General features: G+C 66.4%; 109 protein-coding genes, 1 pseudogene and 1 riboswitch (2 of these 111 only partly in view). Of the genes and pseudogenes, 66 read left to right on the forward strand and 44 right to left on the reverse strand.

The features are described from left to right. From shn_RS03505 to shn_RS03525, 5 genes are all read right to left on the reverse strand, one after another. A protein-coding gene (locus shn_RS03505) for a glutamate--cysteine ligase (protein ID WP_064329171.1) crosses the window boundary here: on the reverse strand, positions 1–1,014 show its 5' portion. Its footprint begins 360 nt before the window's first position; only the first 1,014 of its 1,374 coding nucleotides appear in the window; the start codon lies at positions 1,012–1,014; its stop codon lies off the left edge, out of view. A gap of 164 nt (positions 1,015–1,178) precedes the next feature. Then, the gene (locus shn_RS03510) at positions 1,179–1,916 is read right to left on the reverse strand and encodes a 16S rRNA (uracil(1498)-N(3))-methyltransferase (protein ID WP_064329172.1); all 738 of its coding nucleotides are present in this window, start codon (positions 1,914–1,916) and stop codon (positions 1,179–1,181) included. A gap of 10 nt (positions 1,917–1,926) precedes the next feature. Further along, entirely contained in the window at positions 1,927–3,429 is a 1,503-nt protein-coding gene (locus shn_RS03515; protein WP_064329173.1) for an inorganic phosphate transporter, read from the reverse strand. 241 nt (positions 3,430–3,670) lie between these two features. Next, positions 3,671–4,174 carry an NUDIX hydrolase gene (locus shn_RS03520; RefSeq protein ID WP_064329174.1) on the reverse strand — a complete coding sequence of 168 codons (504 nt, stop codon included), beginning with the start codon at positions 4,172–4,174 and terminating at the stop codon, positions 3,671–3,673. Positions 4,175–4,255: 81 nt separating this feature from the next. Further along, positions 4,256–5,050: a FadR/GntR family transcriptional regulator gene (locus tag shn_RS03525; RefSeq protein WP_064329175.1), complete on the reverse strand. Its 795-nt coding sequence runs from the start codon at positions 5,048–5,050 to the stop codon at positions 4,256–4,258. A gap of 142 nt (positions 5,051–5,192) precedes the next feature. On the opposite strand from shn_RS03525, the gene shn_RS03530 reads away from it, so the two are divergent. Then, a complete protein-coding gene (locus shn_RS03530) occupies positions 5,193–6,470 on the forward strand; it encodes a DUF3422 family protein (RefSeq protein WP_064329176.1) in 1,278 nt (425 codons plus the stop codon). A 92-nt stretch (positions 6,471–6,562) separates the two neighbouring features. Here shn_RS03530 and shn_RS03535 read toward each other — a convergent pair whose 3' ends face one another. Together shn_RS03535 and shn_RS03540 are read right to left on the reverse strand one after the other, a co-directional pair. Beyond that, positions 6,563–7,075, reverse strand: a complete 513-nt coding sequence (locus tag shn_RS03535) for a hypothetical protein (RefSeq protein ID WP_064329177.1) — start codon at positions 7,073–7,075, stop codon at positions 6,563–6,565. Positions 7,076–7,217: 142 nt separating this feature from the next. Beyond that, positions 7,218–8,114 carry a LysR family transcriptional regulator gene (locus tag shn_RS03540; RefSeq protein WP_064329178.1) on the reverse strand — a complete coding sequence of 299 codons (897 nt, stop codon included), beginning with the start codon at positions 8,112–8,114 and terminating at the stop codon, positions 7,218–7,220. Between the two features lie 104 nt (positions 8,115–8,218). On the opposite strand from shn_RS03540, the gene shn_RS03545 reads away from it, so the two are divergent. The 4 genes from shn_RS03545 to shn_RS03560 all read left to right on the forward strand — a co-directional run bounded on the left by shn_RS03545 (position 8,219) and on the right by shn_RS03560 (position 12,849). Further along, on the forward strand, positions 8,219–9,655 hold the full coding sequence (locus tag shn_RS03545; RefSeq protein WP_064329179.1) for an FAD-linked oxidase C-terminal domain-containing protein: 1,437 nt from the start codon (positions 8,219–8,221) through the stop codon (positions 9,653–9,655). Next, the gene (locus shn_RS03550) at positions 9,652–10,851 is read left to right on the forward strand and encodes an FAD-binding protein (protein WP_064329180.1); all 1,200 of its coding nucleotides are present in this window, start codon (positions 9,652–9,654) and stop codon (positions 10,849–10,851) included. The genes shn_RS03545 and shn_RS03550 overlap by 4 nt, the downstream gene beginning before the upstream one ends. Positions 10,852–11,031: 180 nt before the next feature. Further along, on the forward strand, positions 11,032–12,330 hold the full coding sequence (glcF, locus tag shn_RS03555; RefSeq protein ID WP_064329181.1) for a glycolate oxidase subunit GlcF: 1,299 nt from the start codon (positions 11,032–11,034) through the stop codon (positions 12,328–12,330). 75 nt (positions 12,331–12,405) lie between these two features. Next, on the forward strand, positions 12,406–12,849 hold the full coding sequence (locus shn_RS03560; protein WP_064329182.1) for a hypothetical protein: 444 nt from the start codon (positions 12,406–12,408) through the stop codon (positions 12,847–12,849). A 44-nt stretch (positions 12,850–12,893) separates the two neighbouring features. Here shn_RS03560 and shn_RS03565 read toward each other — a convergent pair whose 3' ends face one another. Then, a complete protein-coding gene (locus tag shn_RS03565; protein WP_064329183.1) occupies positions 12,894–13,601 on the reverse strand; it encodes a L,D-transpeptidase in 708 nt (235 codons plus the stop codon). A gap of 131 nt (positions 13,602–13,732) precedes the next feature. Beyond that, complete coding sequence (locus shn_RS03570) at positions 13,733–14,473, reverse strand: L,D-transpeptidase (RefSeq protein ID WP_064329184.1); 741 nt, start codon at positions 14,471–14,473, stop codon at positions 13,733–13,735. Positions 14,474–14,693: 220 nt separating this feature from the next. On the opposite strand from shn_RS03570, the gene shn_RS03575 reads away from it, so the two are divergent. The 5 genes from shn_RS03575 (at position 14,694) to hisG (ending at position 19,543) form a co-directional block, all read left to right on the forward strand. Continuing rightward, positions 14,694–15,320: a DNA-3-methyladenine glycosylase I gene (locus tag shn_RS03575; RefSeq protein ID WP_064329185.1), complete on the forward strand. Its 627-nt coding sequence runs from the start codon at positions 14,694–14,696 to the stop codon at positions 15,318–15,320. Between the two features lie 179 nt (positions 15,321–15,499). Next, positions 15,500–15,697 (forward strand): hypothetical protein, encoded by a 198-nt coding sequence (locus shn_RS03580; RefSeq protein ID WP_064329186.1) that lies wholly within the window; start codon positions 15,500–15,502, stop codon positions 15,695–15,697. A gap of 318 nt (positions 15,698–16,015) precedes the next feature. Next, positions 16,016–17,539, forward strand: a complete 1,524-nt coding sequence (hisS, locus tag shn_RS03585; protein WP_064329187.1) for a histidine--tRNA ligase — start codon at positions 16,016–16,018, stop codon at positions 17,537–17,539. Positions 17,540–17,717: 178 nt separating this feature from the next. Further along, positions 17,718–18,851, forward strand: a complete 1,134-nt coding sequence (locus shn_RS03590; protein WP_064329188.1) for an ATP phosphoribosyltransferase regulatory subunit — start codon at positions 17,718–17,720, stop codon at positions 18,849–18,851. After that, positions 18,848–19,543: an ATP phosphoribosyltransferase gene (gene hisG, locus shn_RS03595; RefSeq protein ID WP_064329189.1), complete on the forward strand. Its 696-nt coding sequence runs from the start codon at positions 18,848–18,850 to the stop codon at positions 19,541–19,543. Before shn_RS03590 ends, hisG begins: the two co-directional genes overlap by 4 nt. A gap of 3 nt (positions 19,544–19,546) precedes the next feature. Here the strand turns inward: hisG and shn_RS03600 are convergent, their stop codons facing one another. After that, on the reverse strand, positions 19,547–19,969 hold the full coding sequence (locus shn_RS03600) for a VOC family protein (protein ID WP_206362210.1): 423 nt from the start codon (positions 19,967–19,969) through the stop codon (positions 19,547–19,549). Positions 19,970–20,005: 36 nt separating this feature from the next. On the opposite strand from shn_RS03600, the gene shn_RS03605 reads away from it, so the two are divergent. From shn_RS03605 to shn_RS03615, 3 genes are all read left to right on the forward strand, one after another. Further along, positions 20,006–20,713 (forward strand): glutathione S-transferase C-terminal domain-containing protein, encoded by a 708-nt coding sequence (locus tag shn_RS03605; protein WP_064332412.1) that lies wholly within the window; start codon positions 20,006–20,008, stop codon positions 20,711–20,713. Between the two features lie 93 nt (positions 20,714–20,806). Further along, entirely contained in the window at positions 20,807–22,024 is a 1,218-nt protein-coding gene (locus shn_RS03610) for an NAD(P)/FAD-dependent oxidoreductase (protein ID WP_064332413.1), read from the forward strand. 185 nt (positions 22,025–22,209) lie between these two features. Continuing rightward, positions 22,210–25,008 (forward strand): EAL domain-containing protein, encoded by a 2,799-nt coding sequence (locus tag shn_RS03615; RefSeq protein WP_064329191.1) that lies wholly within the window; start codon positions 22,210–22,212, stop codon positions 25,006–25,008. 6 nt (positions 25,009–25,014) lie between these two features. On the opposite strand, the gene shn_RS03620 is transcribed toward shn_RS03615, so the two are convergent. The 3 genes from shn_RS03620 to groES all read right to left on the reverse strand — a co-directional run bounded on the left by shn_RS03620 (position 25,015) and on the right by groES (position 27,944). Beyond that, entirely contained in the window at positions 25,015–25,461 is a 447-nt protein-coding gene (locus tag shn_RS03620) for a hypothetical protein (RefSeq protein WP_064329192.1), read from the reverse strand. Between the two features lie 492 nt (positions 25,462–25,953). After that, complete coding sequence (gene groL / locus shn_RS03625; RefSeq protein ID WP_064329193.1) at positions 25,954–27,594, reverse strand: chaperonin GroEL; 1,641 nt, start codon at positions 27,592–27,594, stop codon at positions 25,954–25,956. Positions 27,595–27,647: 53 nt separating this feature from the next. Continuing rightward, entirely contained in the window at positions 27,648–27,944 is a 297-nt protein-coding gene (gene groES / locus shn_RS03630; protein ID WP_064329194.1) for a co-chaperone GroES, read from the reverse strand. Positions 27,945–28,264: 320 nt separating this feature from the next. Here groES and shn_RS03635 point away from each other — a divergent pair, with 320 nt between their 5' ends. The 5 genes from shn_RS03635 to shn_RS03655 all read left to right on the forward strand — a co-directional run bounded on the left by shn_RS03635 (position 28,265) and on the right by shn_RS03655 (position 34,696). Then, positions 28,265–29,113 carry a TIGR01459 family HAD-type hydrolase gene (locus tag shn_RS03635; RefSeq protein ID WP_064329195.1) on the forward strand — a complete coding sequence of 283 codons (849 nt, stop codon included), beginning with the start codon at positions 28,265–28,267 and terminating at the stop codon, positions 29,111–29,113. A gap of 19 nt (positions 29,114–29,132) precedes the next feature. After that, positions 29,133–30,113 (forward strand): bifunctional riboflavin kinase/FAD synthetase, encoded by a 981-nt coding sequence (locus shn_RS03640; RefSeq protein ID WP_064329196.1) that lies wholly within the window; start codon positions 29,133–29,135, stop codon positions 30,111–30,113. A gap of 418 nt (positions 30,114–30,531) precedes the next feature. Beyond that, on the forward strand, positions 30,532–33,423 hold the full coding sequence (gene ileS, locus shn_RS03645) for an isoleucine--tRNA ligase (protein WP_064329197.1): 2,892 nt from the start codon (positions 30,532–30,534) through the stop codon (positions 33,421–33,423). A 169-nt stretch (positions 33,424–33,592) separates the two neighbouring features. Continuing rightward, entirely contained in the window at positions 33,593–34,207 is a 615-nt protein-coding gene (locus tag shn_RS03650; RefSeq protein WP_064329198.1) for a hypothetical protein, read from the forward strand. A 3-nt stretch (positions 34,208–34,210) separates the two neighbouring features. Further along, positions 34,211–34,696, forward strand: a complete 486-nt coding sequence (locus tag shn_RS03655) for a GNAT family N-acetyltransferase (RefSeq protein WP_064329199.1) — start codon at positions 34,211–34,213, stop codon at positions 34,694–34,696. Here shn_RS03655 and shn_RS03660 read toward each other — a convergent pair whose 3' ends face one another. Further along, the gene (locus shn_RS03660) at positions 34,697–35,140 is read right to left on the reverse strand and encodes a nucleoside deaminase (protein ID WP_064329200.1); all 444 of its coding nucleotides are present in this window, start codon (positions 35,138–35,140) and stop codon (positions 34,697–34,699) included. 70 nt (positions 35,141–35,210) lie between these two features. Between shn_RS03660 and shn_RS03665 the strand changes: the two genes are divergently transcribed. The 3 genes from shn_RS03665 to shn_RS03675 are packed head-to-tail and all read left to right on the forward strand — an operon-like array spanning position 35,211 to position 38,576. Further along, positions 35,211–37,100 carry a pseudouridine synthase gene (locus shn_RS03665; protein WP_064329201.1) on the forward strand — a complete coding sequence of 630 codons (1,890 nt, stop codon included), beginning with the start codon at positions 35,211–35,213 and terminating at the stop codon, positions 37,098–37,100. Between the two features lie 6 nt (positions 37,101–37,106). After that, entirely contained in the window at positions 37,107–37,667 is a 561-nt protein-coding gene (gene rsmD / locus shn_RS03670) for a 16S rRNA (guanine(966)-N(2))-methyltransferase RsmD (protein ID WP_064329202.1), read from the forward strand. Positions 37,668–37,709: 42 nt separating this feature from the next. Then, the gene (locus shn_RS03675) at positions 37,710–38,576 is read left to right on the forward strand and encodes a patatin-like phospholipase family protein (protein ID WP_064329203.1); all 867 of its coding nucleotides are present in this window, start codon (positions 37,710–37,712) and stop codon (positions 38,574–38,576) included. Positions 38,577–38,778: 202 nt separating this feature from the next. On the opposite strand, the gene shn_RS03680 is transcribed toward shn_RS03675, so the two are convergent. After that, entirely contained in the window at positions 38,779–40,563 is a 1,785-nt protein-coding gene (locus shn_RS03680) for a monovalent cation:proton antiporter-2 (CPA2) family protein (RefSeq protein WP_064329204.1), read from the reverse strand. Positions 40,564–40,673: 110 nt separating this feature from the next. Between shn_RS03680 and shn_RS03685 the strand changes: the two genes are divergently transcribed. The 6 genes from shn_RS03685 to lpxK all read left to right on the forward strand — a co-directional run bounded on the left by shn_RS03685 (position 40,674) and on the right by lpxK (position 46,691). Next, positions 40,674–42,020: a TldD/PmbA family protein gene (locus shn_RS03685; protein ID WP_064329205.1), complete on the forward strand. Its 1,347-nt coding sequence runs from the start codon at positions 40,674–40,676 to the stop codon at positions 42,018–42,020. Positions 42,021–42,024: 4 nt separating this feature from the next. Then, positions 42,025–42,831 (forward strand): 3'(2'),5'-bisphosphate nucleotidase CysQ, encoded by an 807-nt coding sequence (locus shn_RS03690; RefSeq protein WP_064329206.1) that lies wholly within the window; start codon positions 42,025–42,027, stop codon positions 42,829–42,831. Between the two features lie 61 nt (positions 42,832–42,892). After that, positions 42,893–43,129, forward strand: coding sequence for a DUF4170 domain-containing protein (locus shn_RS03695; RefSeq protein ID WP_064329207.1), 237 nt, complete (start codon positions 42,893–42,895; stop codon positions 43,127–43,129). A gap of 108 nt (positions 43,130–43,237) precedes the next feature. Then, complete coding sequence (gene waaA, locus shn_RS03700; RefSeq protein WP_064329208.1) at positions 43,238–44,551, forward strand: lipid IV(A) 3-deoxy-D-manno-octulosonic acid transferase; 1,314 nt, start codon at positions 43,238–43,240, stop codon at positions 44,549–44,551. A gap of 13 nt (positions 44,552–44,564) precedes the next feature. Then, a complete protein-coding gene (locus shn_RS03705; protein ID WP_064329209.1) occupies positions 44,565–45,299 on the forward strand; it encodes an HAD family hydrolase in 735 nt (244 codons plus the stop codon). Between the two features lie 330 nt (positions 45,300–45,629). Further along, positions 45,630–46,691, forward strand: a complete 1,062-nt coding sequence (lpxK, locus tag shn_RS03710; protein ID WP_064329210.1) for a tetraacyldisaccharide 4'-kinase — start codon at positions 45,630–45,632, stop codon at positions 46,689–46,691. A gap of 104 nt (positions 46,692–46,795) precedes the next feature. Here lpxK and shn_RS03715 read toward each other — a convergent pair whose 3' ends face one another. After that, positions 46,796–47,029 carry a DUF2093 domain-containing protein gene (locus tag shn_RS03715; protein WP_064329211.1) on the reverse strand — a complete coding sequence of 78 codons (234 nt, stop codon included), beginning with the start codon at positions 47,027–47,029 and terminating at the stop codon, positions 46,796–46,798. 244 nt (positions 47,030–47,273) lie between these two features. Next, positions 47,274–49,082, reverse strand: a complete 1,809-nt coding sequence (mutL, locus tag shn_RS03720) for a DNA mismatch repair endonuclease MutL (RefSeq protein WP_064329212.1) — start codon at positions 49,080–49,082, stop codon at positions 47,274–47,276. Between the two features lie 308 nt (positions 49,083–49,390). Between mutL and shn_RS03725 the strand changes: the two genes are divergently transcribed. The 3 genes from shn_RS03725 (at position 49,391) to shn_RS03735 (ending at position 53,035) form a co-directional block, all read left to right on the forward strand. Then, positions 49,391–51,088: a response regulator gene (locus shn_RS03725; RefSeq protein WP_245337360.1), complete on the forward strand. Its 1,698-nt coding sequence runs from the start codon at positions 49,391–49,393 to the stop codon at positions 51,086–51,088. A gap of 140 nt (positions 51,089–51,228) precedes the next feature. Next, positions 51,229–52,584, forward strand: coding sequence for a bifunctional diguanylate cyclase/phosphodiesterase (locus tag shn_RS03730; protein ID WP_064329214.1), 1,356 nt, complete (start codon positions 51,229–51,231; stop codon positions 52,582–52,584). Positions 52,585–52,699: 115 nt separating this feature from the next. Then, positions 52,700–53,035: a PilZ domain-containing protein gene (locus shn_RS03735; RefSeq protein WP_064329215.1), complete on the forward strand. Its 336-nt coding sequence runs from the start codon at positions 52,700–52,702 to the stop codon at positions 53,033–53,035. Between the two features lie 3 nt (positions 53,036–53,038). On the opposite strand, the gene shn_RS03740 is transcribed toward shn_RS03735, so the two are convergent. Next, complete coding sequence (locus shn_RS03740; RefSeq protein WP_064329216.1) at positions 53,039–53,965, reverse strand: LysR substrate-binding domain-containing protein; 927 nt, start codon at positions 53,963–53,965, stop codon at positions 53,039–53,041. An 88-nt stretch (positions 53,966–54,053) separates the two neighbouring features. Here shn_RS03740 and shn_RS03745 point away from each other — a divergent pair, with 88 nt between their 5' ends. After that, positions 54,054–55,598 carry a trimethylamine methyltransferase family protein gene (locus shn_RS03745; RefSeq protein ID WP_371328585.1) on the forward strand — a complete coding sequence of 515 codons (1,545 nt, stop codon included), beginning with the start codon at positions 54,054–54,056 and terminating at the stop codon, positions 55,596–55,598. Positions 55,599–55,677: 79 nt separating this feature from the next. On the opposite strand, the gene shn_RS03750 is transcribed toward shn_RS03745, so the two are convergent. The 5 genes from shn_RS03750 to shn_RS03770 all read right to left on the reverse strand — a co-directional run bounded on the left by shn_RS03750 (position 55,678) and on the right by shn_RS03770 (position 59,855). Further along, the gene (locus tag shn_RS03750) at positions 55,678–56,391 is read right to left on the reverse strand and encodes a PRC-barrel domain-containing protein (protein WP_064332414.1); all 714 of its coding nucleotides are present in this window, start codon (positions 56,389–56,391) and stop codon (positions 55,678–55,680) included. A 196-nt stretch (positions 56,392–56,587) separates the two neighbouring features. Next, the gene (locus tag shn_RS03755) at positions 56,588–57,472 is read right to left on the reverse strand and encodes an SMP-30/gluconolactonase/LRE family protein (RefSeq protein WP_064329218.1); all 885 of its coding nucleotides are present in this window, start codon (positions 57,470–57,472) and stop codon (positions 56,588–56,590) included. Then, positions 57,469–58,107, reverse strand: a complete 639-nt coding sequence (locus tag shn_RS03760; protein ID WP_064329219.1) for a 2-dehydro-3-deoxy-6-phosphogalactonate aldolase — start codon at positions 58,105–58,107, stop codon at positions 57,469–57,471. The genes shn_RS03755 and shn_RS03760 overlap by 4 nt, the downstream gene beginning before the upstream one ends. A 57-nt stretch (positions 58,108–58,164) precedes the next feature. After that, complete coding sequence (locus shn_RS03765; RefSeq protein ID WP_064329220.1) at positions 58,165–59,088, reverse strand: 2-dehydro-3-deoxygalactonokinase; 924 nt, start codon at positions 59,086–59,088, stop codon at positions 58,165–58,167. Then, a complete protein-coding gene (locus shn_RS03770; protein WP_064329221.1) occupies positions 59,088–59,855 on the reverse strand; it encodes an SDR family NAD(P)-dependent oxidoreductase in 768 nt (255 codons plus the stop codon). Before shn_RS03770 ends, shn_RS03765 begins: the two co-directional genes overlap by 1 nt. 93 nt (positions 59,856–59,948) lie before the next feature. Between shn_RS03770 and shn_RS03775 the strand changes: the two genes are divergently transcribed. From shn_RS03775 to shn_RS03800, 6 genes are all read left to right on the forward strand, one after another. Continuing rightward, the gene (locus shn_RS03775) at positions 59,949–60,740 is read left to right on the forward strand and encodes an IclR family transcriptional regulator (protein WP_064329222.1); all 792 of its coding nucleotides are present in this window, start codon (positions 59,949–59,951) and stop codon (positions 60,738–60,740) included. A 262-nt stretch (positions 60,741–61,002) separates the two neighbouring features. Further along, the gene (locus shn_RS03780; protein WP_064329223.1) at positions 61,003–61,740 is read left to right on the forward strand and encodes a LuxR family transcriptional regulator; all 738 of its coding nucleotides are present in this window, start codon (positions 61,003–61,005) and stop codon (positions 61,738–61,740) included. 84 nt (positions 61,741–61,824) lie between these two features. Continuing rightward, entirely contained in the window at positions 61,825–62,568 is a 744-nt protein-coding gene (locus shn_RS03785) for a LuxR family transcriptional regulator (protein ID WP_064329224.1), read from the forward strand. Positions 62,569–62,683: 115 nt separating this feature from the next. After that, positions 62,684–63,865, forward strand: coding sequence for an Mrp/NBP35 family ATP-binding protein (locus shn_RS03790; RefSeq protein WP_064329225.1), 1,182 nt, complete (start codon positions 62,684–62,686; stop codon positions 63,863–63,865). Between the two features lie 140 nt (positions 63,866–64,005). Next, on the forward strand, positions 64,006–64,989 hold the full coding sequence (locus tag shn_RS03795) for a magnesium transporter CorA family protein (protein ID WP_064329226.1): 984 nt from the start codon (positions 64,006–64,008) through the stop codon (positions 64,987–64,989). Positions 64,990–65,179: 190 nt separating this feature from the next. Beyond that, positions 65,180–65,935 carry a class I SAM-dependent methyltransferase gene (locus tag shn_RS03800; RefSeq protein WP_162853044.1) on the forward strand — a complete coding sequence of 252 codons (756 nt, stop codon included), beginning with the start codon at positions 65,180–65,182 and terminating at the stop codon, positions 65,933–65,935. Between the two features lie 126 nt (positions 65,936–66,061). On the opposite strand, the gene shn_RS03805 is transcribed toward shn_RS03800, so the two are convergent. Both shn_RS03805 and shn_RS03810 read right to left on the reverse strand, forming a co-directional pair. Continuing rightward, complete coding sequence (locus shn_RS03805) at positions 66,062–66,298, reverse strand: hypothetical protein (protein ID WP_064329228.1); 237 nt, start codon at positions 66,296–66,298, stop codon at positions 66,062–66,064. Positions 66,299–66,396: 98 nt separating this feature from the next. After that, the gene (locus shn_RS03810) at positions 66,397–68,154 is read right to left on the reverse strand and encodes a hypothetical protein (protein ID WP_064329229.1); all 1,758 of its coding nucleotides are present in this window, start codon (positions 68,152–68,154) and stop codon (positions 66,397–66,399) included. Positions 68,155–68,592: 438 nt separating this feature from the next. Here shn_RS03810 and shn_RS03815 point away from each other — a divergent pair, with 438 nt between their 5' ends. The 6 genes from shn_RS03815 to shn_RS03840 all read left to right on the forward strand — a co-directional run bounded on the left by shn_RS03815 (position 68,593) and on the right by shn_RS03840 (position 72,770). After that, entirely contained in the window at positions 68,593–69,768 is a 1,176-nt protein-coding gene (locus shn_RS03815) for a cell wall hydrolase (RefSeq protein WP_064332415.1), read from the forward strand. A 261-nt stretch (positions 69,769–70,029) separates the two neighbouring features. Beyond that, positions 70,030–70,425, forward strand: coding sequence for an AtpZ/AtpI family protein (locus shn_RS03820; RefSeq protein WP_064329230.1), 396 nt, complete (start codon positions 70,030–70,032; stop codon positions 70,423–70,425). A gap of 61 nt (positions 70,426–70,486) precedes the next feature. Further along, positions 70,487–71,239, forward strand: a complete 753-nt coding sequence (locus shn_RS03825; protein WP_064329231.1) for a F0F1 ATP synthase subunit A — start codon at positions 70,487–70,489, stop codon at positions 71,237–71,239. Positions 71,240–71,305: 66 nt separating this feature from the next. After that, positions 71,306–71,533 (forward strand): F0F1 ATP synthase subunit C, encoded by a 228-nt coding sequence (locus shn_RS03830; protein ID WP_024270186.1) that lies wholly within the window; start codon positions 71,306–71,308, stop codon positions 71,531–71,533. Between the two features lie 87 nt (positions 71,534–71,620). Beyond that, on the forward strand, positions 71,621–72,274 hold the full coding sequence (locus shn_RS03835; RefSeq protein WP_064329232.1) for a F0F1 ATP synthase subunit B: 654 nt from the start codon (positions 71,621–71,623) through the stop codon (positions 72,272–72,274). 10 nt (positions 72,275–72,284) lie between these two features. Beyond that, positions 72,285–72,770 carry a F0F1 ATP synthase subunit B gene (locus tag shn_RS03840; RefSeq protein WP_064329233.1) on the forward strand — a complete coding sequence of 162 codons (486 nt, stop codon included), beginning with the start codon at positions 72,285–72,287 and terminating at the stop codon, positions 72,768–72,770. A gap of 78 nt (positions 72,771–72,848) precedes the next feature. Here shn_RS03840 and shn_RS03845 read toward each other — a convergent pair whose 3' ends face one another. From shn_RS03845 to shn_RS03865, 5 genes are all read right to left on the reverse strand, one after another. Beyond that, the gene (locus tag shn_RS03845; RefSeq protein WP_064329234.1) at positions 72,849–73,472 is read right to left on the reverse strand and encodes an ATP-dependent Clp protease proteolytic subunit; all 624 of its coding nucleotides are present in this window, start codon (positions 73,470–73,472) and stop codon (positions 72,849–72,851) included. Positions 73,473–73,519: 47 nt separating this feature from the next. Beyond that, positions 73,520–73,867, reverse strand: coding sequence for an SRPBCC domain-containing protein (locus shn_RS03850; RefSeq protein WP_064329235.1), 348 nt, complete (start codon positions 73,865–73,867; stop codon positions 73,520–73,522). Further along, positions 73,864–74,178 (reverse strand): helix-turn-helix transcriptional regulator, encoded by a 315-nt coding sequence (locus tag shn_RS03855; protein ID WP_064332416.1) that lies wholly within the window; start codon positions 74,176–74,178, stop codon positions 73,864–73,866. The genes shn_RS03850 and shn_RS03855 overlap by 4 nt, the downstream gene beginning before the upstream one ends. A gap of 78 nt (positions 74,179–74,256) precedes the next feature. Beyond that, on the reverse strand, positions 74,257–74,925 hold the full coding sequence (locus tag shn_RS03860) for a ribonuclease HII (protein WP_064329236.1): 669 nt from the start codon (positions 74,923–74,925) through the stop codon (positions 74,257–74,259). Positions 74,926–75,173: 248 nt separating this feature from the next. Further along, positions 75,174–76,331 carry a PA0069 family radical SAM protein gene (locus shn_RS03865; RefSeq protein WP_064329237.1) on the reverse strand — a complete coding sequence of 386 codons (1,158 nt, stop codon included), beginning with the start codon at positions 76,329–76,331 and terminating at the stop codon, positions 75,174–75,176. A gap of 171 nt (positions 76,332–76,502) precedes the next feature. On the opposite strand from shn_RS03865, the gene shn_RS03870 reads away from it, so the two are divergent. After that, positions 76,503–77,033 (forward strand): hypothetical protein, encoded by a 531-nt coding sequence (locus shn_RS03870; RefSeq protein WP_064329238.1) that lies wholly within the window; start codon positions 76,503–76,505, stop codon positions 77,031–77,033. Between the two features lie 106 nt (positions 77,034–77,139). Here shn_RS03870 and moaB read toward each other — a convergent pair whose 3' ends face one another. The 4 genes from moaB to shn_RS03890 form a co-directional block, all read right to left on the reverse strand. Beyond that, positions 77,140–77,688 carry a molybdenum cofactor biosynthesis protein B gene (gene moaB / locus shn_RS03875; protein WP_064329239.1) on the reverse strand — a complete coding sequence of 183 codons (549 nt, stop codon included), beginning with the start codon at positions 77,686–77,688 and terminating at the stop codon, positions 77,140–77,142. Next, on the reverse strand, positions 77,675–78,586 hold the full coding sequence (locus tag shn_RS03880; protein ID WP_064329240.1) for a 4-(cytidine 5'-diphospho)-2-C-methyl-D-erythritol kinase: 912 nt from the start codon (positions 78,584–78,586) through the stop codon (positions 77,675–77,677). The genes moaB and shn_RS03880 overlap by 14 nt, the downstream gene beginning before the upstream one ends. A 6-nt stretch (positions 78,587–78,592) precedes the next feature. Beyond that, complete coding sequence (locus shn_RS03885) at positions 78,593–80,431, reverse strand: tetratricopeptide repeat protein (protein WP_064329241.1); 1,839 nt, start codon at positions 80,429–80,431, stop codon at positions 78,593–78,595. Between the two features lie 163 nt (positions 80,432–80,594). Beyond that, positions 80,595–81,611 carry a polyprenyl synthetase family protein gene (locus tag shn_RS03890; RefSeq protein WP_064332417.1) on the reverse strand — a complete coding sequence of 339 codons (1,017 nt, stop codon included), beginning with the start codon at positions 81,609–81,611 and terminating at the stop codon, positions 80,595–80,597. Positions 81,612–81,719: 108 nt separating this feature from the next. On the opposite strand from shn_RS03890, the gene shn_RS03895 reads away from it, so the two are divergent. From shn_RS03895 to shn_RS03935, 9 genes are all read left to right on the forward strand, one after another. Further along, a complete protein-coding gene (locus shn_RS03895; RefSeq protein ID WP_064329242.1) occupies positions 81,720–81,941 on the forward strand; it encodes a DUF2007 domain-containing protein in 222 nt (73 codons plus the stop codon). Continuing rightward, positions 81,938–82,741 (forward strand): tRNA1(Val) (adenine(37)-N6)-methyltransferase, encoded by an 804-nt coding sequence (locus shn_RS03900; protein ID WP_064329243.1) that lies wholly within the window; start codon positions 81,938–81,940, stop codon positions 82,739–82,741. The genes shn_RS03895 and shn_RS03900 overlap by 4 nt, the downstream gene beginning before the upstream one ends. A gap of 49 nt (positions 82,742–82,790) precedes the next feature. Beyond that, complete coding sequence (locus shn_RS03905; protein ID WP_064329244.1) at positions 82,791–83,054, forward strand: CopG family ribbon-helix-helix protein; 264 nt, start codon at positions 82,791–82,793, stop codon at positions 83,052–83,054. A gap of 114 nt (positions 83,055–83,168) precedes the next feature. Continuing rightward, positions 83,169–83,375: a type II toxin-antitoxin system RelE/ParE family toxin gene (locus shn_RS03910; RefSeq protein ID WP_168168888.1), complete on the forward strand. Its 207-nt coding sequence runs from the start codon at positions 83,169–83,171 to the stop codon at positions 83,373–83,375. An 82-nt stretch (positions 83,376–83,457) separates the two neighbouring features. Continuing rightward, entirely contained in the window at positions 83,458–84,333 is an 876-nt protein-coding gene (locus tag shn_RS03915; RefSeq protein WP_064329245.1) for a S49 family peptidase, read from the forward strand. 27 nt (positions 84,334–84,360) lie between these two features. Beyond that, a complete protein-coding gene (locus shn_RS03920) occupies positions 84,361–84,552 on the forward strand; it encodes a hypothetical protein (RefSeq protein WP_064329246.1) in 192 nt (63 codons plus the stop codon). Between the two features lie 266 nt (positions 84,553–84,818). Further along, entirely contained in the window at positions 84,819–85,889 is a 1,071-nt protein-coding gene (locus shn_RS03925; protein ID WP_064329247.1) for a dTDP-glucose 4,6-dehydratase, read from the forward strand. Between the two features lie 91 nt (positions 85,890–85,980). Further along, positions 85,981–86,943 (forward strand): glycine--tRNA ligase subunit alpha, encoded by a 963-nt coding sequence (locus shn_RS03930; protein WP_064329248.1) that lies wholly within the window; start codon positions 85,981–85,983, stop codon positions 86,941–86,943. A 28-nt stretch (positions 86,944–86,971) separates the two neighbouring features. Next, a complete protein-coding gene (locus shn_RS03935; RefSeq protein ID WP_064329249.1) occupies positions 86,972–87,676 on the forward strand; it encodes an SDR family oxidoreductase in 705 nt (234 codons plus the stop codon). Between the two features lie 118 nt (positions 87,677–87,794). On the opposite strand, the gene shn_RS03940 is transcribed toward shn_RS03935, so the two are convergent. After that, complete coding sequence (locus shn_RS03940; RefSeq protein ID WP_064329250.1) at positions 87,795–87,992, reverse strand: hypothetical protein; 198 nt, start codon at positions 87,990–87,992, stop codon at positions 87,795–87,797. A 200-nt stretch (positions 87,993–88,192) separates the two neighbouring features. On the opposite strand from shn_RS03940, the gene shn_RS03945 reads away from it, so the two are divergent. The 4 genes and pseudogenes from shn_RS03945 to shn_RS03960 all read left to right on the forward strand — a co-directional run bounded on the left by shn_RS03945 (position 88,193) and on the right by shn_RS03960 (position 93,489). Then, the gene (locus shn_RS03945; protein ID WP_064329251.1) at positions 88,193–88,741 is read left to right on the forward strand and encodes a LemA family protein; all 549 of its coding nucleotides are present in this window, start codon (positions 88,193–88,195) and stop codon (positions 88,739–88,741) included. Positions 88,742–88,819: 78 nt separating this feature from the next. Continuing rightward, the gene (locus shn_RS03950) at positions 88,820–90,763 is read left to right on the forward strand and encodes a DUF2207 domain-containing protein (RefSeq protein WP_064332418.1); all 1,944 of its coding nucleotides are present in this window, start codon (positions 88,820–88,822) and stop codon (positions 90,761–90,763) included. 104 nt (positions 90,764–90,867) lie between these two features. Then, positions 90,868–92,982 carry a glycine--tRNA ligase subunit beta gene (gene glyS, locus shn_RS03955; protein ID WP_064329252.1) on the forward strand — a complete coding sequence of 705 codons (2,115 nt, stop codon included), beginning with the start codon at positions 90,868–90,870 and terminating at the stop codon, positions 92,980–92,982. 13 nt (positions 92,983–92,995) lie between these two features. Continuing rightward, positions 92,996–93,489, forward strand: a pseudogene (locus tag shn_RS03960) (DUF523 domain-containing protein). 102 nt (positions 93,490–93,591) lie between these two features. Here the strand turns inward: shn_RS03960 and shn_RS03965 are convergent. From shn_RS03965 to shn_RS03975, 3 genes are all read right to left on the reverse strand, one after another. Continuing rightward, on the reverse strand, positions 93,592–94,068 hold the full coding sequence (locus tag shn_RS03965; RefSeq protein ID WP_064329253.1) for a plant virulence effector HPE1-like domain-containing protein: 477 nt from the start codon (positions 94,066–94,068) through the stop codon (positions 93,592–93,594). A gap of 105 nt (positions 94,069–94,173) precedes the next feature. Beyond that, on the reverse strand, positions 94,174–95,445 hold the full coding sequence (gene purD / locus shn_RS03970; protein WP_064332419.1) for a phosphoribosylamine--glycine ligase: 1,272 nt from the start codon (positions 95,443–95,445) through the stop codon (positions 94,174–94,176). A 298-nt stretch (positions 95,446–95,743) separates the two neighbouring features. Next, positions 95,744–95,983 carry a hypothetical protein gene (locus shn_RS03975; RefSeq protein WP_064329254.1) on the reverse strand — a complete coding sequence of 80 codons (240 nt, stop codon included), beginning with the start codon at positions 95,981–95,983 and terminating at the stop codon, positions 95,744–95,746. Positions 95,984–96,150: 167 nt separating this feature from the next. On the opposite strand from shn_RS03975, the gene shn_RS03980 reads away from it, so the two are divergent. After that, positions 96,151–96,960, forward strand: coding sequence for a MipA/OmpV family protein (locus shn_RS03980; RefSeq protein ID WP_371328586.1), 810 nt, complete (start codon positions 96,151–96,153; stop codon positions 96,958–96,960). A gap of 76 nt (positions 96,961–97,036) precedes the next feature. Beyond that, the gene (gene ubiA / locus shn_RS03985) at positions 97,037–97,990 is read left to right on the forward strand and encodes a 4-hydroxybenzoate octaprenyltransferase (protein ID WP_145925863.1); all 954 of its coding nucleotides are present in this window, start codon (positions 97,037–97,039) and stop codon (positions 97,988–97,990) included. On the opposite strand, the gene shn_RS36295 is transcribed toward ubiA, so the two are convergent. Continuing rightward, entirely contained in the window at positions 97,991–98,161 is a 171-nt protein-coding gene (locus tag shn_RS36295) for a hypothetical protein (RefSeq protein ID WP_162853046.1), read from the reverse strand. It abuts the gene before it with no gap. A gap of 164 nt (positions 98,162–98,325) precedes the next feature. Continuing rightward, on the reverse strand, positions 98,326–98,889 hold the full coding sequence (locus tag shn_RS03990; protein ID WP_064329256.1) for a DUF6101 family protein: 564 nt from the start codon (positions 98,887–98,889) through the stop codon (positions 98,326–98,328). A gap of 261 nt (positions 98,890–99,150) precedes the next feature. On the opposite strand from shn_RS03990, the gene shn_RS03995 reads away from it, so the two are divergent. Beyond that, a complete protein-coding gene (locus shn_RS03995; protein WP_064329257.1) occupies positions 99,151–101,472 on the forward strand; it encodes a DUF1217 domain-containing protein in 2,322 nt (773 codons plus the stop codon). A gap of 93 nt (positions 101,473–101,565) precedes the next feature. Here shn_RS03995 and shn_RS04000 read toward each other — a convergent pair whose 3' ends face one another. Both shn_RS04000 and shn_RS04005 read right to left on the reverse strand, forming a co-directional pair. Further along, positions 101,566–102,996: an FAD-binding oxidoreductase gene (locus shn_RS04000; protein WP_064329258.1), complete on the reverse strand. Its 1,431-nt coding sequence runs from the start codon at positions 102,994–102,996 to the stop codon at positions 101,566–101,568. Positions 102,997–103,202: 206 nt separating this feature from the next. After that, the gene (locus shn_RS04005) at positions 103,203–104,177 is read right to left on the reverse strand and encodes an L-threonylcarbamoyladenylate synthase (RefSeq protein ID WP_064329259.1); all 975 of its coding nucleotides are present in this window, start codon (positions 104,175–104,177) and stop codon (positions 103,203–103,205) included. Between the two features lie 148 nt (positions 104,178–104,325). Here shn_RS04005 and shn_RS04010 point away from each other — a divergent pair, with 148 nt between their 5' ends. Continuing rightward, complete coding sequence (locus shn_RS04010; protein WP_084437745.1) at positions 104,326–105,393, forward strand: diguanylate cyclase domain-containing protein; 1,068 nt, start codon at positions 104,326–104,328, stop codon at positions 105,391–105,393. Between the two features lie 16 nt (positions 105,394–105,409). Here shn_RS04010 and shn_RS04015 read toward each other — a convergent pair whose 3' ends face one another. Then, the gene (locus shn_RS04015) at positions 105,410–106,015 is read right to left on the reverse strand and encodes a DUF6656 family protein (protein ID WP_245337361.1); all 606 of its coding nucleotides are present in this window, start codon (positions 106,013–106,015) and stop codon (positions 105,410–105,412) included. A 298-nt stretch (positions 106,016–106,313) separates the two neighbouring features. After that, positions 106,314–106,512: riboswitch (cobalamin riboswitch) on the forward strand. 103 nt (positions 106,513–106,615) lie between these two features. Here shn_RS04015 and shn_RS04020 point away from each other — a divergent pair. Both shn_RS04020 and shn_RS04025 read left to right on the forward strand, forming a co-directional pair. After that, positions 106,616–107,860: an aromatic ring-hydroxylating dioxygenase subunit alpha gene (locus tag shn_RS04020; RefSeq protein WP_064329261.1), complete on the forward strand. Its 1,245-nt coding sequence runs from the start codon at positions 106,616–106,618 to the stop codon at positions 107,858–107,860. A gap of 1 nt (position 107,861) precedes the next feature. Continuing rightward, positions 107,862–108,965, forward strand: a complete 1,104-nt coding sequence (locus tag shn_RS04025) for a hybrid-cluster NAD(P)-dependent oxidoreductase (RefSeq protein ID WP_064329262.1) — start codon at positions 107,862–107,864, stop codon at positions 108,963–108,965. 10 nt (positions 108,966–108,975) lie between these two features. Here shn_RS04025 and shn_RS04030 read toward each other — a convergent pair whose 3' ends face one another. After that, positions 108,976–110,070, reverse strand: coding sequence for a glycoside hydrolase family 25 protein (locus tag shn_RS04030; protein WP_084437747.1), 1,095 nt, complete (start codon positions 110,068–110,070; stop codon positions 108,976–108,978). Positions 110,071–110,273: 203 nt separating this feature from the next. Here shn_RS04030 and shn_RS04035 point away from each other — a divergent pair, with 203 nt between their 5' ends. From shn_RS04035 to shn_RS04045, 3 genes are all read left to right on the forward strand, one after another. Continuing rightward, entirely contained in the window at positions 110,274–110,879 is a 606-nt protein-coding gene (locus shn_RS04035; RefSeq protein ID WP_371328597.1) for a BA14K family protein, read from the forward strand. Between the two features lie 185 nt (positions 110,880–111,064). After that, positions 111,065–112,861: an acyl-CoA dehydrogenase gene (locus shn_RS04040; protein WP_064329264.1), complete on the forward strand. Its 1,797-nt coding sequence runs from the start codon at positions 111,065–111,067 to the stop codon at positions 112,859–112,861. A 245-nt stretch (positions 112,862–113,106) separates the two neighbouring features. After that, positions 113,107–113,198, forward strand: the start of a protein-coding gene (locus shn_RS04045; RefSeq protein WP_064329265.1) for a crotonase/enoyl-CoA hydratase family protein. The gene runs 664 nt beyond the window's last position; the window shows 92 of its 756 coding nt (coding positions 1–92); its start codon is at positions 113,107–113,109; the stop codon falls past the right edge of the window.

The following is a 113,198-nucleotide window of genomic DNA, read 5'->3' on the forward strand; positions in this document are numbered from 1 at the left end:
GGGCAACGCACAGATGCGCCGCCACGGGCCGCCGTCGGCACCACGCATTTCGAGGAAGCGCTTCAGCCGCACGTCGGGGAACAGCGTGGAAAGGTGGTTCGTCCAGTCGCCGAGGTTCGGCTCCCAGTCGGCGATCTCGCCCTTCAGCGCGCCGGCCATGAACTGGCGGAAGGTGATGTGCGTGCAGTCGTGGTACTTGCCGTCGCGCACGACGAAATACATCGGCACGTCGAGCGCCCATTCGACATAGTCGACGAAACCGAAGTCCGGCTTGAAGGCGAAGGGGATGAGGCCGGAGCGGTTGTTGTCCGTGTCACGCCAGATGTCGCCGCGCCAGGAGAGCAGGCCGTTCGGCTTGCCCTCGGTGAAGGGCGAGGAGGCGAAGAGGGCGGTCGCCATCGACTGCAGCTTCAGCGAGACCTGCATCTTGCGGCGCATGTCCGCTTCGGAGGAGAAGTCGAGGTTCACCTGGATCGTGCAGGTGCGGTACATCATGTCGAGACCCTTGGTGCCGACCTTCGGCATGTAGCGGGTCATGATCTCGTAGCGGCTTTTCGGCATGCGCGGGGTTTCGGCGAAGGTCCATTTCGGGCTGCCGCCCATGCCGAGGAAGCGGATGCCGAGCGGCTCGGCGATCTCGCGCAGCGTCGCGAGGTGCTGGTTGGATTCCTTGCAGGTCTGGTGCAGGTTTTCCAGCGGCGCGCCGGAAAGCTCGAACTGGCCGCCGGGCTCCAGCGAGATGGCGCCCATGCCGGAGGGTTCGGCAAGGCCGATGATGTTGCCGGCATCCATGATCGGGTCCCAGCCGGTCTTGGCCTGCATGCCGTTCAGCAGCGCCGATATGCTCGCCTCGCCGAAATAGGGCACGGGGCTGTTGTCGGCCGTAAAGAAGACGAATTTCTCGTGCTCGGTGCCGATACGGAACTTCTCCTTCGGCTTGCTGCCGGCGGCGAGGTAATCCGCCATGTCTGCGACGGTGCGGATCGGCGTCTGGTCGGTGGTGTCACGGGCCATGGGCGTCTTCTTCTGAACGGATGGCGCCCTGCGGAACGCCGGGCCTTGGGAGGGTGCTTGGACCGGAATTAGATGCGGTGCAAGCAAATTCCTTTCAAGGCAGATTCAAAAAAACCCATTCGACATTTTTATCAAAGCGCTTTCTTGCTTTCGCGCAAATCCGCTCAGCGCCAGTCGCCGATCGCCGCCTGGATGACGGCCATCGCCGCCACCGCCGCCGTGTCCGCGCGCAGGATGCGGGGGCCGAGCGGGATCGGCGTCACGAAGTCGAGATTGCGCAGCAGCGCGCGCTCCTCGTCGGAAAAGCCGCCCTCCGGGCCGACGAGCAGGGCGAGCCTGCGCTCCTCGATCGCCTGCAGCGCCGGCAGCGGGTTCTGGCTGCCATGGCCTTCGTCGCAGAAGATGATCCGCCGCTCGCGCGGCCACTCGGCCAGCAGCTCCTCAAGCTTCCTCGGTGCTGTGACCTGCGGGATCGCCAGGATGCCGCATTGCTCCGCCGCCTCGACGGCGTTCGCCTGCAGCCGTTCGAGGCTGGTGATCTTGCCCTGCACATGCTGGGTGAGGACGGGCTGCAGCACGCCGGCGCCCATCTCCACCGCCTTCTGCACGATATAGTCGAGCCGGCCGACCTTCAGCGGCGCGAAGAGATAGTGGAGGTCTGACGGCACCGGCTGCGGCCGGGTCTGCTCGACGGGGGTCAGGACGAGGCGCTTGCGGGTCGGGAAGGAGAGCGTGGCGTGCCACTCGCCGTCGCGGCCGTTGAAGAGCAGAACGGCATCGCCCTCCGCCATGCGCAGCACGTTGGCGAGGTAGTGGAAATGGTCCTTCGACGCCTCGAAGGCCACGCCCGCGGCAAGGGCGTCGCCGACGAAGAGGCGCTGCATCCGGTAATTGGCACGCATGGTCTGTCTCTCAGGTGAAAAGCGCGTTGAGGGCGAGGAAGACGATGGCCGAGAGGATCGCCGAGATGGGCAGCGTCACGATCCAGGCCGAGACGATCGTCATGAAATGGGAGCGCCGCACGAGGTAGCGCCGGCGCGTCTCGTGGAGGTTCACCGGCTCCTCTTCCTCGGGGGCGATGCGGCTGCCGCGGTTGCGGATATAGTCGATGCGGCGCCAGGAATTGCGCGTGTACCACTCGCGGAACAGGCCGACGCCGAAGACGGCGCCGATGGCGATATGCGTCGAGGAGACGGGAATGGCGAAGGCCGAGGCCGTCAGCACCGCGACGGCGGAGGACAGCGCCACGCAGAAGGCGCGCATCGGGTTGAGCTTGGTGATCTCGCTGCCGACGATGCGGATGAGGCGCGGGCCGAAAAGCAGCAGACCGAGCGAGATGCCGAAGGCGCCGATGACCATGACCCAGAGCGGGATACCGGTTCCGCCTTCCGCGCCCGAACGCAGCGCCGAGACGACGCCGTAGAGCGGGCCGACGGCATTCGACACGTCGTTGGCGCCATGGGCGAAGGAGAGCAGCGCCGCCGAACAGATCAGCGGGATGCGGAACAGTGTGCGCAGCGACTGGTTGCGGTTGTCGAGCCCTTCCGCATGGCGCCGGACGATCGGCCGGGTGACGACATAGGTGGCGAGGCCGACGCCAAGGCCGATGAGAAGGGCGGTGCGGAAGGAAAGGTCGACCGTTCCGTTGGTCCCGCCATTGACGATGAAGGCCGCGAAGGCGCCCGCCATGACCGCGACCAGAACCGGCACCCAGGTCCTTGCCGCGCCGATCTTGTCCTCGCGGTAGATGATGAATTCCTTGATGAAGTAGAGGAACAGCGCGGCGATCACGCCGCCGAGGATCGGTGAGACGGTCCAGCTCACGACGATGACGGCGATCGCGTCCCATTGCACGCTGTGGAAGCCGCTTGCCGCCGCCCCCGCGCCGATCACGCCGCCGATGATGGCGTGGGTGGTTGAGATCGGCGCATTGGCGATCGTGGCGATGTTGATCCAGAGCGCGGCGGAGACGAGGGCCGCCATCATCGCCCAGGCATAGGTCTCGGGGGTCGGGAAGATCGACCGGTCGACGATGCCGGAGGCGACCGTCGCCGCCACGCCCTGGCCGGCAAGCAGCGCCCCGGCGATCTCGAAGACCGCGGCGATGACGAGGGCGACGCCGAGGCTCATGGCGCGCGCGCCGACCGCCGCGCCGACATTGTTCGTCACGTCGTTGGCGCCGATGTTCATGGCCATGTAGGCGGCGAGCGCGGCGGTGATGGCGACGACCAGAACGCCCGGCGTGCCGGTGGCAAAGCTGTTGGCGACGGCCATGGCGATCAGGAGGAAGACGAGGGCGATGCCGACGCCCGTCCACGAGCGCAGCACGAAATGCGTCGCCTGTTCGGTGAAGGTGAGTTTTTCCAGGTCCTTGTCCAGCGTCGGCTTGCGTAGCTGAACCTGTGAATTGGCCATTCCTGCTGCTCCGTTTTGGAGCCCTGACGCGACCGCCGGGATCGTCTGCCGGTGCTTTCGCCCTTCTCTTCATCGCCGGTCCGCGCCGATGCCTTGGCATCGGTTGGGCCGGTTCCTCGCGAGCGGACGAAAATCCCGCGGCGGTCCTCCGTCCGGAGGCCGTGTCAGGGGCTCTCAGCCGACAGGCACTATCGCCTCAGCGCATCGGCGGCAATATGACAAGGGTCGATCCGGGGCGTTATCAGGCGTCGGGCATGTCGTTCGCGGCGATTTCGGCGAGCATCTTGCGCTCGAAGGCGAGAATGAGGTCCTTGAGGCCCGGTTCCTGCACGCGGCTGGCGGCTTCCGCGCAGCTCACCCATTCGGCGCGCCGTTCGTCCTTCTCGGGGAAATTCTTGCTGAGGTCGCCGACGGCGAGCGGGAAGACGCGCACCCGGCAATCGACCTTCAGCCCGTGCGGCAGGCCCTTCAGGTAGTTGTAGCTGCCGATCGGCGTATCGTGGATGTCCCCCTTGACGCCTGCCTCTTCCCAGGCCTCGCGCGCCGCCGCAGCCGAGGCGCTCTTGCCGTCCATCGGCCAGCCCTTGGGAATGACCCAGCGACCCGTGTCGCGGCTGGTGATGAGGAGGATTTCGATCGCCGGCTTCTTCTTCCTCACCCGATAGCACAGCGCTCCATATTGTTCCCGGACGGGCCGGCGGAACATGAGATGGACGTCGCTGACGATACGGTTGAGAATGTTCAAAGCCCTTTTCATTCCTCTTGTCGGGATGCGCTGTTCGAGTCGGTTTAGCCTATCTTGCTTGCGCGGGATTTGCGGCGCAAGTCAGGCTTGTGGCGGAAGGCCGCGCTTTTGCATGCGTAACTGCGAAATTCTCTGCCATTCGCCGCTGCGCTCGGCCTCGCGGATGGCGGTGGCGATGTAATCCATGTGCGCCTGGGCGGCCTTTCGCGCCGCCGGCCCGTCACCGGCCATGATCGCCGCATAGATCGCCTCGTGCTGGGCGAGCAGGTGGCCACGCGCCTCCTCGGAGGAGAAAACGAGGTGACGGTGGAAAAAGATCCCCTGGGCGAGCAGCCGGTAGCAGGCGCGCAGCGTGTGCAGCAGCACGATGTTGTGCGCGGCCTCGCCGATCGCGTTGTGCAGCTCCACGTCGGTTTCCAGCTCTGCATCGAAGGAGCCGCCCGCATGGGCCGCGCGCATCGCCTCCATGATGCGCGTCAGCATCTGCCGGTCGTATTCCGTGGCGCGGCGGGCGGCGAGCTCGGCGGTGATGCCCTCCAGCTCGCGGCGGTACTCGACATAGTCCTCCGTCGCGCGCTGGTGGCGGGCGATGAGGTCGACGACGGGGCGGGAGAACACCTGGCCGATGATGTCGGCGACATAGGTGCCGCCGCCGTGCTGGCTGACCAGCAGGCCGCGGGTCTCCAGCTCCTTCAGCGCCTCGCGCAGGATGGGGCGGGAGACGTCGAGACGCCTGGAAAGCTCGCGTTCGCCCGGCAGCCGGTCGCCGTCGCGCAGTACCCCTTCGAGCAGCAGCAGTTCGATCTGCCGCACGACCTCGTCGGCGGTGCGGCTGTGGCTGATGCGGGCGAAAAGGTCGAAGGCGGTGTCGGTCACCGGTGAACACTAGCAATGCGGGCCGAAACTGGTCAACAATCTTGTCCAGTCGGGAGGATCGGGCCTGCGTCAATGCGCCCTATCTCCAGGGGCCTGACATTTGTTAAGACTATGCTGTTGCACATGAGGGGACAGTGCAGACATGGCAAAAGGCAGCTTCGCCTTTCCGCAGGCGACCGCGCGTGCGCAGGCGCTGGGGGAAATTCACGCAAGACCATACGCGCTGGTGCCGTCGCCGCGCGTCATCTTCCAGCTCGCCTTCCTGACCGAAGGCGGCTCGGCGGTCGATCACGCCGTGATGGGGGAACTGTCGCGCTCGCGGGGCATCTCCCCGCCGGCGCGCGATTCCAGTCACCATGCGCTGAGCTGGGGGCAGGGCACTTTGCGCTGGGAGCGGCATACGGAGTTCTCGACCTATTTCTGGGACGCGCCGGCGCCGGAAAAGTTCGGCGGCGAGGTTCCGGTCCATCCGTTCGGCGACAGCTTTTCGCCGCCCGGCACGCTGATCTCGGGCGTGCGGCTGGAAATCCGGCCGGACACGCCGGAAACCCGCGCGGCGGTCTCCACCTTCGACCCGACGAGCCTCTGTTACAGCGAGATCAAGAACGGCCAGGGCGCGATCCTCACCGACTTCCGCCAGAACGGCGACGGGCTGACGCAGATCCTCGTCATCGACCGCGGCATGACCGAGGCCGGGCGCGGCGCGCTCGTCCAGCGCCTGCTGGACATCGAGACCTACCGCACGCTCGCCATGATGGGCCTGCCGCTCGCCCAGTCGCTCTCGCCGGATATCCGCCGCATCGAGGACGGGCTGACCGGCATCACCAATGCCATGAAGCAGCATGCCCGCGAGAAGGCCGATACGCTGCTGACGGAGATCACCCGGCTCGCCGCCGAGCTGGAGGCCAATGCGGCGCTCAGCCTCTATCGCTTCGGCGCCAGCCGCGCCTATTACGGCATCGTGCAGGAGCGCATCCGCACGCTCGCCGAGACGGCGGTGTCCGGCTACGAGACCCTCGGCTTCTTCCTGGAACGGCGCCTGGCGCCCGCCATGCGCACCTGTCAGTCGGTGGAGGAGCGGCAGGCGAACCTGTCGCGGAAGCTCGCCCGCGCCACGGCGCTTTTGAGAAGCTGGATCGACGTGGAGCTGGAGCAGCTCAACACGAGCCTGCTCAACTCCATGGACCGCCGCGCGAAGCTGCAACTGCGCCTGCAGCAGACCGTCGAAGGCCTGTCGGTCGCCGCGATCTCCTATTACGTGGTCGGCCTCTTCGGCTATGTCGCCAAGGCGGCGCACGGGCTCGGCCTGCCGGTCAAGCCGGAAACGCTGACCGGCATCGCCGTGCCCTTCGTCATCGCCGGCATGTGGCTGCTCGTGCGCGCCATCCGCCAGCGCCATGCGGAAGAGGACAAACATTAGAGCAATGCCAGCAAAAGTGTGCAGCGGTTTTGCGTCCGGAATTGCGTAAAAGCAAAGAGACCGGGCCGTAAAGCGCATCGGCCCGCCGCCGCTCAGGTCGACAGGTCGCACTGGTAGCGCGGCACGCCATCGGTGACGGCAAAGCCGGTGTCCCAGCCGAAGCCGGTCTCGTCCTGCTTCGCGAGCTTTTCCTGTGCGGCAAGACCACGCTCCCTGAACGCGGCCTCGGCGGCCTCCAGCGCGTCTGCCGGAAAGATGACGGCGTGGTAGCTGAAGCCGCTGGCAAGCGCCGTGATATAGACCTCGATCTCCTTGACCGGCACGCCGCGCCAGGTGCCGCCCGTCACGGGCAGGACGATGTGCAGGTACTCGTCCTGGGGCCGGACGGAGGGCGGACCGAAGACGGCCTCGTAGCCGGCCGGAATGGCGATCGTGCCTTCCTTGCGGGCGAAGGCGTAGCTCGATTGCAGGAGGCCCGCCAGCGCGTCGCTGTAGTCGCAGGCGTTGTCGAAACCCTGGAGCAGGTCGTCGAGCGGCCTTGCGCCGGCCGCTGCCGGAAGCGCCAGCCCGACCAGTGCCGCCATCATTGCCATCCTGCCGATCATCGCCGTCCTCTCCGCCGTGGGGCCGGCAGCTTAGAGCATCTCCAGCCGAAGCGAAGTCGCTTCGGTGCTGGATAATGCGGTAAAAGCAAGAATCCAGCGCAAGGGTTCGCCCGCGCCAATCGGGCCTGTGCGGCGACGGTGCTCAGCGCTCCCAATAGGGCAGGGGGCCGTAGAGGTCGGCGAGATAGTCGATGAACAGCCGCACCTTGACGGGCAGGAACTGCCGGCTCGGATAGACCGCCGAGAGCACCACGTTGCGCGAGCCCTCGTATTGCGGCAGCACCTGCACGAGCTCGCCGCTCTTCAGCGCCGGCCCGACATCCCAGGTCGAGCGCAGCGCGATGCCCATGCCGGAGAACACCGCCTCGCGCACCACCTCGCTGGAATTGGTGTAGAGCTGTCCCTGCGGGCGATAGGTGACATTGCCCTCCGGCCCTTCCAGCCGCCAGACGTCCTGGGTGTGCGGCGGCAGGCAGGCATGGGCGGGAAGCGCGTCGAGCGAGGCCGGCATGCCGTGGCGGGCGATATAGTCCGGCGAGGCGCACAACACGCGCCGCACCGAGGCGAGCCGCCGGGCGACCAGCGAGGAATCGGAGAGTTCGCCGATGCGGATCGCAAGGTCGAACCCGCCGCCGACGATGTCGGAGAAGTCGTCGGTCAGCATCAGGTTGACGACGAGCTCGGGATAGGCGTCCATGAAGCCCTTGAGATTGGGGGCGATATGCATGCGGCCGAAGGAGGTGGGCGCGGAGATCCGCAGCGTGCCGCGCACGGCGCCGGAGCGGCCCGAGACGAAGGCTTCCGCCTCCTCGATGCCGGCAAGGATGCCGACAATGCGGTCATAGAAGCCCTGGCCGGCCTCGGTCAGCGAGATCTGCCGCGTCGTGCGCTGGAAGAGGCGGGTGCCGAGGCGCTCTTCCAGCCGCTTCACCCGCTTGGAGACGACCGCGGGCGACAGGCCGAGCGCCCGGCCGGCCGCCGACATGCTGCCCATGGCGATGACGCGGGAGAAGATTTCGAGGTCGCCGAGATTTGTCATTCCATCGCGTCCATTCTTGCCGAAACGGACAAAATGCTTAGCATTTGCACCCTGCAATAGGAAGTGGTAAAGAAAACAGACCACTTGATGCGGGAGGCCAAGACATGGATCAGATCGGGTTCCTGGAGCCGCGGCCGGCGGTTCTTTCCCGCCGCCGCGAGATCGTCGCCGATCTCCTCGATCTGCTGCCGGAAGGCTGTCTGGTGCACGAGCCGCGCGAGCTCGTGCCCTTCGAGACGGATGCCTTCGTGTCCTATCGCCGCCTGCCGCTCGCCGTCGCCCTGCCGGAGACGACCGCGCAGGTCGCCGCCGTCTTGAAATACTGCCATCGCTACGGCGTGCCCGTCGTGCCGCGCGGCGCCGGCACCTCGCTTTCGGGCGGCGCGATCCCGCAGGAGGACGCCGTCGTCGTCGGCCTCTCCAAGATGGCGCGCATCCTGGAGGTGGATTTCGCCAACCGCACCGCGACGGTGCAGGCCGGCGTCACCAACCTTGCCATTTCCGATGCCGTCTCGGCCGACGGTTATTTCTACGCGCCTGATCCGAGCTCCCAGCTCGCCTGCACGATCGGCGGCAATATCGGCATGAATTCCGGCGGCGCGCATTGCCTGAAATACGGCGTGACCACGAACAACCTGCTCGGCGTCAAGCTCGTTCTCATCGACGGCACGATCGTCGAGCTCGGCGGCAAGGCGCTCGATACCGGCGGGCTCGATCTCCTCGGCGTCGTCTGCGGCGGCGAGGGACAGCTCGGCATCGTCACCGAGGCGACGGTGCGGCTCATCGCCAGGCCCGAGGGCGCGCGCCCGGTGCTCTTCGGCTTCGATACGTCGGAAGCGGCGGGCGCCTGCGTTGCCGATGTCATCGGATCAGGCATCATCCCCGTCGCCATCGAGTTCATGGACAAGCCGGCGATCGAGATCTGCGAAGCCTTTGCGAAGGCCGGTTATCCGATGGATGTCGAGGCGCTCTTGATCGTCGAGGTCGAGGGGTCCGAGGCCGAGATGGAGGCGATGCTTGCGGGCATCATCGAGATTGCCCGGCGCCACGGCGTCAAGGTCGTCAAGGAAAGCCAGTCGGCGACGGAGGCGGCGCTGATCTGGAAGGGCCGCAAGTCCGCCTTCGGCGCCACCGGCCGCATCGCCGACTATATCTGCATGGACGGCACGGTGCCGCTCGGCCAGTTGCCGCATGTGCTGCGCGGCACGGCGGAGATCGTCGAGAAATACGGCCTGCGCGTCGCCAATGTCTTCCACGCCGGCGACGGCAACATGCATCCGCTGATTCTCTTCAACGCCAACGATCCGGAGGATGCCGCGCGCGCGGAAGCGGCGGGCAACGATATCCTGAGGCTCTGCGTCGATGCCGGCGGCTGCCTCACCGGCGAGCACGGCGTCGGCATCGAGAAGCGCGACCTGATGCGCCACCAATATGCCGATGTCGACCTTGCCCAGCAGATGGCGGTGCGCGCGGCGTTCGATCCGCAATGGCTGCTCAACCCGTCCAAGGTCTTCCCGCTCGAAGGGCGCCCCGCCGCATGACCCCCGTCCACGAACCGCTCTCCGAAGAGGCCGCCGCGCGCCTCGTCCAGGTCGCCGCGCTCTCCCGCACGCCGCTTGCCATTCGCGGCGGCGGCACGCGCAGCCTTGCCGGCGTGCCCGAAGGGGCCGAGACGCTCTCGACGCGCGGCCTTGCCGGCATCGTGGCCTATAACCCCGCCGAGATGACCATGACCGCCCGCGCCGGCACGCCGCTGGAAGTCGTGGAGGCGGCGCTTGCCGAAAAGCGCCAGATGCTCGCCTTCGAGCCCTGCGACCTGCGCGGCGCGCTCGGCTCCTCCGGCATTCCCACCATCGGCGGCGTCTTCGCCGCCAATGCCTCCGGCCCGCGCCGCTTCGTCGCCGGCGCCGCGCGCGACAGCCTGCTGGGCGTGCGCTTCGTCAACGGCAGGGGCGAGGTGGTGAAGGCCGGCGGCCGGGTGATGAAGAACGTCACCGGCCTCGACCTCGCAAAGCTGCTTGCCGGCTCGCACGGCGCGCTGGCACTCATGACGGAGGTCACCTTCCGCCTGCTGCCGGTGCCGGAAACGGCGGCCACCATCGTCGTCTCCGGCCTCAACGACGCGGAGGCCGCCGCTGCCATGGCGACGGCGGTGTCGATGTCCGTCGAAGTCTCCGGTGCCGCTCATCTCCCCGAAAGCGTGCGCGGCCGCTTCGCCGGCGGCGCGCTGCCGGACGGGGCGGCCACCGTGCTGCGTCTCGAAGGCCTCGCCGCCTCCGTTGCCGTGCGCAGCGAGAAGCTGACGGCCGCGATGGCCCGCTTCGGCGCCGTGACGCCCCTCGATGCGGAGACGACGGGGCGCCTCTGGCGCGAGATCCGCGACGTCGCGCCCTATGCCGACGGCACGCCGCGTCCGCTCTGGCGCGTCTCCGTCGCGCCCACTGCCGGCCACCAGCTCGTCGCCGCGCTCCGCCTCGAAACGGGCGTCGATGCCTTCTACGACTGGCAGGGCGGCCGCGTCTGGCTGCGCATGGAGGCCGATCCCGAGGCCGCGCTTTTGCGCCGCTACGTCAAGGCCGTCGGCGGCGGCCATGCGACGCTGCTGCGGGCCCGGCCGGAGGTGCTGGCGGCGACGGATACGTTTGAGCCGCAGCCGGACGCCGTCGCCGCGCTTTCGGCGCGCGTCAAGGCGAGCTTCGATCCGGCGGGCTTGTTCGTGTCGCGGATTGTGGGGTGATCGGGAAATGATCGATTTTGTCGCGGCCCCCTATTCCCCTGCCGGGACCTTCTCCCTGCAAGCGGGGAGAAGGAGGAAAACGGTGAGCCCGTCCTTCCTCGCCCCGTTTACGGGGAGAGGATGCCGGCAGGCAGGTGAGGGGCTGCGCCACACAGGCCGGCATGAGAAGGACGCCCGCTGATGCAGACCAATTTCACCGCCGAGCAACTTGCCGATCCGCATGTCGCGACATCGGAGAAGATTCTCCGCAAATGCGTGCATTGCGGCTTCTGCACCGCCACCTGTCCCACCTATGTGACGCTGGGCAATGAGCTCGACAGCCCGCGTGGCCGCATCTATCTCATCAAGGACATGCTGGAGAACGGCCGGCCGGCGGATGCCGAGGTCGTGACCCATATCGACCGCTGCCTCTCCTGCCTCTCCTGCACGACGACCTGCCCCTCCGGCGTCGACTACATGCATCTCGTCGACCATGCCCGCATGCATATCGAGGCGACCTACCGGCGCCCGTTCTGGAACCGGCTGACGCGCAATATCCTCGCCGCCGTGCTGCCCTATCCGGGTCGCTTCCGCCTGGCGCTGAAGGCGGCCGCGCTCGGCCGGCCCTTTGCCGGTGTCCTCAAGCGCTTCAAGCCGCTCGAACCCTTCGGCGCCATGCTGGACCTTGCGCCCCGCTCCCTGCCGAAGGCCTCGGGCGACGCGGGGCCGGGCACGCATCCGGCCGCCGGTCCGCGCCGCGGGCGTGTCGCGATCCTCTCCGGCTGCGCCCAGCCGGTGCTGAAGCCGGAGATCAACGCGGCGACGATCCGCCTCCTCACCCGCCTCGGCGTCGAGGTCGTGGCGCCGGCGGGCGAAGTCTGCTGCGGCTCGCTCGTCCACCATATGGGCCGCGAAGAGCAGGCGCTGGAGGCGGCACGGCGCAATGTCGACGTCTGGCTCGGCGAGATCGAGAAGGGCGGGCTCGACGCGATCATCATCACCGCCTCGGGCTGCGGCACCACGATCAAGGACTACGGCTTCATGCTGCGCCTCGATCCGGCCTATGCGGACAAGGCCGCGCGCGTCTCGGCGCTCGCGAAGGACATCACGGAATATCTTACGACCCTCGACCTGCCGCAGCAGGAGGCGCGAGGGCTGACGGTCGCCTATCACTCCGCCTGTTCCATGCAGCACGGCCAGAAGATCAGCATGGCGCCGAAGGTGCTGCTGAAGAAGGCGGGCTTTGCGGTGCGCGATCCGGCGGAAGGGCACCTGTGCTGCGGTTCGGCCGGCACCTACAACATCCTCCAGCCGGAGATTTCCGGCAAGCTGAAGGCGCGCAAGGTCAGGAACATCGAGGCCACCAAGCCGGACATCATCGCCACCGGCAATATCGGCTGCATCACCCAGATCGCGACGGGCACGGCCATCCCGATCCTGCACACGGTGGAACTCATCGACTGGGCCTATGGCGGAACGAAGCCGGCCGTGCTTTCCTGAGACTGTCACGCGCGGAACAGCCGCTTCGCTCCCGGATTGCTAGACAGGCGGCATTCCAGCCCATCGGAGATGTCCATGCGCCGCCTCATGCTTTCGCTCGCCGCCCTTGCCGCCCTCTCGACGCCCGCCTTCGCCACCGGCGGGTTCAACTGCGCGGTGAAGGACAGGAACGTCACTTTCGAAGGGGAGGCAGGCTTCAGCTACAGCCTCGGCGGCATCCTGAATTTCCGCGGATCGATCGAGCTGCCGAAGGACCTCGCCCGCAAGGGGCTCGATGGGAAGATAGCGCTCGATCCGTCCTTCCTCACGCATCACTGGCTGCATGACGGCGAACTGCGCCTGCTCGTCCATGCCGAATCCGGCGACAACCAGCCCTTTGCGGCGCTCGATTTCGTCATGATGACGAAGGCCGGCGCGGACGACATCGGTTACGAGGGCACCTATACGCTGAGGATCGAAGGCGCCGACCTTGACGAGCCGATCCGGCGCGAGGGAAAGATCGGCTGCTCCGTCGGCTGAACGGAAGACGCCGGCGCAGGGCCGGCGTCCGGACGATCGGCGGCTCAGCCGCCGAAGCCGAAGAGGTTGCCGAAGAAATCGACGCCGCGATCGTTGTAGCTCACGCTGCCCTGGCGGTTGCCGGGGCCGACGACGATGACCTTGGTGCCGATGTCGGCGCGGGCATAGAGATGCTCCACGTCCTTGTTCATCATGCGGATGCAGCCCGACGACATGTTCTGGCCGATCGTCCAGGGCTGGTTCGTGCCGTGGATGCGGAAGATCGTGTCGCGGCCGCCCTTGTAGAGATAGAGCGCGCGCGCGCCGAGCGGGTTGTCCTCGCCGCCGGCCTGGGTGACGGGCAGGATGCGGCCCTTCTTGGCCTCGCGGCGGCGCATCTCGGCCGGCGGCGTCCAGCTCGGCCATTCGGCCTTGCGGCCGACCTTCACCACGCCCGACCAGCCGAAGCCGTCACGGCCGACGCCGATGCCGTAGCGCGTCGCCTTGTTGTTGCCCTCGACATAGTAGAGATACTTGTTGTTCGTATCGACGATGACGGTGCCGGGTGCCTGGTCGGTGACGAAGCGCACCTTGGTGCGCTTGTACTTCGCCGCGACCTGCTTCTTGCTCGGCTGGGCGACGAGCGTCACGTCGGAGGCCGTCTCGATCCGGTCGCCCGTGCGGGCGGCGGGGAAGGCATTCGCCGACGAGACCGGCATGATCGCCGTGGCCGCGACGGTCGCGGCCAGCAAGATCGATGCGTATTTCCGCATGGTATAGTCCCTCTCAATCCTAGAATTCTGCGAGGCTAACCGACTCTTGACCGATTTCAAGTCGGCTCCCGCGCAGTAAGACGATTGTGAGGGCGGATTTCTTCGGGGCCTTGTGGCCCCGATACCACAAATCAGATCACGATGACCTTCGTGCCCACCTTCACGCGCTCGTAGAGATCGACGACATCCTCGTTGCGCATGCGGATGCAGCCGGAGGAAACCGCATAGCCGATCGTCCAGGGCGCGTTGGTGCCGTGGATGCGGTAGAGCGTCGAGCCGAGATACATGGCGCGCGAGCCGAGCGGGTTCTCCGGCCCGCCTTCCATGAAGGCCGGCAGGTAATGGCCCTTGGCGGCCTCGCGGGCGATCATCTCCTTCGGCGGCGTCCAGCTCGGCCATTCGGCCTTGCGGGTGATCGTGTGGGCGCCTGCCCATTCGAAGCCGGGCTTGCCGACGCCGACGCCGTAGCGCCGCGCCTTGCCGCCCTCCAGCACGAGGTAGAGGAAGCGGTTGTTGGTATCGATGACGATGGTGCCCGGCCTGTGCTCGCTTTCGTAGTCGACGAGCTGCGGCAGGTACATCGGGTCGAACTTCGACTTGACCGGATTGCGCGCCGTGCCGGTCGCCGAGACCTGCTCGACACGGGCCGCGCCCTCGCGGCGCAGGACGCGGCGCTGCTGCACCTTCTGGCGCTGGATGATGCGGCGGGTGTTGACGGCGGGCTGCACGCCCTCGCCGGTGAGCTGCATCAGCCAGGGCGCGGTAAGGTCGGGGCTGACGATGACCGGTGGGCGGCTCATGTAGCGCTCGCTCGCATGCGCTGCGGTGGTCGTGCACAGAAGGGTCGTTGCAAGGAGGATTCGTATCAACATCGGACGTACTCGCTACTGATCGTGCCGGGATGCGCCGCGGGAACGGGAATGCAGCGCCGGTTCGACGGAAATGCTTGCACCCTGCGATGAAGCGAATGGTAAACGGGCGTTCATTCGATATCGACGATGCCGAGAAAGCTTTGAGTAGGGTTATTGCCGGCTTTCCAAATGTGGTTGATGAGTGGTAAAGCGGAACAAAAAGGAAACGGAGGGCGTGGTCATGGCAAAGGGACTTCTGGAAGGCGACGACGGGCGGGTGCGGTGCGCCTGGCACGGCAATCTCGACGACTACCGTCGCTACCACGATGCGGAATGGGGCCAGCCCGTCGTCAGCGACCACCGCCTCTTCGAGAAGATCTGCCTCGAAGGCTTCCAGTCGGGCCTGTCCTGGCTCACCATCCTGCGCAAGCGCGAGGGCTTCCGCGCCGCCTTCGCCGGCTTCGATTTCGACAAGGTCGCCGGCTTCGGCGACGACGACATCGCCCGCTGCCTTGCCGATCCCGGCATCGTGCGCCATCGCGGCAAGATCGTCTCGACGATCAACAATGCCCGCCGGGCGCAGGCGCTGCGCGACGAGTTCGGCACGCTCGCCCGCTACTTCTGGAGCTTCGAGCCGGGCCCGGACGAACGGCCGGCGCGGGTCGACTGGGAGACGATCGCCGCCAACCCGACGACGCCCACTTCCGTCCGGCTGTCGAAGGACCTGAAGAAGCGCGGCTGGACCTTCGTCGGCCCCACCACCGTCTACGCCTTCATGCAGGCCATGGGCCTCGTCAACGACCATGTGGAGGGGTGTTTCTGCCGCGCGGAAGTCGAAGAGAAGAGAAATCGGCTCGAACGGCCATAATTCGCGTATTGCCGACACAAATATATCTTTGATTCTACAACGAATCATGTAGCTTAAGGTTGAGCGGCAAAATCATACATCGCAAGTTCTGGGGTCGGCGTACGCGTGCGTAGTCGTGACGTGCCGCTTTGTGCTGAATGATTTGGCATGGGGGACAAATGGCGGCGAGCACACCTGCAATGGACGATTCCCGACTTGAAGGCTGGGCCTGTGACAAGGCGCAGGAGATCATGCTCCGGGAGGGCTTTCGCCTGATCCGGTCGGCAAGAAGCGGCAGCAACACGGAAATTCGCGAAACGACGCTGCTGATGGCCCGCGCCATCGCGGCCTCGCTGGTCGAGGCGTCGGCGGCGCACCGCAACCCGGCGGCTGAATGACGCGTCATTCCATGGAACCATAGAGAGGCCTGCCGGGGATACCGGCAGGCCTCTGCCGTCTTGCCGGCGCAGCTTCCCGGCGTTCTTCGCCAGCCGGCCGGAAAGAGCGGCCTCCGGACCGGCGAACGGCGTCATCCGCGACGACACCCATTCCATCCTCATCCCGACCGCCGGGGCGCCGATGGCCTGCGCCGTCATCGTGCACGGTTGGGACACGCTGTCGCGCCGGCCGCGATGGAGGGCGCTTCCGCCCTTGCCGCTGCCCGTCCAATCCGCTAGGGAAACCGCAACGGAAATACAGGAATTTCGGGTATCCCGATGAGCGAAAAGCAGAAAAAACCGCAGAAGCTGAAGGCCCGCCTGCCGCGCGGCTTCGTCGATCGCGATGCCGCGGACATCCGCGCCCTCACCGAAATGACCGCGAAGATCCGCGCGGTCTACGAGCACTACGGCTTCGACCCGGTCGAAACCCCGCTTTTCGAGTATACCGACGCGCTCGGCAAGTTCCTGCCGGACAGCGACCGCCCGAACGAGGGCGTCTTCTCGCTGCAGGACGACGACGACCAGTGGATGAGTCTGCGCTATGACCTGACGGCGCCGCTCGCCCGCCATGTCGCGGAGAATTTCAACGAGATCCAGCTTCCCTACCGCACCTACCGCGCCGGCTACGTCTTCCGCAACGAGAAGCCGGGCCCGGGCCGCTTCCGCCAGTTCATGCAGTTCGATGCCGATACGGTGGGCGCGGCTGGCGTTCAGGCGGATGCCGAGATGTGCATGATGTTCGCCGATACGATGGAAGCCCTCGGCATCGCCCGCGGCGACTATGTCATCCGCGTCAACAACCGCAAGGTCCTGGACGGCATGCTGGAGGTCGTCGGCCTTGGCGGCGAGGAGAATGCGGCGCGCCGGCTGAATGCCCTGCGCGCGCTCGACAAGTTCGACAAGTTCGGCATTCCCGGCGTCCGCGAGCTTCTCGGCGCGGGGCGCAAGGACGAAAGCGGCGACTTCACCAAGGGCGTCGGCCTCGACCCCGCCGGCATCGAGCTGCTGGTCGGCGTGCTCGACACCTCGTCCTTCGGCGACAATCTGCAGACCGTCGCTTCGCTCGACAATCGCTTCGGACAGAACGAGCGCGCCCGCGAGGGCGTGGAGGAACTGGAACAGATCGCAAAGCTCGTCGCCAGCGCCGGCTATGAAGCGGATCGCATCAAGGTCGATCCCTCCTGCGTGCGCGGCCTCGAATATTACACCGGCCCGGTCTTCGAGGCCGAGTTGCAGTTCGCCGTCACCAACGAGAAGGGCGAGAAGGTCGTCTTCGGCTCGGTCGGCGGCGGCGGCCGCTACGACGGCCTCGTTTCCCGCTTTATGGGCCAGCCGGTGCCGGCCACCGGCTTTTCCATCGGCGTCTCGCGCCTGATGACGGCGCTGAAGAACCTCGGCAAGCTCGGCCAGGACGATATCGTCGCCCCCGTGCTCGTCACGGTCATGGATGGCGACATCGAGAGCATGGGCCGCTACCAGCGCTTCACACAGGCGCTGCGCGCCGCCGGCATCCGCGCCGAAATGTACCAGGGCAACTGGAAGAAGTTCGGCAACCAGCTCAAATATGCCGACCGCCGCGGCGCCCCCGTCGCGATCATCCAGGGCGGCGATGAGCGCGCCGAAGGCCTCGTGCAGATCAAGGACCTGATCGAGGGCAAGCGCCTTTCCGGCGAGATCGAGGACAACATCGCCTGGCGCGAGGCGCGCGTGGCGCAGGTCTCCGTGCCGGAGGCCGAGCTCGTCGCCAGGGTTCGCGAAATCCTCGACGCGCAGGCCGAAGACCGGGCGCGCCAAGGGTGATGGGCATGCGCGCCGCCCCCCCTCTGTCCTGCCGGACATTTCCCTCTCAAGGGGGAAGACCGGCAAGGCGCTCGAACGTCATTCCATCTGCCTCGCTTCTGATTGGCGAAACGCTGCTCCATCCGATCTTCCCCCTTGAGGGGGAAATGTCCGGCAAGACGGAGGGGGGTGACGTCGGATGCCCCTAGTCAACCTCCCCGCCTTCGCCCCCCAACTCATCGCCGATCTCGAAGGGCTCGGCACGGAGCGTGTCGACACGCCGGTCATCCAGCCGGCCGAACCCTTCCTCGACATGGCGGGCGAGGACCTGCGCCGGCGCATCTTCCTGACGGAGAGCGAGACTGGCAAGAGCCTCTGCCTCCGCCCCGAATTCACCATCCCGGTCTGCCTGCGCCATATCGAGACGGCCACCGGCACGCCGAAGCGCTACGCCTATCTCGGCGAGGTGTTCCGCCAGCGCCGCGAGGGCTCGAACGAGTTCTACCAGGCCGGCATCGAGGATCTCGGCGAGCCCGACGTCGCGAAGGCCGATGCGCGCGCCGTGCATGACGCGCTGACCGTGCTGAAGAACCGCCTGCCGGGCGTGGCCTTTTCCCTGGTGCTCGGCGACCAGGCGGTCTTCGAGGCGGTGGTGGCGGCCTGCGGCCTGCCGGCCGGCTGGCAGAAGCGGCTCGTCCACGCCTTCGGCAACCAGGCGCAGTTGCAGCGGCTGATGGCCGACCTCTCCGATCCCGCGCCGTCCGGCGTCTTCGGCCCGGAGGTCGACCGCCTCGCCATCCTCGGCAAGCTCGACGACGAGGCGACGCTGATCGCCCATATCGACGCGACGATGGAGGCGACCGGCTATTCCACCAATGCCAGCCGCAGCCCGGCCGACATCGCCCGGCGCCTGCGCGAGAAGATGGAACTGGCCAACACGCGGCTCGATGCCCGCACGCTGGCGCTTCTCAGGGAGTTCCTGGCGCTGGAGTTGAGCCTTGCCGAGGCGCCCGGGGCGCTCGCTGCCTTCGCTGAAAAGGCCGGCCTGTCGCTCGGCGCGGCGCTCGTGCGGTTCGAAAGCCGTGTCGCGGCGCTCAGCGCCACCGGCGTCGACCCTGCGACGATCACCTACCGCGCCGCCTTCGGCCGCCCGCTCGATTATTATACCGGCCTCGTCTTCGAGATCGCGCCGGCCGGGGAAGCCCTGGTGCTTGCCGGCGGCGGCCGCTTCGACCGGCTCTTGACCCTGCTGGGCGCGAAGGAACGCATTCCGGCCGTCGGCTTCTCGCTCTGGCTCGACCGGATCGCGGGCGTGAAGGGAGCTGCCGCATGACCGTCACCATCGGCCTTCCCTCCAAGGGGCGCATGAAGGAGGACAGCTCCGCCGTGCTCGCCCGCGCCGGCTTCTCCGTCGTCGCCGTCGGCAACGACCGCTCCTATCGCGGCCGCGTCGAGGGGCGCGACGACATCGAGATCGCCTTCCTCTCGGCCTCCGAGATCTCCCGCGAGATCGCCAACGGCACGGTCGATTTCGGCGTGACCGGCGAGGACCTCGTGCGCGAGGGGCTGGCGGAGGCGGATGCCCGCGTCGAATTCTGCGCCCGCCTCGGCTTCGGCCATGCGGATGTCGTCGTCGCCGTGCCGGAAATCTGGCTCGACGTCGATACGATGGCCGATCTCGGCGACGTCGCCCAGGATTTTCGCGCCCGCCACGGCCGGCGGCTCACCATCGCCACGAAATACTGGCGCCTCACGCAGCAGTTCTTCTCCGGCAACCACGGCATCCAGCTCTACCGCATCGTCGAGAGCCTCGGGGCGACCGAGGGCGCGCCGGCCTCGGGCTCGGCCGACATCATCGTCGACATCACCTCGACCGGCTCGACGCTGACGGCCAACCACCTGAAGATCCTCTCCGATGGCGTGATCCTCAAGTCCGAGGCCTGCCTCGTGCGCGCCCGCAAGCAAGAGCATGAGGGCGACCCCGTCGTCGCCGAGATCATCGCCCGGGTGCGCGGCGCGCTCTGACGGTTACGTCGGCGCCGGGCTGCACATCTGCAGCCGGTTGCCGAACGGGTCGTAGAAGCTCGCAAACGTCACGAATCCCGGAAAGTCCTGGGCGTCGTCGCAGCGCACGCCGCGAGCGCGCAACTGCATGACGGCCATCCTGCAATCGGCAACATTCAGCACGATGGTGGTGCCGAAGCCCGGCCTGGAGCCCGCCTCGACACGCGTCAGGGCGATGTTGCCGGCCTGCGCGCCCGCGGAAAACTCGATCCATCCAGCCTCCGGCAAGTCATGGATCGGCGCGCCCGGCTCCAGAATGTCGCGATAGAAGCCGCGCGCCTCGTCAAGATCCGCAACGCAGATCGAGACGACGTTGATGCCTTGGAAGATCGTCGCGTGCTCCCTTCCGGAATGTTTGACTTCGACCCTGCCAAAGCCCGGTTCAATGTCCTATCTATGAGGTCCCATCGCAAGGAGTCCTCCATGGCAGATCTGTCGTCCTTCCCCGTCACCAAGAAGTGGCCCGCCAAGAACCCCGATATCATCCAGCTCTATTCGCTGCCGACGCCGAACGGCGTGAAGGTGTCGATCGCGCTGGAGGAGCTCGGCCTGCCCTATGAGGCACACCGGATCGAGTTCGGCCCCGAGGGCGTCAAGTCGCCGGACTTCATCTCGCTGAATCCGAACGGCCGCATTCCCGCAATCATCGATCCGGACGGCCCGGACGGCAAGCCGATCGGCCTCTTCGAATCGGGCGCGATCCTCGTCTATCTCGCCGAAAAGACGGGCAAGCTGATTCCGGCCGATGCCGCCGGGCGCTACGAGACGCTTGCCTGGGTCATGTTCCAGATGAGCGGCGTCGGGCCGATGTTCGGCCAGTTCGGCCATTTCTACAAGTTCGCCGCCGACAAGGTCGCCAACAATCCCTATCCCGCCGAGCGTTACCGCGACGAAGCCAGGCGCCTGCTCTCGATCCTCGAAGACCGCCTGAAGGATCGCCGGTGGATCATGGGCGACGAATACACCATCGCCGACATCACGACCTTCCCGTGGATCCGCGGCGCGGATGTCTTCTATGGCGGTCGCGAGGCGCTGGACTATGCCGGCTTCCCGGCCGTGATGGCCTGGCTGGAGCGCTGCCTTGCGCGCCCGGCGGCGCAAAAGGGCCTCGAAATCCCCGCCAAATCCTGACGCAAACGACAAATCCGGCGGCGCGGCGATGAGTTGACGCCGCCGGTTCCGGCGCGCTACCTCTCGGAAAACAAGGACGGGACGGACGACATCGTGACGGGAAGACTGGTTGTTGCGGGCGGCGGTCAGGCCGCCTTTGCCCTGGTTGCCAAATTGCGCGCGTTGAAGGACGAGCGGCCGATCACCATCGTCGCCGGCGAGGCGAGCCACCCTTATCAGCGCCCGCCGCTCTCCAAGAAATACCTGCTCGGCGAGGCCGATCTCGGCCGGCTGATGTTCCGCCCGGAAAGCTGGTATCCGGACAACAATGTCGAGATCCGTCTCTCGACCGAAGTCACCGCCATCGACCGCGCCGCAAGGACGGTGACGCTCAGCGACGGCTCGACGCTGCACTACGGTGTTCTGGCGCTCGCCACCGGCGCGACGCCGCGCCGCCTGCCGGCCGAGATCGGCGGCGACCTCGACGGCGTCTTCACCGTGCGCGACTACCGCGATGCCGATCGCCTCGGCCTCGAAATGCAAGAGGGCCGCCGGGCGCTCGTCGTCGGCGGCGGTTATATCGGCCTTGAAGCGGCGGCCGTGGCGCGGGGCAGGGGGCTGCATGTCACGGTCATCGAGATGGCCGACCGCATCCTCGCCCGTGTCGCTTCGCCCGCGACCGCCACGATCCTCAAGGCGATCCACACGGCGCGCGGCGTCGATGTGCGGGAAAAGACCGGTCTCGTCCGGCTCCTCGGCGAAAACGGCCGCGTCACCGGCGCGGAGCTTTCCGACGGCTTCGTGCTGCCCGTCGACGTGGTGATCGCCGGCATCGGCGTTGCGGCGAACGACAGGCTTGCGCGCGATGCCGGGCTGGAGGTCGCAAACGGCATCGTCGTCGATGCCCATGCCCGCACCTCCGACCCGGCGATCTTCGCCATGGGCGACTGCGCGGTGCTGCCTTTCGAAGGCAACCGCGTGCGGCTCGAATCCGTGCAGAATGCGGTCGACCAGGCCGAGGCCGCCGCCGTGGTCATCGCCGGCGGCGATCTGCCCTACGTGCCGAAGCCCTGGTTCTGGTCCGATCAATATGACGTCAAGCTGCAGATCGCCGGCTTCTGCATGGGGTTCGACGATACCTTCGTTCGTCCCGGCCCGCGCGAGGGCAGCGTTTCCGTCTGGTATTTCCGGGCCGGCAGGCTGATCGCCGTCGACGCGGTCAACGATGCCAAGGCCTATGTGGTCGGCAAGAAGCTGATCGAGATGGGCCGCACACCCGAGCGGGCCGCGCTGGAGGACCCGGCGACGGACCTCAAGGCCCTGACGCTCTGAGCGTGGTGATGCGCAAAGGTTGAACGGAATTTTTGTTGCAGATTGGAACAGTTGTACTGTTTTGATTTTTGTTAAGTATGAACCGACGCAGGATATGGCAGTCCGGTATCGCCATATCTGAATTCACTCATTTTTTAGGGTTGTCCGGCTGAGTGGGGCCATCTCGTTCCCACCGGTGACCTTTCATGCTCCGTATTCTGACCTGCCTGACCGTCGAGCACGACCTCCGTCTCGTCCTGCTCGCAGCCCTCATCTGCTTCCTGTCCTGCTATGTCGCCGTGACGCTGGTGCAGAGGGCGCAGGCTGCCGGCGGCATGGCGCGCGCCCTCTGGCTGGGGGCGGCCGGCGCGTCGAGCGGCTTCGGCATCTGGGCGACGCATTTCATCGCCATACTGGCCTATGATCCCGGCGTCGTCATGGGGTTCGACATGGAGCTGACCCTGGTCTCGCTCGGTGTGGCGATCGTCGTCACGACGATCGGCGTTGCCGTCGCCACCTATCTTGCCGGAAGAAGCGCGGCCATTGCCGGTGGCCTGCTGCTCGGCGCCGGCATCACCTCCATGCACTATATCGGCATGGCGGCACTCGACGTGCCGGGCAGCCTTGATTGGGATCGGGCCTATGTGGTGGCGTCGGTCGTCTGCGCCGGGCTCTTCGGAGCGCTTGCGCTGGTCTTCTGCATGCGCCCGCAGGCGCGGGGCCGCGACCGGGCGCTCGCCACCGTGCTGATGGCGCTCGGCGTCGTCTCGCTGCATTTCACGGCCATGACGGCAGTCACGGTCACGCCCGGCCTGGTGCCGGTGAGCGACGACACGATGCTGTCGACAGGCCTGATGGCGCCGCTGATCGCCGTCGTCGCCTTCTCGCTGCTTTTCACCGGCCTGACGGCCGCCGTCTTCGCCCGGCAGGCCGAGCTTGCCGCCAGCGAGAGCACGCGCCAGTTCGCCATGCTGGTGCAGGGCGTCAAGGACTACGCCATCTACATGCTCGATCCGGACGGCCGCGTCGCCAACTGGAACGAGGGCGCCGAGCGCAACAAGGGCTACAAGGCGCCTGAGATCGTCGGCCAGCATTTCTCGCGCTTCTACAGCGAGGAGGACCGTGCGGCCGGCCTGCCGGAGCGGGCGCTCGCCATCGCGCGGGCAGAGGGCAAATACGAGAACGAGGGCTGGCGCTATCGCAAGGACGGCTCGCGCTTCTGGGCGAACGTGGTGATGGACGCCATCTACGACACAGGCGGCACGCTCGTCGGCTATGCCAAGATCACCAAGGACGTGACGAAGGAAAAAGCCGATGCCGACCGCCTCGCCGAGGTGACGAAGAACCTCGACCTTGCGCTGGAGAACATGTCGCAGGGCCTTTGCCTGTTCGACAAGGACGAGCGCCTGCTGCTCGCCAACAGGCGCTACAGCGAGATCTTCGGCTTCCCGGAAGGCCGTATCCGCCCCGGCATGACGCTGCGCGAGATCGTCGACCAGGGCGTCGCCGACGTCTTCGTCGATCCGGAGGTCTGGAAGCCGCGGGCGCGCGACATGTATGCGCGTCGCCGCGCGGCCATCCTGGCCAATGACGGCGGCGTGATCGTCGAGAAGCTGTCGAACGGTGTTTCCGTGCAGTTGCGCTACCGCACGCTGCCGGATGGCGCCTGGGTCGCCACCTACGAGGACATTTCCGAGCGGCTGCGCTCGGAGGAGCAGATATCCTTCCTCGCCCGCCACGACAGCCTGACGGGCCTGCCGAACCGCGCGTGCTTCAACAACCGTCTCGAAGCCAATCTCGATTCGGCGCGCCGCTCGGGCGGCAAGGTGGCGGCGATCGGCATCGACCTCGACAAGTTCAAGGAAATCAACGACACGCGCGGCCATGCGGCGGGCGACGAGGTTCTGACGACGCTGTCGAAGCGCATGCAGGCCTGCCTTGAGGCGGACGAGACGATCGCCCGTTTCGGCGGCGACGAGTTTGCCGCGGCAAAGCGCTTCGAGGATATCGCCGAGCTCCACGATTTCATCCAGCGGCTGGAGGCCTGCCTGCACGAGGAAATCCGCATCGACGGCTACGACATCAAGCCGGGCGCGAGCCTCGGCGTGGCGATCTATCCGCAGGATGCCGACAATCTCGAAGCCCTCATCAACAATGCCGACCTTGCCATGTACCGCGCCAAGGATGCCTTGACCGAGACGGTCTGCTTCTACGAGGTCTCCATGGACGAGGCCGCCCGCAGCCGCCGCCTCATCGCCAACGATCTCTGGCAGGCGGTCGAGCGCAACGAGCTCCAGCTGCACTATCAGGTGCAGAAGGCGGTCAATTCCGGCGATACGATCGGCTACGAGGTGCTGCTGCGCTGGCACCATCCCGTGCGCGGCACCATTCCGCCCAGCGACTTCATCCCGATCGCGGAAGAATGCGGCGCCATCCTGCCGATCGGCGAATGGGTGCTGCGCGAGGCCTGCCGCGAGGCGGCCACCTGGAACAACGAGCACAAGATCGCCGTCAACCTGTCGCCGGTGCAGCTCGGCAATGCCGACGTCGCCGACCTCGTGCATCGGGTGCTGCTGGACACGGGCCTCAGCCCGCACCGCCTGGAGCTGGAAATCACCGAATCGACCATCATCGGCGACAAGGAGCGCGCGCTCCAGACGCTCCGCCGCATCAAGGCCTTCGGCGTCACCATCGCCATCGACGATTTCGGCACGGGCTATTCCTCGCTGGAAACCCTGCGCGCCTTCCCCTTCGACAAGATCAAGCTCGACCGCAGCTTCATGAGCGAGGTGGAGGCGAGCCCGGAGGCGAAGGCCATCATCCGCGCCATCCTGGCCCTCGGCCAGACGCTGCGCGTGCCGGTCCTGGCGGAGGGCGTGGAGACGCGCAGCCAGCTCGACATCCTGCTCGACGAGGGCTGCGACGAGGCGCAGGGCTACTTCCTCGGCCGCCCGATGCCGGTGGAGCGCATCCGCCCGGGTTCGGAGACGAGCGAGGCGGCGTAAGCCGCCTTACTGCCGCTTGAAGCGGCGGCCGGCGAGATCGATCTGGAAGCGGGGGAAGATGAAGACGCCGATGATGGAGCCGGCATACTTCTCCTCAAGGCCCGTCGATTCCCCGACGCAGAACACCGGCTGGCGCGGCGCGCCGTCGAGATGGATGGTCGTCGAGAAGCAGAAGGACGACGAGGACGCCGCCGCCTGCTCGAAGAGCTCCAGCACGCGCGTGCGGTCGAGCGGCTCGTAGCAGCGGATGAGGTTCAGAAGGCCGCAGGTGCGCTGCGGCAGGCCATGCGCCAGCGCCGCCTTGTCGCCCAGCGCAAAGAGGCCGTTGGAGAGATCGCCGGTCCAGCGCTCCGTCACGCAATATTGCGTGAGCAGTTCGTTGTCCGTCTCGTCGAACTCCATCGAGCCCGGCAGAAAGGGCGACGAGAGATCAGTCTTGATTATCTTGAACACCTACGACCTCAGGCAGTTGCTCGAATTTGGCCGACATGTCCCGCGCCGTGACGGCACAAGACATGCTAAAAAACAGTGCCGGCTGACAACCATCGAAGCCCGCCGAACCACTTTCTCATGGACTGAACTGCATCCGGCTCCGTCTTTTCTATCGGAGCGGATGTACGCGTGAAGACCGCCGCTGGCCTTCATGCAGGCCCCCCGACGGTTTCTTTCCAATGCTTGGAGGCATCCGGCAGCACGACAAATCGACTATAGTCCCGTCGAATTTCAGCGCCTGATCCCCGGTGAATCTTTAAAGTTCACTTGGAGCGTCTTTATAGTTGGTTTTTTGATGCCATCAACGGCTTTTTGATAATTATTGTACAAATGGAAAAATTCTTTTCACGGTAACGATGCAGGTCCGCCGCCGTTTCAAACGCAAAAGGGGCGGCCCGAAGACCGCCCCTTCCGAACTGAACCGGATGGCTCAGATGTGAAGGCTTTCGCCTATCACATCATGTCCATGCCGCCCATGCCGCCCATGCCGCCGGGCATGCCGCCCGGTGCATCCTTCTTCGGCAGCTCGGCGATCATAGCTTCCGTCGTGATCAGCAGCGAGGCAACCGAAGCGGCGTTCTGCAGGGCCGTGCGGACAACCTTGACCGGGTCGACGATGCCGAGCGCGATCAGGTCGCCGTATTCGCCGGTCTGGGCGTTGTAGCCAAAGTTGTCTTCGTTCTTGTCGAGGATCTTGCCGACGACGATGGAGGCTTCGTCACCTGCGTTTTCCGCGATCTGGCGAACCAGCGACTGGAGAGCCTTGCGCACGATGTTGATGCCGGCTTCCTGGTCGTCGTTCTCGCCCTTGACCGAGATCTTCGTGGAGGAACGCAGCAGGGCAACGCCGCCGCCCGGTACGATGCCTTCCTGAACGGCAGCGCGCGTCGCGTTGAGAGCGTCGTCGATGCGGTCCTTCTTTTCCTTCACTTCGACTTCCGTCGAGCCGCCGACGCGGATGACGGCAACGCCGCCGGCGAGCTTGGCAAGACGTTCCTGCAGCTTCTCGCGGTCGTAGTCGGAGGTGGTTTCCTCGATCTGGGCCTTGATCTGCGCGACGCGGCCTTCGATTTCGGCCTTCTGGCCGGCACCGTCGACGATCGTCGTGTTTTCCTTGGAGATCGAGACCTTCTTGGCCTTGCCGAGCATGTCGAGCGTGACGTTCTCGAGCTTGATGCCGAGGTCTTCGGAGATGACCGTGCCGCCCGTCAGGATGGCGATGTCTTCCAGCATGGCCTTGCGGCGGTCGCCGAAGCCCGGAGCCTTGACGGCAGCGATCTTGAGGCCGCCACGCAGCTTGTTGACGACGAGGGTCGCAAGCGCTTCGCCTTCGACGTCTTCAGCGACGATGACCAGCGGCTTGCCCGTCTGGACGACGGCTTCGAGAACCGGGAGCATGGCCTGAAGGTTCGAGAGCTTCTTCTCGTGCAGGAGAATGTAGGCGTCTTCGAGGTCGGCGACCATCTTTTCCGGGTTGGTCACGAAGTAGGGCGACAGGTACCCGCGGTCGAACTGCATGCCTTCGACGACTTCGAGTTCGGTCTCGGCGGTCTTGGCTTCTTCAACCGTGATGACGCCTTCGTTGCCGACCTTCTGCATGGCTTCGGCAATGTCGAGGCCGATCTGGCGCTCGCCGTTGGCCGAGATGGTGCCGACCTGGGCGACTTCTTCCGAGGTGTTGATCTTCTTGGCCTTGGCCTGGAGATCCTTGACGACTTCGGCGACGGCGAGGTCGATGCCGCGCTTCAGGTCCATCGGGTTCATGCCGGCGGCAACGGCCTTGGCGCCTTCGCGAACGATGGCCTGGGCAAGAACGGTTGCGGTCGTGGTGCCGTCGCCGGCGATGTCGTTGGTCTTGGAAGCGACTTCACGGACGAGCTGGGCGCCCATGTTCTCGAACTTGTCTTCCAGTTCGATTTCCTTGGCGACGGAAACGCCGTCCTTGGTGATGCGCGGAGCGCCGAAGGACTTGTCGATGACGACGTTGCGGCCCTTGGGGCCGAGCGTGACCTTCACGGCGTCTGCGAGGACGTCGACGCCACGCAGCATCTTTTCGCGCGCGGTGCGGCCGAATTTGACTTCTTTGGCTGCCATTGTGAGAACTCCTGAAGAGGTGTCAGCGGAATTGGGAAAGGGTTATCGGCAGATCAGCCGATGATGCCCATGATGTCGGCTTCCTTCATGATCAGAAGGTCTTCGCCGTCGAGCTTGACTTCGGTGCCCGACCACTTGCCGAACAGGACGCGGTCGCCGGCCTTGACGTCCAGCGGAACAACCTTGCCGCTTTCATCGCGGGCGCCGGAGCCGACGGCGACGACTTCGCCTTCCTGCGGCTTTTCCTTGGCGGTGTCCGGAATGATGATGCCGCCCTTGGTCTTGGCTTCGGATTCGACGCGACGAACGACGACGCGGTCGTGAAGCGGGCGGAAGGTGGTGCTTGCCATTGTCTTTTCCCTCGATCAAATGACATTGCGGATCGCGAGACGGATCCGATGGATTGATGTTAGCACTCGTCTCCTTTGAGTGCTAGCGATGCCGAGATAGGCGGCGGAGCGCCTGGAGTCAAGAACGACGCCCGCAAAATATTTCGCCCGGAATGGTTACCGCAGCCGCCAGATGGGAGCGCCATCGCACGCCATCAAGTCAGCGCGATGAATTTTCATTCCTTTCCCCGTTGATCGAGCAAAATTGTGTGGAGAGGCTTGTTTTCTTGGCCTCGCTTTGCGATGTCAGCCGGGCTCGACCTCGATACGGGAATCCCCTGATGGCTCAACGCATCCAATCCTTCAGCGACATTGCCGCGCACTATGACGTGGTGCTCTGCGACGTCTGGGGCGTCCTGCACAATGGCGTCGAAGCTTTCTCCTATGCTTCCGAGGCTCTTGCCGCGGCCCGTGCCGCCGGCCTTGCCGTCGTGCTGATCACCAATTCCCCGCGTCCGCATCCCGGCGTGAAGGTGCAGATCCGCGGCCTCGGCGTCACCGACGACGCCTATGACCGGATCGTCACGTCCGGCGACGTCACCCGCGCGCTGATCGCCGAAGGGCCGAAGAAGATCTATTTCATCGGTGCCGAAAAGGACCTGCCGCTGCTTGACGGCCTCGGCGTCGAGCCGGTCGGCCTGGAGGAGGCCGGCATTGTCGTCTGCGCGGGCCTGCGCAGCGACGAGACGGAAACCGTCGAGGATTACCGCGCCGAGCTGACGGCGCTCGCGGCGAGAAAGCTGCCCTTCATCTGCGCCAATCCCGATCTCGTCGTCGAGCGCGGTCACCGGCTCATTCCCTGCGCCGGCGCGATCGCCAAGCTCTATGAGGAACTCGGCTGCACGAGCCAGATCGCCGGCAAGCCGCATCGGCCGATCTATGAGAAATCGATCGCCGAAGCGCGCGAGGTGCACGGCGATTTCGACCTGTCGCGGGTGATCGCCATCGGCGACGGCATGCCGACGGACGTGCGCGGCGCGGAAGCCTTCGGCCTCGACGTGCTCTATATTTCGGGCGGCATCCATGCGCAGCATTATGTCGAGGGCGGCCGTACCGACGAGGCGAAGCTGGAGGCTTTCCTGAAGGCGGAGGGCGCGCACCCGAAATGGTGGATGCCCAGGCTGCAGTGACGGGACGGAGACGGTCGTCATGACGGTATTTCACAGGAACGAAACCAAGGAGCCGCTGCCGGAGCGCCTGCGCGGCGGCGTCGTCGCCATCGGCAATTTCGACGGCGTGCATCGCGGCCACCAGGCCGTGCTGCAACGGGCGCTCGATATCGCCAAAGATCGTGGCATCCCCGCCCTGGTGCTGACCTTCGAGCCGCATCCGCGCACGGTCTTCCGCCCGGAGCGCCCGGTCTTCCGCCTGACGCCGGCGCCGCTGAAGGCCCGCATCCTCGAAGGCATGGGTTTTTCCGCCGTCATCGAATACCCGTTCGACCGCAGTTTTTCCGAAATGTCGGCGCATGATTTCATCCGCGCCGTGCTGATGGACTGGCTGCACGCCTCCGAGGTCGTCACCGGCTTCGATTTCCACTTCGGCAGGGGCAGGGAAGGCGGACCAGCCTTCCTGATGGCCGCCGGCGAGGATAACGGCTTCGGCGTGACGCTGGTCGACGCCTTCCGCGACGAGAACGCCTCGGTCATCTCCTCCAGCTTCATCCGCGCGCTGCTCGGCGAGGGCGCCGTCGCGGAGGCCGCCGGCCAGCTCGGCTATCGCTACACGGTCGAGGCGGAGGTCATCGGCGGCAAGCAGCTCGGCCGCACGCTCGGCTATCCGACCGCCAACATGCAGCTTCCGCCGGAGGTCGAACTGCGCAACGGCATCTACGCCGTGCGTTTCCGCCGCCCCGACGGCAGCCTCCATGACGGCGTCGCCAGCTACGGCCGCCGCCCGACGGTGGACGCCAACGGCGCGCCGCTGCTCGAAACCTTCCTCTTCGATTTCGCCGGCGATCTCTACGGCGAAGTCTGCGCCGTCTCCTTCTTCGGCCACCTGCGCGACGAACTGAAGTTCGACGGCCTCGATGCGCTGGTCGTGCAGATGAAGCGCGACGAGGAGGAGGCACGGGCGCTGCTCTCCGGTGTTTCGTCGCTGGGGCCGATTGACCGACGGCTCTGTTTCTGATCGCAAGCGGCGGCCTTACCGTCGGCAATTTGTTGACGAACCTTGCCCCATTCTCCTTCGTCATCCTCGGGCTTGACCCGAGGATCCATTTTTTCAACGGCTTATGGATCCTCGGGTCAAGCCCGAGGATGACGAAGGAGAGGTTTGGCAGTCTTTGTCAGCGTCCCGCCGCGGCTTTGCCGCTCGTCATGTCTTTTCAAACCGCCCAAAACGCCGTAAGACCGCGCGCATGATGCTCAACCGGCTGACCATCGATCTGCGAATTAGTGGCCCGGCCTTCCGCGCGCTCTGAGCGAGGCCGGAAGGTCCGGGATTTCGGGCGTTTCGAAAACGCCCCCGCCGTCAGTGCCCATTGCATGACCTGACAACCTTCCCCGCATGCGCGAAAGATGCGCGCGACGAGACGATAGCCATACCCATGACCGATACACCCGAAAAAGTCGATTATTCGTCCACCCTCTACCTGCCGCAGACGGATTTCCCCATGCGCGCCGGCCTGCCGCAGAAGGAGCCGGAAACGGTGGCCCGCTGGCAGAAGATGGGTCTCTACAAGAAGCTGCGCGCGTCGGCTGCCGGCCGCGAGAAATTCGTGCTGCACGACGGCCCGCCCTATGCCAACGGCAACATCCATATCGGCCACGCGCTGAACAAGATCCTCAAGGACGTCATCAACCGCTCGTTCCAGATGCGCGGCTATGACGCCAACTACGTGCCCGGCTGGGACTGCCACGGCCTGCCGATCGAATGGAAGATCGAGGAGAAGTACCGCGAGAAGGGCAAGAACAAGGACGAGGTGCCGGTCAACGAATTCCGCAGGGAATGCCGTGACTTCGCCACCGGCTGGATCAAGATCCAGTCGGACGAGTTCAAGCGCCTCGGCATCGAGGGCGACTTCGACAATCCCTACACGACGATGAATTTCCATGCCGAGGCCCGCATCGCCGGCGAACTGCTGAAGATCGCCAGGAGCGGCCAGCTCTACCGCGGCTCCAAGCCCGTCATGTGGTCGGTCGTCGAGCGCACGGCGCTGGCGGAAGCGGAAGTCGAATATGCCGACGTCGAGAGCGACATGATCTGGGTGAAGTTCCCGATCGTGGAAGGCGCCGTCGACCTTCAGGGCAACTACGTCGTCATCTGGACGACCACGCCCTGGACGATCCCCGGCAACCGCGCCATCGCCTTTTCCTCGCGCTATCCCTATGGCCTGTTCGAAGTCGAAAGCGCCCAGAACGATTTCGGCCCGCAGCCCGGCGAGAAGCTGATCTTCGCGACGCGCCTTGCCGATGAGGCCGCCGCGAAGGCGAAGCTCACCTTCAGGTTCGTGCGCGATGTCGAGCCCGCGGAACTCGCTGCGCTCACCTGCGCCCATCCGCTGAAGGATCTCGGCTACACGTTCCCGGTTCCGCTGCTCGACGGCGACCATGTCACCGACGACGCCGGCACCGGCTTCGTGCACACGGCACCCAGCCACGGCCGCGAGGACTTCGACGCCTGGACGGCCAAGGCCCGCGAACTGGAAGCGCGCGGCATCTCCTCGAAGATCCCGTTCCCGGTCGACGACGCCGGCTTCTACACCGCCGACGCTCCCGGCTTCGAGGGCGCGCGCGTCATGGACGACAACGGCAAGAAGGGCGATGCCAACGAGCGCGTCATCAAGGCGCTGATCGCTTCCAACACCCTGTTCGCCCGCGGTCGCCTGAAGCACTCCTACCCGCATTCCTGGCGCTCCAAGAAGCCGGTGATCTTCCGCAACACGCCGCAATGGTTCGTCTACATGGACAAGGAGCTCGGCGACGGCACCACGCTGCGCTCGCGCTCGCTCGCGGCCATCGACGATACCCGCTTCGTGCCCGCCACCGGCCAGAACCGCCTGCGCGCCATGATCGAAAGCCGCCCGGACTGGGTGCTCTCGCGCCAGCGTGCCTGGGGCGTGCCGATCGCCGTCTTCGCCGACGAGAACGGCGAGGTGCTCATCGATGACGCCGTCAACGCCCGCATCCTCGAAGCCTTCGAAAAGGAGGGCGCCGACGCCTGGTTCGCCGAGGGCGCCAAGGAGCGCTTCCTCGGCGGCGACCACGACCCGGCCAAATGGACGCAGGTCATGGACATCCTCGACGTCTGGTTCGATTCGGGCTCGACGCACACCTTCACGCTCGAGGACCGCCCCGACCTGAAATGGCCGGCCGACGTCTATCTCGAAGGCTCCGACCAGCATCGCGGCTGGTTCCATTCCTCGCTGCTCGAAAGCTGCGCGACGCGCGGCCGCGCGCCCTACGACGCCGTCGTCACGCATGGTTTCACCATGGACGAGAAGGGCGAGAAGATGTCGAAGTCCAAGGGCAACGTCGTCTCGCCGCAGGACGTGATGAAGGAATCGGGCGCCGACATCCTGCGCCTCTGGGTCATGACGACGGACTACTGGGAAGACCAGCGCCTCGGCAAGACGATCATCCAGACCAACATCGACGCCTACCGCAAGCTGCGTAACACGGTGCGCTGGATGCTGGGCACGCTGGCGCACGACACGGGCGAGGAGATCGCCCATGCCGACATGCCGGAGCTGGAAAGGCTGATGCTGCACCGGCTGTCGGAACTCGATGCGCTCGTGCGCGAGGGCTATGACGCCTTCGACTTCAAGAAGATCGCCCGCGCTCTGATCGACTTCTCCAATGTCGAGCTCTCGGCCTTCTACTTCGACGTCCGGAAGGACGCGCTCTACTGCGACGCCCCGTCCTCGCTGAAGCGCCGCGCCAGCCTCTGCGTCATCCGCAAGCTGTTCGAATGCCTCGTCACCTGGCTCGCCCCCATGCTGCCCTTCACGATGGAAGAGGCCTGGCTGTCACGCAAGCCCGATGCCGTCTCGGTACACCTCGAACAGTTCCCGGCCGTCCCGGCCGGATGGCGTGACGATGCGCTCGAAGCCAAGTGGGAGAAGATCCGCGCCGTGCGTTCGGTCGTCACCGGCGCGCTGGAGATCGAACGCCGCGAGAAGCGTATCGGCGCTTCGCTGGAGGCCGCCCCGGTGGTCTCGATCGCCGATCCGGAGCTGCTTGCCGCGCTCGAAGGCCAGGATTTCGCGGAAATCTGCATCACATCGGCCATCACCGTGGTCGCCGGCGACGGCCCGGCCGAGGCCTTCCACCTTGCGGACGTCGCCAAGGTCGCCGTCGAGCCGAAGCTTGCGGAAGGTCAGAAATGCGCCCGGTCCTGGCGCATCACGACGGATGTCGGCAGCGACCCGGACTATCCCGATGTCTCGGCCCGTGATGCCGCGGCGCTGCGCGAGATCGGCTTCCGCCGCGCGGCCTGAACGCCGCAGCTCTGTTGGCGGCCGGCGCTTTCCGGCCGTCAATCTTCCCGGGTGAATTGCACTCGCTGCCGTCATCCGGTAATGCTGCCTGAAAATGGTCGGATTTTTCCGCCATGGGACGGCGGCCGTGCCCGGGCCTTGGGGCGCCGGCCCTGCTGGAAGGGTATTCATGGGAATGACGCGAAAAATTCGGGTGCGTACCGGCCTGCTCGGTCTCTTGGGCGCAAGCTTCGTCCTGACCGGCTGCATGGGTCCGACCTACGGCACGGGCAAGACCGCCGGCGAGCAGCTTGTGGAAGACGTCGGCAACGCCGTCATGATTCGCCCCGACAACAAGGAAGCGAAGAACATCCGCTACCAGCCGCGCGGCAGCCTCGTCGTGCCGAAGGACCAGCTCGCGCTGACCACGCCGCAGCAGTCCGTCGCCAGCAAGGACAATCCGGAATGGCTGGAAAGTCCGGAGGATATGCGCGAGCGCCTGCGCGCCGAGGCGGATGAAAACAGCAACAGCACGACCTTCCGCTCGCCGCTCGCCTCGCAGGGCACGACGAACCGCAAGCTTTCCGCGGCTGAGCAGACCGCCGCCTATCGCGATGCACGCCGCCTGCAGATGGGCGCCTATGCCGACAAGCGCCGCTACCTGAGCGATCCGCCGCTGGATTACCGCCGCCTTCCCGAGGAGGCCCAGGCCGATCTCGGCGAGCCGGAAAAGGTCAAGGAGCGCCGCCGCAAGAAGGAAGCGAAGGCGGCCAAGCAGAGCGGTTCTTCCTGGTGGCCGTTCTAAGCCATGACGGCCTATCGCATTCGTCCGGCGTCGATTGACGACGCCGCGACCATCCTGCGTTTCATCCGGGAACTGGCCGATTACGAGAAGGCCCTCGACGCGGTCGAGGCGACGGAGGAGACCATCGCATCCTCGCTGTTCGGCGAGGGGTCCGTCACCCGTGCGGTGATCTGCGAGACGGCAGCGGGCGAGCCGGCCGGCTCCGCCATCTTCTTCAAGACCTATTCCACCTGGCAGGCGAAGAACGGCCTCTATCTCGAGGATCTCTATGTGACGCCCGCCCATCGCGGCGCTGGCGTCGGCAAGATGCTGCTGCGCCATCTCGCCCGCATCGCGGTGGAAGAGGGCTGCGGGCGCTTCGAATGGAGCGTGCTCGACTGGAACACGCCGGCCATCCGCGTCTATGACGCGCTCGGCGCCGAGCCGCAGTCGGAATGGATCCGCTATCGCCTCGACGGCGACAGGCTGAAGACGTTCGCGGCGGGCTGATCAGCGCCGCTCGGCAAAAAACGTCTTCAGGATCTCCGCCGCTTCCAGGTCGCCGATGCCGGAATAGACGTCCGGTGCGTGGTGGCAGGTCGGCTGGGCGAAGAAGCGCACGCCATTGTCCACCGCGCCGCCCTTCGGGTCTTCCGCGCCGTAGTAGAGCCGGCGGATGCGGGCGAAGGAAATGGCGGCGGCGCAGAGCGTGCAGGGCTCCAGCGTCACGTAGAGGTCGGCGCCGGCAAGGCGTTCCTGCCCGAGTTTTGCGGCGGCCGCGCGGATGACGGCGACCTCGGCATGGGCGGTCACATCCTTCTCCGCCCGCGTGCGGTTGCCGGCGCTGGCGATGACCGCGCCGTCCATGACCAGCACCGCCCCGACAGGCACTTCGCCGCGCGCGCCGGCCGTGCGGGCTTCCTCAAGCGCGATCTCCATGAAGCGATTTGTCATTGACGGCACGAATTCCTCTTAACCCCGGACGCCTGACCTGATAGGACACGGCAAAACGCAGGCAACACAAATGACATCCAAAGACAAGCCAAAACGGCCGGGCGCCAAGCCCGCGGGCCGTGATCACAAGCCGCGCGGCGCATCGGCCGCTGCCGGCAAGAAGCCCTTTTCCGCCGGCAAGCCGTCGGGCGCCAAGACGCCGTTCGCGGGCAAGTCCGCCCCGCGCGACGGCAAGCCAGCCCGCGCCGCCAAGCCAGCGCCGGCCGCGCCCGCCGGCGCCGAGCTGGCGCCGGAGCGCATCTCCAAGCTGCTGGCGCGCGCCGGCGTCGCCTCGCGCCGCGATGTCGAGCGCATGATCATGGAGGGCCGGGTCAGCGTGAACGGTAAGGTGCTGGACACGCCCGTGCTCAACGCCACGCTTGCCGACCATATCGAAGTGGACGGCGTGCCGATCCGCGGCATCGAGCGCACGCGCCTCTGGCTCTACCACAAGCCTGCCGGCCTGGTGACGACCAATGCCGACCCCGAGGGCCGCCCGACCGTCTTCGAGAACCTGCCCGAGGACCTGCCGCGCGTCATGTCCGTCGGCCGCCTCGACATCAACACCGAAGGCCTCCTGCTCTTGACCAATGACGGCGGCCTCGCGCGCATGCTGGAGCTGCCGACCACGGGCTGGCTGCGGCGCTACCGCGTGCGCGCCCACGGCAAGATCGAGCAGGCCGACCTGGACAAGCTGAAGGAGGGCATCGCCGTCGACGGCGTGCTCTACGGCGCGATCGATGCGACGCTCGACAAGACGCAGGGCACCAATGTCTGGCTGACGCTGGGGCTTCGCGAAGGCAAGAACCGCGAGGTCAAGAACGTACTCGGCGCGCTCGGCCTCGACGTGAACCGCCTGATCCGCATTTCCTACGGCCCCTTCCAGCTCGGCGAACTGCCGGAGGGCCACGCCCAGGAGATCCGCGGCCGCACGCTGCGCGACCAGCTCGGCCCGCGCCTCATCGAGGAATCCAAGGCGAATTTCGACGCGCCGCTGTTCGACCACGCATCTGCCGATGCCGACGAAAAGCCGGCGCCGAAGAGCCGCAGCGAGGCTCCGGCCCGGGGCGAAAAGCCGGCCGGCCGGCGCGAGAAGCCGGAGGACCGCCGCGAGCAGGCCCGTGCCCGCCTCGACACCCGGCGCGACGACCGCTTCGCCGACAAGCCGCAGGGCGGCGGCCGTGGCCGCGACGAGGACCGTTTCGATGGCAAGCCGAAGCGCGAGCCCGCCGTGCGCGCCCGCAAGTCGAATGTCTGGATGGCGCCCGGCGCGCGCCCCGTTGCCGAGAAGAAGGCGGAGACCGCCGAGGGCGTGAAGCGCGAGTCGCGCGAACGCCCCGAAGGCGCGCCGAAGACCAAGCGCTACGGCCGCACCGCCGAAGGCACGCTGACGCGTTCGGCCAAGAGGTTCGACCCGGACCGCAAGGGTCCGGCCCGCGGCCGTCCCGGCGACGACCGGGCGGAAAAGCCGCGCATCCTGAAGACGCGCGACGCGGACGGCGAATGGATCCGCGCCAGCGAGCCGGAGACGCGGGACCGCGACGACGGCGGCCGCGGCGGTTTCGGCCGCAAGCGCTCCGGCGCGGGCGACGACCGCTCTTCCCGTGATTTCGCCGATCGCTCGCCGCGCGGCGAGCGTCGGCCCCGTGCGGAAGGCGAACGCTCCTTCGGGGATCGTCCGGCCCGCGGCGACCGCAAGCCTCGCGCGGAAGGCGAGCGCTCCTTCGGCGACCGCAAGCCGCGCGCAGAGGGTGAACGGTCCTTCGGGGATCGCCCGCCGCGCCGCGATGGCGGCAAGCCGTTCGGTGGAAAACCCGGCGGCAAGTCCTTCGGCGGCAAGCCGGGCGGGCGTCCCTCCGGCGGCAAGCCCGGTGGTGGTCGCCCGGCAGGCGGCAGCCGCCCGCGCGGCAAGGGGAAGTAAGCGGCCGTGCGCATCGTCGGCGGGGAATTCCGCGGCCGTTCGCTCGCGACGCCGAAGTCGGACGATATCCGCCCGACGACGGACCGCACCCGCGAAAGCCTGTTCAACATCCTCTCGCACGCCTATCCCGAGGCGCTCGACGGCACGCGTGTGCTCGATCTCTTCGCCGGCACCGGCGCCGTCGGCCTGGAGGCGCTGTCGCGTGGCGCGCGCGCGGTGCTCTTCGTCGAGCAGGGCGTCGAGGGCAGGGGACTCTTGCATTCCAACATCGAGGCGCTCGGCGTGATCGGCCGCGCGAAGATCTTCCGGCGCGATGCGACGGCGCTCGGCGGTGTCGGCACGATGGAGCCGTTCCATCTGCTCTTCGCCGACCCGCCCTATGCCAGGGGCCTCGGCGAGCGGGCGCTCGACGCGGCAGCCCGCGGCGGCTGGCTCGTCGAGGGTGCCCTTGCGATCCTCGAGGAGCGCGCCGATATTCAGCCTGCCGCCGTCGATGGCTACGAGCTGCTGGAGGTCCGCACCTTCGGCGACACGCGCATGCATTTCTACCGCTACCGCCCCGGCTGATCCTTTCGCCGGCGCTGCCGAAACGAACCGGAGACCTGAGCCATGACCGACGCCCTCGTTTCCGCAAGCAAGCCGCAGGCCGACGGTCCGACCGTCGCCATCGCGCTTGGCGGCGGCGGGGCACGTGGGCTCGCCCATATCCATGTGATCGAGGTGCTGGACGAACTCGGCATCCGCCCGGTGCTGATCTCCGGCGCCTCGATCGGCGCCGTCATGGGCGCGGCCATGGCGGCCGGCATGACGGGCCGGGAAATCCGCGCGCACACGCTCGCCGCCATCGGCCATCCGGGCCGCATCATGAACCGCCTCTGGAGCCTCCGGCCCACCCGCTTTTCCGAGGTCGTCGCCCGCGGTTTCCGCGTCGGCCAGTTCGACCTGGAACGCATCCTCACGGCTTTCCTGCCGGAAAGGCTGCCGGAGACCTTCGAAGGGCTCTCCATTCCCCTGAAGATCGTCACCGCGGATTACTACGCCCAGTGCGAATGCGTCTGCGACAGCGGCCCGCTCTTGCCGGCGATCGCGGCCTCCGCCGCGCTGCCCGCCGTCTTCCGCCCGGTGGTGATAAACGGCCGGGTGATGATCGACGGCGGCCTGTGGAACCCGGTGCCCTTCGATCATCTCCTCGGCAAGGCGGACATCACCATCGGCGTCGACGTCATCGGCCACCCGCCCGCCGGCACGGCCGGCATGCCCAACAGCATCGACAGCCTCTACGGCGCCACCCAGCTCACCATGCGCTCCATCGTCACGCTGAAGCTGGAAAAGGGTGCGCCGGACATCTTCCTCCGCCCCGATGTCGGCCGCTTCCGCGTGCTCGATTTCGTCAAGGCCGATGAGGTGCTGACGGCCTCCGCTGGCATCCGCGACGAGCTGAAGCGGGCGCTGGATGAGAAGCTGTCGGCGGTTTGAGGCGACGGGCATAGTCCGCATCCGGGATACCCCCTCTGCCCTGCCGGGCATCTCCCCCTCAAGGGGGAGATTGGATGGAGAACCGTCTCGCCCATCTCCAGCGTTGCTGATCGAGCAGGTCTTTTGCGCCTTGCCGATCTCCCCCTTGAGGGGGAGGTGCCCGGCAGGGCAGAGGGGGGACTTTCCAGGTGAGAGGTCCCCCTCAGGCACTCTCCTCCTCGTCCAGCGCCAGCTTCCTCGGCTTGACCAGCGGTTCCGGCTTCACCGGCTTGGTGTGCAGCATGTGCCGGCCGGCGGCAAGGCCCTCGACGGCCTGCAGCTCCAGCCGGGCGAGGTCGCGGCGACGGATGTCGTCGCCGATCGCCTGGGCGTCGTCCGGCTCCACGCCGAGTTCCTCCAGCGTTTCCCGGCCGAAGACGAGGGCGGATTCGAAGGTCTCGCGCACGTCGTGCTGCACGCCCCGTCCGCGCAGCGACAGCGTGTGCACCCGGTCGTAGGAGCGCACGAAGAGCGTGGCATTGGGATATTCCGACTGTACGAGGTCGACGATGCGGTCCGTCGTCGCCTTGCCCTGGGTGCAGACGGCGACGATCTTGGCGCGCTCGATGCCGGCGGCGCGCAGCACGTCCTTGCGCGTGCCGTCGCCGAAATAGATGCGGAAGCCGAAGCTCGCCGCCTGGCGCACGCGGTCGGTCGAATGGTCGATGACGGTGACCTCGCGCCCGCCGGCAAGGAGGATCTGCGCGGCGATCTGGCCGAAGCGCGAGAAGCCGATCATCAGCACGTCCGCGCCCGCGCCCTCGAAATCCTCCTCCATCTCTTCCTCGATGTCCTCGACGATGAGGAAGCGCGAGAGCGCCGCGGCGATCGGCGTCAGCGCCATGGAGATGGTGACGATGGCGATCAGCAGCGAGGCGAGGCCGCCGGAAAAGATGCCGGCGGCCGACGCTGCGGTGAACAGCACGAAGCCGAACTCGCCGCCTTGCGGCAGCACGAGCGCGATGCGCACCGCATCGTTGTGCGGGGACCCGGTGAAGCGGCAGAGGCCGTAGATGACGAGGCTCTTCACCAGCATCACGGCGGGGGTGGCGATGAGGATCGTCAGCCAACGGGAAAAGACGACGTCGAGATGCAGCGACAGGCCGACGGCCATGAAGAACAGGCCGAGCAGGATGCCGCGGAAGGGCTCGACATCCGCCTGCAGTTCATGGCGATAGGAGGAATCGGCCAGCAGCACGCCGGCGAGGAAAGCGCCCATCGCCATGGAGAGCCCGGCCATCTGAAGGAGCATGGCGGCGGCCAGCACGACGAAGAGCGCGGCGGCGATCATCGCCTCGCGCGCGCCGGTGCGGGCGATCACCTGGAACAGCGGGTTGAGCAGGTAGCGGCCGGCGGCAAACAGCGCCGCGATGGCGCCGATGGCGACAAGGAAGTCCTCGAAGGCCGTCGTCGTGTCGTGCGGCGCCTGTTCTGCGAGCAGCGGGATCACCGCCAGCAGCGGCACGATGGCGAGGTCCTGCAGGAGCAGCATGGAAAAGGCCCGCTGGCCGTAGCGCGTGTTGATGTCGCCCCGCTCGTCGAGGATCTGCATGGTGAAGGCGGTGGAAGAGAGCGCGAGGCCGAAGCCGATGATCAGCGCCCCGTCCCACCGTTCGAGGCCGCAGGCGAGGGTCAGGCCGGCGAGCGCAAGCCCGGTGACGACGACCTGCGCCATGCCGAGCCCGAAGATGTCGTGCCGCATCGCCCACAGGCGCGAGGGCTTCAGTTCCAGCCCGATCAGGAAGAGCAGGAAGACGACGCCGAGTTCGGCGACGCCCAGCAGTTCCTCCCCGTCGCGGATCTGGTGCAGGATCGGACCGATCACCACCCCGGCGGCGAGATAGCCGAGAATGGTGCCGAGGCCCAGCCGCTTGAAGATCGGCGCGGCCAGCAGCGCCCCGCCGAGCATCATGAGGACCTCGTTGTACGGGCTGTGGGTATAGGCCATGCGGAGGGCTTTCTTCTGATGGGACGCCGGCAACGCGGCAAAAAAGGAGCGGCCTCCCTTGATGCCCGTGCGCGTGCACAATAAATGGGGCAGCAAAGAAAGGCCAAGTCATGTCAGAGACGATCGATTCCGCAAGCCTTCTCGCGCGTGCCGGTGAACTCATCGACCGCGCCGTACAAGCAGGGGCGGATGCGGCCGATGCCGTCGTCGTCCGGGGGCGCTCCTCCTCCGTCAGCGTGCGGCTCGGCAAGGTCGAGGGCACGGAGGCCTCCGAGAGTGACGACTTCTCGCTGCGCGTCTTCGTCGGCCGGCGCGTCGCCAGCGTCTCGGCCAATCCCGGCTTCGACCTGAAGGTGCTCGCCGAGCGCGCCGTCGCCATGGCCAAGGCCTCGCCGGAAGACCCCTATGCCACGCTCGCCGGTGAGGCGGATCTTGCCAAGGACTGGCCGGACCTCGAACTCTTCGATCCGACCGAGGTCTCCGCCGATCAACTGACCGAGGCGGCGCTTGCCGCGGAGGCCGCCGCGCTCGCCGTCCCCGGCATCACCAATTCCGGCGGCAGCGGGGCCTCGGCCGGCATGGGCGGCCTGGTGCTCGCCACCTCGCACGGCTTTTCCGGCGCCTACAGCGCCAGCCGCTTCGGCCGCTCCGTCAGCGTCATCGCGGGCGAGGGCACGAAGATGGAGCGCGACTACGACTTCGATTCGAGCCTCTATTTCGCCGATCTGCGCGATGCCGAAGAGATCGGCCGAGAGGCGGCCGCCCGCGCCGTGCGCCGGCTCAACCCGCGCCAGGTGCCGACCGCGAAGAACGTCACCGTCGTCTACGATCCGCGCGTGGCGCGCGGCATTGCCGGTCACATCGCGGGCGCGATCAACGGCGCCGCCGTCGCCCGCAAGACGAGCTTCCTGCGCGACCGCATGGGCCAGCAGGTGCTGAAGGCGGGCCTGTCCGTCACCGACGATCCGCTGATCGTGCGCGGCTCGTCCTCGCGTCCCTTCGACGGCGAGGGTGTGCGCGGCCAGCGCCTCACGATGATCGAGGACGGCGTGCTCAAGCACTGGTTCCTCTCCACCTCCACGGCCAACGAGCTCGGCCTGAAAACCAACGGGCGTGGCGTGCGCGGCGGCACGGCGGTCAACCCGGCCTCGACGAACCTTGCGCTGGAACCCGGCGACATTGCGCCGGAGGACCTGATCCGCTCCGTCGGCACCGGCTTCTACGTCACCGAGCTGATCGGCCAGGGCGTCAACATGGTGACGGGCGAATATTCGCGCGGTGCTTCCGGCTACTGGATCGAGAACGGCGAGCTGACCTTCGCGGTCTCGGAGGTGACGATCGCCTCCAATCTCGTCGACATGTTCCTGCGCATCACGCCGGCAAGCGACATCGACCGCTCGTTCGGCACCGCCGCGCCGACGCTCGCCATCGAAGGCATGACGCTTGCCGGGACGTGAGACCATGCCGAGCCCCGCCACCGCCTGGACCGCCGACCTCGATCTTCTCACCGGTGCCGCGCGGCTTGCGGGGGCCCGGGCGCTCGATTTCTTCCGCAAGGGACCGGAGGTCTGGTGGAAGAATGGCGGCCGCTCGCCGGTGAGCGCGGCCGATTTCGCGGCCAACGACATCCTCAAGAAGGAGCTGCTCTCCGCCCGGCCGAACTACGGCTGGCTCTCGGAGGAGACCGACGACGATGCCGGCCGGCTCGACTGCGAGACGGTCTTCGTCATCGACCCGATCGACGGCACGCGCGCCTTCATCGCCGGCAAGGACGTGTGGTGCGTCAGCGCCGCCGTGGTGCACAGAGGCCGCCCGGTCGCCGGCGTCCTCTTCGCCCCGGCGCTCGACGAACTCTTCACCGCGGCGGCCGGCGGCGCGGCGCTGAAGAACGGCCAGCCGATCCGCGCGACCGATCCGGACGCCGCCCGCCCGACGCGCATCGCCGCGCCCGAGGACATGGCGCACGGCATCGACCGGCACATGATCGGCGGCGTGCAGCGCATCTCCCATGTGCCCTCGCTCGCCTACCGCCTCGCCATGGTGGCGGACGGGCGCATCGACGCAACGCTGGTGAAGCGCAACGCCCACGACTGGGATCTGGCGGCCGCCGATCTCATCCTCGCGCAGGCCGGCGGCGCGCTCGTCATGCTCGACGGCGAGGCGCTGTCCTACAACCGGCCGGCCGTCAGCCACGACACGCTGGCGGCGGCCGGACTGTCCCGGCTTTCCGGGCTTGTCGAGGCCTCCCGGCACCTTGCCGGCCATTGACCTTTGATGCGGAATACCGCAAACCCATTGCCGAAATCGGCATCATGAAAAGAGAGAAAACATGACCGAAAGCAAAGAACCGAAACAGCTCCTCCATCTGGTTTTCGGCGGCGAACTGACGACGCTGGCAGACATGCAGTTCCGTGATCTCAACGATCTCGATATCGTCGGAATCTTCCCCGACTATGCCTCCGCGCTCACCGCCTGGAAGTCGAAGGCACAGCAGACCGTGGACAATGCGCATATGCGCTATTTCATCGTGCACATGCACCGGCTTCTGGATCCGCAGCAGAACTGAGGCGCGTTTCCCGACACCGTTCCGCGCGGCTCGACGCCGCGCCGAACCAGAGACCGGACCTTCCATGATCCCGAACAAGACGAAAGCTGCAACCAAGGTCACCTGCGCATGAGCAGGCGCCTCGCCCGTTTCGCGCTTTCGCTTTACCGCTGGGGCGGCGTCGCGCTCTATCCGATCGTCAGCCCCTATCTCACGTTCCGGGCCGCCAAGGGCAAGGAAGACCGTTCCCGCCGCCGCGAGCGCTACGGCTATGCCAGCGTGCCGCGCCCGGCGGGGCCGCTCGTCTGGTTCCATGCGGCCAGCGTCGGCGAGACCAACGCGGTAATCCCGCTCATCAAGGAAGTGCGCCGCCGCGGCATCGCCGTGCTGCTGACGACGGGGACGATCACGTCCGCCAAGGTCGTGCGCGACCGCCTGGGCACGGATGTCATCCACCAGTATGTGCCGCTCGACCTGAAGCCGGCGATCAGCCGGTTCCTGGAATACTGGCATCCCGACCTTGCCATCATGGCGGAATCGGAGATCTGGCCGATGACCATCCTGGAGCTCGGCAAGCGCCATATCCCGCAGGTCCTGGTCAACGGGCGCATCTCGGATCGCTCCTTCCCGCGCTGGAAGCGGCGCCATGCCATCGCCGACGCCATCTTCGAGAATTTCGCCCTCGTCATCGCCCAGTCGGAGCTCGATGCCGACCGGTTCCGCACGCTCGGCGCCCTGCCGGTGCTGGTCTCCGGCAACCTCAAGGTCGACACGGACGCGCCGCCGGCCGATTCCGCCGTACTGCGCAGCTATCTCGACCAGATCCAGGGCCGGCGCACCTGGGCGGCGATCTCCACCTTCGAAGGCGAGGAGGCGGCCGCCGGCGATGTGCACCGGGTGCTGAAGGAACGCACGGGCCTGCTCACCATCATCGTGCCGCGCCATCCCGAGCGCAGCGACGCCATTGCCGACATGCTGGAGGCGCGGGGCCTGAAGGTCGCCCGCCGCACGCGCGGCGACGTTCTGACGCCGCAGACCGACATCTTCCTCGGCGACACGATCGGCGAGATGGGCCTCTACCTCCGCATGACGGAGATCGCCTTCGTCGGCCGCTCGCTGTTCGCCGAAGGCGGGCAGAACCCGCTGGAGCCGGCCATGCTCGGCTGCGCGATCCTGTCCGGCGGCAATGTGCAGAACTTCCGCGAGGCCTACCAGCAGCTCGCCCGCAACGGCAGCGCCAAGATGGTGCGCGACACGGAGATGCTGGCCAAGGGCGTGCACTATCTCCTTGTCAACGACGAGATGCGCAAGCAGATGATCGAGGCCGGGCAGGAGACCGTGCAGGAGATGCGCGGGGCGCTGCGCGCCACCATCAAGGGGCTGGAGCCCTATATCAACCCGCTCACCGTGAAGGCGCGGCTGCATCCGCGCCAGACGTCCTGACGAAAGGCGTGTCATGTCCAAGGCTGAGACCATTTCCGGCATCCTCTTCGACAAGGACGGGACGCTGCTCGACTATGCCAAGAGCTGGGTGCCGGTGAACTACGAGCTTGCGCGCATCGCCGCCGCCGGCGACGAGGCGCTGGCCCGCACGCTGCTTCTGGCCGGCGGCATGGACCCCGACACCGGCTATGTCACGCCCGACAGCCTGCTGGCCGCCGGCAACACGGTGGAGATCGCCGAGGGCATGGTCGCGGCCGGCGCGCCCTTCACGGTGGAGGCGCTGGCGACCCATTTCGACGGGCTCTTCGCCAATTCGGCGCAGCTTGCCGTCGCCGTCACGGACCTTGCGCAGTTCTTCGCCACCATGCATGCCCGCGGCTACTGGCTCGGCGTTGCCTCCAGCGACAACGAGGCCTCGATCCGCGCGACGGCGAAGCGCTTCGGCTTCGAGGGCTACCTGCATTATGTCGCCGGTTACGACAGCGGCTTCGGCACCAAGCCGCAGCCGGGCATGGTGCTCGGCTTCTGCGCCGCGACTGGCCTTGCGCCGCACCAGGTCGCCGTCGTCGGCGACAACAACCACGACATGCATATGGGCCGCAATGCCGGCGCGGGCCTCAACGTCGCGGTGCTGACAGGCACCGGCTCGCGGGAATCGCTTTCGGACGCCTCCGACTATTGCCTTGCCGACATCACCGAACTCGTCCCGCTCCTGCCCGAGGCGGCCATCGCGCGTCCGGTGGCGTGAGCGGGTTGGGCTACCCCCCTCTGGCCTGCCGGCCATCTCCCCCTCAAGGGGGAGATTGGATGGAGCAGCGCTCTGCGCGTCTTTAACGTCGCGAATTGAGCGAGGTTCACGCCGCTTGTCGATCTCCCCCCTTGAGGGGGAGATGCCCGGCAGGGCAGAGGGGGGTATGCGCCCATGTGATGACCTCTCGATCATTCACAGGCGATCGCTCTCCTTTTGCGGCGATAGGCTGCTACTGCGAACCGTACGCCCGCAATTCCCGCGGTTGATTTTCCGCAACTTCTCGCGTTTGCTGCAAGGAGCCGGGTCGGGATGCCCGCGGGGGACGGAATGGTAAGTGAAGCGCCGCCTTTCTGGTGGACGAAGCCTGACTGGCGGGCCTATGCGCTCTGGCCGGTCTCGCGCCTTTACGGCCTGATCGCCGGCCGGCGCATGCGCAAGGGCCGCCGTGCCGAGGTGGCCGTGCCCGTCATCTGCGTCGGCAACTTCACCGTCGGCGGGGCCGGCAAGACGCCGACGGCCATCGCGCTCGCCCGCGCCGCCAAGGCGCGGGGCCTCAAGCCCGGCTTCCTGTCGCGCGGCTATGGCGGCTCGCTCGACGTGACCACCGTCGTCGATCCGCACCATCACCGCGCCCGCGCCGTCGGCGACGAACCGCTGCTGCTCGCCCGCGAGGCGCTGACCGTGATTTCGCGCCGGCGCGTCAAGGGCGCGCGCAGGCTGGTGGAGGAGGGCGCCGACCTCATCATCATGGACGACGGCTTCCAGAGCGCGCAGCTCACCTTCGACTATGCGCTGCTCGTCATCGACAGCCGCCGCGGCATCGGCAACGGCCATCTCGTTCCGGGCGGGCCGGTGCGCGCGCCGCTTGCCGAGCAGATGCGCCAGGCGAACGCGCTTCTGGCGATCGGCAACGGCAATGCCGCCGACGCGCTGATCCGCCAGGCGGCGCGGGCCGGCAAGGCGATCCACTCCGCCACCCTCGTCACCGTCGGCGCGGAAGACCTCGCCGACAAGGTCGTCATGGCCTGGTCGGGCATTGCCGACAACGAGAAGTTCTTCCGCACCGTCACCGAGACGGGCGCGCATCTCTACGTGACGCGCAGCTTCCCCGACCACCATCACCTCTCCGAGGACGAGGTCGCGGAACTCCTCGACCACGCCGAAGGCGTCGGCTACCAGCTCGTCACCACGGCGAAGGACGGCGTTCGCCTTGCCGGCGAGCACGGCCGCGCGCAGGAGCTGAAGGAAAAGAGCCGGGTGATCGAGGTGGAAATCCGCTTCGACGACCCCAAGGGCCCGGACGCGATCATCGATGCGGCGATTGTCAGCGCAAGGCGGCGCAAGCTGCACCGCTTGGCCGCGAAAGAGCGGGAAGGGGGTAGGCATTAGGCAATAGAGCCAATAGGGAATTGACGCTACCGCGTCCCCAGTCAGTCTCTACTGCCTACTGCCTACTGCCTACTGCCTACTGCCTACTGCCTACTGCCTACTGCCTACTGCCTCTTCTGCGTCGGCAGCGCGCCGGCGCGCTTCTCGGCCTCCAGCGAGGCCTCGGCGGTGGCATAGGGCTCCTGCCGCGCGACGCTCCAGTAGCGCAGTTCGTCGACGGGCACCGTCTCGCCGGTCATCGCGCAGATGACGTGGGAGCCAGGCATCAGGATCTGGAAATCGCCGTCGAGATAGCGGATCTTCGCTTCGCGGCTGCCGCGTCCTTCAAAACGGTTCATCATCGATCTCAATATCCGTCTCATTGAGGGGTCACGCGCCGACCGCGCGGTCAATATCGTGCCATATCCCGGCAAGGGTGAAAATTCCAGCCTTTTCGCCGCACACGCGGCCGGCTGCGGGCAAGCAAGGCATGTTCCCGCCTAAAGCGCGTCGCGATCTTCCGATTCGCTCCTGGCGCTTTCGGTCGTTGATTTTTCGCATGTCGTTATCGCCAAACCGCTGCACACCTTTGCGCGACATGCTCTAGCTCCGCCCGAACAGCCGCTCGATGTCGGAAAGCTTGAGCTCGATATAGGTCGGCCGGCCGTGGTTGCACTGGCCGGAGCCGGGCGTCGCCTCCATCTGGCGCAGGAGCGCGTTCATCTCCTCCGGCCGCATGCGCCGGCCCGAGCGCACCGAGCCATGGCAGGCCATGGTCGCCGCCAGATATTCCAGCTTGCTCTTCAGCCCGCTCGCCGTGTCCCATTCGGCAAGCTCGTCGGCAAGCTGGCGCACGAGCCCGGCCGCGTCCATCTCGCCGAGCATGGCCGGCGTCTCGCGGATGGCGACGGCGCCCGGCCCGAAGCGCTCGATGCCGAGGCCGAGGCGGGCGAACTCCTCCGCATGGGAGACCAGCCGGTCGCAATCGTCTTCGGGCAGGTCGACGATCTCGGGGATGAGCAGGGCCTGCGCCGGCACCGGCCGGGCATGGAGGGCGTTGCGCATCGCCTCGAAGACCAGCCGCTCATGCGCCGCATGCTGGTCGACGATGACGAGCCCGTCCTCGGTCTGCGCGACGATGTAGTTCTCGTGCAGCTGCGCGCGTGCCGCGCCGAGCGGGTGGCGCTGCGGCGGCTCCTCGTCCCGCGGCGCGGTGGAGGGAGGGGCGAAGGCCGGTTCGCTGCGCGCCGAGGGCGCGGCGAAATCGGCAAAGCCGGCCTGCCTCTCGCTGAAATGCGGCGCCGCGGCGCCCGCCGTCTCGAAGGGGCGATAGGGCGAGGCTGCCGGGCTCCAGGGCGTCTGCGGGCGCTGCGCCTCCGGCCGGAAGGCACGCATCAGGCCGGCCGCGCCGGTCGTTGCCGCCCGGTCGCCCTCGCGGGCGAGCGCCTCGCGGATCGCGCCGATGATGAGCCCGCGCACCAGGCCCGGATCACGGAAGCGCACGTCGGATTTCGCCGGATGCACGTTGACGTCGACGAGCGCCGGGTCGATCTCGATCGCCAGCACCGCCACGGGATAGCGCCCGTGCGGGATGGTCTCGGCATAGGCGGCGCGTAGCGCCGCCCAGATCAGCTTGTCCTGCACCGGCCGGCCGTTGACGAAGGCGAACTGGTTGAGGCTGTTGCCGCGGTTGAAGGTCGGCACGCCGGCAAAGCCGGTGAGCCGGACGCCCTCGCGCGCCGCATCGATCGCGATGGCATTGTCACGGAAATCGCGGCCGAGCACCTGCGCGATACGGGCGAGCCTGTCGCTGCCCGTCGCGGGAAATTCCAGCGTCGTGCGGTCGGAGCCCGACAGCACGAAGCGCACCTGCGGAAAGGCGATCGCCATGCGCCGCACCACGTCGGAAATGGCGGAGGCCTCGGCCTTCTCGCTCTTCAGGAATTTCAGGCGGGCGGGCGTTGCGAAGAACAGGTCGCGCACCTCGACGACGGTGCCGCGGTTGGCGGCGGCCGGCCGAACCGGCGCCACCTTGCCGCCGGTCACGCTGATCTCCGCACCCTCGCCGGCCTCCGCCGTGCGGCTGAGCAGCGAGAGCTTCGCCACGGACCCGATGGAGGGCAGCGCCTCGCCGCGGAAACCCAGCGTGCGGATGTCGAGCAGATCCTTGTCGAGCTTCGAGGTGCAATGGCGGCGGATCGCCAGTTCCAGGTCGGCGGGCGCCATGCCGCTGCCATTGTCGGTGACGCGCAGCAAGGTCTTGCCACCGCCGGCCGTTGCGATCTCGATGCGCGTCGCGCCCGCGTCCAGCGCGTTCTCGATCAGCTCCTTGGCAGCGCTTGCCGGCCGTTCGATCACCTCGCCTGCGGCAATCTGGTTGATGAGGGTTTCGGAAAGCTGCCTGATCGTCATGCCACCATTTTCGCGGATTCGGCGGGGCCTTGGAAGGGGCAAGTTGGTTTATCCCGCCTTGCGGGCGCAGGGCGGCCGCAAATCGTTTAATCAGGCTTTAATAAAATGCTGCCAACGTGCGCGGAGGTTTGTATGAACACAAGCCGGCCGGTTTCCCGGTGGACAATTTCAGCGTCGCTGGCCGCTGTCATTCCCCTCTGTCCGAAGGTGCAGGACGCACCGATCAGCATGTGTCCGGGAATGCCAGACAGGCGAGGTCTGCCACTATGAATGATGTAGCGTCGCCAGACGCGAACATCCGGCTGGGTATGTTTGAGGCCGCGTGCGATATCCTCGCCGCCGCCGTGATCGTCTACGACAAGAACGATTGCCTCGTCTTTGCAAGCCGCCAGGTCCTGCGCTACTTTCCCATTCCCGCCGATACGCTGAAAGCGGGCACGCGGCTGCGCGACGTGCTCGGCGCCATCTTCGACAGCGGCGTGCGCTACGGCATTCCGGCCGATCAGCGCCACAAGGCCGTCAACCGCGAGGAGTGGATTTCCACCCGCATCTCGGCCCACTGGCGCGAGCAGCACGACGCCGTCGAGCGGCTCGGTCGCGACCGCTGGATCCATTTCCGCAAGCGCCGCCTGCCGAGCGGCTACAATGTCACCACGCTGGTCGACGTCTCCGAGCAGAAGAAGCAGGAAGAGCAGTGGCGCTCGGATCTCGAACGCATCGCGCTGACCGAGGAGATCCTGGAGACCCTACCGTCGCCGGTCGTCATCAAGGACCGCAACTTCACCTATATCGCCGCCAACAGGGCCTTCTGCGCGATCTACAATGCCAATGCAGACGGCATTCTCGGCCGCTCGGTCTGGGACCTCGCGGATGCGGAAAATGCCGAGCGCATCGAGCGGTCCGACCGTACGGTGCTGGAAACGGGCGAGCCCTACAGCGTGCCGGAGCATGTCATCCGCGCCGACGGCTCCGATCTCTACGCCATCACCCGGAAATACCGCATCGGCGCGCCGGGCCACCATGCCATCGTCACGGTCATGGAGGACGTGACCGCGCTCGTCGCCGGCAACAGGGCGATGTCGGATGACGGCGACGTGTTGCTCAGCGTGCCCGGTGGCTTCGTGGAGGCACAGAACTGCTTCGATCCGGTGCGCGACGCGGAGCGCCGGCTGCTGCTCGAACAGTTGAACGGCGAGGAGCTGCGGGCGCTGGCCGGCAGGCGCGCCTTGATCGCCACGCCCAATCCGCGCATCGAGGAGATCCTGGTCGGCGAATTCCGGGCGCGCGGGGCGGATTGCTGCGCGGTGCGCAGCGTCCACGAGCACGACGCCTTCCTCGCCCTTGCCGCCCGCCAGGGGATTTCGATCGCCCTCGTGGTGATCGACGACAACCTGCCGGACCACGAGCGCATCCTTTCCAACGAGCACGGCATCGCCACGCGGGTGATCGCGCCCGACGGCATCGGCCCGGATTTTATGCGCACGCTCGCCGAGGAACACGAACTGCTCTCGCAGAACGCCTCGCCGCTCGGCGACATCCTCACGCCGGTGTCGCTGTCGGACGACTGGTACATCGCGACGGACATTTCCGTCATGCTGCCGGGCGCCGTCGGCGATATCGAGGTGCTCGTGGCCGAGGACAACCAGATCAACCAGTTCGTCTTCTCGCAGATCCTCGAAGGCATGGGCATCTCGCACCGCATCGCCGAGAACGGCGAGGAGGCGGTGATGCTCTGGCGCAAGCACCAGCCGCGCCTCGTGCTGATGGACATTTCCATGCCCGTGATGAACGGCATCGACGCGGCGATGGAGATCCGCGAGGCGGAGAAGCTGACGGGCACCCACACGCCCATCGTCGCCGTCACCGCCCAGGCGCTCAATGTCGACATGCAGAACTGCATGGAGGCCGGCATGGACGATTACATCACCAAGCCGGTCAGCCCCGACATGATCGAAGCGATCTATCGCCGCTACGCCGCCAAGCAACCGGAGAAATCTGTCGCGTAAGTTGAACCGGACCGGTCAACTCCCCAGAATTGGGGAGGGCGGTGGGCAGGAGTGACGATCGTTTGCTATGTTTTTGTTAACGGTCATGCCTCATCGTGGAACCATCCTCGGAGGTCGCGTGCAAGTACGGGAAATCATTGATGAAGTCTGCTGAACCTGCAGCGCTGGATGTTTCCCAGACTGACCTCCATGCCATGGCCTATACGGACCCGCTCACCGGGCTCGGCAACCTCTACCGGCTGCGCGACAAGGTGCGCCAGATCGCCAAGGAGCGCGAGGAGGACCCGGCGCCCTTCGCCATCGGTATCGCCAATCTCGACGGCTTCAAGCCGATCAACGACCTTTTCGGCCCGCGCGCGGGCGACGAGATCCTCTGCCAGGTCGCCCATCGCCTGAAGGCCTGCGTTCCCGACGGCGCCACCGTCACCCGCCACGGCGGCGACGAGTTCGCCTTCGTGCTGCCGCTGGTCTTCGAACGCAAGGGCGCGGAGAAGATCGGCCAGATGCTGCGCGAGGTCCTGTCCGCCCCCTTCGACCTCGGCGACCGCAACGTGCGCCTTTCGGCCTCCTTCGGCTTTGCCATCTTCCCCTTTGCCGGCGAGGACTTCACCGAGCTTCTGAAGAGCGCGGATACGGCCCTCTATCGCTCCAAGCGCCGCGGCCGCGGGCAGATCACCGTCTATTCCCAGGAAATCGCCCAGGAGATGAAGCGCGCCACGCAGCTCGAGCAGGCGCTGCGCAATGCCATCATCGCCAATGAGGTGGACGTGCATTTCCAGCCGATCGTCAGCCTGCGCGACGACACGGTCGTCGGCTTCGAGGCGCTGGCGCGCTGGTGCGATGCCGATCTCGGCTATGTCTCGCCCGCCACCTTCGTGCCGCTTGCCGAGGAGCGCGGCTTCATCGACGCGCTGTCCGACACGCTGCTGCGCAAGGCGGCCGAGACGGCGCTGTCCTGGCCGAAGGAGCTCTTCCTCTCCTTCAACCTCTCCTCCGCCCAGCTTATGGACCCGAAGACCGCCTTCAACACGCTGGCGATCCTCAACCGCGTGGGGCTCGATCCGCGCCGGCTGGAGCTGGAGATCACCGAGACCGCGGTGATGACGGATGCCGACACGGCGCAGAAGATCGTCGGGGAACTGCGCGCGGCGGGCGTGCGCATCTCGCTCGACGATTTCGGCACCGGCCAGTCGAGCCTCGGGCGCCTGCGCGATTTCACCTTCGACAAGGTGAAGATCGACCGTGCCTTCGTCTCGCGCATTTCCAACGACAAGGCCTCCGAGCACATCATCAAGGCGATCGTCGCCATGTGCGAGGGCCTCGACCTTGCCGTCGTCGCCGAAGGCATCGAGGATTTCTCCGAGGCGCTGAAGCTGAAGGCGCTCGGCTGCGGCATGGGGCAGGGCTATTTCTACGGCAAGCCGCAGGATGCCGTCGCCACCATGCGCTACCTGTCCGATCGCTATGTCAGCGTCGAGGGCCGGGCCGTCGGCTGAAGCCCTGTCTCCCGATGGGCCACATCGTTAAAATTGCAGGCATCTGTTTAGCCGGATGGCAAACAACCTCCGGTATGGTCGGCTCCAGAGTGAATGTTCGTGAGGGGAGCCACGGATGACGACCATCAAGGAAATGCCCGTCAGGGCGAACAGCCGTTCCAGGGTGCGCATTTTCGCGACCGTGCGGGTGATGCACCAGTCGACGCGGGCGCGCGTCATCGACCTTTCCCCGACGGGCATGGCCTTCGATGTGGAAAAGCCCATCCAGGCCATGGCCGGCCAACTGGTGACGGTCGAGAGCGAGGAACTGGGCAGGCTCAGCGGCACGGTGCGCTGGTATTCCAACGGCCGCCTCGGCATCGAATACAAGCTGTCGACCAACGCGCTCGCGCAGATCACCTCCTATTTCCGCTTCTTCCACGAAGAGGTGCGGCCGGTCCTGCGCCGCTGAGGTTCAGGCCTCGCCGCTCCGGCCCAGCCGGCCTTCCTCCAGCAGCCAGTCGCGCACCCGCCGGGCCGGGCCGTTGAGCTCGCGCGAGCGCGGCCAGACGACGTAGAAGGCGTCGTCCGTCTTCAGCACATGGCCGCCGACGGTGACGAGCGCGCCCGAGCGCACCTGCCCGTCGATGAGGTGCCGCCAGCCGAGCGCGACGCCTTCCCCCGCCAGCACCGCTTGGATCACCAGAACATAATCGTTGATGGCGAGCCGGCGCGCCTGCGCCGGATAGCGCACGCCGGCGCTGGCGAACCATTCCGGCCAGTCGCAGGCCGCCCGTACCGGCTCCTCCAGATGGATGAGCGGCAGTTTCAAGAGTTCTTCCGGCGTTCCCGGATATCCGCGGCTTTCGACGAAGGCGGGGCTCGCCACCACCGTGATCACCTCCGGCGCCAGCAGCGCGGCATGGTAGCGCGGCCATTTCGCCGGATCGCCGCCGCGAATGCCGAGCGGGATCGGTTCCTCGTCGAGGTCGAGGTCGCGCACGCTGGTCTGGATGCGCAGGTCGATATCGGGAAGGTCGGCGCGCAGCTTGGCGAGCCGGGGCAGCATCCACATCGAGGCGAAGGCGGTGGAGGCGGCCAGCGTCACATTCGCCTCCCGCCCCTTGGCACGAATGTCCTCCGCCGATTTCTGGATGCGCGACAGGCCGAGCGTCACGTCCGCATGGAAGCGCTCGCCGGCATCGGTCAGCTCCACGGCGCGGTGGATGCGGTGGAAGAGCGCCACGCCGAGCTGTTCCTCAAGGTTGCGCACCGCATAGGAGACGGCCGCCTGCGTCATGCCGAGCTCGGCGGCCGCGCGGGTAAAATTCTGGTGCCGCCCGGCGGCCTCGAAGATGATGAGGCTGGAGGCGGAGGGGAGCAGGCGGCGCAGGGTTTCCATAAATATAGCTTATAGTCTTCGTAAGTTTTTTCCAGCGTCACAAGGCGTGCAATCACGCTTAGCCTCGCTCAGGATTATGGAGGCGGCAATGGCAGACGCAGCGACGATCGAAGCACCGGCACGCAGGGGCAGGACGCGCCCGGCCCGGCGGGAGGGCGCCAAGGCGCTCGGCGTTCCCTATATCGTGCGGGGCATCCCGACCTATGACGTGCTGTCGGAGGAGAACCTTCAGAAGATCGAACGGACGGCCGACCGCATCCTGGCCGAGGTCGGCATCGAGTTCCGCGACGATCCCGCCGCCCTTGACCACTGGAAGCGCGCCGGAGCGAAGGTGGAGGGCCTGCTCGTGCGCTTCGAGCCCGGCATGCTGCGCGAGATCGTCTCCTCCGCGCCTGCCGAGTTCACCCAGCATGCCCGCAACCCCGCCAACAATGTCGAGATCGGCGGCAACAAGGTGGTCTTCTCGCCGGCCTATGGCTCGCCCTTCGTCATGGATCTCGACAAGGGCCGGCGCTACGGCACGCTGGAGGACTTCCGCAACTTCATCAAGCTCGCCCAGTCGAGCCCCTGGCTGCACCATTCCGGCGGCACGATCTGCGAGCCGGTCGACATCCCCGTCAACAAGCGCCATCTCGACATGGTCTACAGCCATATCAAATATTCCGACCGCGCCTTCATGGGCTCGATCACCGCGGAGGAGCGCGCGGAGGATTCCATCGACATGGCGCGCATCCTGTTCGGCGCCGATTTCGTCGACAAGAACTGCGTCATCCTCGGCAATGTCAACGTCAACTCGCCGCTCGTCTGGGACGGCACCATGACGAAGTCGCTGCGCGCCTATGCCCGCGCCAACCAGGCCGCCGTCATCGTGCCCTTCATCCTCGGCGGCGCCATGGGACCGGTGACGAATGCCGGCGCCATCGCCCAGTCCTTCGCCGAAACGCTCGCCGGCTGCGCGCTGACCCAGCTTGAGAGGAAGGGCGCGCCGGTCATCTTCGGCAATTTCCTCTCCTCCATGTCGCTCCGGTCAGGCTCGCCCACCTTCGGCACGCCGGAGCCGGCCATCGGCTCCATGGTCGTCGGCCAGCTCGCCCGGCGCCTGAAGCTGCCGCTGCGCTGCGCCGGCAATTTCTCGAACTCCAAGCTGCCGGACGGCCAGGCCATGCAGGAAGGGCTGATGTCCATGCTGTCGGCGGTGCATTGCGGCGCCAACTTCATCCTGCATTCCGCCGGCTTCCTCGACGGCCTGCTCTCCATGTCCTACGAGAAGTTCGTGATGGATGCGGATCTGTGCGGCGCGCTGCATTCCTATCTCGCCGGCGTCACGGTCGACGACAACACGCTGGCCATGGACGCCTTCCTCCAGGTCGGCCCCGGCAGCCACTTCCTCGGCTGCGATCACACGATGCGCAACTACCAGACGGCCTTCTGGGATTCGACGCTGTCCGACAACGAGCCCTTCGAGAAGTGGAGCGAGGAGGGCGGCTCGACCGACATGGCGACCCGCGCCAACCGCCAGTGGAAGAAGACGCTCGCCGAATACGAGGCCCCACCGCTGGACGCGGCCATCGACGAGGCGCTGTGCGATTACATGGACCGCAAGAAGGCCGCGATGGCCGACGCCTGGTATTGACGCCTTTCAACGGCACGACGAAAAACCCGGTGGCGCAGGGATGTGCCACCGGGCTGGAGATCAGAGGGAACCTGCCGGATTATTCGACCGGCTGGGTGGCCGGAGCCGTGCCCGTATCGGTCGTCGACGAGGTCGTCGAGGTGTCGACCGGGGTATTGGCCTGGCGTTCGGCAACCTGCTGCGCCGTGGTCTTGAATTCCGGCGCGGCCTGCAGGCTTTCGGCGGTTTCGGTCGTCGTCAGCTTGACGTCGTCCGAGTCCGGAACCTGCGTGATCGAGATCTTCTCGAACGGAACGGCGACCCACTTCTCGCCGATGCCCAGGAAGCCACCGACACCGACAACGGCTGCGGTGATGCCGCCGTCCTTCTCCATGATCAGGTCGCTGATCTTGCCGATGCTTTCATCGGCGCTGTTGTAGACGGTCTGGCCGAGATAGGTGTTGGCGCTGATCTGTTCCGGCGACTGGGCCGTCAGATAGTCACCGCCGGCAGCCGGAGCCTGGGCCGTGTCCTCGGTCGGGGTCGTTGCCGGGGTCTGAGCCGTGTCTTCGGTGGCCGTGCCGGTTGCCGGCGTCTGGGCCGTATCCTCGGTTGCAGGCGTGCCCGGGTTTGCAGCGGTGTCGCCCGGCGTGGTGCCCGTTGCGTCATCGCCGGTCAGGCCCGGCTGCTGTTCCATCGTCTGGGTCTGGTCGCCGGCCGGCTGGTTGGTGTCCTGTGCGTAAGCTGCCGGGGCAATTGCCGCGCCGAGGAAGAGTGCACCAGCGGCAACGGAAGTGAGAAACTTATTGGTCATTTTGAACCTGCCTTTCGTCTCGTTGGCATCAAGGCGCGGCAGACTTGAAAAGGGCTGTCCGCACCGGCTGATGGACAAGGAACGGCGACGTCCGGTTTTGGTTCCGATGAAAATTGCCTTCTTTTTGATTGCGGCCATGCATTTTTAGCGCAGAAGCGGACGCAAGATCGCAGCCTGCTCCTGGCTGAATGCGTCGTCAGAGTGCGAAGTTCGGCTCGAAACGTCCCTTTACCGGAACCCCAAGCTCGAAGGTCTGGCCGGCATGCGGATCGGCAAGGCGCCCGGCCGCGTCCATGCCCTGCCAGGCGGACGTCACCAAGAGCCGGTCGGCCTTCTCGCCGATGAAGGCCGGGCAGCTCGCCTGCGCGGCGGGCACCAAATGACGGGCGATCTTCGTGCCGTCGGGCCTGTAGACATCGACGGCATTGGCGCCCCAACGTGCATTCCAGATCAGGCCGTCCGCATCGCAGACCGCGCCGTCCACGCCGCCGGGCGTGCCGGTCTCGTCGCTGAGCATTTCGGGCGTGCCGATGGGCAGCCCGGTTTTCGGGTCGAGCGCGACGCGCATCAGGTGATTGACATCCGTGTCGGTGAAATAGCCGATGCTGCCGTCCGGCGAGAAGCAGATGCCGTTCGGGATGGTGATGTCGGAGAAGAGCTTCGTCACCGTCCCGCCGGCAATATGATAGATCGCGCCGGCGTGCTTTTCCGCCTTGCGGCCCATCGTGCTCGCCCACAGCGCGCCGGACGGGTGCACGCGCCCGTCATTGGAGCGGTTCTGCGGCTTGTCCTCCAGCGTGGCGAAGGGGCTGAGCGTTCCATCGGCGGCCCTGCGCAGGAAAAGCCCCTGGTCGGAGACGATGAGCTGGCGCTCGGGATCGACGACGGCGAGCACGCTGCCGAGGAAGGGCAGGGCATGCGTCGCCTTGGTCATGGTCGCAAGGTGCAGTTCATGCAGCGTGCGGCCCGTGATGTCGAACCAGAAAGCCTTGTCCGTCGCCGGATCGTAGGTCGGGCCTTCGCCGAGTTCGCAGGCCGTCCCGCACAGGATGCGGCCGGTGAAGGAATGGGTCTCGCTCATTTCCCGCCTCCATAGACCGCGTCATAGGCTTCGATCGTCGCGCGGGCGCGGGCGCGCACCTCGTCGGCGCCCATGCCCACCTTGTAGAGGCTGGAGCCGAGGCCGAAGCTGCGGATGCCGATCGCGGCATAATCTGCGAAATTCTTCTCCGAGACGCCGCCGACGGCCGCGATCTCCAGGTCGGCCGGCAGCACGGCGCGGATCGCCTGGATGCCGGCGGGGCCGAGCACGCTGGCGGGGAAGAACTTGAGCCCCGTTGCCCCGGCGCGCGCGGCGGCGAGCGCTTCGGTCGGCGTGAAGACGCCCGGCATCGTCACCATGCCCTTGGCGGCGGCGGCGGCGATGACGTCGGGCTCGACATTCGGGCTCACCATCAGCCGTCCGCCGACATCGGCGAGCCGGTTGACATCCGCGACGGTCAGCACGGTGCCGGCGCCGATCAGGCAGTCCTGCGGCGCCATCTTCACGGCGGTCTCGATTGAGGTGAACGGATCGGGCGAGTTCAGCGGGATCTCGATCGCGGTGAAGCCCGTCTCGATCAGCGCGCCGACGACGGCCTCGGTCTCGCCCGGCTTCAGGCCGCGCAGGATGGCGATCAGCGGGTATTTCATCGGGGGAAAGGATATGCGGTTCATCGGTTCAGCTTTCTCGGGAGCACGTCCGGGTGCGTGGATTTGCATTGCAGTGCATGTTCAGAGGGACCAGAGGGCTCTTGCGCCCGCGGCAAGGCCGTTGCGCACGGCGGTGTCGGCATCGATGACGGCGGGGGAGATGCCGGCGGCGGCAAGGGCGTCCTTGTAGAGCGTGCCGAGCCCGCCGGACACGACGAGCGCGACGGGCGTGCCCTCGGCGACGAGCGAGAGGGCGCCGGCGATCTCCAGGCCGATCAGCGTGCCGGAAAGGCGCGCCTTGGCATCGACAGGCGAAAGCCCCGCGATCAGCGAGCCGGCGCGCACGGAGAAGAGCTGGCTCGTGGCAAGCGCCGGATTGGCCACCATGCGCGTGACGGCGGCGCGGAAGGCGGCGTTGTCGCCGGAAATCGGCCCCGCCTCGGCGATGGCGTGGCTGAGGATCGTGTTCCTGGCGATCGCCTCGAACAGCTCGCCGGTCATGAAGGTGGAGAACCCCGCGACCTTTCCGCCGGAAAGGCGCACCCACTTGCTGTGCGTGCCGGGCATGCAGACGAGGTGGTCGCCCTCGCCGAGCGCGGCGGCGGCGCCGAGAAGCTGGGTCTCCTCGCCGCGCATGACATCGGGCGCGGCCGCATCGCGCTGGGCAAGGCCGGGCAGGATGCGGATGTCGGCGGCGGCGCCGGGAATGCGTACGGCAGCGGCGGGAATATCGGCAAGCGCGGCGGGCGTGTCGAGATAGCCGGCCTCGACCCAGCCCTGCTTCGCCCCGGCCATGCCGCAGATCAGCACCGGCAGGCCGGCGGGTGCCGAAACGGCGGCAAGATGGCTTTCCAGCACCTCGGCAAAGCCGGTGCGGGCGGCGGTCGTCATGCCTTCGCCGCTGCGGCGCTCGGCGAGCACGTCGCCGTCCCTGCCGATGAGCCAGAGGCGGAAGCTGGAGGTTCCCCAGTCGACCGCGACATAAGCGGGTTCGGGTGCGGTCATCAGAGCATGCCTCCATCGACGATGAGCGTTTGTGCGGTTATGGCGGCGGAGGCATCCGACGCCAGGAAAAGGCAGGGGCCGACCATGTCGTCGGCGATGAGCGAGCGTTTCAGGCACTGGCGGGCGATGCCGCCGGCCACCGCCGCCTCATCGATCCACAGGCGCTTCTGCCGCTCGGTCAGCACCATGCCGGGCAGGATGGCGTTGACGCGGATATTGTCCGGCCCGAGCCGGCCGGCGAGCGACTTGGTGAGGCCGATGATGCCGGCCTTGGCGGTGGCATAGCCGGGGAACTCGCCCATGTTGAGCAGGAAGGCGATGGAGGAGAAATTGACGATCGCCCCGCCGCCGCCCGCCCGCATATGCGGTGCCACGGCCTGGGCGGCGAAGAAATGGTGGCGGAGATTCACCGCCTGGTTCTCGTCCCAATAGTCGGGCTCGACGGTTTCCAGATCGTGCCGGTCGTCGCGCGCCGCATTGTTGACGAGCACGCTGAGGCCGCCGAGCGCGCTGGCGGCCTGTTCGACCGCCCGGCGCAGTGCGTCGATGTCGCGAAGGTCCGTCCTTATATAAAGCGGCAGGTGCTCGACCGCGCCTTCGAGTTCCGAGACCAGGGTGCGGCTCTCCGCCTCGGCAATGTCGAGGAAGGCGACACGGGCGCCCGCAGCGGCAAAGCCTTTCACCAGCGCCGCGCCGATGCCCGAGCCGCCGCCGGTGACGAGAACGCCCTGTCCTGCGAGGTCCGGATAGCGGCCCGCCATCTTCATTCTCCCATTAATTCCATTATTTGGAACTGAGTTTGATTATTCGGAATTATTCCGCTACCATGGCGGCCTGTCAAGGGATGGGCCGGGGTTGTGATGATGGCAAACGAACGGGACGAGGAGGCGGGCACCGGCACGCTCGGCAAGGCGATGGCGGTGCTGGAGACCGTGGCGCTCGCCGAACGCCCCATGCGCTTCACCGACGTGCTCGCCGTCAGCGGCCAGCCGCGCGGCACGCTGCACCGCCAGCTCTCCCATCTGGTGCAGGAAGGGTTGCTGGAGCTGCGCCCCGATCACGCCTATGTGCCCGGCCTGCGCCTTCTGAAGCTTGCCTCGGCAAGCTGGGCGCGCAACGAATTCCGCGCCGTCGCCGCGCCTTTTCTCGAAGCGCTGCACCGGCAGACCGGCGAGACCGTGCATCTCGGCGTCCTGCGCGGGCGGGAGATCATCTATCTCGACAAGGTGGAGAGCCGGCAGGCCGTGCGCATGAATTCGCAGATCGGCAATGCCTCGCCGGTCTATTGCACCGGTGTCGGCAAGGCGGCGCTCGCCGCGCTCGATGCCGAGGCGCTCGACGCCATCCTGTCGGGGCTGCAGCTCCGCCGCTTCACGCCGCAGACGATCACCAGCCGGGCGGCGCTGCTCGACGAGCTGGCGCAGATCCGCGCAAGCGGCATCGCCTTCGACCGGGAGGAGCACGAGCCGGGCATCCGCTGCGTCGCTGCGCCGGTCTTCGACGCCGGCCGCGCGCTCGTCGCCGGCGTTTCGGTGACGGGGCCGGCCTACCGTGTCGGCGAGGCGCAGCTTGATGATTGGGCGCCGCGTGTGCGTCATGCGGCCGGCGGCATCATGGCGGAGTTGTCCGCCCGTCTCGGTCCGCAACGGTAAGTCGAGGGAGGAGGTCGGCAAATGGTGGCATGGTTGTCTTCTGACGCCATTTTACGGTAAATTAGAAAATCGCGCTGGACGCGGAGTAGGGGCATCATTAGCTTCCCTCACGACCAGCTCACGAGTTGCGTCGCTCACCGCGAACTTGAGGCGCGGTTCATCGAACATACTTGCATTGGGATACGGGGGTTCCTGAGGCAAGCAGTGCATTGTGACGGCAGTTCTTGCCGTACGGGCGCGTGCGTGCTGAAGGAAGATGGATATGGCCGATCGATTTCATACGGCATCTGCACAGTTCCGGCACCGGTGGGATCCGGGTCCCGCCGCGCTTGGTTCGCAGGAGGATGTTGCCGAAACGCTGGACGGCCTTGCCAAGCATTACGGCCTTCGCGGTTATCTCCTGATCAACGTACCCTCGGAAACCTCGACCGACTTCTCCTCCAACGTTCTGCTGACGTCCTGGCCGGACGAGATGCTCAAGACCTACGACCATGCCGGCCTGATCTTCGGCAGCCCCGTCGTCGAGCGCCTGCGCCAGAGCACCAATCCCTTCACCTATGATGCGGAGCGTACGAACCGCCGCAGGGCCGACGGCAAGGCGATGATCGCGGCAAACCTCTTCGAGCGGCACGGCCTGTCGCGCGGGGCCTATTTCCCGGCCCACAATTCGGCCGGCCTGCGCGGCGCGCTCGCCTTCGGCGGCACGCGCGAGGCGCTCAATCCGCGCGAGATGGCCGAGCTCAATGCGGTGGCGAACCTCATCTTCACCGAGGTGATCGAGCTGCGTGCCGGCCGCCGGCAGAACGTCTCGCTCTCGCGCCGCGAGATCGAGTGCCTGTCCTGGGCCTCCGCCGGCAAGACGAGCGTGGAAATGTCTGAAATCCTGGGCCTTTCGGAATATACGGTCAATCATTATCTCAACCGGGCGACGCGCAAGCTTGATGCCGTCAACCGGGTCCAGGCGGTCGCCAAGGCGATTCGCGCTGGGCTTTTGAACTGATGCATAAAAAAACCTTGCGACTTTCTGGAATGCGTGCGGTTCCGCTCCAATTGCTCAAGGCCAAGAACAAAATTGCGGGGAACCATGACGGCTGACGAAACGAGCAGCACCGATAACCAGCTACGGGACGAAGGCAGCGAGATCGCCGCTCTCGAAACGCAGTTCGACATCGTGCGCTATATGCGGCGCAAGTGCGAGGAATACGGGCTCAAGTTCTTCATTGTCTTCAACCTGCCGGGTTTCGAGGCGGAAAAGCTGTCGGCCTATTCCATCGTCAGCAACTGGCCGCAGGAGATCCTGGCGAAATACGATGCCCTGCGCATGGTTCGCCACAGCGCCGGCATCCGCAAGCTGCGGCTTACCACCGTGCCGTTTTCCTATGACATGCGGGAATGGATCGGCGAATCCTCCGAGCAGACGGATTTCAGCGAGCTGCTCGACGTCATGACCGGCCACGGCATGCTGACCGGCCATTTTTTCCCCGTGCACGATGCGCTCGGCAACCGCGGCGCCATCGTCTGGGGCGGCGAGAGCCCGACGCTCGGCCGTGACGAGCGGCTGATGCTGCAGATGATCTCCGTCCACCTCTTCAACCGGCTTGCCGAGATCGGCGCCGCCTGGAAATCCGGCCAGGTCGTGCTCACCGAACGCGAGATCCAGTGCCTGAGCTGGACGGCGGCGGGCAAGACCAGCCTGGAGATCGCCGAGATCCTCGGCCTGTCCGAGCATACGGTGAACCACTACCTCAACCAGGTCACGCGCAAGCTGGAAGCGGTCAACCGCACCCAGGCCGTGGTCAAGGCCATCCGCCGCGGGCTGATCGCCTGAGCGGGAGCCGAGGCTTTCCGTCGCGGGCGAAAACGTTTGGCGCGCGCCCTTCCGTGCACTATCTACGCAAAACAGGGCCGCGGCCCGATGCCGCGACGGGTCTATCGAGGGTTTCATGACTGACGTAAGCAAGGAACAGGTGCTGGAACGGCTGCGCACGGTGCGCGGCCCCGACATGGACGGCAACATCGTCGACCTCGGCCTCGTCTCTGATGTCTTCATCTCCGACGGCAAGGCCTATTTCTCCATCACCGTGCCGGCCGAGCGGGCCCGCGAGCTGGACCCGATGCGCGCCGCCGCCGAGCGTGTCGTCAAGGAAATCCCCGGCATCAAGGCCGCCATGGTGGCGCTGACGGCGGACAAGCGCGCCGCAACCGGCCCGGCCGCCGCGCGCGCGCCCACCCCGCCGCCGCCCGGCCGCGGCGATGCGCGCAGCCATGCCGGCCACGCCCATGCCGCACCCGGCCAGCCGCCGCAGCGCACGAAATCGGGCATTCCCGGCGTCGGCGCCATCATCGCCGTCGCGTCGGGCAAGGGGGGCGTCGGAAAATCCACCACCTCCGTCAACCTCGCCCTGGCGCTGAAGGCGAACGGCCTTCGTGTCGGCATCCTCGACGCCGATATCTACGGCCCCTCCATGCCGCGGCTCCTGAAGATCTCCGGCCGCCCGCAGCAGCTTGAGGGCCGCACGATCAAGCCGATGGAGAACTACGGCATCAAGGTCATGTCCATGGGCTTCCTCGTCGACGAGGAGGTGGCGATGATCTGGCGCGGGCCGATGATCCAGTCGGCGCTGATGCAGATGCTGCGCGAGGTCGCCTGGGGCGAGCTCGACGTGCTCGTCGTCGACATGCCGCCCGGCACGGGCGACGCCCAGCTCACCATGGCCCAGCAGGTGCCGCTCGCCGGGGCCGTCATCGTCTCGACGCCGCAGGACCTCGCGCTCATCGATGCGCGCAAGGGCCTCAACATGTTCTCGAAGGTCGAGGTGCCGGTGCTCGGCATCGTCGAGAACATGAGCTATTTCATCGCACCCGACACCGGCAACCGCTATGACATCTTCGGCCATGGCGGCGCGCGCAAGGAGGCCGAGCGCATCGGCGTGCCCTTCCTCGGCGAGGTGCCGCTGACCATGGATATCCGCGAGACCTCCGATGCCGGCACGCCCGTCGTCGTCTCCAATCCGGAGGGCGCGGCGGCAAAGACCTATCGCGCGATCGCCACGCGGGTCTGGCAGGAACTCCAGGCGATCGAGGGCAAGGGCGGGCGCGGCGCGCCGGCCATCGTCTTCGAATAGCCGGCTCTTTCGCGCCCCGGGGGCGTTGCCCGCCATGGCCTTGCTTTTTATGTTGCGCCGCGCAATATGCGCGGCCGACCGCTGAAGGATTGCGTCCAGTCAGGAGTGTGAGCGATGGTCCTTTTCGGAGCCATTCGCCGGTGATCACGGTTTTCCGCCCCAACGGCGAGGCGCGCGCCCTGCCGGCAGAAACCGATTCCGCGGCCGCCGAGGCTCTTGCCGGCACCGTCTGGGTCGACATGCTCGAACCCACCCGCGACGACGAGGCGCTGATCGAGCGTATCCTGCCGATCGACGTGCCGACGCGCGACGAGCTGAAGGACATCGAGCCGTCGAGCCGGCTCTACACGGACGGCACCGCGGCCTACATGACCGCCTCGCTGATGGTGAAGGCGGAAAGCGACCTGCCGCACCTGACCGACGTCGCCTTCATCCTCACGCCGGACCGACTGCTGACGGTGCGCTATGCCGAGCCGCGCTCGTTCTCTCTTTTCCGGAGCGCGATGCACCGCATTCCCGGCGGCTGTACCTCGCCCACGGTGATGATCACCCGGCTCCTGGAAACCATCGCCGACCGCACGGCCGAAATCCTCGAAATCGCCGTTTCGCGCGCCGACACGCTCTCGCTCGAAGTGTTCGGCGACAAGCGCCATCTCAGCCGCCGCCCGCCGCGCTATCTGGAAGACCGCGTCGTGCAGGTCTCCGCCCTCCACCGTCTCGTCGCCAAGACGCGCGACAGCCTGATGTCGCTCTCGCGCGTCCTGACCTTCCTGCATGGCCTGCCGGCGCTGCAATCCGATCGCGAGAGCCTGGAACTCTGCCGCACCGTGACGCGCGACGTGCAGTCGCTTTCCGAACACGCCAACTTCGTCGCCGGCAACATCACCTTCCTGCTCGACGCCTCCCTCGGCCTCATCAATCTTGAGCAGAATGCCATCATCAAGATCTTCTCGATCGCCTCCGTCGTGCTGCTGCCGCCGACGCTGATCGCATCGACCTACGGCATGAACTTCGAATTCATGCCGGAACTGCACATGGCCTATGCCTATCCGCTGACGCTGGCGGCCATGGTGCTGTCGGCGATCCTCCCCTTTTTCTTCTTCCGCTGGAAAGGCTGGCTCTAGCCGGGAGCCGTCCTGCCCGCGCGATGGGAGGCCGTGACCTTCCCTCGAAGCCGGCTATAAGCGTGGCCATGCCGCAGCGTCCGGGCAGGCAACCTGCGACAGCCTGGCGTAAGCCGCCTGTGCAAACACTGGCCTTTCTTCCAACACTTCGCGGGCTTCTCAGGACATGGCGCTAAAAAGTATATACAACATGCTTTCACCGACAATGCGTGAAAGGACGCCTTGGCAGAGCAAGAAGACCCCGCCGTTTGCCGCGATCGACCAGACCCTTTCCGGGCAGATCTGGGTCCAGATACCGGGAGGGCACAAATGGCTCGGATATTTTCCGATATACGACCGCGAATTCATGCGCTTCAGGAACAAGCAGCCCCGCGTGCTCGAAATCGGTGTCTATCGCGGCGCATCCCTCATGCTGTGGAGTCACTTCTTCGGCGAGGGGGCGTATGTCGTCGGGATCGACATCAACCCGGCATGCGCCGCCTTTGATCAGCTGGTGCCCAACACTTTCGTGGAGATCGGCGACCAAAGCGATCCGGCATTTCTTCAATCGGTCATCGACAAGCACGGTCCGTTCGACCTGATCATAGACGACGGCAGCCATGTGGCGTCCCACCAGATCGCCTCCTTCAACGGGCTGTTCGAAAAGGGCCTGAAGGATGACGGGATTTACTTCGTCGAGGACCTCGAATGCATGTATTGGGGGCATACGGACGAATTCCGCGATGCGCCGATCACCTCGACAGACTTCTTCAAGATGCTGGTGGATGTTCAAAACAGCATCTATGAGGACTACACCTATCATGATTTCGCCGTCCATATTCCCGGAACCCGCAGCGACTACACGGCGATCGACATCGCCAAGTCGATCGCGGGCATACGATTCTACCGGGGGGTGGCTCTCGTCGAAAAGTCGCCTCAGGTGCCGCCGCTCACGCTCCATATCTGAGATTTCTGACGTGTTCCCGGCCGAAGCGGCATCGCTTCGGCATCGGATCACGCGGAAAAGCGGAGCAATTGCAAAAGGCCCGTCCACGCGGGCCTTTTGTCGTTTCACGCTGCGGGGCGGACAGGGCTACCGGCGTGCGAACAGGAACGGGCCGACCTTCCCCGCGCTGAAGAGAAGTTCCGCCGGGCCGGAATTTCCTTCGCCCGCCTTGCATTTCCAAGCCGCGGCTCCGGCATGGCTGAGGGAGAGGATTTTCGCGACTTCCACGGCAGCGTTCGCCGTGGAGAACTGTTTGGGCACGCTCGTCCGCGTGACGCAATCATTCTCTTTTTCGTGAAATCCGACAGCGAAAAAATAGTACATGGAAGTCTTCAGCTTCATTCGGGAGCAGGAGCGGATCTCGACGACGCGTCCTGCCCGGCGGATTCCAGGTTGCGCCATGCCGACTGCGCTATCGGCTCTCATGCATTCGCAATTCTGGCCATGTTTGCAGGCGCGAGGTTTGCTCCCTGTTCGAACAGCAGGGTTTCCAGTTTCAAGGCCTGTTCGGGAAGCTGTTCGACGATGCCCTCCGCGGCGGCACGCAAGGCGGCCGGATGGGGAAATTCGCCCGGTGGCTGGAAGGTGTTGAGCTCCCCGAGAAAATCTCGGAAAAGGGCTCGGGAGACCGTGATGATCTCGCGCATCGCGTCGCCGAACTCGTTGGGTTGCGTCAGTATCCTGATCATGTGCTGATCCGACGCCGCGGTCACGGCCGATCCGTCCAGCGATGCATTCAGTCCTTCGATGAAAATCCTGCACTGGAAAAAGTCCTTCAGGATGAAGGCGTCCAGCGCCGGAGCATGAGCGGCCGCGACGGGGTCTGCGACGAGGATGCAGGGCCGCAGCCGCTCCGCAAGGCCGAGACGCTCGACGAGGGCAAGCAGCGATTTCCCGGTGCCAACCATATCCACCAGCAGGCTGCGCGTGCCCAGATTGGACTGCAGATAGGCCTCATAGGCGTCCGAGCTCTCGTGGCAAAGGGTTCGGGAAATCTTGATATAGGTGGAGAGCGGCATGCCGCATCGCGCGAAATGCGCGGATGCCAGCATTTCGTGCCAGAGATTGCAGTCTCTCGCTGCGGTCAGGATCCTGTCCGCGCGAAAACTGGCGGCGCAGTAGCGGATCCAGAACGAACCGAGCAGCATGAGGGGAATGTTCACGGCCAACTGCGCATTCAGGGCATTGGCGATGGCCGGCGTGCGATGGAATGTCTGCAACCGCACCTGCCGAAGGGCATGTGCGTATTTTTGCAGTCCGACGCCATGGAGGATTTCCTCGGTTTTGCTCCATTTGGAGATCGTCACCAGTATCGGCTGGATGCCGAATTCGGACGGGCCGACGATATCGGCATGCACATTGTCGCCGAAGTGGCTGCGCAGCGCGTAGCGCTCGGTTATGGCGGGCCATATCTGCCGGTGATGCTTGCCGTAGTTGCTCAAATAGAGCTCGTTGTCGAGCCCGCACTTCTCTTTCAGCACCCGCTGGATGAAGGAGCGCGGCAGGTACATGTCCGAAATGATGATGTCGCCGGGATTGACATGGGCAATGACCTCCCGGATCGGGAACAGGGTGTCCCACTCCTCCTCCAGCTCCATCAGCATGAGGACCCGTGACTGCTTGGCTGTAAGGAATCCCTCCGCGACGAGCAGTTCGTAGATATCTTCCAACCCGTAGGTCCGGCGGCCGAACATGGCCATCTCGACCGTATGCCGCCGGGCGGCGAAGTTCGCGATGTTGGATTTCGCCTCGACATTGCGGAAGACCGCCAGGGGATCGTAACAGCGCCGTGCGACCAGCGTGTCGAAGAGATCGAAGCTCTGGATGCGTGCGTGATAGTCCGAGCCGTTCTCTTCCAGGACGTGCACGACATCGGTCGCGGCATAATCCGCCGTCGGATTGTGGAAGAAGCCGGACAGCTCCGCCTTTCCGTCTTCGCAGGACCGCACCTTCAGGATGCAGGTCGCCTTGCCGTTGCCGTCGAGAATCCTGACGGTGCCTGCTTCCAGTTCCCAGGATTTCTCGTTGCCGTGCGAATAGCCGACGATGAACCCGTTCCGGTGGAAGACAAAGGATTCGCTGATCGTCGGGCCGGCCGGCTCGACCCGGAAAGTGAAGGTTCTGGACGTGAGCCATTCCGGAGTAACGTCGAAAGCATGCAGGACTGGCGTGGAGAGCATAAGAAAATTCCCGTGATGGCCTTGCAAGAGACTACGGCGGAAAACTTGCGTCAGGCTGCCTGCTTCCCGGAAGGATTGCCTTCCATGCGCGGCTCGGGAATGCCGGTTTCAGCCGTCCCGGATGGATGCGGACAGGGCTGCGGGGGACCCGCGCCGCAGGGAACCGTTATTTCATGCTCCTCCATTAAGTCACCATTAACCACGACGCGTCTATGGTTAACGGAAACAGGGGTAGCGGTGAGGATTAAGCCTGCGCCAGGGCGTGCAACGCACGGGCAGCACGGTGGATGCTTCATTTTGCCCCGCAACGAGCCGCTTCGGGCCCGTGCTTCGGCGCGGCGGGGCTCCCATACAGTCAGTTTCGGGCAGGAGACACGCCATCGACAATGGCGGCGCGCCTGCGCATGCGTGCGGAGTAAAAAGTTGCGTAAGCGTAGCATTCGTCATGCCGGGGCCGGCCGCTTCCTCGCCTATCTGAAGCGGGAGTGGAAAATCCCCCTGGTCGTCGGCCTCGGCCTCGTCGCGACCTTTCCGACGCCCGCCGCCCATACGGACCTTGCCACCTATCTCGCCGGCCTCAACCGCAAGGGCGGCAACCAGACCATGGTGCTGACCCGCTCGCCCGCCGGCTCCATCCACGAGGTCGAGATCGCCTTCGCCGACGCCATGACGACCGGGGGCGTGGAAAGCGGCGCGGGCGTGGAGCTTCCGGGCGGCGTCACGGCGGCGCTGCGCAGCGAGCACAAGGGGAAGGGCGGTATCCCCGACGAGGACCGCGTCAACCGGCGCGACAAGAAGGGCCGCATCATCGCCGTCCTGCCGGTGACGCCGCCGAAGGGCTTTGCCGCCGGCTCGATCCTCGAGCGCACCAGTTTCCTGCTCTCGCCGGCCTTCGACACCGGCCAGCGCATGGCCTTTTCCAAGCCCGACATCAAGGGCAAGGAAATCGAGATCGCCACCGCCTTCTACAAGAAGAAGCCGGTGCACAAGGATCCCGGCGTCTCGCCGATGATCGCAAGCCTCGTCACCAACGACAATGCCGACGTGCTGGCGACCGCCTATGCCCGCGTCGAGCCGGATTATGCCCGGGAATCGCCTTTCGATTCGATCCTCAAGCCGAAGAAGGAACTCGGCCGCTTCGTGCCCGATATCTCGCCGGACGATCACGCCTGGGCGGCCACGCCGCTGCCGGCGGAGGTCTTCACCGCCAAGGAGCAGAAGTGCCTGGCCGAAGGCATCTATTTCGAGGCGCGCGGCGAGGAGCTGAAGGGCCAGGCCGCCGTCGCGCAGGTCATCCTCAACCGCGTGCGCAACCCCGCCTATCCGAAGACCATCTGCGGCGTCGTCTACCAGAACGAAAACTGGCGCAACCGCTGCCAGTTCTCCTTCGCCTGTGACCGCATCCCCGACCTGATCCTCTCGCCCTGGCACTGGAAGGCCGCCAAGGAGATCGCCATGGCGGTCACCGCCGGAAAGATCTGGTTCGACGATGTCGGCTCGTCCACGCACTACCACGCGACCTATGTGAACCCGCCCTGGGGCCGCACGATGAAGCGGGTGGCCAAGATCGGCAAGCACATCTTCTACCGCACCTATGGCGGCGGCTGGAGCTGACGGGCGGCGTGTGGTGAGTCCGCGCCACAGCCTTCGCGATTCCCGGGACGATCGGTCGCGCCCGATGCGCGATTCCGGCTAATTCATTGATTTTTCACAAAATATTTGGTGTTGCGCAAAGCTTCGCCATGCCTTGACTATGCTGGCACCTAAAACTATGTTGCGGCCGACTTCGAAAGGGGTCGGATATGGCTTGAATCCTAGCCTGCAATATGTCCGCAATGGGGCGAAAGCGCCGCGGAAGGGTATGAGGAGCACGCCATGGCCGACGATCAAAAGGAAAGTCTGGAAGACCGGCTGAAGCGCCTGGACGCGGAACTCGCGGAACGGCGCAAGGACGACGGGGCGGATAGGGCCGCAGAGGCACGGGCATCGGAGAGCCGCAAGGGCTACGCGGTGGCCATGAAGCTCTCGAGCGAGTTCGTCGCTGCCGTCATCGTCGGGGCGCTTCTGGGCTATCTTTTGGACCATTTTGCGGGTACAGGGCCGTGGGGGATGATCGTTCTCCTGCTCCTCGGCTTCTGCGCCGGCGTTCTGAACGTCATGCGCGCGGCCGGCATGGTGGCATCGCCCCATCCGGTCGACAGGCTGGCGGGGCGGGAGCCCGGCAAGGCCGGCAGCGGGCGGGACGAGACCAAACCGAAGGACGGCGCCTGACGGCGCGGTCCCATTCATGGGTGACTTCCGCCGCAAGGCGGGCAAGCGAGAGAGATAGACGGTGGCAAACGATCCGACCCATCAGTTCCTGGTCAACAAGATTGTTCCGATCGAAATCGGCGGCATCGATTTCTCGTTCACCAATGCCTCGCTCTTCATGGTCGCCACCGTCGCGGCCGCCGCGGGTTTCCTCTACTTCACGACCGGCCAGCGCGGCCTCGTTCCGAGCCGCATGCAGTCGGTCTCGGAAATGTCCTACGAGTTCATCGCCTCGATGCTCCGGGAAGGGGCGGGCAGCCATGGGATGAAGTTCTTCCCGCTGGTCTTCTCGCTCTTCATGTTCGTGCTGACGGCGAACCTGCTCGGCATGGTGCCCTACTTCTTCACGGTCACCAGCCAGATCATCGTCACCTTCGCCCTGGCCATCCTCGTCATCGGCACCGTGATCGTCTACGGTTTCTACAAGCACGGCTTCGGCTTCCTCAAGCTCTTCGTGCCGTCCGGCGTTCCCGGCGCGCTTCTGCCGCTGGTCGTCTCGATCGAGGTCATCTCGTTCCTCTCGCGTCCGATCAGCCTCTCGATCCGTCTTTTCGCCAACATGCTGGCGGGTCACATCACGCTGAAGGTCTTCGCCGGCTTCGTCACCTCGCTGAGCGCCCTCGGCGCCCTCGGTGTCGCCGGTGCGATCCTGCCCCTTCTCATGACCGTCGCCCTGACCGGTCTCGAATTCCTCGTGTCGTTCCTGCAGGCCTACGTCTTCGCAGTTCTGACATGCATGTACCTCAACGATGCCGTGCATCCGGGTGGTCACTAAGGAAACAGTCGTCGGCGCCCTCGGGCGTCGCTCATAAGCCGCAACAACCCATTCAAGGAGTTCAACATGGAAGCGGAAGCAGCAAAGTTCATCGGCGCAGGTCTTGCCACGTTCGGTCTCGCCGGCACGGCTCTCGGCCTCGGCAACATCTTCGGCAACTACCTGGCCGGCGCTCTGCGCAATCCGTCTGCTGCTGACAGCCAGTTCGGCCGTCTCGTATTCGGCTTCGCCGTTACGGAAGCTCTGGGCATCTTCTCGCTGCTCATCGCTCTCCTCCTCCTCTTCGCCGTCTGATATCGGCCGAGGACTGGACCATGGCCTCCGGGCCGTGGTCCATCGTACGTTCCGTACAAGATCTGAGAGTGCCCCCTGGAGGTGAGCATGTCCGTGACCCCGGCATCGGCCGAGTCCACCCCTTTCGAAATCGCCCAGGCGGAAACTCCTGCGACGTCGCATGAGACCCCTGCGGATACGCATGCGGCCCAGCCGGCAGGCGAAGTGCACACCGAAACGGGTGTTGCCCATGGCGACGAGCACGCCACCGGCGTTTTCCCGCCCTTCGATCAGACCACGTTCGCATCGCAGCTCCTGTGGCTGGCGATCACCTTCGGTCTGTTCTACCTTCTCATGTCGAAGGTCGTCATTCCGCGCATCGGCGGCATCCTCGAGACGCGCCATGACCGCATCGCACAGGACCTCGACGAGGCCTCCCGCCTGAAGGCGGAAGCCGACGCCGCGATTGCGTCCTACGAGCAGGACCTTGCCAGCGCCCGCGCCAAGGGCAATGCCATCGCCTCGACCGCCCGCGACGAAGCCAAGGCCAAGGCCGACGCCGAGCGCGCCAAGATCGAAGCCTCGCTGCAGGACAAGATCGCCGGTGCCGAGACCCGCATCGCCGAGATCAAGGCCAAGGCCCTTGCCGATGTCGGCGCGATCGCCGAGGAAACCACGGCAGCCCTCGTCGAGCAACTCATCGGCGCCAAGGCCACCAAGGCCGAGATCGCTTCCGCCGTGAAGACGGCCGCAGGCGAATAAGGAGGACACCATGGCATTCGACGCAACTTTCTATGCCTTTGTCGGCCTTCTCCTGTTCCTTGCCCTCATCGCCTATCTCAAGGTTCCCGGCATGATGGCAAAGGGTCTCGACGCCCGCGCGGAGAAGATCCAGAACGAGCTGGCGGAAGCCAAGCGCCTTCGCGAGGAGGCCCAGCACCTGCTCGCCGAATACCAGCGCAAGCGCAAGGATGCCGAGGCGGAAGCCGCCAGCATCGTCGCCGCCGCTGAACGCGAGGCGAGCGCCCTGACGGCCGAAGCCAAGCAGAAGACCGAGGAATACGTCACCCGCCGCACGGCGCTTTCCGAGCAGAAGATCCGTCAGGCCGAGGCCGACGCGATCAACGCCGTGCGCGCCGCCGCCGTCGACCTCGCCGTCGCCGCCGCCGAGAAGGTCATCGCCGCCAAGGCCGATGCCGCCACCGGAAAGGCGCTGTTCGACAACGCCATCAGCGAAGTGAAGGCCCGCCTCAACTGAGGCTGCCCGCACGATCATCTGAAAAAGGCCGGAGCGATCCGGCCTTTTTTCGTTCTGTCCATGCCGTGACGGCGTGTGTCATGTGCCGGCCCGATGCGCCTCGCCGATCTCGCGCTCGGTGAGAATGCGGTCGATCAGGCCCCATTCCAGCGCTTCCTCGGCCGTCATGAAGCGGTCACGATCCATGGCCTGCTCGAACTCCTCGTAGCTGCGCCCGCAATGGCGGGCATAGAGCCGCGTCATGCGCTGCTTGGTCTTCAGGATCTCCTCGGCGTGGATGAGCATATCCGAGGCCTGGCCCTGGAAGCCGCCGGAGGGCTGGTGGACGAGGATGCTGGCATTGGGCAGGGCGGCCCGCATGCCGGGCGCCCCGGCCATCAGCAGGAACGAGCCCATCGAGCGGGCCGTGCCCATGCAGAGCGTGTGAACGGGCGCGCGGATGTAGCGCATCGTGTCGTACATGGCAAAGCCGCTGGTGACCATGCCGCCGGGCGAGTTGATGTAGAGCTGGATCGGCTTCTGCGGACTCTCGGCCTCCAGGAACAGCAGCTGCGCGCAGACGAGGGCGCTTACGGCGTCGTTCACCTCGCCGTTGAGGAAGATGATCCTCTCGCGCAGCAGGCGGGAATAGATGTCGAAGGAGCGTTCGCCCCGGCTGGATTGTTCGACGACCATAGGGACGAGTTGCATCGTTTCGCGCATGGGCGAACTCCTGTCTTCCGGATTGTTTGCGGGAGGGGTGGGTTAGGTCAGGCGGCGCGCATCAGCGTGCACCCGTTGTCGTTGGTGGGCCGTGGCACGACGCGCGCATCCGTAAGGCCGTGGACGATCCGGAGCGTGGTGCCGCCCTGCCCGTTGGGACGGAGCTGGAACGCGACGAGGCTTTCGAGATGGGGCGGCTCATCGTCCCGCAGCCTGTAGCGGATTTCCTTGCCCGGCGCCGTCAGGACCGGCTCGGCGTCGGCGAGCGCGCCGCCCGGCAGCCATCTTTCGCGAAAGGCGGGAATGCTGATCGCCCGCCAGACCTTTTCGGTCGGTGCGTCGAGCTCGTATTCCAGCACGAGGTCCGTCGCCTGCTCGGCCTGCCTGTCGCTCATTGGTCCATGTCCTTCAGCAAATCCTTCAGGGCGTCGATGCGTGCCGGCCAATAGGCCCGATATTTCGCGAGCCATCCGGCAATGCGCGCCAGCCCGTCCGGGTCGACCTCGTAATTGATGAACCGTCCCTGCCGCTCCTCGCGCACCAGCCGCGCCTGGCGCAGCACCGCCAGATGCTGGGACATGGCGGGCTGGCTGATCTCCATGCCCTCGCGCAGCGCGCTGGCATTCATCGCGCCGTCCGCCAGCTTCTCGAAGATCGCGCGGCGCGTGGGATCGGCAAGCGCCTTGAATATCTCGTTCTCGATCATGAGAATGAGATAAGCATACACTTATCTGATTTGCAAGGACCCGGTCGCGCAGCCAGGAGGAAGCCCGTCCCGCCGGGCTCAGTCCTGCCGGAGCGGGCGGAAGCTCATGCGGTGCAGCCGGCAGGGGCCGATATCCGTGATGGCTCTGCGGTGCACTTCGGTGGCGTAGCCGGCATGGATGGCGAAGCCGTAGCCGGGATAGGTGTCCTCGGCGCGGGCCATCATGCGGTCGCGCATCACCTTGGCGACGATGGAGGCGGCGGCGATGGAGAGTGAGCGGGCATCGCCCTTGACGACGGCGCGGCCCTCGCAGGCAAGGCCGGGCGGCACGTCGCGGCCATCGGCCAGCACGAGTTTCGGCGCGACCTCCAGACCCGCGACGGCGCGGCGCATGGCATCAAGGCTCGCCTTGCGGATGTCGATGGCATCGATGCGGCGCGACGAGCTGGAGGCGACGGAGACGAAGGCCGACTGCAGGATCAGGGTGAACAGCACCTCGCGCCTGGCGGCATTGAGCTGCTTGGAATCGTTGAGGCCGCCGGGGATGTTATCCGGGTCGAGCACCACGGCGGCGGCGACGACGGGACCTGCCAGGGGGCCGCGGCCGGCCTCGTCCGTGCCGGCCACCGGCCAGATGCCGCGCTTCAGGGCAGCGGTTTCCATCTGGAAATCCGGCCCTTCGGGCAGGTCGAAAAGAAGGCGGGAATCGGAGGATGCGGTACGGGACATGCGGCGAACCTCGCACATCCATCCGATTCCCTGCAAGCCCTCCGGCAGGAGGCGGACGCCGGAGGAGCGCCGGTGTGCCCCGGGGAAAGGCAGACCGGAAGAAGAGGCCGGGCGCGGGCGCCCGGCGGGGTTTCGTTTTCGCAGCTCTCCGGTTCAGGCCGAACCGGATGGGCTGGATTTCCCGGCGCCGTCAGTCCTTTCGGGAAAGCCGGGCCTGCTTTCCCCTGACGAATGCCGGCGGGGCGAGGAGCAAGGCCCCTCCCGCCTCACAGCAGCGAGAGCTGCACGCCGCTGCCCGAGGGCGGCACGAACTGGTCGCAGGCAAGGCTGCGGCGGGTGCGGGTCAGCTCCAGCCGCTTGGCCGTCATCTCGAAGCGGCGGGCGATCTGCCAGGCATAGGGACCGGCGCCCTTCATGCGCTTGCCGAACTCGGCGTCGTAATCCTTGCCGCCGCGCATGGAGCGCACCAGCGACATGACATGGCGGTAGCGGTCCGGGTAGTGGCGCAGCAGCCAGTCGCGGAAGAGGGGGCTCACCTCCAGCGGCAGGCGGAGCAGCACATAGCTCGCCTCCAGCGCGCCGGCGGCCTTGCCCGAATCGAGCACGCGCTCGATCTCGTGGTCGTTGAGGCCGGGAATGATCGGCGCCATCATGATGGCGACGGGAATGCCGGCCTGCGAGAGCGTGCGGATGGCCTCCAGCCGGCGCGGCGGGGTGGCGGCGCGCGGCTCCATGGTGCGGGCGAGCTTGCGGTCGAGCGTGGTGACGGAAAGCCCCACCCAGGCGAGGCCCCGTGCCGCCATGCGCGCGAGGATGTCGATGTCGCGCAGCACGAGCGCCGACTTGGTGACGATCGAGACCGGATGATTGGCCGCGTCCAGCACCTCGAGGATCTGCCGCATGATGCGCCATTCCTTCTCGATCGGCTGGTACGGATCGGTGTTGGTGCCGATCGCGATGACGCGCGGCTTGTAGCCGGGCTTGGAAAGCTCCCGTTCCAGCAGCTTCGGCGCGTCCGGCTTGGCAAACAGCCGTGCCTCGAAATCGAGGCCGGCGGACAGGCCCATGAAGGCATGGGTCGGCCGGGCGAAGCAGTAGATGCAGCCGTGCTCGCAGCCGCGATAGGGATTGATCGAGCGGTCGAAGGGAATGTCGGGCGATTCGTTGCGCGTGATGATGGTGCGCGGCTTTTCCACCTGCACCTCGGTGCGGAAGGGCGGCAGTTCCTCCAGCGTCTGCCAGCCGTCGTCGACCGTCTCGCGCGTCACCGGCTCGAAGCGGCCGGTGAAGTTGAGGCCCGCGCCCCGGCCGCGCCGGCGCTCGCTGTCGACGCGCATGCCCGTCTCGGCCATCAGCGCTTCGGCAATGTCTTTCGCATGGCCGGGCGCAAGCGCGCCCTGCCTCAGGCTGGCCAGATCGTTCATGAGTGTCTCCGCCGGGGGCAGGCCCCGATTCAATGATTATATTCCTATCGCGCAAATGAGAACAATGCAAGAACAAATTTCGGGGCGCCGCTAACCATGCCGCCTAACCATGCGGGAAACTTCGCGGGTTCCCGCGGTGGCAATCGATGCTGCAATGCGGTATGGGAGGACATGCTGACCATCATCATGGAATGCCGGGACAACGAGGCCGAGCTTGCGCAGACATTGTCGGCGCTGGTTTCCGGCGCCGTCGAGGGCGTCGTGCGCGACGTGATCGTGCTCGACCACGGCTCGCGCGACGGCTCCTCCAAGGTGGCGGACGCCGCCGGTTGCCGCTTCCTGACGAGCTGGGACATGAAGGACGTGGTGCGTTCGGCCCGCGGCGACTGGCTGCTGCTGCTGGAGCCGGGCGCCCGGCCGCTGTCGGGCTGGGTGGACGCGGTCGTCGACCATGTGTCGGTCAACCGCAATCCGGCGCAGTTCCTCGGCTCGCGCAGCCATCGCCGGCCGTTCTTCCAGCGCCTTGCGCGCCGCCGCGCGCCGCTGGAACAGGGCTACCTCGTCAGCAAGCGCCAGGCCTCGGCCGCGGTGCGCACCGGCATGACGCTCGCCGACATCGCCACGGGCGCCGGCGTGCGCCGGCTGGCCGTGGAGCTGGTTCCCGCCTGGGCCGTGAAGGCCATGCGGGCGGGGATCGATTGAGCCAGGGCAGGAAATTCATCGCGGAACAGGCCGGTGCGCCGGGCAGCGCGATTGCGAAATCGGCGCCGGCATCGATGTAACGCTACGCCCCCCGGAGGGGAGCGGGTCAGCCGGCCGTGCGCTTCAGGTGCTCGTCGAGCCGCGGCATGATTTCCACGAAGTTGCAGGGCATGTGGCGATAGTCGAGCTGCGCCTTCAGGATGCCGTCCCAGGCGTCCTTGCAGGCCCCGGGCGACCCCGGCAGCGCGAAGATGAAGGTGGCGTTGAGAACGCCGCCGGTCGCGCGCGACTGGATCGTCGAAGTGCCGATCTTGTCGTAGGAGATGCGGTGGAAGACCTCGGAAAAGCCGTCCATGCGCTTTTCGAACAGCGGCTCCAGCGCCTCAGGCGTCACGTCGCGGCCGGTAAAGCCCGTGCCGCCCGTGGTGATGACCACGTCCACCGCGTCGTCGCGCGTCCAGGCTTCCACCTTGGCGCGGATCGCGGCCACGTCGTCCGTCACGATGGCGCGGTCGGCAAGGCGGTGTCCGGCCTCCCTGATGCGCGCGACCAGCGTATCGCCGGACCGGTCGGTGTCGAGGGTGCGCGTGTCGGAGACGGTGAGCACGGCGATGCCGACCGGAATGAAGGGCCTCGTCTCGTCAATATGCGCCATCGTCGGCTCCCTTGCCTTGCGCTTCCAGCGTGCTCGTGGCGGTGAAAAACCAGTGCGGGTGCCGGTGCGAGAGCGCCGCCGCCGCGGTCTCGGCAGCCGCGTCCGTATCGTATAGCGCAAAGCAGGTCGCGCCGGAACCGGACATGCGCACCAGGCCGGCGCCGGTGGCCGCAAGGCTTTCGGAGATCGCGGCGATCTCGGGGCAGAGCCGGCGGGCAGGGGGCTCCAGGTCGTTGCGCAGGCGCGCAAGCGCTTCCGCCCAGCCGGCAGCGCCCGCAAGGGCGAGCGGCGGGTTGCGCCGGGAGGCAAGCGCCTGGAAGACGGCCGGCGTCGAAATGCCGACGAGCGGATTGGCCAGCACGATGGGAAGGGCCGGCAGGGCGACGGGGGTGATCGCCTCGCCGACGCCGCGCGCGCGCAGCGGGCGGCTGGCAAGGCACATCGGCACGTCGGCGCCGAGGCCGAGGGCAAGCGCATCCAGCCCGTCGGCGGGCAGCTCCGCCTTCCACAGCGAGATGAGGCCGCGCAGCGTCGCGGCGGCATCCGCCGAGCCGCCGCCTATGCCGGAGGCGATGGGCAGGTTCTTTTCGAGATGGATGTGCACGGGCGGGGCCGCCTGCCCGTTCGGGGCGAGCGCCGCGCGCAGCCGGTCTCGCGCGCGGATGACGAGGTTGTCGGCCTCGGCCGAAAGCGCCCCGCAGAAGCGGCCGGACAGGGTGAAGCGGTCCTCGGCCGCCGGCGCAAGGCCGATGCGGTCGCCGAAGGCGGTGAAGGTCACGAGGCTGTCGAGGAGGTGATAGCCATCCTCGCGCCGGCCGGTGACGGCGAGCGCGAGGTTGATCTTGGCCGGGGCCGGCTCGACGACCACGAACCCCGACAGGGCGTCGGCGTCAGCCATGCGGCGTCAGGACTTGCGGTCGGCTGCCGTGCCCTCGGGCGAGGGGTTCTGCACCGGCTTTTCGTCCTTGGCTTCCGCGGAGGCCGGCTCGGTCTTCTGCAGTTCCGGCAGGCCGTTCTCGATCTTCAGCTTGATCTTCGGGATTTCCGCCTCTTCCGGCTTCAGGCCGAGCGCGCGGTTCCACTGGAAGGTGGCTTCCAGCTTGCGGCCGACGCGCCAGTAGGCATCGCCGAGATGGTCGTTGATCGTCGGGTCGCCCGCCTTCAGCTCCGCCGCCCGCTCCAGTTCCGCCACGGCGTCGGAGAAGCGGTTGAGGCGATAGTAGGCCCAGCCGAGCGAATCGACGATATAGCCGTCATCCGGCTTGATGCTGACGGCCCGGCGGATCATGTCCAGGCCCTCGTCGAGGTTCATGTTCATGTCCACCCAGGAATAGCCGAGGTAGTTCAGCACCTGCGGCTGCTCGGGGTTCAGCTCCAGCGCCTTGCGGAAGTTCGGCTCGGCCTTCTCCCATTCCTTCAGCCGCTCATAGGCGATGCCGCGCTGGAAGAAGATGCTCCAGTGGTTGCGTGTGGGCGCCAGGCCGATGGCGGCGACCGCGCGGTCGTAGAGCCCGGCCATCTCCTTGTAGTCCTTGGCGTCCGACAGCACACTGCCGAGCGCGAGATAGGAGCGCAGGTCCGCCGGATCGGCCTCGATCAGCTCCTGCAGATGCTTCTTCGCCTCGGGGACCTTGCCCGTATCGGCAAGGTTGAGGCCGAGCTGCAGCTCGGAAATGCGCCGCATCGGCGACTTTTCCGGCACGGCGCGGTAATATTCGATCGCCCGCTCCGGCTTCTTCTGGTTCTCGGCCAGCCCACCGAGCAGCACCAGCATGTCGTCGCTGTCCGGGTCGAGCGCGCGGGCCGCCTGCAGGTAGAGCGAGACGATGTCTTCCGCGCCGTCGCGGTTGAGCGCGCCGCCGATCGAGAAGAGCACGGCGGCGGCGCCCTGCGCGGCGGTGCGCACCTGCTGCTCCTGCTTCTCGCCGGCCTCGATGCTCTGGCGCAGCGCCTTCAGCGGCGCATAGCTGGTGATGAAGTTGTCGCCGACCGAGATGGCGTCGAGCGCCTTCTGCTTGTTGCCCTCATGGGCTTCGAGGCGGGCGAGCGCCATCACGGCGCGGATGAAGGTGTCGGGCGCGGCGCTCGCGCCGTTGCGGTCGAGGATCGCGTCGTTGAGGCGCGCGCGCGCCGTCGCCTTGTCGCCGGCCGCCGCGGCCAGCGCCCCGGCATGGTAGTTCTTGAAGATGGCGAGCCAGTCCGGCCCCTCCATGCCGCTAATCAGCTTCAGCGCTTCCTTCGGCTTGCCGTCGCCGAACTTGGCCCAGGCGAGCAGGAGGTCGTTCATCATGCGGTCGAGATCGTTCGGCCCCTTGTAGACGAGGATCTTCTCGGCGCTCTTGTATTCGCGCTTGCGGATCGCCTCCATGCCGCGCACCACGGCGGTGATGCGCTCGACGGCGGGGTCGTTGCGCAGCGCATCGGCAAGCTTCACGCCCTCCTCGAAATCGCCGTTCATCAGTTGCGTCACCATCAGGCGCTGCTTGACGTCCTTGTTGGTGGGATCGAACTGCAGGGCGATCTTGTAGAGCGCGACGGCGGTCTCGTATTCCTTGTCGTAATCGGCCGTGCGGGCGGCGAGGAAGGCGCCCGAGAAGGTATTGACGCTCAACGGGTCGAACGGCCTTTCCTCGGCGGCGGCCGCAGGCTTTTCCTCCGCGTAAGCCGCCAGAGGGCCGGTGAGCGCGATGCTGGCCGCGATCGCCACGCCGGAGAGAAGCCGAAGGAGAAGGGAATGCCGCATCAAAATGCCTTTCGCCAGAAGCTGTGCCGAAGCCCACCATGGGGATTGCCGTGACAAATTCAGCCACGATCGTGCCCAAATCAATCACGGACTCATGACGGCAGAGAATGGCTTTTTTGGCGCGGTGCGGCAAGAAAATCCTGCCGGACCGCGTATTCGCCGATCAGCTGACGCGGGCGATGGAGAAGTCGATGACTTCGAGCAGCGCGTTCTTCCAGGGCGAGGCCGGCAGGGGCGCGAGCGCGTCGCGGGCGATCATGCCGTAGTGCTGGGCGCGGGCGATGGTGTCCGTCAGCCCGCCATAGCGGGTGATGAGGCCGAAGGCGCGTTCGAGGTTCGCGTCGTCGCTCTTGCCGCCCTCGATCGCCTCGCGCCAGAAGGCGCGGTCTTCCGCCGTGCCGCGGCGCCAGGCGAGGATGACGGGCAGCGTGATCTTGCCCTCGCGGAAATCGTCGCCGGTGTTCTTGCCGAGGTCGGCCGCCTTGCCGCCATAGTCGAGCGCGTCGTCCACGAGCTGGAAGGCAAGGCCGAGATTCATGCCGTAGGATTTCAGCGCGTTGCGCTCGGCCCGGCCGGTATTGGCGATGATGGGACCGACTTCCGAGGCGGCGGCGAAGAGCGCCGCCGTCTTGGCGCGGATGACCTGGAGATAGTCGTCCTCGGTCGTCTCCATGTTCTTGGCGACGGAGAGCTGCAGCACCTCGCCTTCGGCGATGACGGTGGCGGCGGTGGAGAGTACGTCGAGGGCTTCCAGCGAGCCGACCTCGACCATCATCTTGAAGGCCTGGCCGAGCAGGAAGTCGCCGACGAGCACGCTCGCCTGGTTGCCCCAGATCATGCGGGCGGTGGATTTGCCGCGGCGCATGTCGCTCTCGTCGACCACGTCGTCATGCAGCAGCGTCGCCGTGTGCATGAACTCGACGCTGGTGGCGAGCTTGACGTGCTGGTCGCCGTCATAGCCGAACATCGCGGCGGAGGCGAGCGTCAGCATGGGACGCAGGCGCTTGCCGCCGGAGGAGATCAGGTGGTTGGCGACCTCCGGGATCATCGCGACGTCGGAGCCGGCTTTCGACAGGATGAGCTGGTTCACCCGCTCCATGTCGGCCTTTGTCAGATCGACGAGCGGCTTCACAGACGCCTGTTTGTTTTTGCCTTCTTCAAGCGGTATCACGACGCCCAAATGCCCGGACTCCTGTTCATTTTTGTTGAAAGACAATAGAAAGCGGGGCTTCCTGCGGCAAGAGGCGAATTGTCCCGCCTCGGGAATTATGGCTGGAAAACGACCGGAATGATCGAATTGATCCGCACCAACGACGCCGTCCTGCTCTCCTTCGCGGAAAGCCTGATGAAGGAGGCGGGAATCCATTGCCTGATCGCCGACCAGGCGATGAGCATCCTCGAAGGCTCCCTCGGCATGCTGCCCCGCCGCTTCCTGGTGGAGAGCGACCGGGCGGACGAGGCCCGGCGGATCCTCAAGGATGCGGGGCTCGAAGCGGAGCTGCGGGCGTGAGCGAAGCCGGCCCGACGCCGGAAAAACCGGTCACCGAAACCGTCGACGCCTTCCACTACGGCCGCTTCCACGTCGTCCAGCCGAAGGGCATCGGCCATCGTTCGGGCATGGACGCCATGCTGCTCGCCGCGCTGGTGGCGGGGAAGGGGCCGATGCGCGTCGCCGATCTCGGCGCGGGCGCGGGCGCTGCCGGCCTTGCCGTCGCCGCATGCAACGAAAGGGCCGAGGTGCTGCTCGTCGAGCGCTCGCCGCTGATGGCCGGTTTCGCCCGCAAGTCGGTGGCGCTTCCGGAAAACGCCGCCTTTTCGGCCCGCGTCGGCGTGCTGGAGGCCGATGTCGGGCTCGCGGGCACGGCGCGTGTCGCGGCGGGCCTTGCCGACGAGGTCTTCGACCATGTCATCATGAACCCGCCCTTCAACGACCGCATCGGCAGCCGCACGCCCGACGCGCTGAAGGCCGAGGCCCATGCCATGGAGCATGACCTCTTCGAACGCTGGATCCGGACGGCGGGCGCGATCCTGAAGCCGGGCGGCCAGCTCTCTCTCATCGCCCGGCCGGAATCGATCGCCGAGATCGTCGCCGCCTGCGGCCGCCGCTTCGGCGGCATCGAGATCACCGCCCTCCATCCCCGCCCCGGTGAACCGGCCCTGCGCATCCTCGTCACCGCCATCAAGGGCTCGCGCGCCAGACTGGCGCTGCGCATGCCGCTCGTCATGCACGAACCCGGCCGGCACGCCTTCACCCCTTTCGTCGACGACCTCAACAACGGCCGGGCAAGCTATCCGCGCCTGTCGCGTTGACAATTTCGGGGAGATCGAAAAACCTGTATTACAAAAGGCAGATTTTTCCATGGAAAATCAGAGGAATCTTTCCGATCCCATCACACTGAGACTGCCAAGCGAGTTGCTTGCCGAAATCGAGGCGGTCGCGCGCAGTTGCGGGCGTTCGCGCAGCTGGGTGATGGTGCGGGCGATGAAGGCCTATCTTGCCGCCGAGGGGCAGGAGATCCTTGAACTTGACAGGGCGAGGCGGGCGGCAGCTACGGATGGCGCCACGGCGCTGGACGACCTCATCGCCGAAATGGACGACAACCTGCCGGGCAACGCCGCCTGATGCGCAAGGTGCTCTTCGCGCCGCCGGCAAGGCTCTTTGTCGAACAGGAAATCCGGTATCTGCGTGATCGCAACCCCGCCGCGGCGGCCGCGTTCCGGGCAAGCATGGCACGGATTGGCAAGCAGCTCGCTGCGCTTTCCATATTCGGGCTTCCTGCGCCAGGACATTCCCGTAAGCGGCATCTACCGCATCGTGCTCGGCGATTATCGCATCGACTACGAGCTTTCGGACGATGCCGTCCTCGTCCTTCTCGTTCGTCATGGGCGACAGGCCGAGCCCGGCTTGCCGGTTGATGACGATGCGGACTACGAGGCGCCCTAGGCGATTTCTGCTGTCAAATCTTGCGTTTTCGCCCGTCATGCATACATCAGCCGGGCAAACGAACAGGAAACAGGATCGCGCGATGGCCGGATTTTTGAAGACGCTGGTGCCGAAGAGGTTCCGCAAGGAGGGGGTCGCGATCCCGGTCGTCCGGCTGCAGGGGGCGATCATGGCGTCCGGCAGCCAGTTCCGGCCGGCGCTCAATCTCGCCACCGCCGCGCCCGCGCTGGAAAAGGCCTTCGCCTACAAGCAGGCGCCGGCCGTCGCGATCTCCATCAATTCGCCGGGCGGCTCGCCGGTGCAGTCGCGGCTGATCTTCCAGCGCATCCGCGCGCTCGCGGCGGAAAGGAACAAGCGCGTTCTGGTCTTCGTCGAGGACGTGGCGGCGTCCGGCGGCTATATGATCGCGCTCGCCGGCGACGAGATCTTTGCCGACCCGACCTCGATCGTCGGCTCGATCGGCGTCGTCTCGGGCGGCTTCGGCTTTCCGGAAATGCTCAAGAAGATCGGCGTCGAGCGGCGCGTCTACACGGCCGGCACGAACAAGGCGATCCTCGATCCGTTCCAGCCCGAGCGCGAGAACGAGATCGAATATCTCAAATCCCTCCAGCTCGAGATCCACCAGGTCTTCATCGACATGGTGAAGGAGCGCCGCGGCGCAAGACTGGCCGACGACCCCGATCTCTTCTCCGGCCTGTTCTGGACCGGCGGGCGCGGCCTGGCGCTCGGCCTCGTCGATGGCCTTGCCGACATGCGCTCGGAGCTGAAGAAGCGCTATGGCGAGAAGACGCGGCTGGAGCTGGTCTCCGCGCCCAAGGGGCTGTTTGGTCGCAAGGCGCCGGGCATCGGGGGGCTTTCCGGCGACATGGCGGAGCGTATAGGCTCTGCGGGCGTGGCCGCCGTGGCGGGCCTTGCGGAAGAAAAGGCGCTGTGGGGCCGTTTCGGCCTTTCCGGATAAGGCGCATGTGAAACAACGGGAGGGGCGATGGCCCAGATCATCTTTCTGCTGCTGGTCGTCGGCCTTGCCTGGTTCGGCTATCGCAAGTTCGTGGCCGATGCCGAGCGCCTGAGCAAATTGCGCAAGCGTTCCGAAGAGGAACGTCGCACCGGCGCCACCGGCACGCTCGTCAAGGATCCGGAAACCGGCGAATACCGCCTGCGCCGCGACGACGAGTAGGGCGATTCCGGCAAAAGTGCGCAGCGGTTACGTCCGCGATTGGCGGGAGTGCCGGAAAACCGGCCGCCGTGGCGTGGCTGTGTGTCATCGCGGGATCGCAGGAGGGGCCTTGCCGTGCGGTCCCGGCACATTAACCACGCTCCGTAAGGTTAACGCGGGATTTAAGCTTTCGCAGCCGCCGGCCGGCGTTGCCCCCGCGCGCAGGAAGGCCGATCTAGCGGTCAGGGTCGCCATGACGGCGTCCCGGCAGTGAACGGAGAATAGCCATGGCCTCGCTCGACCTCGACTGGATTCGCACCATCGTCGTGACGGGTGGTGCCGGCTTCGTCGGCTCGCATATCGTCGACGATCTCCTTGCCCATTGCCCGAACGCGCGCATCCGCGTGCTCGATTCCTTCACCTATGCCGCCGACATGTCGCATCTCGACGCCGCCTTCCGCACCGGCCGCGTGACGTTGCAGGAAGGCGATGTCGGCAATCTCGACCTCGTCACGGAAATGCTGAAGGATGCCGACCTCGTCGTGCATGCGGCGGGCGAAAGCCATGTCGAGCGTGCCTTCTCGGTGCCGGAGCGCTTCACGCTGGCCAATGCGCTGGGCACGCAGGTGCTGGTCGAGGCGATGGGCCGCCGCCGCGTGCCGCTGATGATCCATGTCAGCTCCGCCGAGGTCTATGGCACCGGCAATGGCCAGCCGGTGGGCGAGCTTGCGCCGCTCCTGCCCGACAATCCCTATGGCGCCTCCAAGGCGGCCGCCGAAATGCTGATCGCCGGCCTGCGCCGCTCCTTCGATCTCGATATCCGCGTGCTGCGCCCGGTCAACATCGTCGGCACGCGCCAGAACACCGAAAAGCTCCTGCCGCGCTTCCTCGAGCTTGCCGCCGTCGGCCGGCCGCTGCCGGTGCATGGCGACGGCTTGCAGACGCGCGGCTTCGTCACCATGGCGGATTTCTGTTCGGCGCTGCGCGCGGTGGTGGCGCGCGGGGCGAAGAACGCCACCTACAATGTCGCCGGCGACGATTTCCTCGATATCCTTTCCGTCGCGCGTCTGGTGCTCGATGCCGTGCAGGATCCGGTCTCCGGCGTCAGCTTCATCGCCGGCAGGCCGGACAATGCCGGCCGCCCGCCGCTCGACACGCGGGCGCTGAACGCGCTCGGCTGGCAGGCGAAGGGCACGCTGCGCCGCGAGCTTCCCATGCTCGCCGCCTGGTACGGCGCGCGCATACCGGCGGGCCTGCGCCGCCAGGTGCGGCAGGTGCCGAACCTTGCCCCGCAGCGCGTGCAGGCCGTCACCCAGGCCGCCGGCTCCGGGCTTTTCCGCTCGCTCGAACGGCATTGATGCATGCGGGGAGAGGGGCCGAAACCCTTGACCCCCAGGGCGCATCGTGGCACCAGTCCGGCACCTTTCCAAGAATGCCCGGACGAAACCGATGACCTCTGCCGCCCTGCCTGACCACATGAACCCGACGCGCTCCTTCCAGGGGCTGATCCTGACGCTGCACAATTACTGGGCAGACAAGGGCTGCGCGGTGCTCCAGCCCTATGACATGGAAGTCGGCGCCGGCACCTTCCACCCGGCGACGACGCTGCGCGCGCTCGGCCCCCGCCCCTGGCGCGCCGCCTATGTGCAGCCCTCGCGCCGCCCGTCCGACGGCCGCTACGGCGAGAATCCGAACCGCCTGCAGCACTATTACCAGTACCAGGTCATCCTGAAGCCGAACCCGTCGAACCTGCAGGAACTCTATCTCGGCTCGCTCGCCGCCATCGGCCTCGATCCGCTGCTGCATGACGTGCGCTTCGTCGAGGACGACTGGGAAAGCCCGACGCTCGGCGCCTGGGGCCTCGGCTGGGAATGCTGGTGCGACGGCATGGAGGTCTCGCAGTTCACCTATTTCCAGCAGGTCTGCGGCATCGAATGCGCGCCCGTCGCCGGCGAATTGACCTACGGCCTCGAACGCCTCGCCATGTATGTGCAGGGAGTCGACAATGTCTACGACCTCAATTTCAACGGCCGCGAGGGCGATGAGAAGATCACCTATGGCGACGTCTTCCTGCAGGCCGAGCAGGAATATTCCCGCCACAATTTCGAATTCGCCGACACCGCCATGCTGCATCGCCACTTCATCGATGCGGAGAAGGAATGCCAGGCGCTGCTCGCCGCCGGTGCGCCGGGCGATGCGGAAAACCAGCGCCTGCACAAATGCGTGCTGCCGGCCTATGACCAGTGCATCAAGGCGAGCCACGTCTTCAACCTGCTCGATGCACGCGGCGTGATCTCCGTCACCGAGCGCCAGAGCTACATCCTGCGCGTGCGCACGCTGGCGAAAGCCTGCGGCGAGGCCTTCCTCCTGACGGATGCCGGCGGCGTGAACTGGACGAAGGACGCGGCCTGAGCCGCAACCGTTTCCAAGGGAGAGGAACATGGCGACAGAAAAAGTAGCGATCATCACGGCCGGCGGCAGCGGCATGGGCGCGGCGGCGGCAAGACGGCTGGCGGTGGACGGCTTCAGGATCGCCGTGCTCTCCTCCTCCGGCAAGGGCGAGGCGCTGGCGGCCGAAACAGGCGGCTTCGGCGTCACCGGCTCCAACCAGTCGAACGACGACTTGCAGCGCCTCGTCGACGGCGCGCTGGAGCGCTGGGGCCGCGTGGACGTCCTCGTCAACAGCGCCGGCCATGGCCCCCGCAAGCCGATCCTCGATCTCACCGACGAGGACTGGCACGCGGGCATCGACGTCTATTTCCTCAATGCCGTGCGCCCGACGCGCCTCGTCACCCCGGTCATGCAGAAGCAGAAGTCCGGCGTGATCATCAACATCTCGACCGCCTGGGCCTTCGAGCCGAGCTCCATGTTCCCCACCTCGGCCGTCGCCCGCGCGGGCCTTGCCTCGTTCACGAAGATCTTCGCGGACACCTACGCGGCCGACAACATCCGCATGAACAACGTGCTGCCCGGCTGGATCGACAGCCTGCCGGCGACCGAGGAACGGCGCGACGGCGTGCCCATGAAGCGCTACGGCACGAGCGAGGAGATCGCCGCGACGGTGGCCTTCCTCGCCTCCGACGGTGCCGCCTACATCACCGGCCAGAACATCCGCGTCGACGGCGGCATCACGCGCTCGATCTGAGGCAGGTCCCGTACCGCGAACCGATGATGTTTGAGGAAAACGGTGCGACATATCCCTTCGCCCCGCTTGCCGGGAGAAGGTGGCCGGCGGGCCGGATGAGGGGCCGAGCGTCTTTCGTTCAGGCGAGGGCCGAAACCTTCACGCCGAGTTCCCAGACGGGCTTCAGCGTCGGCATCGCGCCGGTGGGAAGCTGGCCGGCATAGGTCTGGAGCGCCCGGCGCACACCCTTCGGACGGTCGACCACGGCGCCCATCGTGTAGGCGAGGAAGAGGGCGGTGAAACCGAGAACGTTGATGGTGAGGACGAGGGCTTTCATGACGGTTGCTTCAAGGTTCGTGTTGTTGGTGAAGCGACTATCGGCCAAGGCGCGCCGCCGCGCGGTTCCCGGGGTGACAGGGCCGGCGGGCGATCGTTCTGCTTGAGGAAAGGAGGCGGCCTCGGAGCCCGCGGGGGGCTTTCCTGCGGCGATGCGAATGCTAAGGTCGGGCCTGGGACAAAGAAGGAGCGGAGACTTTCATGATCGGTCTGGCAATCGCGGCGGTGGTCGTCCTCTACGCCATCATTCTCTACAACGGCCTCGTCAAAGCCCGTCAGGTGAAGGAGGAGGCCTGGTCCGGCATCGACGTGCAACTGAAGCGCCGCGCCGACCTCATCCCCAACCTCATCGAAACCGTGAAAGGCTACGCCGCGCACGAGAAGGACACGCTGGAAAAGGTGGTGGAGCTGCGCAACCGGGCGCAGGCCGTCCCGGCGGGTGACGTCGCGGGCAGGGCCCAGGCCGAAGGCCTGCTCAGCCAGGCGCTCGGCCGCATCTTCGCGCTCGCCGAGGCCTATCCCGACCTCAAGGCCAACCAGAACTTCGCCGAGCTGCAGGAAACGCTGGAAACGCTGGAAAGCGAGATCCAGATGTCGCGCCGCTACTACAACGGCGCCGCCCGCGATCTCAACGTGAAGGTCGAGAGCTTCCCCTCGAACCTCGTCGCCAGCCTCTTCAAATTCCTCAAAGCGCCCTATTTCGAGATCGAGAACCCGGCCGACCGGGCCGTGCCGACCGTAAAGTTCTAGAGCGTTCGTTTTGTCGCATTTCCGAACGGAAAACCGGTATCCACTTTTCCTGGAAATGCTCTAATGCCGGAGACCTTCATGATGCGGATTGCAGCTCTCCTGGCGCTGTGGCTCTGCCTTCTGGTCGGGGGCGCGGCCCGGGCGGAGGAGTATTTCGACCGCTACCATTCCGACATCGCTGTCGCGAAGAACGGTACCCTGACCGTGACGGAGACGATCCGCGTCCATGCCGAGGGCAACCGGATCCGTCGCGGCATCTATCGCGATTTCCCGCTCACCTTCGTCGATGCCGGCGGGCGGGAGCGCGAGGTGGGCTTCAAGATACTCGCCGTCGAGCGAGACGGGCGGCCGGAGCCCTACCGCACGGAAACCATCCGCCGCGGCATCCGCATCTATTTCGGCTCGGCCGACGTGCTCATCGATCCGGGCTTCCACGCGTATCGCCTGACCTACGAGACGACGCGGCAGATCCGCTTCTTCGACACGCATGACGAACTCTTCTGGAACGTCACCGGCACCGAATGGGCTTTCCCGATCGAGCAGGCGACGGCGACGGTGACGCTGCCGCAGGGCGTGCGGGCGGAGGAACTGACCGTCTTCACCGGCCCGCTCGGTGCCACGGGCAAGGATGCGCGCGGCGAAAACCAAGACAACCGGGCGACCTTCGAGACGACGCGCGCGCTCGGGCCGAACGAGGGCCTGACGATCGGCGTGAAAATGCCGGCCGGCAGCATCGACCGGCCGACGGCGGCGGAAGAGCGCGCGCTGTTCCTCAAGGACAACCGCAACCTCTTCCTCGCCTTCGGCGGCCTCGCGCTGGTCGTCGGCTATTATCTCTGGGCCTGGCTCTCCGTCGGCCGCGACCCGCCGCGCGGCGTCATCGTGCCGCGCTGGGATGCGCCGGAGGGCATATCGCCGGCGCTCGTCAACTATATCGACGAGAAGGGGTTCGGCGGGCGGGGCTGGACGGCAATCTCCGCCGCCTTCCTCAATCTTGCCGTCAAGGGCCTTGTCGAGCTGAAGGACCTGAAGACCTCCATCACCGTCACCCGGACGGAAAAGCCGGTCGAGGGGATCCTGCCGACGGGCGAGGCGACCCTCCTGAAGACCATGGGGTCGGCGGGAAGCACCTTCGTCATCGACAAGTCGAACGGCAAGCGCGTGCAGACGCTGGGCCATGATTTCAGCCAGGCGATGGAGAAGGAGCACCGCTACAAATATTACCTCGCCAACTGGTCGCAGGTGATCTGCGGCATCCTCCTGTCGCTCGCCTGCCTTGCGGCCCTCCTGATTTTCGGCTCGCTGCCGGAGGAGGGCATCGTGCTCGTCATCCTGCCCGTCTTCGCCTCGGTCTTCGTGTCGATCTTCGCGCTGGCGCTCGGGCAGAACTTCCGGCGGGCGAAAACGCTCGGCGCGCGCATCCTCGCCGTCGTGATGATCGCCTTCGTCGGCTTCGTTCTCCTGACGGTCTTCGGCGGCGTCCTCGTCACGCTGTTCCTCACCAGCGCGGCCGCCGGCCAGATGCCGCTCTTTGCCGCCGTCGGCGGCATCGTCGTCACCAATCTCGTCTTCTTCTTCCTGATGGGCGCGCCGACGCCCCTCGGCCGCAGGATGATGGACGGCATCGAGGGCCTGCGCCAATACCTGACGCTCGCCGAGAAGGACCGCATGAACATGGCCGGCGCGCCGGAAATGTCGCCGCGCCACTACGAGACCCTCTTGCCCTATGCCGTGGCGCTCGGCGTCGAAAAACCCTGGTCGGAAACCTTCGACCGCTGGCTCGCCGCCGCCGCGGCGGCCGGTGCTGCCGCGGCCGCCTACCAGCCCGCCTGGTATCACGGCGACGGCTTTTCCTCCGGCCGCTTCTCCGATCGCATGGGCGGCTTTGCCGGCTCCATGGCAAGCACCATGACCGCCTCCCTGCCGGATCCGCCGAAAAGCTCGTCCTCCGGTTTCTCCTCCGGCGGCGGTGGCGGCTCCTCCGGGGGCGGCGGTGGTGGCGGTGGTGGCGGCGGCTGGTAGACGATCGGCGCGTCAGCCCGACTTTTCGGGTTTGGACGGATGACATTTGGCTTGAGGCTTGCTAAGTCCCCGCCAGTCGAAAAATCCATCAGTCAGTGACCCCCATGCCCGATCTTCTGCTTGAACTCCGCTCCGAGGAAATCCCCGCCCGCATGCAGCGGAAGGCTGCGGGCGATCTGAAGAAGCTCGTCACGGACGCGCTGGTGGATGCGGGCCTGACCTATGAGGGCGCACGCGAATACTGGACGCCGCGCCGCCTGACACTCGACATCCGCGGCCTCAACGCCCGCTCGAGCGACGTGCGCGAGGACATCAAGGGCCCGGCGACCTCGGCGCCCGAGCAGGCGATCCAGGGCTTCCTGCGCAAGGCGGGCCTTGCCTCTGTCTCCGAAGCGCATGTCCATTCGGACCCGAAGAAGGGCGATTTCTACGTCGCCCATATCGTCAGGCCGGGCCGCCCGGCCGACGAGATCATCGCCGAGGTGATGCCCGGCATCATCCGCAACTTCCCCTGGCCGAAGCCGATGCGCTCCGGTGCGGCTTCCGCCAGGCCCGGTTCGCTGCAATGGGTCCGCCCGCTGCAATCCATTGTCTGCACCTTCGGTTCGGAGACCGAGGAAACCCGGGTCGTGCCCTTCGAAATCGGCGGGCTCGTCGCCGGCAATGTCACCTACGGCCACCGCTTCCATGCGCCCGGCGCGATCACCGTGCGCCGCTTCGAGGACTATGTCGCCAATCTGGAGAAGGCCAGGGTCGTGCTCGACGCCGAGCGCCGCAAGCAGATCATCGCGACGGACGCGAACAACATCGCCTTTGCGAACGGCCTCGAACTGGTCGAGGACGAGGGCCTCTTGGAAGAGGTTTCCGGCCTCGTCGAATGGCCGCAGGTGCTGATGGGCACCTTCGAGGAAGAGTTCCTGGCGATCCCCTCGGAAATCATCCGCCTCACCATCAAGACGAACCAGAAATGCTTCGTCACCCGCAAGCCGGGCGCCGAAACGCTCTCCAACCACTTCATCCTCGTCTCCAACATCGAGGCGAAGGACGGCGGCAAGGAGATCGTGCACGGCAATGGCAAGGTCGTGCGCGCCCGCCTGTCGGATGCCAAGCACTTCTGGCTCCGCGACCAGGGCGACCTGCCGGACCTCGACACGCTGAAGGCCTCCGCCGAAAAGTTCGGCCTCGACCTGAAGAAGCCGCTCGATCAGCGCATGGCCAAGCTCGATGCGCTGAACGTCACCTTCCATGCCAAGCTGGGCACCCAGGGCGCCCGCGTCGAGCGCATCCGCAAGCTTGCAGGCGAACTTGCCCCCGTCATCGGCGCCGATGCGGCGCTCGTCGACCGGGCCGTGGTGCTCGCCAAGGCGGACCTGCGCACCGAGGCCGTCGGCGAATTTCCGGAACTCCAGGGCATCATGGGCCGCAAATATGCCGGGCTCCAGGGCGAGGACGCCGCGGTGGCCGAGGCGATCGAGGATCATTACAAGCCGCAGGGCCCCTCCGACCGCGTGCCCGCGGGCAAGGTCGGCCTTACCGTCGCGCTCGCCGACAAGCTGGACACGCTGATCGGCTTCTGGGCCATCGACGAGAAGCCGACCGGCTCGAAGGATCCCTATGCGCTGCGCCGCGCCGCCCTCGGCGTCATCCGCATGCTGCTCGAAAAGAACATCCGCCTGCCGCTCGCCTCCGTCGCGAAGGATCCGGACCTCGTCGCCTTCTTCCACGATCGCCTGAAGGTCTATCTCCGCGACATGGGCGCGCGCCACGACCTGATCGACGCCGTGCTGACGCCCGAGGCCGACGATCTCCTGATGGTCGCGCGCCGCGTCGAGGCGCTGACGGCCTTCATCACCTCGGAAGAGGGCCAGAACCTGCTCGCCGGCACCAAGCGCGCCACGCAGCTTCTCGCCGCCGAGGAGAAGAAGGGCACTGTCGTCGAAGGCGCCGTCTCGGCCGATCTTCTCCTGCTCGATGCCGAAAAGGCCCTCCATGCCGCCGTCGAGATCGCGACGAAGGACGCTGCCGCCGCCGTCGCCAAGGAAGACTTCCGCTCCGCCATGGAGGCCCTCTCCACGCTGCGCGCCCCGGTCGACCAGTTCTTCAACGACGTGCTGGTCAACGACGAGGACCCCGCCATCCGCGCCAACCGCCTCGCCCTGCTCTCCGCCATCCGCGCCGCCACCGGCACGGTCGCGGATTTCTCGAAGATCGCGGGGTAAGGGAAGGGCGGTAATGGCCGCAAGGATCCTCATCAGCGCCTGTCTTGCCGGCCTGCCGGTGCGCATAACGGTTCGGCCAGGCCGCTCTTGCATGACGCGGTCGAGCGCTGGCGGGCGGCGGGGCGGCTGGTGACGCTTTGTCCGGAGCTTTCGGGCGGCTTCCAGGTGCCGCGGCCGCCGGCGGAGATCGAGAACGGGCTTGACGGCGAGGACGTGCTCGACGGGCGGGCGCGGGTGCTGGAAGTGTCCGGCGGGGATGTTTCGGCGGCCTATATCGCGGGCGCGCGCATCGCGCTCGACGTGGCGCGGGACAATGGCTGCCGGCATGCGCTGCTCATCGACGGCAGCCCGTCCTGCGGCTCCGCCTTCGTCTATGACGGCACGTTTTCAGGCATCCGGCATGCGGGGCAGGGGGTGACGGCGGCGCTCTTGCGGCGCGGCGACATCGCGGTCTATTCCGATAGGGAGGTCGATCGGCTGGTCGGTGATCTCGGGGAGAGTGGCTGATACGCTTGCGCCCCCGCTTGAGGTCAGGGGCGCAAAACGTCCGCTTTCGCGGATTCCTGTCAGCCTGGAGGGACTGAGAGGCAGGGCGCTTCCAATATGGGGTCAGTTGACCCGAAGTTCAAACCCTGCCGGATCAAACTCCCGTGAAGGGACCATGCCGGCCGTTGCCGTCTTGCCGGCAGCGGTCTCGTCGAGCGCGCTCGTGCGGGCGCCGGCATCGACGGTTTCCACGGCGGTGGCATCTGCGTCCGCCGGCTTTTCCGCCTCGGCGGCCTGATGGGCTTCCACCGGCGCCTTGCTGACGAAGAGCACCGGCGAGCCGCCCATCCAGGCTTCCGTGCGGAAGATCTTGCGCTCGCCGTTTTCCTCGCGGATCTCCACTTTCTGCGTGCCGGGCTCGATGGCGTCGACATGGTAGGCGGCGGATTTCGACTTCGGCTTCAGCGCCGGGCAGTCGTCGCAGCGGATTGCCGAAATGCTCGAGCCCTCGGACGACGCACTGGCAACGGGCTCGATCGAACCGGCAAGGGCGGGGGCGGCAAGAAGCAGGAAGGCAAAGGTCGGCAGCAGGGTACGCATCAACGGTTCTCCCTTATGGTTGGAGGGAGAATAGCGCCGGCCGGTTACGGTCCCGTCAGGCGAATTGGTAAAATTTGAGCGATCCGGCGTTTTTCGCGCAGGGCCTCACGCCTTTTCGCGGGCGACGGCGCGCCAGCCGATGTCGCGGCGGCAGAAGCCGTTGTCCCATTCGACCCGGTCGAGCGCCTGGTAGGCCGCCTTTTGCGCCTCCGCGACGGTCGGGGCGACGGCCGTGACGTTGAGCACGCGCCCGCCGGTCGCCACCAACTGGCCGTCCTTCAGGGCTGTGCCGGCATGAAACACCTTGCTGGCCGCGTCGTCGGCCGGCAGCGCGCGGATCGGCGTGTTCTTCTCGTAGGCGCCGGGATAGCCCTTCGAGGCCATGACGACGGTGAGTGCCGCGGCATCGCGCCAGGTGGCGGAAACCGTGTCGAGCCTGCCGGTTGCGGCCGCATGCAGGATCGGCAGCAGGTCGCTTTCGAGCCGCATCATCAGCACCTGGCATTCCGGATCGCCGAACCGGACATTGTATTCGATGAGTTCAGGCCCCTTGGCGGTGATCATCAGCCCGGCGAAGAGCACGCCCTGGAAGGCGTGGCCATCGGCCGCCATGCCGCGGATCGTCGGCTCGATGATCTCCTTCATGGTGCGCGCGACCATGTCGGGCGTCATGACGGGGGCGGGCGAGTAGGCGCCCATGCCGCCGGTATTGGGGCCGGTGTCGCCGTCGCCCACGCGCTTGTGGTCCTGGGCGGAGGCGAGCGGCAGGGCGTTCGCGCCGTCGCACAGGCAGAAGAAGCTCGCCTCCTCGCCGTCGAGGAAGGCCTCCACCACGACTTCCGCCCCCGCCGCGCCGAAGGCGCCGTCGAAGCAGTCGTCCACGGCGGCCAGCGCCTCGTCAAGCGTCATGGCGACCGTCACGCCCTTGCCGGCGGCAAGCCCGTCCGCCTTGATGACGATCGGCGCGCCCTCGCGCTCGACATAGGCCTTTGCGGCGGCGGCATCGGTGAAGCGCTGGTAGGCGCCGGTGGGGATGTCGTATTTTGCGCAGAGGTCCTTGGTGAAGCCCTTGGAGCCTTCAAGCTGGGCGGCGGCGGCCGAGGGGCCGAAGACGTCGATGCCGGCAGCGCGCAGCACGTCGGCCATGCCCGCGACCAGCGGGGCTTCCGGCCCGACCATCACGAAGGTGACGCCGTTCTCCTTGCAGAAGGCGGCGACGGCTGCATGGTCGTCGATGTCGAGCGCGACGAGCGTCGCGCAGTCGGCGATGCCCGGATTGCCGGGGGCGGCAAAGAGCGTTTCGAGGAGGGGGGACTGCGCCAGCTTCCAGGCAAGGGCGTGCTCGCGTCCGCCCGATCCGATCAACAGAACCTTCATGCCCATATCCTCGATCCGTCCTTCGTTGCTGGCGGGTTAAGGGGACGGGGCTGAAAGGTCAAGGGCTGTAGGCCGCGGGAGCGCGCAAGGACGGGATAATGCCGGGCTGGCGGGCAGCAGCCGTCTCCCCGCAAGCGGAGGGAAGGCAAGTTGAGGAGAAGGAAGAGGAGGCCCGTATTCCCCGATCCCTGCGGTTCGATGGGTCGGGAAACCGGTTCCATCCTCCCCTTCGCCCCGCTTGCGGGGAGAAGGTCGCGGCAGCGGGATGAGGGGCCACCGCGAATGGGTACGGTTGCCCCTACAGCGTGGCAGCGCCCTTTTCTTCGACGGTACGGCCGAGCGTCTCCAACTCCGTGTCGATCAGGTGCACGTCCTCGTACCAGCCGTCATCCTCCACCATGGCGCTCTCGGTGGCGGCGCGCTGGAGGGCGCGGGCTTCGGTGCGCAGCTTTTCCAGCTTGGCGATCTTCTCCTTGCGGGAAAGGCCGGTGTCGTTGCGGATTGCCTGCAGCTTCAGTTCCATCGTGCTGACGGTCATCGGGAAACTCCTTGTTCGTTCCCCGAAGAACGCCGGCCTGGCCGATTCGTTCCGCGTGCCGTCCCGCCGGATGGTTAGCAAAGCGGTAATGAAACGCGGCTAATGTTCACGCAATCAAAGGTTTCGGCAGCCCGCGGCGGGCCTGCCGGTGAAGCGAGGATTGTGTTTTGCGTATCCGTGTCTCGACCGCAATGACTGCGGCCGCCCTGCTTTTTGCGCCCGTTTCCGCCCGTGCCGGCGAGGGCGGCTATTTCTGGTCCGGCGACTGGTATCTGAAGGTCGGCGCCGCCGGCTTCGCCGCGCCGCGCTACGAGGGGGCGAAAAAGTACCTGTTCCAGGTCACGCCGATGATCTCGCTCGGCAAGGCGGGCAGCACCGTCCGCTTCTCCTCGCGCAACGACAACCCGTCCTTCGCGCTGATCGACAATGGCGGCTTTCGCGCCGGCGCGACCGGCAAGCTGGTCATGCCGCGCGACAAGGACGATTCGAAGGACCTGCGCGGCCTGACGCCGGTGAAGTTCGGCGGCGAGCTCGGCGCCTTCGCCGAAGCCTATCCGACGGACTGGCTGCGCGTGCGCGGCGAGGTGCGCCACGGCATCCGCAGCCATGACGGCATCGTCGCCGATATCGCGGCGGATGCCTTCGTCGACGTGCGCCCGGACGTGCGCGTGTCGGCCGGCCCGCGCCTGACGGTCGCCTCGAACGACTACATGGACACCTATTACGGCGTGAAGCCGAACCAGGTCGCCAAGTCCGGCCTTTCCGCCTACGATCCCGACGGCGGCATTCACTCGGTCGGCGCGGGCGCGGCGATCACCTGGCAGGTCAACGAGAAGATCGAGACGAGCGCCTTTGCCGAATACAAGCGCCTCGTCGGCGATGCGGCCAAGTCCAGCCTCGTCAGGCAGCGCGGCGACCGCGACCAGGTGCTGATCGGCCTTTCCGCCACCTACCGGTTCGATTTCACGCTGCCGTAGATCCTTTCGGCACGCGCGGGCGCTCCGCGGTGCGGTGCCGGCTTGACCCGCGCCGGGCGGCTTGCGATCTAGGGGCATGATCAGCTCTCCCTCCGATTCCGGCCGCGTCGCCGACGCGCCGTCCCGAAACTGGGTCTACCGCGTGCTGCCGCGCGCGGCCTGGCCCTATGCGCAGCTCGCCCGCTGGGACCGGCCGATCGGCTGGCAACTGCTGTTGCTGCCCTGCCTCTGGTCGACGGCGCTGGCGGCCAATGTCTCGGCGGCGATCGGCACCTTCGATCTTGCGCGCTTCGTCACGCAGCTCTTCCTCTTCTTCGTCGGGGCCGTCGCGATGCGCGGCGCCGGCTGCACCTATAACGACCTCGTCGACCACGAGATCGACCAGGCGGTTGCCCGTACCCGCTCGCGCCCGCTGCCGTCGGGCCGCGTCACGCGCCGGCAGGCGAAGATCTTCATGGCACTGCAGGCACTCGTCGGCCTTGTCGTGCTGTTGCAGTTCAACCTCTTCACCATCGTGCTGGGCATCGCCTCGCTGGCGATCGTCGCGATCTATCCCTTCGCGAAGCGCTTTACCGACTGGCCGCAACTCTTCCTCGGCATGGCCTTTTCCTGGGGCGCGCTGATGGGCTGGGCGGCGGAGTTTTCCGAGGTGTCGGCCGCCTCGCTGGCGCTCTACAGCGCCGCCATCACCTGGACCATCGGCTACGACACGATCTACGCCCATCAGGACAAGGAGGACGACGCGCTGATCGGCGTGCGCTCCACCGCGCGGCTCTTCGGCGAGAAGACCGCCGGGTGGCTCATCGGCCTCTACGGCCTGACGGTCGCGCTGGTCGCGCTCTCCTTCTGGCTTGCCGGCATCGGCATCGTCGCCTGGCTTGGCCTCGGCGTGGCGGCCGCCATGCTCGCCTGGCAGATCGCCACGCTCGACATCGACGATCCGGAACAGTGCCTGGCGCTCTTCAAGTTCAACGGCATCGTCGGCCTCTGCCTCTTCCTCGCGCTCACCATCGCCATACCGTTCGCCTGATCAGCGGTGCCGCGGCCCGCGCGAGCCGGTCTGCGGGCGGTCTTCGCCGCGCCGCAGCGTCGTCGGGTGGAGGGCGATCTCGAAGCCGCGGCGCGGCGGGCGGGCGCGCTCGACGGTCGCGCTGTCGAGGGTGCGGATGCGGCCGAGGAGGGTGGTGAAGAACTTTGCCATCTGATCTGTCCCTTGCTTCGCGTTCCCAGGTAATGAACCCGGTGTGTCGAACGCTGTTTCCCATGCCGGGGGCGGGAAAAGTGTTCCCGGGGGAACAGGCGCGGGCGCACGAAAAAGCCGGCCGCAGGGAACGGCCGGCTTTTCGGAGGTCATGTCTTCGTCGCTCAGCGCCGGGCGATGATCTCCTGTCCGTCGATCTTCATCTGCACGCCGAGCTTGCCCGTGGTGCGGCGCACGAGGAAGCGCGGGCGGCGGTCGGCGAAGTAGGAGTGGCGGCGGCGCGGCTTGGCGGGGCGGCTGCCGACCGTCAGGTTGTCGTCGAGCGGCCGGGCGATGCCGTCGGCCTCGACCATCAGCATGGGGATGCGATAGGCATCGGCCCAGCTGCGCCAGTCGGCGGCGATGTCGCACAGGTCATGCGCCACGAGCAGCGGGATGCACAGGTCCGGATCGTCGTGATGCAGTTCGAGGGTGACGGTGACCTCGCCGTTGCCATGGTCGATGGCACGCGCGGCGACGCCCTTGAAGGCGCGGGCCGGCAGGGCGATCGAGAGCGGCAGGCCGCTTGCGGGCAGGACCTTGCGCAGCACGGCGCCGCGTTCGTCGAGCGTGATGGTGGCGTCGGTTCCCTCGGCGCGCAGCTCGAATGTCACCTGCTGCGGAAAGCGCTTGGGATCGAGCCGGAGCGTGGTGCCGGCCCAGGCCGGCTTGGAAACGGTATTCAGCATGTCTTTCGCCCTTGTTTTCCTTGAGAGCCGGTGTCCGGTCTTCTCATCGGGACTTTTCGTCCTCTGAGGGCGAGAATAGGCGCACCCCCTTCCGAGCCGCTTAAAAATCGCGGTTAAGAAAACTTTGCAGTTCCTGATGGTTAGCAAAACCGCACGGGCTAGGGTTTAGGAGAGGTGAACGCCTTCGACAGGCCGGGACAAGCCTCGCGCGCGAGAGTGGGCCCCGATCGGCCCGCCCGCATTGTCGAAAGAGATTCCCCGATGCTGTCCACCTATACGAGCTACAACCTCATCGCGCGTGACATGCTGGTGTCGCTGGACCGCACCGCGAGCGAGACGATCACCGCGCGCGAGGCTGCGTATTACAGGGAAAACATCGGCAAGGTGACCAGCGTCGACGCGTTCCTCGACGACTACCGGCTCTATTCCTACGCCATGAAGGCCTACGGCCTGGAGGACATGACCTATGCCACGGCCTTCATGCGCAAGGTGCTGGAAAGCGACCCGTCGGACGCGAGCAGCTTCGTCAACCTCCTGACGGATTCGCGCTACCGCGAGTTCGCCACCGCCTTCAGCTTCGAGGCGTCCACCGCCTCGGCGCAGACCGAGGTGCAGCTCGACGAGATCATCGGCCTCTATTCGGCGACCGTCGCCAATGCCGGCGCGGCGATCAAGGAGGAGACGCGCTACTACAATGCCGTCATCGACACGGTGACGAGCGTCGACCAGCTCCTGAACAACGACCGGCTGCGCAGCTACGTCTTCACGGCCTTCGGCATCGATCCGTCGACCTGGTCGCGCCAGACGATCCGCGGCGTGCTGACGAGCGACCTCGACGACCCGGGCAGCTATTTCAACACGCAGTTCGGCGCCAGGGCGACGGCCGCCCAAGCCGCCATCCAGGATGCCAATGACGAATTGGCGACGCTCGAACCCAACGCCGCCAATGCGGCCCGCATCGCCCAGTTGAAGGCCGAGATCGCCCGCCAGAGGGCCGTCATCGCCAGTGCCGAGAAATACGGCACGCTCGCCAGCGCCTTCAATTTCGCCGCCGACGGCACGGCCGTTGCCGGCACGGTGCAGAACGCCGGCCAGAAGACCGGCACGACGGAGCTCTACACGCTCTCCAATCCGCGCGCGACGACGGCCGCCGCGCTGATCCACAAGGAGTATTTCGAAAGCCGGATCGGAAGCATCACGACGGCGAGCGAGCTGGCCGCCGATCCGCGCCTCGTCAGCTATGTCAAGGTGGCCTTCGGCCTCGACAAGCTGTCGATCGTCAGCTCGACCATCACCAACATCCTGACCAGCGATCCCGACCCGGACAACCCCGACAGCTACATCAACAAGTTCGGCGGGGCGGACAAGGAGGCCTATTTCGCCCTGCGCGCCGCCTTCAACTTCCAGGAGGACGGCACGCTGGCGCCCGGCGATGCGCCACAGACCGCCGCCCAGACCGCGACGGTCGCCAGCAGTTACATGAACCGCTACAACGACAAGGACGACGAGGCGGACGCACTGGCCATCAAGCGCTTCAAGAGCCAGATCGGCGCGGTGAAGACCGTGAGCGACTTCGTCGGCGAGGCGAGCCTTTACGACTTCGCGTTGAAGGCCTACGGCTTCGATCCGGCCAAGGTCTCGGCCCTGACGATCAAGAACGTGCTGAAGAGCGACCTCAACGACCCGAAGAGCTATGTGTACCAGCTCGGCGACGAGCGCTTCGTCGAATTCGCCAAGGCGTTCAATTTCGGGTCGGACGGCAATATCACGGCCCCGAAGCTGGCACAGTCCGAATCCGAAATCCTCGTCATGTCGCGCGCCTATGTGACGGCGAAATCCCGTTTCGGAACGGAAGACGACAAGAAGTTGGCGGAGGAGGAGGTGAAATATTACTCCCTCCAGATGCAGAAGGTCGACAGCGTCAAGGAATTCCTCTCCGACGCGCGCCTCGTCGCCTTCGTGCTGACGGCGAACGGGGTCGACCCGAAAAGCGTCGATGCCGAGTTCATGGCCAAGATCTTCACCTCCGATCTCGACGATCCCGACAGTTTCGTCAATCAGCAGCCCGACCGCGCCTACCGCAAGATCGTCGCCTCGTTCAACTTCAATACCGAAGGGCTGGTCGAGCGGCAGGACGACGCGGAGATCCAGTCGCGCCGCGGCATCTACCAGACGATCGACAGCTATGTGCGCCAGAAGCTGGAGGAGGATGCCGGCAACGACAATGCCGGCGTGCGCCTGGCGCTCTATTTCGAGCGCAAGGCGGAAACGGTTTCCAGCCCCTACGACCTTCTGGCCGACGACGCGCTGTTCGAGGTCTTCAAGGTGCTCTTCCAGTTGCCCGACGAGATCGCGAGCGCGGATGTCGACGCCCAGGCCGACATGATCGAGCGCTATCTCGACCTGAAGGACCTGCAGGATCCGGAGAAGGTCTCCAAGATGATCGTGAAGTTCTCCGTGCTCTATGACCTTGAAAACCAGAGCACGATGGATCCCGCGCTCTCGGTGCTCACCAATTCCGGCTCCGCCGGCATCAGCGCCGATCTCATGCTGTCGCTGGCGCAGCTTCGCACCGGCGGCTGATCGCTTGGAGCAATTCCAGCAAAGCTGCGACGCGGTTTTGCGTTAAACAAACGAATAGAGCGTTTTCGCGATTCGAAGAAAAGCGAAAATGCTCTAACCCCTGACGACCTTGCCGGGATTCATGATGCCGGCGGGGTCGAAGGCGCGCTTGACCCTTGCCATCAGGTCCATCTCGATCGGGGCGCGCACCGCCGCGAGCTCGTCGCGCTTCAACTGGCCGATGCCGTGCTCGGCGGAGATCGACCCGCCATAACGCAGCACGATGCCGTGCACGAGGTCGTTGATCTCGCGCCAGCGGCCGAGGAAGGCCGCCGTGTCGGCGCCGACGGGCTGGGAGATGTTGTAGTGGATGTTGCCGTCGCCCATGTGGCCGAAGGAGCAGATGCGCGCGCCGTCGATGGCTTTCATGACCGCCGCGTCCGCCTCCGCCATGAAGGCCGGAATGGCCGAGACCGGCACCGAGACGTCGTGCTTGATCGAGCCGCCCTCCGGCTTCTGCGCCGGCGACATGCTCTCGCGCATGTGCCAGAGCGCCCGGCGCTGCTCCTCGCTGGCGGCGATCACCGCATCGTCGACGAGCCCCGCCTCGATGCCCTCGGCCAGCAGCGCCTCCATCATGCGCGCCGCGGTCTCCGGCGCGTCCGATGTCGAGATGTCGACCAGCACGTACCAGTCGTGCCGGCTGGCGAGCGGATCGCGCACGCCCGGAATGTGCCGCGTGGTGAAGTCGACGCCGAGCCGCGGCATCAGCTCGAAGCCGGTCAGCGCGGTCCCGCAGCGTCTGGAGGCGCGCTCGAAGAGGGCGAGTGCATCCGCGACGGATTTCAGTCCGGCGAAGGCCACCTCATGGCCGAGCGGCCGCGGGAAGAGTTTCAGCACCGCGCCGGTGATGACGCCGAGCGTGCCTTCCGCGCCGATGAAGAGATCGCGCAGGTCATAGCCCGTATTGTCCTTCTTCAGCCGGCTCAGGCCGTTCCAGACCTCGCCCGTCGGCAGCACGACTTCGAGGCCGAGGCAGAGCTGGCGCATGTTGCCATAGGCGAGCACCGCCGTGCCGCCGGCATTGGTGGAAAGGTTGCCGCCGATCTGGCAGGAGCCTTCCGAGCCGAGCGACAGCGGGAACAGGCGGTCCACCGCCTCCGCCGCCTTCTGGATCTCCGCGAGTACGCAGCCGCTGTCGGCGACGACGACATTGCCGACCGGATCGATGTCGCGGATGCGGTTGAGCCGGGTAAGCGACAGCACGACATCCATTGCCCCCTCGCGCGGCGCCGCGCCCCCGACATGGCCCGTATTGCCGCCCTGCGGCACGATGGCCGTGCGCGTCTCGGTGGCGAGCGCCAGGATCTTCGAGACCTCCTCGACGGAGCCCGGCCGCAGCACGAGCGGCGAGGTGCCGTGATAGAGCCCCCGGCTTTCGACGAGATAGGGCGCGATGTCGTTTTCCGCGGTGAGCGCATGGGCCGGGCCGGTGATGGCGGCGAAGCGGTCGATGAGATCGGGGGAAAGCGTCGCCTGGATCATGGCTCTGTCCTCGTTGGCGCCGTGTCGCAAGGGGCGGACGGCCTGCGTCGGAAACGGTGTGGAAACGCCTGAAGCATGGCGCGCAAAGGTATGCAGCGGTTTTGCGCCAACGGCATGCCCGAAATCAAGAGGGCAGGCGTATGGAGCGGTCGCGATGCGGCCCGGGCGCTCTCCGGGACGGAAGAACCCACTTCGTTTCGGCGCGCCTAGCCGCGCGGCGCGGCGGCGCGCTGCAGGCGGTCGTTGATCGCCTCGCCGAGGCCGCGGGAGGGGATCGGTGCGAAGGCGATGGAGCGGGCGCCGGTCGCATCCGCCTGTTTCATGTAGCCGAAGAGATTGGCGGCCGCCTCCGCGAGGTCGCCGCTGGGGCTGAGGTCCAGCACCAGCGCCGCATCGGCCTCGCCGGGCAGCGCCGTGCCGCCGAAGCGGATCAGCACCTCGCCGGGCGCCACGTCGCGCGCATCAAGCCGCACCGGCGCATCGGGCGCGTAATGCGAGGCGAGCATGCCCGGCGCCTCGATCGCGGCGCCTGCCTTTTCGTTGCGAAGGACCGGCCGGCCGGTGACGCGCTCGACCTCGGCGGCATCCAGCCCGCCCGGCCTGAGCAGCCGGATCGTCTCGCACTCGACCTTGATGATGGTGGATTCGAGCCCCACGACGGCCGGCCCCGCATCCAGCACCAGCTCCAGCTTCGCGCCGAAATCCTCGGCGACGTGCCGGGCGGTGGTCGGGCTGATGCGGCCGGACGTGTTGGCGCTGGGTGCGGCGAGCGGCTGGCCGAAGGCCGACAGCAGCCGGCTGGCAAAGCCCTTGGGCACGCGGATGCCGATCGTGTCGAGCCCGGCGCGGGCAAGCGGGTGGATGGCGCTTTCCGGCCGGATCGGCAGCACGAGCGTCAGCGGCCCCGGCCAGAAGGCCTCGGCGATCATGCGCGACAGCGGATCGAAGACCGCGTGCTCCTCCGCCATGGCAAGGTCCGCCATGTGGCAGATCAGCGGATTGAAGCGCGGCCGGCCCTTCATCTCGTAGATGCGGGTGATGGCCAGCGGGTTGGTGGCGTCGGCGGCAAGGCCGTAGACCGTCTCGGTGGGAATGGCGACCGGCACGCCCCGGCCCAGCGCCTCGCAGGCCCTTGCGAGCGCCGCCTCCGCATCCGTCCGCGTATCCACGATGTCCGCCATGTCGCCCTTCCTTGTCGGGGCTTCCTTTACAGGGCTTTTCCGGCAAAAGCCAAGGGTCGCCGATTGCCTAAAATGCGAGCGACCGGATTAGATCGGCCGAAAGCGGTGGCTGCTATGGAAGGTTGAAAGATCCAGCAGCAGGTTCGCAATGATGGCGCACAAGAAATCCTCGACGACCGACATCGCCTTGCGCGTCGCAACGGCCATGAAGCAGATGGGCATAGACGGGCTGCCGCGCAATTACGAGCTGGTCTACGAGGCCTATGCCGGCTGCAATCCCGATCTGGTGCGCGACTTCATCGCGCTCGGCAAATACAAGACGCAAGCCGCGCTCGACGAACTCGGCCGCAAATACCTGCCGCACCACCACGAGGCAGGCGTGCTGCAGCGCTCGGCCGGCGCCATCAGCAACGAGATGGCCAATTTCATGGACCTGCTCAGCCAGGAGCGCAGCTCGCTGTCGGATTACGGCCGCCTGATCGGCGAGGCCTCGCAGGTCATCCGCGATGCCGGCAGCCTCGGGGAGGGCGCGCTCGGCTCCTCGCTGGAGGCGCTGCAGCGCGCAACGGAACTGCGCGTCACCCACACGGCGGAAATGGCGGAGAAGGTTGCCGCGCAATCGGCCGTCATGGACGGCATCCAGAAGGAGATGGCGGAGTTCGAGGCGATGAAGTTCGTCGATCCGCCGACCAAGCTCGGCAACCGCCGCGCCTTCAACAAGGCGCTCGCCCGCGTCTATGCCAATCCCTCCCTGCCGATGCTCTGCGGCGTTGCCATTGCCGAGGTGGATGCCGAGCGCCGCTTCTCCCCCGGCCAGATCGAGGCCCTATCGGACCATCTCGTCACCTTCTATGGTGGCCTCATCCGCCAGGCCTTCCCGGCCGGCGAGCTTGCCGTGCGCTTCGACGGCCTGCGCTTCGGCTTCGTGTTCCACACCGCCGATGCGGGCGAGGTGACACGGCTGATCGACCTCCTGCGCGCCGCCTTCCAGACGGTGGCGCTGCGCGATCCGCGCACCGGCCGCAATCTCGGCCACCTGACGCTTTCGGCGGGCGTGTGCATGACGGAGAGCGCCGACAGCGCGCTCGACCTTTCCTCGGCCTGCGAGCGCGCGCTGGCGGAGGCACGCAGCGCGGGCGGCGACCAGATCGTCGTCTACGGCCGCGGCGACGAGGTGCCTGCCGGCAAGGAATGGCTGATCTACCGGCCCGCCTGATGGAGGGGGAGGGAGCCTAAAGCGCGCGGATGATCTTGCGCAGCGCCTCGTCGCGTGCGCCGAGCATGAGCACGTTCTTCATGGCGAGCTTCGGATCGTCGGTGCGGAAGAGCACGCCGTTGCCGCGCACCTTGCGGTCGATCTGCAGCCGGCCTTCCTCCTCGGCCGGCGTGATGGCGACGGCGAAATACATGCGCCCCGCCTTCTTCGAGATATCGGCGAAGAACTGTTCCTCCTCGCCGATCTCGGCGAAGAAATTGGCCATGTAGAAGGCCCATTGCACGTTCTCGAATTCCGCGAAGCGGGAATTGGCGACGGTGATGTGGCAATAACCGAGATGCGGCGTCCGGGCGAGCGTACGGTGGAAGATCAGCTTGGGAAAGCGGATCGACTGATGGAAGCCGTTGATGCGGTCATGCGTGACAATGCCGGCATTCTCCAGCTTGCGGCCGGTGCGCTCGGCCACCTCATGGTAGCTGAGATATCGCTTCTCGCTCGGGCTCCAGCTTGTGTTCCGGTCGATGCGGCCGGTGCGCAGGAACTCGGTATGGACGGCCGGTTTCGGCTGGTTCGCGCGCTTGTAGGCGACCGCGTCGTAATAACGGAACTTGGTTTGCTGCACGCGCCGGCACTCCATCCTCACGCCCCGATGCGGTGAAGTTTATGGAAACGGCGTTAAACATTCCTTGCCGGGCCGCTCCCTCTTTTTCCGCATGTTTCGGATGGGTCGCAATATGACAATTGTGTCGGCGCGCCCGCCAGGTTGCCCCTGGCGTGGCTTTGGTGCCTGTTATTTTGGCATAATTGATTGAAATATATGCAGTAACAACCGTGAACATCTCGCCGGGCATCGTTTGTCTCCTGTCGTCAAATCGGAATGGCATGTCGCTATCTGACATGTCGTTTGCTGAATCTTGCGCTTAGATAAGAACACTCGAGGTGCCGTTCTGACGAAGAGCGGAGAATTGGGAAGCCGGTTGAAATCCGGCGCTGCCCCCGCAACGGTGGAGGAGAAAAGCGCGGCGAGACGCCACTGGACGGAAAGGTCCGGGAAGGCGCCGCGATGGTCCGGAAGGACGCTCCTGAGCCCGGAAACCAGCCTTGGGTGTGATCGTGACTGGCTGCGGCGGGCGGCCGGGAAGCGTGCAGTCCGTGCGCCCCCGCGCCCGGATGCCGTCTCCTTCCGTGCGCCTCATCCCCAATTTGATATCGAGGATCCGGCATGGACATCAGCAGCGACGTGCTCCGCAAGCTCAAGAACCGGCGCGAGGGCCACAGCCTCGAGCAGGCCTTCTACATCGACCCCGACCATTACAAGCTGGACCTGGAGACGATCTGGTATCGCGACTGGCTGTTCATCGGCCATGACTGCGAGATCCCGAAGGCCGGCAACTATTTCACCGTGCAGGTCGGCGACTACCCCGTCGTCATCACCCGCGACCGCACGGGCACCGTGCGCGCCCTGCACAATTCCTGCCGCCACCGCGGCTCGCGCGTCTGCACGCAGCACCGGGGATCCTCCGCAAAGCTCGTCTGTCCCTATCACCAGTGGACCTACGAACTGGATGGCTCGCTGCTCTTCGCCCGTCACATGGCCGAGGATTTCGACAAGAGCCAGCACGGCCTGAAGCGCGTGCACTGCGAAACCGTCGGCGGCTATATCTTCATCTGCCTCGCCGACGAGGCGCCGGATTTCTCCGCCTTCCGCGCGCTGGTCGAGCCCTATCTCGCCCGTCACCGTCTCGGCGAGACGAAGGTCGCCTTCGAAAGCACGATCGTCGAGAAGGGCAACTGGAAGCTCGTCTGGGAGAACAACCGCGAGTGCTACCATTGCGCCGCCAACCATCCCGAACTCTGCCGCACCTATCCGGAAGCCCCGAGCGCCACCGGCGTGCAGGGTGCCAAGGACGATCCCGTCATCGCCGCGCACTGGGAAAAATGCGAGGCGGCGGGCCTGCCGAGCGAATTCCGCATGTCGCCGACCGGCCAGTTCCGCGCCGCGCGCATGCCGCTCATCCAGGAGGCCGAAAGCTACACCATGTCCGGTGCCCGCGCCGTCCAGCGACCGCTCTCCAACGATGTCCTGGAAAGCCATATCGGCACGCTCCTGCTGTTCCACTACCCGACGACGTGGAACCACGTGCTCGCCGACCACGCCATAACCTTCCGCGTGCTACCGCTCGGCCCCGAGCTGACGCAGGTCACGACCAAGTGGCTCGTCAACAAGGATGCCGTCGAGGGCGTCGATTACCGTCTCGACGAGCTTACCCATGTCTGGACCGAGACCAACGACCAGGACCGCCGCATCGTCGAGGAAAACGCCTTCGGCATCCGCTCCCCGGCCTACCAGCCCGGCCCCTATTCGCCGGAGGACGAGGGCGGCGTCATGCAGTTCGTCGAATGGTATGCGAATTTCATGATCGACCGGCTCGACGGCGCCAAAAAGCCGCTCTCGCGGGTGGCCTGACATGACGATCGCCAGCCATTTCCGCCACTTTGACGAGCTTCATCCGTGGAACGACCGCCAGCACATGCTGGAATGCATCGCCGCCACGGTGGAGACATCGGATGTGATGACCTTCACCTTCCGCTCCGATCGCGACAACTGGTTCCGCTACCTGCCGGGCCAGTTCGTCACGCTGGAGCTGCCGGTGTCGGAAGACGAACCCGTCATGCGGACCTATACGCTCTCCTCGACGCCCTCGCGGCCCTTCTCCGTTTCCGTGACGGTGAAGGCGCAGAAGGGCTCGATCGGCACGCGCTGGATGTTCGACACCCTGCGCCCCGGCATGCGCCTGAAGGCCTTCGGCCCGCTCGGCGACTTCTCCCTCGTGCGCTATCCCGCCGAAAAGTACCTCTTCATCTCGGCGGGTTCCGGCGTCACGCCGATGATGTCCATGACGCGCTGGATGTCGGATTGCGCGCCGCAGTCCGACGTCGCCTTCATCACCTGTGCCCGCAAGCCCGAGGACCTCTTGTTCAAGGCGGAGCTGGAATGCCTCGCCGCCCAGATGCCGAACCTTGCGCTCGGCTTCGTCGTCGAGGGGCACAATCCGCGCGACGGCTGGCATGGCCTGCGTGGCCGGATCGATGCAGCGCGCCTCTCGCTGCTCGCGCCCGATTTCCGCGACCGCACCGTCTTCTGCTGCGGCCCGGAGCCCTTCATGCGCGGCGTGCGCGACATGCTGAAAGTCTGCGGCTTCAACATGGACCGCTACCACGAGGAGAGCTTCCAGCCGGCCGCCGCGCCCGCCCCGGAGGCGATCGCCATCCGCGCGGGCGCCGGCGAGCAGGAGATCGATGCCAACGCCGTTTCTACCGTGACCTTCACCATGGCCGGCAAGGACGCCCAATGCCCGCCCGGCCAGACGATCCTGCAGACGGCGCGCGCTGCGGGCGTGCGCATCGGCGCGGCCTGCGAGGGTGGCCTTTGCGGCACCTGCCGGGTCATGAAGGTTTCGGGCGAGGTGGACATGCGCCACAATGGCGGCATCCTCGATGACGAGATCGAGGAGGGCTACATCCTCGCCTGCTGCTCGCGGCCCATCGGGGATGTGCAGATCGAGGCGTAGGAACGGGACCTCAGAAATCCTGGTAGTTCAGCGGCGTGACCTCGACCAGGCGGCGGCCGAGCGTGGTGGTCGCGGTGCCCTTCGCCATGATGCCGGCGCGGACCTCCGCCGTCACGGCGACGGGGAACGAGGCCACCGCACCCGAGGCGAGCGTGACGGCGCCGACCGTCTGCGCCCCGGTGCCGGCTTCGGCTTCGGCCGTCACCGTGGCCTTGAAGGCGCCGCCCGCCGGGATGGAGGCGGTGAGCATCTCGTCGACGGGCTCGAAGGGCTTTTCCGGCAGGAGTTCGCCGAAGGCCCAGGCCTTGCCGAGCGCCGCCTTCGTCATCGGTGCCACGTTGACGTCGATATCGGTCAGCGCGCCCTTCACCCGGTAGGGGCAGCGCCGCTTCGAGCAGTTGACGCCGGCGGAGAATTGCCAGAGCGCGTAATTGTCCCAGTTGCCCATCGGGAAGGCGCCCTCGATGCCGGGCTTGTAGCGGGCGTACCAGAGCGGCAGGCGCGAGAGGATGCGGTACTTGTCGCGGTTGAGCGCGATGTGCCGGGCGGTCGAATGGTTGGTGTAGAGCACCGGGTAGCGGCCCGTGCGCGTCCTGATATGGCCGGCGAAGACCTGGGCATCCTCCAGTGACATGTAGGCGTCGGGATCGATGCCTTCGATGTCCAGCACCATCATCTCGTCGTCCTGCGGATTGGCATAGTCGAGGAAATGATTGGCCTGGTCGACCGGATTGCCCGGCCGGGCGAGGTGATAGGCGCCCCACAGCAGCCCCTTCGAGCGGGCAAGCAGCCGGCGCGTCTGGTAGAGCTCGCGGCTCACCGCATATTTGCGCCACATGGTCTTGCAATGCGCCACCGTGTCGCCGCCATGCTCGCCCTTGCAACTGAAGCTTTCCGGCAGGCCGTCGGAGGCCTTGGAGATGAAGCCGGCGATGCGCGTGTCGGAGAGCATTTCCGACCAGTCGATCTCGTTCAGTTCATAGGCATCGATGACGATGGCGTTTTCCGGCTTCTTCCACGGCTCCACGCTGGCCGCGGTGGCGGGAAAGGGCAGGGCCGCCAGCAAGAGAAGGGCGGCGAGGCCGGAAAGATGCTTCGGGTTCATGGAGGCTCCTGGTCGATTTCGCGCCTGCGCAAGCGACCATGGTGAGCCAAACATGGTTAACGGACGGCTAACGCGCACAAAACCGCGCGCCGAGCATTGAATCGCCCACCGCAAGACCGCATATGGAACGAAAGGGACTTTGGTGCGTTTCGCGTTCAAATTGCCGTTCGAGCAACGATCGAAAGGCACCGTTAGGGAGAAGTATCATGACGTTTCTCAACAAATGCCTGGCTGTGACCATGTCGGCGCTCTTCGCCGCCACGCCGGTCGTGCCCGCCGGCGCCATGCCGCTTGCGGTTCCCAAGGTCCAGACGACCGCGGCCGGCGGCAACGATGTGCAGCTTGTGCGTGATGGCGAGCGCCCGTTCTGGCTGAAGCGCAATTTCCGATTCGATGGCAATTCGCGCGACGTCCGGCGCAATTACAATCGCATGAGCACGCGCGAGCGCAACCGTCGCATCGAGAATTTCGGGAATCGCGACAGCGGCTGGCGCGACAACCGCCGCAATCGCGACCGGGATGTCGGCTGGCGTGACCGCGGCGACCGTTACGGCTGGTATCGCGGCCATCGCGGCTATCGCTACCAGCGCCCGGGCTATCGCTACCATGACGGTTTCTGGTTCCCGCTCGCCGCCTTCGGCGTCGGCACCATCATCGGTGGTGCGATCGCCAACGACCGGACCTATGTGGGTGGCGGCAGCGCGCATGTGAACTGGTGTGCAAACCGCTACCGTTCGTACAGGGCTTACGACAACACGTTCCAGCCCTATAACGGCCCGCGTCGCCAGTGCATCTCGCCCTATAGCTGACAGGGCGAACCTCTCCGTGCCGGATGGTCCCCCCGGCACCTGGAACGGGCTGACCGGTCTTTGACCGGCCGGCCCGTTTCCGTTTCGGGTATCGATCTTCGTTGACGTTTACGTAAAAATAAATAATCTGTCCGCCAGCAAGTCGCCCCGCCACAGCGGGCAGGGCGGTCGGGAGGAGGATAGAGATGTACAAGGCGCCGGTCGAGGAGATTGCGTTCACGCTGAAGCATGTGGCGGGCCTTGCGCCCGCGCTGGACGGCGGCCATCTCGGCGACCTTTCGGACGACCTCGTCGATGCCATCCTCACCGAAGCCGGCCGTTTCGCCACCGAGGAGGTGGCCCCGCTCGCCGAGATCGGCGACAGGCAGGGCGCCCGCCTTGTCGATGGCGCGGTGAAGATGCCCAACGGCTGGCCGGCGCTCTACAAGGCCTGGGCGGAGGGCGGCTGGAACTCGCTGACGGCCTCGCCCGATTTCGGCGGGCAGGGCCTGCCGCACATGCTGCATGTCGCCGCCCTCGAAATGTGGAACAGCGGCTCCATGGCGTTTGCGATCGGCCCGACGCTGACGATCGGCGCCATCGAGGCGCTGGCGGCGCACGGCTCGGATCACCTGAAATCCACCTATCTGCCGAAGATGGTGTCAGGCGAATGGATGGGCTCGATGAACCTCACCGAGCCCCATGCCGGCTCGGACCTCGGCGTGATGAAGACCCGCGCCGAGCGGCGCGGCGACGGCACCTACCGCCTCTTCGGCCAGAAGATCTTCATCACCTATGGCGAGCACGATTTCACGGACAACATCGTGCATCTGGTGCTCGCCCGCCTGCCGGATGCGCCCGCCGGCACGCGCGGCATCTCGCTCTTCCTCGTGCCGAAGTTCCTCGTCAATGACGATGGTTCGCTTGGAGCCCGCAACGACGCCCATTGCCATTCTATCGAGCACAAGCTGGGCATCCACGGCTCGCCCACCTGCACGATGATCTACGGCGACGGCCGCTTCGGTGACGAACCGGGCGCCATCGGCTGGCTGGTCGGCGAGGAGAACCGGGGCCTTGCCTGCATGTTCACCATGATGAACAACGCCCGCCTTGCCGTCGGCATGCAGGGCGTGGCGATCGCGGAATCGGCGACGCAGAAGGCGATCGCCTATGCGAAGGAGCGCACGCAGGGCAAGGCGCCCGGCTGGCAGGGAGCCGGCAAGGATGGGGGCCAAGGTTCGGGCATGAGCCCGATCATCGAGCATCCCGACGTCGCCCGCATGCTTCTGACCATGAAGGTGCTCACCCAGGGCGCCCGCGCCATCACCTATACCTGCGCCCACGCCGTCGACATGAGCCACGGCGTGGAGGCGAAGCACTGGGCCGAGCGGGCGAGCCTGCTCACCCCCATCGCCAAGAGCTTCGCCACCGATGCCGGCGTCGACGTCGCCTCGCTTGGCGTGCAGGTGCATGGCGGCATGGGTTACATCGAGGAGACGGGCGCGGCCCGCCTCTACCGCGACGCCCGCATCGCGCCGATCTACGAGGGCACCAACGGCATCCAGGCCATCGACCTCGTCACGCGCAAGCTGCCGCTCTCGAACGGCGACCATCTGCGCGGCTTCATCGCCGAACTGCGGGAGATCGCGGCCAAGGCCGGGCAGGCGAATGCGCCAGCCCTCGGCGAGACCGCCGCCCGCCTCGAGGCCGCCATTTCCGATCTCGAAGCGGCGAGCGAATGGCTGCTCGCCACGCTGGCGGAAGGGAAACAGGCCGAAGCGCTCGCCGGTGCCACACCCTACCAGCGCCTCTTCGGCCTGGTCTTGACCGGCGCCTATCTCGCCAAGGGCGCGCTCGCCGACGTTGGCGACGGCCGCAACGGCGAACGCGCCGCGCTGTGCCGCTTCGCCGCGGAGAATATCCTCAGTGAGACGGCGGCGCTGCGGGACCGGGTGGTTTCCGGTGCGGGAAGCCTGGAAGCCGCGCGTTTGGTGCTGGAATAGGAATGCTTGGGCTGCCAGCGAAGTGAGAGACTGTAGCTGCCGCGACACCCCTCTCTGCCCTGCCGGGCATCTCCCCCTCAAAGGGGGAGATCAGCAGGAGGCGAAACCTCGCTCAACCGGCAACGCCGGAGATGGGCGGAACGGCGGCCCCGACCAATCTCCCCCTTGAGGGGGAGATGCCCGGCAGGGCAGAGGGGGGATCCGGCACCCGAGTGACTGCCATCCGATGAAGGAAACCGATACCCATGACCGACCCCATCCTGATCGAGCGCCCGGAAACGGCCCCCGGCGTCCAGGTGATCCGCCTCAACCGCCCCGACAAGAAGAACGCCATCAC

The organism is Shinella sp. HZN7, from assembly GCF_001652565.1.
GTDB lineage: Bacteria > Pseudomonadota > Alphaproteobacteria > Rhizobiales > Rhizobiaceae > Shinella > Shinella granuli.

Coding starts and splice junctions, on each gene's coding strand:
- shn_RS03510 (WP_064329172.1), bottom strand. CDS start 1,916: ATGCGTGCCAATTACCGGATGCAGCGCCTCTTCGTCGGCGACGCCCTT.
- shn_RS03515 (WP_064329173.1), bottom strand. CDS start 3,429: ATGGCCAATTCACAGGTTCAGCTACGCAAGCCGACGCTGGACAAGGAC.
- shn_RS03530 (WP_064329176.1), top strand. CDS start 5,193: ATGGCAAAAGGCAGCTTCGCCTTTCCGCAGGCGACCGCGCGTGCGCAG.
- shn_RS03535 (WP_064329177.1), bottom strand. CDS start 7,075: ATGATCGGCAGGATGGCAATGATGGCGGCACTGGTCGGGCTGGCGCTT.
- shn_RS03540 (WP_064329178.1), bottom strand. CDS start 8,114: ATGACAAATCTCGGCGACCTCGAAATCTTCTCCCGCGTCATCGCCATG.
- shn_RS03545 (WP_064329179.1), top strand. CDS start 8,219: ATGGATCAGATCGGGTTCCTGGAGCCGCGGCCGGCGGTTCTTTCCCGC.
- shn_RS03550 (WP_064329180.1), top strand. CDS start 9,652: ATGACCCCCGTCCACGAACCGCTCTCCGAAGAGGCCGCCGCGCGCCTC.
- glcF (WP_064329181.1), top strand. CDS start 11,032: ATGCAGACCAATTTCACCGCCGAGCAACTTGCCGATCCGCATGTCGCG.
- shn_RS03560 (WP_064329182.1), top strand. CDS start 12,406: ATGCGCCGCCTCATGCTTTCGCTCGCCGCCCTTGCCGCCCTCTCGACG.
- shn_RS03565 (WP_064329183.1), bottom strand. CDS start 13,601: ATGCGGAAATACGCATCGATCTTGCTGGCCGCGACCGTCGCGGCCACG.
- shn_RS03570 (WP_064329184.1), bottom strand. CDS start 14,473: ATGTTGATACGAATCCTCCTTGCAACGACCCTTCTGTGCACGACCACC.
- shn_RS03575 (WP_064329185.1), top strand. CDS start 14,694: ATGGCAAAGGGACTTCTGGAAGGCGACGACGGGCGGGTGCGGTGCGCC.
- shn_RS03580 (WP_064329186.1), top strand. CDS start 15,500: ATGGACGATTCCCGACTTGAAGGCTGGGCCTGTGACAAGGCGCAGGAG.
- hisS (WP_064329187.1), top strand. CDS start 16,016: ATGAGCGAAAAGCAGAAAAAACCGCAGAAGCTGAAGGCCCGCCTGCCG.
- shn_RS03590 (WP_064329188.1), top strand. CDS start 17,718: ATGCCCCTAGTCAACCTCCCCGCCTTCGCCCCCCAACTCATCGCCGAT.
- hisG (WP_064329189.1), top strand. CDS start 18,848: ATGACCGTCACCATCGGCCTTCCCTCCAAGGGGCGCATGAAGGAGGAC.
- shn_RS03605 (WP_064332412.1), top strand. CDS start 20,006: ATGGCAGATCTGTCGTCCTTCCCCGTCACCAAGAAGTGGCCCGCCAAG.
- shn_RS03615 (WP_064329191.1), top strand. CDS start 22,210: ATGCTCCGTATTCTGACCTGCCTGACCGTCGAGCACGACCTCCGTCTC.
- groL (WP_064329193.1), bottom strand. CDS start 27,594: ATGGCAGCCAAAGAAGTCAAATTCGGCCGCACCGCGCGCGAAAAGATG.
- groES (WP_064329194.1), bottom strand. CDS start 27,944: ATGGCAAGCACCACCTTCCGCCCGCTTCACGACCGCGTCGTCGTTCGT.
- shn_RS03635 (WP_064329195.1), top strand. CDS start 28,265: ATGGCTCAACGCATCCAATCCTTCAGCGACATTGCCGCGCACTATGAC.
- shn_RS03640 (WP_064329196.1), top strand. CDS start 29,133: ATGACGGTATTTCACAGGAACGAAACCAAGGAGCCGCTGCCGGAGCGC.
- ileS (WP_064329197.1), top strand. CDS start 30,532: ATGACCGATACACCCGAAAAAGTCGATTATTCGTCCACCCTCTACCTG.
- shn_RS03650 (WP_064329198.1), top strand. CDS start 33,593: ATGGGAATGACGCGAAAAATTCGGGTGCGTACCGGCCTGCTCGGTCTC.
- shn_RS03655 (WP_064329199.1), top strand. CDS start 34,211: ATGACGGCCTATCGCATTCGTCCGGCGTCGATTGACGACGCCGCGACC.
- shn_RS03660 (WP_064329200.1), bottom strand. CDS start 35,140: ATGACAAATCGCTTCATGGAGATCGCGCTTGAGGAAGCCCGCACGGCC.
- shn_RS03665 (WP_064329201.1), top strand. CDS start 35,211: ATGACATCCAAAGACAAGCCAAAACGGCCGGGCGCCAAGCCCGCGGGC.
- shn_RS03675 (WP_064329203.1), top strand. CDS start 37,710: ATGACCGACGCCCTCGTTTCCGCAAGCAAGCCGCAGGCCGACGGTCCG.
- shn_RS03680 (WP_064329204.1), bottom strand. CDS start 40,563: ATGGCCTATACCCACAGCCCGTACAACGAGGTCCTCATGATGCTCGGC.
- shn_RS03685 (WP_064329205.1), top strand. CDS start 40,674: ATGTCAGAGACGATCGATTCCGCAAGCCTTCTCGCGCGTGCCGGTGAA.
- shn_RS03690 (WP_064329206.1), top strand. CDS start 42,025: ATGCCGAGCCCCGCCACCGCCTGGACCGCCGACCTCGATCTTCTCACC.
- shn_RS03695 (WP_064329207.1), top strand. CDS start 42,893: ATGACCGAAAGCAAAGAACCGAAACAGCTCCTCCATCTGGTTTTCGGC.
- waaA (WP_064329208.1), top strand. CDS start 43,238: ATGAGCAGGCGCCTCGCCCGTTTCGCGCTTTCGCTTTACCGCTGGGGC.
- shn_RS03705 (WP_064329209.1), top strand. CDS start 44,565: ATGTCCAAGGCTGAGACCATTTCCGGCATCCTCTTCGACAAGGACGGG.
- lpxK (WP_064329210.1), top strand. CDS start 45,630: ATGGTAAGTGAAGCGCCGCCTTTCTGGTGGACGAAGCCTGACTGGCGG.
- shn_RS03715 (WP_064329211.1), bottom strand. CDS start 47,029: ATGAACCGTTTTGAAGGACGCGGCAGCCGCGAAGCGAAGATCCGCTAT.
- mutL (WP_064329212.1), bottom strand. CDS start 49,082: ATGACGATCAGGCAGCTTTCCGAAACCCTCATCAACCAGATTGCCGCA.
- shn_RS03725 (WP_245337360.1), top strand. CDS start 49,391: ATGTTTGAGGCCGCGTGCGATATCCTCGCCGCCGCCGTGATCGTCTAC.
- shn_RS03730 (WP_064329214.1), top strand. CDS start 51,229: ATGAAGTCTGCTGAACCTGCAGCGCTGGATGTTTCCCAGACTGACCTC.
- shn_RS03735 (WP_064329215.1), top strand. CDS start 52,700: ATGACGACCATCAAGGAAATGCCCGTCAGGGCGAACAGCCGTTCCAGG.
- shn_RS03740 (WP_064329216.1), bottom strand. CDS start 53,965: ATGGAAACCCTGCGCCGCCTGCTCCCCTCCGCCTCCAGCCTCATCATC.
- shn_RS03745 (WP_371328585.1), top strand. CDS start 54,054: ATGGCAGACGCAGCGACGATCGAAGCACCGGCACGCAGGGGCAGGACG.
- shn_RS03750 (WP_064332414.1), bottom strand. CDS start 56,391: ATGACCAATAAGTTTCTCACTTCCGTTGCCGCTGGTGCACTCTTCCTC.
- shn_RS03755 (WP_064329218.1), bottom strand. CDS start 57,472: ATGAGCGAGACCCATTCCTTCACCGGCCGCATCCTGTGCGGGACGGCC.
- shn_RS03760 (WP_064329219.1), bottom strand. CDS start 58,107: ATGAACCGCATATCCTTTCCCCCGATGAAATACCCGCTGATCGCCATC.
- shn_RS03765 (WP_064329220.1), bottom strand. CDS start 59,088: ATGACCGCACCCGAACCCGCTTATGTCGCGGTCGACTGGGGAACCTCC.
- shn_RS03770 (WP_064329221.1), bottom strand. CDS start 59,855: ATGAAGATGGCGGGCCGCTATCCGGACCTCGCAGGACAGGGCGTTCTC.
- shn_RS03775 (WP_064329222.1), top strand. CDS start 59,949: ATGATGGCAAACGAACGGGACGAGGAGGCGGGCACCGGCACGCTCGGC.
- shn_RS03780 (WP_064329223.1), top strand. CDS start 61,003: ATGGCCGATCGATTTCATACGGCATCTGCACAGTTCCGGCACCGGTGG.
- shn_RS03785 (WP_064329224.1), top strand. CDS start 61,825: ATGACGGCTGACGAAACGAGCAGCACCGATAACCAGCTACGGGACGAA.
- shn_RS03790 (WP_064329225.1), top strand. CDS start 62,684: ATGACTGACGTAAGCAAGGAACAGGTGCTGGAACGGCTGCGCACGGTG.
- shn_RS03800 (WP_162853044.1), top strand. CDS start 65,180: ATGCTTTCACCGACAATGCGTGAAAGGACGCCTTGGCAGAGCAAGAAG.
- shn_RS03805 (WP_064329228.1), bottom strand. CDS start 66,298: ATGTACTATTTTTTCGCTGTCGGATTTCACGAAAAAGAGAATGATTGC.
- shn_RS03810 (WP_064329229.1), bottom strand. CDS start 68,154: ATGCTCTCCACGCCAGTCCTGCATGCTTTCGACGTTACTCCGGAATGG.
- shn_RS03820 (WP_064329230.1), top strand. CDS start 70,030: ATGGCCGACGATCAAAAGGAAAGTCTGGAAGACCGGCTGAAGCGCCTG.
- shn_RS03830 (WP_024270186.1), top strand. CDS start 71,306: ATGGAAGCGGAAGCAGCAAAGTTCATCGGCGCAGGTCTTGCCACGTTC.
- shn_RS03835 (WP_064329232.1), top strand. CDS start 71,621: ATGTCCGTGACCCCGGCATCGGCCGAGTCCACCCCTTTCGAAATCGCC.
- shn_RS03840 (WP_064329233.1), top strand. CDS start 72,285: ATGGCATTCGACGCAACTTTCTATGCCTTTGTCGGCCTTCTCCTGTTC.
- shn_RS03845 (WP_064329234.1), bottom strand. CDS start 73,472: ATGCGCGAAACGATGCAACTCGTCCCTATGGTCGTCGAACAATCCAGC.
- shn_RS03850 (WP_064329235.1), bottom strand. CDS start 73,867: ATGAGCGACAGGCAGGCCGAGCAGGCGACGGACCTCGTGCTGGAATAC.
- shn_RS03855 (WP_064332416.1), bottom strand. CDS start 74,178: ATGATCGAGAACGAGATATTCAAGGCGCTTGCCGATCCCACGCGCCGC.
- shn_RS03860 (WP_064329236.1), bottom strand. CDS start 74,925: ATGTGCGAGGTTCGCCGCATGTCCCGTACCGCATCCTCCGATTCCCGC.
- shn_RS03865 (WP_064329237.1), bottom strand. CDS start 76,331: ATGAACGATCTGGCCAGCCTGAGGCAGGGCGCGCTTGCGCCCGGCCAT.
- shn_RS03870 (WP_064329238.1), top strand. CDS start 76,503: ATGCTGACCATCATCATGGAATGCCGGGACAACGAGGCCGAGCTTGCG.
- moaB (WP_064329239.1), bottom strand. CDS start 77,688: ATGGCGCATATTGACGAGACGAGGCCCTTCATTCCGGTCGGCATCGCC.
- shn_RS03880 (WP_064329240.1), bottom strand. CDS start 78,586: ATGGCTGACGCCGACGCCCTGTCGGGGTTCGTGGTCGTCGAGCCGGCC.
- shn_RS03885 (WP_064329241.1), bottom strand. CDS start 80,431: ATGCGGCATTCCCTTCTCCTTCGGCTTCTCTCCGGCGTGGCGATCGCG.
- shn_RS03895 (WP_064329242.1), top strand. CDS start 81,720: ATGATCGAATTGATCCGCACCAACGACGCCGTCCTGCTCTCCTTCGCG.
- shn_RS03905 (WP_064329244.1), top strand. CDS start 82,791: ATGGAAAATCAGAGGAATCTTTCCGATCCCATCACACTGAGACTGCCA.
- shn_RS03915 (WP_064329245.1), top strand. CDS start 83,458: ATGGCCGGATTTTTGAAGACGCTGGTGCCGAAGAGGTTCCGCAAGGAG.
- shn_RS03920 (WP_064329246.1), top strand. CDS start 84,361: ATGGCCCAGATCATCTTTCTGCTGCTGGTCGTCGGCCTTGCCTGGTTC.
- shn_RS03925 (WP_064329247.1), top strand. CDS start 84,819: ATGGCCTCGCTCGACCTCGACTGGATTCGCACCATCGTCGTGACGGGT.
- shn_RS03930 (WP_064329248.1), top strand. CDS start 85,981: ATGACCTCTGCCGCCCTGCCTGACCACATGAACCCGACGCGCTCCTTC.
- shn_RS03935 (WP_064329249.1), top strand. CDS start 86,972: ATGGCGACAGAAAAAGTAGCGATCATCACGGCCGGCGGCAGCGGCATG.
- shn_RS03940 (WP_064329250.1), bottom strand. CDS start 87,992: ATGAAAGCCCTCGTCCTCACCATCAACGTTCTCGGTTTCACCGCCCTC.
- shn_RS03945 (WP_064329251.1), top strand. CDS start 88,193: ATGATCGGTCTGGCAATCGCGGCGGTGGTCGTCCTCTACGCCATCATT.
- shn_RS03950 (WP_064332418.1), top strand. CDS start 88,820: ATGATGCGGATTGCAGCTCTCCTGGCGCTGTGGCTCTGCCTTCTGGTC.
- glyS (WP_064329252.1), top strand. CDS start 90,868: ATGCCCGATCTTCTGCTTGAACTCCGCTCCGAGGAAATCCCCGCCCGC.
- shn_RS03965 (WP_064329253.1), bottom strand. CDS start 94,068: ATGCGTACCCTGCTGCCGACCTTTGCCTTCCTGCTTCTTGCCGCCCCC.
- purD (WP_064332419.1), bottom strand. CDS start 95,445: ATGAAGGTTCTGTTGATCGGATCGGGCGGACGCGAGCACGCCCTTGCC.
- shn_RS03975 (WP_064329254.1), bottom strand. CDS start 95,983: ATGACCGTCAGCACGATGGAACTGAAGCTGCAGGCAATCCGCAACGAC.
- ubiA (WP_145925863.1), top strand. CDS start 97,037: ATGATCAGCTCTCCCTCCGATTCCGGCCGCGTCGCCGACGCGCCGTCC.
- shn_RS36295 (WP_162853046.1), bottom strand. CDS start 98,161: ATGGCAAAGTTCTTCACCACCCTCCTCGGCCGCATCCGCACCCTCGAC.
- shn_RS03990 (WP_064329256.1), bottom strand. CDS start 98,889: ATGCTGAATACCGTTTCCAAGCCGGCCTGGGCCGGCACCACGCTCCGG.
- shn_RS03995 (WP_064329257.1), top strand. CDS start 99,151: ATGCTGTCCACCTATACGAGCTACAACCTCATCGCGCGTGACATGCTG.
- shn_RS04000 (WP_064329258.1), bottom strand. CDS start 102,996: ATGATCCAGGCGACGCTTTCCCCCGATCTCATCGACCGCTTCGCCGCC.
- shn_RS04005 (WP_064329259.1), bottom strand. CDS start 104,177: ATGGCGGACATCGTGGATACGCGGACGGATGCGGAGGCGGCGCTCGCA.
- shn_RS04010 (WP_084437745.1), top strand. CDS start 104,326: ATGATGGCGCACAAGAAATCCTCGACGACCGACATCGCCTTGCGCGTC.
- shn_RS04020 (WP_064329261.1), top strand. CDS start 106,616: ATGGACATCAGCAGCGACGTGCTCCGCAAGCTCAAGAACCGGCGCGAG.
- shn_RS04025 (WP_064329262.1), top strand. CDS start 107,862: ATGACGATCGCCAGCCATTTCCGCCACTTTGACGAGCTTCATCCGTGG.
- shn_RS04030 (WP_084437747.1), bottom strand. CDS start 110,070: ATGAACCCGAAGCATCTTTCCGGCCTCGCCGCCCTTCTCTTGCTGGCG.
- shn_RS04040 (WP_064329264.1), top strand. CDS start 111,065: ATGTACAAGGCGCCGGTCGAGGAGATTGCGTTCACGCTGAAGCATGTG.